Source organism: Polaribacter litoreus (genome assembly GCF_054584775.1).
Genome location: NZ_JBTLRD010000004.1, coordinates 1 through 115343, shown reverse-complemented (window position 1 = coordinate 115343; position 115343 = coordinate 1). Strand labels below are relative to the sequence as shown.

92 protein-coding genes and 1 tRNA gene (1 of these 93 running past the window's edge) are annotated in these 115343 nt (G+C 30.9%); 49 read left to right on the top strand and 44 right to left on the bottom strand.

Going from position 1 to position 115343, the window contains the following annotated elements; all coding sequences use genetic code 11:
• Together ACW9UN_RS04325 and ACW9UN_RS04320 are read right to left on the bottom strand one after the other, a co-directional pair.
• On the bottom strand, positions 1-1194 hold the 5' portion of the coding sequence (locus tag ACW9UN_RS04325) for a sulfatase family protein (RefSeq protein WP_459484214.1). 426 nt of this gene lie to the left of the window's left edge; the window shows 1194 of its 1620 coding nt (coding positions 1-1194); its start codon is at positions 1192-1194; its stop codon lies off the left edge, out of view.
• Positions 1195-1703: 509 nt separating this feature from the next.
• Positions 1704-1776: transfer RNA gene (locus tag ACW9UN_RS04320), tRNA-Met, on the bottom strand.
• Positions 1777-1886: 110 nt separating this feature from the next.
• On the opposite strand from ACW9UN_RS04320, the gene era reads away from it, so the two are divergent.
• On the top strand, positions 1887-2765 hold the full coding sequence (era, locus tag ACW9UN_RS04315; protein ID WP_459484212.1) for a GTPase Era: 879 nt from the start codon (positions 1887-1889) through the stop codon (positions 2763-2765).
• Here the strand turns inward: era and ACW9UN_RS04310 are convergent.
• Positions 2762-3292, bottom strand: a complete 531-nt coding sequence (locus ACW9UN_RS04310) for a GTP-binding protein (RefSeq protein WP_459484211.1) — start codon at positions 3290-3292, stop codon at positions 2762-2764. The genes era and ACW9UN_RS04310 overlap by 4 nt on opposite strands.
• An 80-nt stretch (positions 3293-3372) precedes the next feature.
• Between ACW9UN_RS04310 and der the strand changes: the two genes are divergently transcribed.
• The 6 genes from der to ACW9UN_RS04280 all read left to right on the top strand — a co-directional run bounded on the left by der (position 3373) and on the right by ACW9UN_RS04280 (position 13817).
• Positions 3373-4683 carry a ribosome biogenesis GTPase Der gene (gene der / locus ACW9UN_RS04305; RefSeq protein WP_459484209.1) on the top strand — a complete coding sequence of 437 codons (1311 nt, stop codon included), beginning with the start codon at positions 3373-3375 and terminating at the stop codon, positions 4681-4683.
• A gap of 101 nt (positions 4684-4784) precedes the next feature.
• A complete protein-coding gene (locus ACW9UN_RS04300) occupies positions 4785-6725 on the top strand; it encodes a leucine-rich repeat protein (protein WP_459484207.1) in 1941 nt (646 codons plus the stop codon).
• A gap of 155 nt (positions 6726-6880) precedes the next feature.
• Positions 6881-8389, top strand: a complete 1509-nt coding sequence (locus tag ACW9UN_RS04295) for a tetratricopeptide repeat protein (RefSeq protein ID WP_459484205.1) — start codon at positions 6881-6883, stop codon at positions 8387-8389.
• Entirely contained in the window at positions 8389-9996 is a 1608-nt protein-coding gene (locus ACW9UN_RS04290) for a glycosyltransferase family 2 protein (RefSeq protein WP_459484203.1), read from the top strand. The genes ACW9UN_RS04295 and ACW9UN_RS04290 overlap by 1 nt, the downstream gene beginning before the upstream one ends.
• A 78-nt stretch (positions 9997-10074) precedes the next feature.
• Positions 10075-11259, top strand: a complete 1185-nt coding sequence (locus tag ACW9UN_RS04285) for a glycoside hydrolase family 26 protein (RefSeq protein WP_459484201.1) — start codon at positions 10075-10077, stop codon at positions 11257-11259.
• 170 nt (positions 11260-11429) lie between these two features.
• Positions 11430-13817 (top strand): GAF domain-containing protein, encoded by a 2388-nt coding sequence (locus ACW9UN_RS04280; protein WP_459484199.1) that lies wholly within the window; start codon positions 11430-11432, stop codon positions 13815-13817.
• Positions 13818-13824: 7 nt separating this feature from the next.
• Here the strand turns inward: ACW9UN_RS04280 and ACW9UN_RS04275 are convergent, their stop codons facing one another.
• The 5 genes from ACW9UN_RS04275 to ACW9UN_RS04255 form a co-directional block, all read right to left on the bottom strand.
• On the bottom strand, positions 13825-14535 hold the full coding sequence (locus tag ACW9UN_RS04275; RefSeq protein WP_459484197.1) for a DUF2490 domain-containing protein: 711 nt from the start codon (positions 14533-14535) through the stop codon (positions 13825-13827).
• On the bottom strand, positions 14525-15127 hold the full coding sequence (locus ACW9UN_RS04270) for a DUF4956 domain-containing protein (RefSeq protein ID WP_459484473.1): 603 nt from the start codon (positions 15125-15127) through the stop codon (positions 14525-14527). The genes ACW9UN_RS04275 and ACW9UN_RS04270 overlap by 11 nt, the downstream gene beginning before the upstream one ends.
• 10 nt (positions 15128-15137) lie before the next feature.
• Positions 15138-15887, bottom strand: a complete 750-nt coding sequence (locus tag ACW9UN_RS04265) for a polyphosphate polymerase domain-containing protein (protein WP_459484194.1) — start codon at positions 15885-15887, stop codon at positions 15138-15140.
• 274 nt (positions 15888-16161) lie between these two features.
• A complete protein-coding gene (locus ACW9UN_RS04260) occupies positions 16162-19941 on the bottom strand; it encodes a lamin tail domain-containing protein (protein ID WP_459484192.1) in 3780 nt (1259 codons plus the stop codon).
• A gap of 116 nt (positions 19942-20057) precedes the next feature.
• Positions 20058-21257 carry a Pycsar system effector family protein gene (locus ACW9UN_RS04255; RefSeq protein ID WP_459484190.1) on the bottom strand — a complete coding sequence of 400 codons (1200 nt, stop codon included), beginning with the start codon at positions 21255-21257 and terminating at the stop codon, positions 20058-20060.
• Between the two features lie 167 nt (positions 21258-21424).
• On the opposite strand from ACW9UN_RS04255, the gene msrB reads away from it, so the two are divergent.
• On the top strand, positions 21425-21871 hold the full coding sequence (msrB, locus tag ACW9UN_RS04250) for a peptide-methionine (R)-S-oxide reductase MsrB (RefSeq protein ID WP_459484188.1): 447 nt from the start codon (positions 21425-21427) through the stop codon (positions 21869-21871).
• Between the two features lie 372 nt (positions 21872-22243).
• Here the strand turns inward: msrB and ACW9UN_RS04245 are convergent, their stop codons facing one another.
• Positions 22244-24874, bottom strand: a complete 2631-nt coding sequence (locus ACW9UN_RS04245) for a DUF5916 domain-containing protein (RefSeq protein WP_459484186.1) — start codon at positions 24872-24874, stop codon at positions 22244-22246.
• A 391-nt stretch (positions 24875-25265) separates the two neighbouring features.
• Between ACW9UN_RS04245 and rplM the strand changes: the two genes are divergently transcribed.
• The 4 genes from rplM (at position 25266) to tsf (ending at position 28039) form a co-directional block, all read left to right on the top strand.
• Positions 25266-25721, top strand: a complete 456-nt coding sequence (gene rplM, locus ACW9UN_RS04240) for a 50S ribosomal protein L13 (protein WP_459484184.1) — start codon at positions 25266-25268, stop codon at positions 25719-25721.
• Entirely contained in the window at positions 25721-26107 is a 387-nt protein-coding gene (rpsI, locus tag ACW9UN_RS04235; protein WP_459484183.1) for a 30S ribosomal protein S9, read from the top strand. Before rplM ends, rpsI begins: the two co-directional genes overlap by 1 nt.
• A gap of 126 nt (positions 26108-26233) precedes the next feature.
• Entirely contained in the window at positions 26234-27025 is a 792-nt protein-coding gene (rpsB, locus tag ACW9UN_RS04230) for a 30S ribosomal protein S2 (protein WP_459484182.1), read from the top strand.
• A 48-nt stretch (positions 27026-27073) separates the two neighbouring features.
• A complete protein-coding gene (tsf, locus tag ACW9UN_RS04225) occupies positions 27074-28039 on the top strand; it encodes a translation elongation factor Ts (protein WP_459484180.1) in 966 nt (321 codons plus the stop codon).
• Positions 28040-28559: 520 nt separating this feature from the next.
• On the opposite strand, the gene ACW9UN_RS04220 is transcribed toward tsf, so the two are convergent.
• The 14 genes from ACW9UN_RS04220 to ACW9UN_RS04155 all read right to left on the bottom strand — a co-directional run bounded on the left by ACW9UN_RS04220 (position 28560) and on the right by ACW9UN_RS04155 (position 48347).
• Positions 28560-31850: a tetratricopeptide repeat protein gene (locus ACW9UN_RS04220; protein ID WP_459484178.1), complete on the bottom strand. Its 3291-nt coding sequence runs from the start codon at positions 31848-31850 to the stop codon at positions 28560-28562.
• A 78-nt stretch (positions 31851-31928) separates the two neighbouring features.
• Positions 31929-32195 (bottom strand): heavy-metal-associated domain-containing protein, encoded by a 267-nt coding sequence (locus ACW9UN_RS04215; protein ID WP_459484177.1) that lies wholly within the window; start codon positions 32193-32195, stop codon positions 31929-31931.
• A gap of 5 nt (positions 32196-32200) precedes the next feature.
• Positions 32201-32566 carry a rhodanese-like domain-containing protein gene (locus ACW9UN_RS04210; protein ID WP_459484175.1) on the bottom strand — a complete coding sequence of 122 codons (366 nt, stop codon included), beginning with the start codon at positions 32564-32566 and terminating at the stop codon, positions 32201-32203.
• Positions 32567-32571: 5 nt separating this feature from the next.
• Positions 32572-33978, bottom strand: a complete 1407-nt coding sequence (locus ACW9UN_RS04205) for an MBL fold metallo-hydrolase (protein WP_459484174.1) — start codon at positions 33976-33978, stop codon at positions 32572-32574.
• Between the two features lie 74 nt (positions 33979-34052).
• Positions 34053-35780 (bottom strand): SulP family inorganic anion transporter, encoded by a 1728-nt coding sequence (locus tag ACW9UN_RS04200; RefSeq protein ID WP_459484173.1) that lies wholly within the window; start codon positions 35778-35780, stop codon positions 34053-34055.
• Between the two features lie 126 nt (positions 35781-35906).
• The gene (ruvB, locus tag ACW9UN_RS04195; RefSeq protein WP_459484170.1) at positions 35907-36929 is read right to left on the bottom strand and encodes a Holliday junction branch migration DNA helicase RuvB; all 1023 of its coding nucleotides are present in this window, start codon (positions 36927-36929) and stop codon (positions 35907-35909) included.
• Between the two features lie 105 nt (positions 36930-37034).
• Positions 37035-38816, bottom strand: a complete 1782-nt coding sequence (locus ACW9UN_RS04190) for a cytochrome c oxidase subunit I (RefSeq protein ID WP_459484167.1) — start codon at positions 38814-38816, stop codon at positions 37035-37037.
• Between the two features lie 21 nt (positions 38817-38837).
• Positions 38838-39845, bottom strand: coding sequence for a cytochrome c oxidase subunit II (locus tag ACW9UN_RS04185; protein WP_459484166.1), 1008 nt, complete (start codon positions 39843-39845; stop codon positions 38838-38840).
• Between the two features lie 36 nt (positions 39846-39881).
• Positions 39882-41315: a quinol:cytochrome C oxidoreductase gene (locus tag ACW9UN_RS04180; RefSeq protein ID WP_459484164.1), complete on the bottom strand. Its 1434-nt coding sequence runs from the start codon at positions 41313-41315 to the stop codon at positions 39882-39884.
• A gap of 30 nt (positions 41316-41345) precedes the next feature.
• On the bottom strand, positions 41346-41891 hold the full coding sequence (locus ACW9UN_RS04175; RefSeq protein WP_459484162.1) for a c-type cytochrome: 546 nt from the start codon (positions 41889-41891) through the stop codon (positions 41346-41348).
• 10 nt (positions 41892-41901) lie between these two features.
• Entirely contained in the window at positions 41902-42429 is a 528-nt protein-coding gene (locus tag ACW9UN_RS04170; RefSeq protein WP_459484160.1) for a DUF3341 domain-containing protein, read from the bottom strand.
• 2 nt (positions 42430-42431) lie between these two features.
• The gene (gene nrfD / locus ACW9UN_RS04165) at positions 42432-43886 is read right to left on the bottom strand and encodes an NrfD/PsrC family molybdoenzyme membrane anchor subunit (protein ID WP_159949173.1); all 1455 of its coding nucleotides are present in this window, start codon (positions 43884-43886) and stop codon (positions 42432-42434) included.
• A gap of 21 nt (positions 43887-43907) precedes the next feature.
• Positions 43908-46967 (bottom strand): TAT-variant-translocated molybdopterin oxidoreductase, encoded by a 3060-nt coding sequence (locus tag ACW9UN_RS04160; RefSeq protein WP_459484156.1) that lies wholly within the window; start codon positions 46965-46967, stop codon positions 43908-43910.
• A gap of 72 nt (positions 46968-47039) precedes the next feature.
• Positions 47040-48347, bottom strand: a complete 1308-nt coding sequence (locus ACW9UN_RS04155; RefSeq protein WP_459484154.1) for a c-type cytochrome — start codon at positions 48345-48347, stop codon at positions 47040-47042.
• A gap of 196 nt (positions 48348-48543) precedes the next feature.
• Here ACW9UN_RS04155 and ACW9UN_RS04150 point away from each other — a divergent pair, with 196 nt between their 5' ends.
• A complete protein-coding gene (locus tag ACW9UN_RS04150) occupies positions 48544-48912 on the top strand; it encodes an SPOR domain-containing protein (RefSeq protein ID WP_459484153.1) in 369 nt (122 codons plus the stop codon).
• Here ACW9UN_RS04150 and recJ read toward each other — a convergent pair whose 3' ends face one another.
• Together recJ and ACW9UN_RS04140 are read right to left on the bottom strand one after the other, a co-directional pair.
• Positions 48913-50598 (bottom strand): single-stranded-DNA-specific exonuclease RecJ, encoded by a 1686-nt coding sequence (recJ, locus tag ACW9UN_RS04145; protein ID WP_459484151.1) that lies wholly within the window; start codon positions 50596-50598, stop codon positions 48913-48915.
• A gap of 34 nt (positions 50599-50632) precedes the next feature.
• The gene (locus ACW9UN_RS04140) at positions 50633-51064 is read right to left on the bottom strand and encodes an OsmC family protein (RefSeq protein ID WP_459484149.1); all 432 of its coding nucleotides are present in this window, start codon (positions 51062-51064) and stop codon (positions 50633-50635) included.
• Positions 51065-51146: 82 nt separating this feature from the next.
• On the opposite strand from ACW9UN_RS04140, the gene ACW9UN_RS04135 reads away from it, so the two are divergent.
• The 12 genes from ACW9UN_RS04135 to ACW9UN_RS04080 all read left to right on the top strand — a co-directional run bounded on the left by ACW9UN_RS04135 (position 51147) and on the right by ACW9UN_RS04080 (position 66415).
• Positions 51147-53336, top strand: a complete 2190-nt coding sequence (locus ACW9UN_RS04135) for an Ig-like domain-containing protein (protein ID WP_459484146.1) — start codon at positions 51147-51149, stop codon at positions 53334-53336.
• A 5-nt stretch (positions 53337-53341) separates the two neighbouring features.
• Complete coding sequence (locus ACW9UN_RS04130; RefSeq protein WP_459484143.1) at positions 53342-53944, top strand: carboxymuconolactone decarboxylase family protein; 603 nt, start codon at positions 53342-53344, stop codon at positions 53942-53944.
• A gap of 103 nt (positions 53945-54047) precedes the next feature.
• A complete protein-coding gene (gene msrA, locus ACW9UN_RS04125) occupies positions 54048-54584 on the top strand; it encodes a peptide-methionine (S)-S-oxide reductase MsrA (protein WP_459484142.1) in 537 nt (178 codons plus the stop codon).
• On the top strand, positions 54581-56137 hold the full coding sequence (locus ACW9UN_RS04120; protein ID WP_459484140.1) for a protein adenylyltransferase SelO: 1557 nt from the start codon (positions 54581-54583) through the stop codon (positions 56135-56137). Before msrA ends, ACW9UN_RS04120 begins: the two co-directional genes overlap by 4 nt.
• Before the next feature lie 62 nt (positions 56138-56199).
• Positions 56200-57168 (top strand): aldo/keto reductase, encoded by a 969-nt coding sequence (locus tag ACW9UN_RS04115; protein ID WP_459484138.1) that lies wholly within the window; start codon positions 56200-56202, stop codon positions 57166-57168.
• Between the two features lie 267 nt (positions 57169-57435).
• On the top strand, positions 57436-58044 hold the full coding sequence (locus tag ACW9UN_RS04110; RefSeq protein WP_459484136.1) for a hypothetical protein: 609 nt from the start codon (positions 57436-57438) through the stop codon (positions 58042-58044).
• A gap of 17 nt (positions 58045-58061) precedes the next feature.
• Entirely contained in the window at positions 58062-58535 is a 474-nt protein-coding gene (locus ACW9UN_RS04105) for a (2Fe-2S)-binding protein (RefSeq protein ID WP_459484135.1), read from the top strand.
• Between the two features lies 1 nt (position 58536).
• Complete coding sequence (locus tag ACW9UN_RS04100) at positions 58537-60687, top strand: xanthine dehydrogenase family protein molybdopterin-binding subunit (RefSeq protein WP_459484133.1); 2151 nt, start codon at positions 58537-58539, stop codon at positions 60685-60687.
• Positions 60688-60690: 3 nt separating this feature from the next.
• Positions 60691-61707 carry an XdhC family protein gene (locus ACW9UN_RS04095; protein WP_459484131.1) on the top strand — a complete coding sequence of 339 codons (1017 nt, stop codon included), beginning with the start codon at positions 60691-60693 and terminating at the stop codon, positions 61705-61707.
• Positions 61708-62298 (top strand): nucleotidyltransferase family protein, encoded by a 591-nt coding sequence (locus tag ACW9UN_RS04090; protein ID WP_459484129.1) that lies wholly within the window; start codon positions 61708-61710, stop codon positions 62296-62298.
• Positions 62299-62308: 10 nt separating this feature from the next.
• A complete protein-coding gene (locus ACW9UN_RS04085; RefSeq protein WP_459484126.1) occupies positions 62309-66025 on the top strand; it encodes a metallophosphoesterase in 3717 nt (1238 codons plus the stop codon).
• A 9-nt stretch (positions 66026-66034) separates the two neighbouring features.
• Positions 66035-66415 carry a DUF423 domain-containing protein gene (locus ACW9UN_RS04080; protein ID WP_459484125.1) on the top strand — a complete coding sequence of 127 codons (381 nt, stop codon included), beginning with the start codon at positions 66035-66037 and terminating at the stop codon, positions 66413-66415.
• Here the strand turns inward: ACW9UN_RS04080 and ACW9UN_RS04075 are convergent.
• The 8 genes from ACW9UN_RS04075 to ACW9UN_RS04040 form a co-directional block, all read right to left on the bottom strand.
• On the bottom strand, positions 66401-67255 hold the full coding sequence (locus ACW9UN_RS04075; RefSeq protein ID WP_459484123.1) for a YjiK family protein: 855 nt from the start codon (positions 67253-67255) through the stop codon (positions 66401-66403). The genes ACW9UN_RS04080 and ACW9UN_RS04075 overlap by 15 nt on opposite strands.
• A 13-nt stretch (positions 67256-67268) precedes the next feature.
• The gene (locus ACW9UN_RS04070) at positions 67269-68069 is read right to left on the bottom strand and encodes a TPM domain-containing protein (RefSeq protein WP_459484122.1); all 801 of its coding nucleotides are present in this window, start codon (positions 68067-68069) and stop codon (positions 67269-67271) included.
• Positions 68070-68072: 3 nt separating this feature from the next.
• Complete coding sequence (locus ACW9UN_RS04065) at positions 68073-68507, bottom strand: TPM domain-containing protein (RefSeq protein WP_459484120.1); 435 nt, start codon at positions 68505-68507, stop codon at positions 68073-68075.
• Between the two features lie 2 nt (positions 68508-68509).
• Entirely contained in the window at positions 68510-69109 is a 600-nt protein-coding gene (locus ACW9UN_RS04060; RefSeq protein WP_459484118.1) for a LemA family protein, read from the bottom strand.
• A gap of 64 nt (positions 69110-69173) precedes the next feature.
• On the bottom strand, positions 69174-69926 hold the full coding sequence (locus ACW9UN_RS04055; RefSeq protein WP_459484116.1) for an SDR family NAD(P)-dependent oxidoreductase: 753 nt from the start codon (positions 69924-69926) through the stop codon (positions 69174-69176).
• The gene (locus tag ACW9UN_RS04050; protein WP_459484115.1) at positions 69923-70183 is read right to left on the bottom strand and encodes a hypothetical protein; all 261 of its coding nucleotides are present in this window, start codon (positions 70181-70183) and stop codon (positions 69923-69925) included. The genes ACW9UN_RS04055 and ACW9UN_RS04050 overlap by 4 nt, the downstream gene beginning before the upstream one ends.
• Before the next feature lie 351 nt (positions 70184-70534).
• A complete protein-coding gene (locus ACW9UN_RS04045) occupies positions 70535-70864 on the bottom strand; it encodes a MerR family transcriptional regulator (RefSeq protein WP_459484113.1) in 330 nt (109 codons plus the stop codon).
• A gap of 163 nt (positions 70865-71027) precedes the next feature.
• Positions 71028-71990 carry a M23 family metallopeptidase gene (locus ACW9UN_RS04040; RefSeq protein WP_459484111.1) on the bottom strand — a complete coding sequence of 321 codons (963 nt, stop codon included), beginning with the start codon at positions 71988-71990 and terminating at the stop codon, positions 71028-71030.
• 161 nt (positions 71991-72151) lie between these two features.
• Here ACW9UN_RS04040 and alaS point away from each other — a divergent pair, with 161 nt between their 5' ends.
• The 4 genes from alaS to ACW9UN_RS04020 all read left to right on the top strand — a co-directional run bounded on the left by alaS (position 72152) and on the right by ACW9UN_RS04020 (position 79297).
• A complete protein-coding gene (alaS, locus tag ACW9UN_RS04035) occupies positions 72152-74770 on the top strand; it encodes an alanine--tRNA ligase (protein ID WP_459484109.1) in 2619 nt (872 codons plus the stop codon).
• A 245-nt stretch (positions 74771-75015) separates the two neighbouring features.
• Entirely contained in the window at positions 75016-76638 is a 1623-nt protein-coding gene (locus ACW9UN_RS04030) for a DUF1800 domain-containing protein (RefSeq protein WP_459484107.1), read from the top strand.
• 2 nt (positions 76639-76640) lie between these two features.
• A complete protein-coding gene (locus ACW9UN_RS04025) occupies positions 76641-78218 on the top strand; it encodes a T9SS type A sorting domain-containing protein (protein WP_459484105.1) in 1578 nt (525 codons plus the stop codon).
• Positions 78219-78346: 128 nt separating this feature from the next.
• A complete protein-coding gene (locus ACW9UN_RS04020; protein WP_459484104.1) occupies positions 78347-79297 on the top strand; it encodes a GSCFA domain-containing protein in 951 nt (316 codons plus the stop codon).
• A gap of 9 nt (positions 79298-79306) precedes the next feature.
• Here ACW9UN_RS04020 and ACW9UN_RS04015 read toward each other — a convergent pair whose 3' ends face one another.
• Both ACW9UN_RS04015 and ACW9UN_RS04010 read right to left on the bottom strand, forming a co-directional pair.
• On the bottom strand, positions 79307-79585 hold the full coding sequence (locus ACW9UN_RS04015) for a rhodanese-like domain-containing protein (protein WP_459484101.1): 279 nt from the start codon (positions 79583-79585) through the stop codon (positions 79307-79309).
• Positions 79586-79619: 34 nt separating this feature from the next.
• Positions 79620-81374, bottom strand: coding sequence for an aromatic amino acid hydroxylase (locus tag ACW9UN_RS04010; protein ID WP_459484099.1), 1755 nt, complete (start codon positions 81372-81374; stop codon positions 79620-79622).
• A 422-nt stretch (positions 81375-81796) separates the two neighbouring features.
• Between ACW9UN_RS04010 and gpmI the strand changes: the two genes are divergently transcribed.
• The 5 genes from gpmI (at position 81797) to ACW9UN_RS03985 (ending at position 86127) form a co-directional block, all read left to right on the top strand.
• Complete coding sequence (gpmI, locus tag ACW9UN_RS04005; protein WP_459484098.1) at positions 81797-83314, top strand: 2,3-bisphosphoglycerate-independent phosphoglycerate mutase; 1518 nt, start codon at positions 81797-81799, stop codon at positions 83312-83314.
• A complete protein-coding gene (locus tag ACW9UN_RS04000; protein WP_459484096.1) occupies positions 83314-83925 on the top strand; it encodes a thioredoxin family protein in 612 nt (203 codons plus the stop codon). Before gpmI ends, ACW9UN_RS04000 begins: the two co-directional genes overlap by 1 nt.
• A gap of 166 nt (positions 83926-84091) precedes the next feature.
• Positions 84092-84901, top strand: coding sequence for a type I methionyl aminopeptidase (map, locus tag ACW9UN_RS03995; RefSeq protein WP_459484094.1), 810 nt, complete (start codon positions 84092-84094; stop codon positions 84899-84901).
• Positions 84902-84945: 44 nt separating this feature from the next.
• On the top strand, positions 84946-85320 hold the full coding sequence (locus ACW9UN_RS03990; protein WP_459484092.1) for a GxxExxY protein: 375 nt from the start codon (positions 84946-84948) through the stop codon (positions 85318-85320).
• A gap of 30 nt (positions 85321-85350) precedes the next feature.
• Positions 85351-86127 (top strand): class I SAM-dependent methyltransferase, encoded by a 777-nt coding sequence (locus ACW9UN_RS03985; RefSeq protein ID WP_459484090.1) that lies wholly within the window; start codon positions 85351-85353, stop codon positions 86125-86127.
• 16 nt (positions 86128-86143) lie between these two features.
• Here ACW9UN_RS03985 and ACW9UN_RS03980 read toward each other — a convergent pair whose 3' ends face one another.
• Positions 86144-86569 (bottom strand): hypothetical protein, encoded by a 426-nt coding sequence (locus tag ACW9UN_RS03980; protein ID WP_459484089.1) that lies wholly within the window; start codon positions 86567-86569, stop codon positions 86144-86146.
• Positions 86570-86594: 25 nt separating this feature from the next.
• Positions 86595-87620, bottom strand: coding sequence for an FAD:protein FMN transferase (locus ACW9UN_RS03975; protein ID WP_459484087.1), 1026 nt, complete (start codon positions 87618-87620; stop codon positions 86595-86597).
• Positions 87621-87691: 71 nt separating this feature from the next.
• On the opposite strand from ACW9UN_RS03975, the gene ACW9UN_RS03970 reads away from it, so the two are divergent.
• Both ACW9UN_RS03970 and ACW9UN_RS03965 read left to right on the top strand, forming a co-directional pair.
• Complete coding sequence (locus tag ACW9UN_RS03970; RefSeq protein ID WP_459484086.1) at positions 87692-88540, top strand: OmpA/MotB family protein; 849 nt, start codon at positions 87692-87694, stop codon at positions 88538-88540.
• A 174-nt stretch (positions 88541-88714) separates the two neighbouring features.
• Positions 88715-89302: a PepSY domain-containing protein gene (locus ACW9UN_RS03965; RefSeq protein ID WP_459484084.1), complete on the top strand. Its 588-nt coding sequence runs from the start codon at positions 88715-88717 to the stop codon at positions 89300-89302.
• Positions 89303-89320: 18 nt separating this feature from the next.
• On the opposite strand, the gene ACW9UN_RS03960 is transcribed toward ACW9UN_RS03965, so the two are convergent.
• The 4 genes from ACW9UN_RS03960 to ACW9UN_RS03945 all read right to left on the bottom strand — a co-directional run bounded on the left by ACW9UN_RS03960 (position 89321) and on the right by ACW9UN_RS03945 (position 93480).
• Positions 89321-89686, bottom strand: a complete 366-nt coding sequence (locus tag ACW9UN_RS03960; protein WP_459484082.1) for a DUF8840 domain-containing protein — start codon at positions 89684-89686, stop codon at positions 89321-89323.
• Between the two features lie 124 nt (positions 89687-89810).
• Positions 89811-91163: a DEAD/DEAH box helicase gene (locus ACW9UN_RS03955; RefSeq protein ID WP_459484081.1), complete on the bottom strand. Its 1353-nt coding sequence runs from the start codon at positions 91161-91163 to the stop codon at positions 89811-89813.
• Positions 91164-91225: 62 nt separating this feature from the next.
• Positions 91226-92734: a sensor histidine kinase gene (locus ACW9UN_RS03950; RefSeq protein ID WP_459484078.1), complete on the bottom strand. Its 1509-nt coding sequence runs from the start codon at positions 92732-92734 to the stop codon at positions 91226-91228.
• A gap of 5 nt (positions 92735-92739) precedes the next feature.
• A complete protein-coding gene (locus tag ACW9UN_RS03945; RefSeq protein WP_459484076.1) occupies positions 92740-93480 on the bottom strand; it encodes a LytR/AlgR family response regulator transcription factor in 741 nt (246 codons plus the stop codon).
• Positions 93481-93710: 230 nt separating this feature from the next.
• Between ACW9UN_RS03945 and ACW9UN_RS03940 the strand changes: the two genes are divergently transcribed.
• The 11 genes from ACW9UN_RS03940 (at position 93711) to ACW9UN_RS03890 (ending at position 109466) form a co-directional block, all read left to right on the top strand.
• The gene (locus ACW9UN_RS03940; protein WP_459484074.1) at positions 93711-93863 is read left to right on the top strand and encodes a hypothetical protein; all 153 of its coding nucleotides are present in this window, start codon (positions 93711-93713) and stop codon (positions 93861-93863) included.
• Positions 93864-93881: 18 nt separating this feature from the next.
• A complete protein-coding gene (locus ACW9UN_RS03935; RefSeq protein WP_459484072.1) occupies positions 93882-96818 on the top strand; it encodes a DUF8693 domain-containing protein in 2937 nt (978 codons plus the stop codon).
• Between the two features lie 65 nt (positions 96819-96883).
• Positions 96884-97648, top strand: coding sequence for a TatD family hydrolase (locus ACW9UN_RS03930; protein ID WP_459484071.1), 765 nt, complete (start codon positions 96884-96886; stop codon positions 97646-97648).
• On the top strand, positions 97648-98142 hold the full coding sequence (locus ACW9UN_RS03925; RefSeq protein WP_459484069.1) for a methylated-DNA--[protein]-cysteine S-methyltransferase: 495 nt from the start codon (positions 97648-97650) through the stop codon (positions 98140-98142). The genes ACW9UN_RS03930 and ACW9UN_RS03925 overlap by 1 nt, the downstream gene beginning before the upstream one ends.
• A gap of 55 nt (positions 98143-98197) precedes the next feature.
• Positions 98198-101575, top strand: a complete 3378-nt coding sequence (locus ACW9UN_RS03920; protein WP_459484067.1) for a DUF8818 domain-containing protein — start codon at positions 98198-98200, stop codon at positions 101573-101575.
• A gap of 71 nt (positions 101576-101646) precedes the next feature.
• Positions 101647-102033, top strand: coding sequence for a hypothetical protein (locus tag ACW9UN_RS03915; protein WP_459484065.1), 387 nt, complete (start codon positions 101647-101649; stop codon positions 102031-102033).
• A 68-nt stretch (positions 102034-102101) separates the two neighbouring features.
• Entirely contained in the window at positions 102102-106421 is a 4320-nt protein-coding gene (locus ACW9UN_RS03910; RefSeq protein ID WP_459484062.1) for a CusA/CzcA family heavy metal efflux RND transporter, read from the top strand.
• Between the two features lie 2 nt (positions 106422-106423).
• Positions 106424-107548, top strand: coding sequence for an efflux RND transporter periplasmic adaptor subunit (locus ACW9UN_RS03905; protein ID WP_459484060.1), 1125 nt, complete (start codon positions 106424-106426; stop codon positions 107546-107548).
• 112 nt (positions 107549-107660) lie between these two features.
• Positions 107661-108203 (top strand): DUF3575 domain-containing protein, encoded by a 543-nt coding sequence (locus ACW9UN_RS03900; protein ID WP_459484058.1) that lies wholly within the window; start codon positions 107661-107663, stop codon positions 108201-108203.
• A gap of 59 nt (positions 108204-108262) precedes the next feature.
• On the top strand, positions 108263-108760 hold the full coding sequence (locus tag ACW9UN_RS03895; RefSeq protein WP_459484056.1) for a DUF3575 domain-containing protein: 498 nt from the start codon (positions 108263-108265) through the stop codon (positions 108758-108760).
• A 163-nt stretch (positions 108761-108923) separates the two neighbouring features.
• Positions 108924-109466, top strand: coding sequence for a GDSL-type esterase/lipase family protein (locus tag ACW9UN_RS03890; protein WP_459484055.1), 543 nt, complete (start codon positions 108924-108926; stop codon positions 109464-109466).
• A gap of 1 nt (position 109467) precedes the next feature.
• Here ACW9UN_RS03890 and ACW9UN_RS03885 read toward each other — a convergent pair whose 3' ends face one another.
• Together ACW9UN_RS03885 and ACW9UN_RS03880 are read right to left on the bottom strand one after the other, a co-directional pair.
• Positions 109468-111009 (bottom strand): glycine--tRNA ligase, encoded by a 1542-nt coding sequence (locus ACW9UN_RS03885; RefSeq protein ID WP_459484053.1) that lies wholly within the window; start codon positions 111007-111009, stop codon positions 109468-109470.
• A 46-nt stretch (positions 111010-111055) separates the two neighbouring features.
• Positions 111056-111619 (bottom strand): class I SAM-dependent methyltransferase, encoded by a 564-nt coding sequence (locus ACW9UN_RS03880; protein WP_459484050.1) that lies wholly within the window; start codon positions 111617-111619, stop codon positions 111056-111058.
• A 46-nt stretch (positions 111620-111665) separates the two neighbouring features.
• On the opposite strand from ACW9UN_RS03880, the gene ACW9UN_RS03875 reads away from it, so the two are divergent.
• Positions 111666-112352, top strand: coding sequence for a ComF family protein (locus ACW9UN_RS03875; RefSeq protein WP_459484048.1), 687 nt, complete (start codon positions 111666-111668; stop codon positions 112350-112352).
• A gap of 58 nt (positions 112353-112410) precedes the next feature.
• On the top strand, positions 112411-114027 hold the full coding sequence (locus ACW9UN_RS03870; RefSeq protein WP_459484045.1) for an Ig-like domain-containing domain: 1617 nt from the start codon (positions 112411-112413) through the stop codon (positions 114025-114027).
• A gap of 61 nt (positions 114028-114088) precedes the next feature.
• Here the strand turns inward: ACW9UN_RS03870 and ACW9UN_RS03865 are convergent, their stop codons facing one another.
• Positions 114089-115237: a cystathionine gamma-synthase gene (locus ACW9UN_RS03865; protein WP_459484043.1), complete on the bottom strand. Its 1149-nt coding sequence runs from the start codon at positions 115235-115237 to the stop codon at positions 114089-114091.
• Positions 115238-115343 lie beyond the last annotated feature (106 nt).

Sequence of the window (115343 nt, the reverse complement as noted above, 5' to 3'; positions counted from 1 at the left end):
AGGATTACTTGCTGGCCAGCGACTTGGTTCATAATTTCGTAATAATAAAAAATCATCTTTATAAATTCCTCTAATTGGGTAACCTACATCATTAGGCCTTCCATGATCATGACGTTCTTTACCTACTAAAACAAAATTTCTGGTTTTATCAATAATTCCAGATTGAGAACTCTTTAATAGAGGTAAGATACTTTTACCAGGGCTTGGATGCATTCCTGATGTTTTCCATTCTAAACCAGCAACTTCTAAAAGTGTAGGAGCTATATCTATAAAGCTGATATAGTCATCAATTTTTCTACCTGTAGATTTAATTTTATTTTTCCACATTACAGCCAAAGGAACATGATTTGAATTTTCATACTGATTGCCCTTTACCCTTGGAAAAGGCATTCCGTGATCTGACGTGTATATAATTAACGTATTTTCTAACTGTCCTTTTTCTTCTAATTCTTTAAGTATTTTTTGCACATGATTATCTGCATATTCAATTTCTAAAGCGTAATCTAGCAAATCGTGTCTTACAGCTGTAGAATCTGGCCAATATTTGGGTACTTCTTTAATTAATTCTAGTTTTTTACCTCCTTTTTTTACTCCAGATTGATATTCGTATCCTCTATGAGGCTCATTAAAACCCACCCAAAAACTCCAAGGTTTTCCTTTTTGAACTTTCCCTAAAAAATCTTTGAAATTGCCACTATAATCATTTACAGATATTTCAGACGTTAATGCTTTTAATTTTTTTGTATCGTACTTTTTACCTGTTAAAAAACGATTTTCTCCTGTTGCTGTCTTGGCTATTCCTGGAGACCATCCTTTACCAGTATAACCTGTTGTATAGCCATGATCTTTTAAAGATTCTTGAAAGGTTTTAAATTTTGAAGGAAAGTAAATGTAGTGATTTGCAACAGCATCTAATTGCCAAGAGTTTCTGCCTGTTAACAAAGACGCTCTAGAAGGTGCGCATTTTGCATTAGGTGTGTAAGCTTTGTTAAATAAAATGCCTTCTTTCGCTATTTTATCAAAAGCAGGAGTGTTTACAAATGTACTTCCATAAGCACTCATGTCTAAACCTGCATCATCTAAAATAATGAATAAAATGTTTGGTTTTTGAGTATCTATTTTATCTGTTTGTCCATAAATACCTAAAAAAAATAATACTGTAAAAAGTGATAAAATCTCCTTAGTTTTTTTCATTTACTTAATTTCATTAACTCTAAAACGATTTAATTATTTAGAGACCTAAAATTCAAGTATTCATCAACAACTAAATTGCTCAGACGTGTAAATAGAGTGTCATTTTGTTCTATTTGTGAAGAAAACAAGAATTTAAAAACTTTGTACTACAATTTTAGCTTCAAATTATTTTATTGATAAGTTTTCATGACACTTCTCAAAGGTTTATCATTATACCATTTGTAATTATTCTAATAATATTATCCAGGTAAGTTTTTTTTAAACTTGAAAAGACGTTACTCAACCCTTATGTAGAGTTGCTCTTTTTTAAAACAAAGAATCATTTTAAAATCTTAAAATTATAAGTTTTTTAGCTATTTGAATGAACTGTACTAATATGAAAGGTAATGGTTGTTTGGCAAATGAAAACGTGTACGTTTTTGTGTACGTTTCGTAAAAGTAAGGAATTTAAAAGCATAAAAAAACGAATTGTGAGACACAATTCGTTGATTTAAAAAATGTTAAGCTAGTAGCGGGAACTGGACTCGAACCAGTGACCTTCGGGTTATGAGCCCGACGAGCTACCTACTGCTCTATCCCGCGATTTGGACTGCAAATATACAACACAAAGTAAGTATTATCCAAACTTTATTTTAAATATTTTTTAATCATCTAAATTCTAACAAACTATAAAAAGCCATTATCTTTGCATTATGGTACATAAAGCTGGTTTTGTAAATATTATTGGAAATCCGAATGTGGGTAAATCTACATTGATGAACGCTTTGGTAGGTGAAAAATTATCTATCATCACTCCTAAAGCACAAACTACAAGGCATCGAATCTTAGGAATTGTAAATGATGACGAATATCAAATTGTATTTTCGGATACGCCTGGTATTATTAAACCTGCCTATGAACTTCAATCTTCTATGATGGATTTTGTAAAATCTGCCTTTGAAGATGCTGATATCTTAATTTATATGGTAGAAGTTGGCGAGAAAGAATTGAAAAATGAAGATTTCTTTAGAAGAATCATCCATAGCAAAATCCCAATTATTTTATTATTAAATAAGATTGACAAATCTTCTCAAGATATTGTTGAAGAAAAGATAAACTACTGGAAAAATAAAGTACCCAATGCAGATGTATTTGTAATTTCTGCTTTAGAAGGATTTAACGTTTCTGCAGTTTTAAGTAAAATAAAAAAATTATTACCAGAAGGGCCACCTTTTTACCCCAAAGACCAGCTAACAGACAAACCAGAACGTTTTTTTGTAAATGAAAAGATTCGTGAGAAAATTTTAATGCATTACAAAAAAGAAATTCCTTATGCTGTAGAAGTTGAAACTGAAGAATTTACTGAAGAAGATAATATTGTTCGCATTCGTTCTGTAATTATGGTAGAAAGAGATACACAAAAAGGAATTTTAATTGGCCATAAAGGAACTGCTATAAAAAGAGTTGGTGCCGAAGCAAGAAAAGATTTAGAACGTTTTTTTCAAAAAAAAGTATTTATAGAGTTGTATGTAAAAGTGAATAAAAACTGGAGAAGCGATAAAAACCAATTGAAGCGCTTTGGATACAATTAAAATTGATACTGAATTACTTTTAACATAAAATCGTGTAAATCGTTCATTTGACGAGCTCCTGTACTCTTACCTATTTTTCCTAAAAAATACAACAAGATCCATATGAATGGTAAAATTATCATCATCAAAATTGGAAAAAAGAGCGATTCACCTAAAGACCATCTGGAGTATAACATCACCCCAAAAGCAACAAATGCAAACCCAATAACAAAATGCACAAACATAAAGAGCGTCCATACTTGAGGTTTTGGCCCAAATAATCCTTTTAAAAGAGCGGTTTCTGAGGTTTTTTCAACAATCTCTAAGTGCAATTGAGGAGACCAAAAATGATCTTCTTTTTTACTTACAGATATAAAAATATGACCATCAACTATATTTCCAGAAATCTTAGAATTTTCTAATTTAAACTCATTATAAAAAAGTTGTAACACAGCATCCTTACTTTCATTTAAATCAATAGTAAATCTTGGTCGTAAAAAAACTTCACTATTTCTTTTCTCAACTAAAATTTTTGTTTTTTCACTCATAAAAACCTATTCTATAACCCTTTAAATTTACAACTAATATCGTATAGTATATTGTATCTTTGCAAAAAATTTAAATTCAAATGAATAGCATAGTTGCCATTGTTGGAAGACCAAATGTAGGAAAATCTACTCTTTTTAATAGATTAGTTCAAAAAAGAGAAGCTATTGTAGACGCTGTAAGTGGTGTAACTAGAGATAGACATTATGGAAAATCTGACTGGAATGGAAAAGAATTTTCTGTAATAGATACTGGTGGTTATGCCATTGGTTCTGATGATATTTTTGAAGAAGAAATTAGAAAACAAGTATCGTTAGCTATAGATGAAGCAGATATTATTGTTTTTGTGGTTGATGTAAGAGATGGTATAACCCCTATGGATGCCGAAGTTGCCAAATTATTACGAAAGGTAAAAAAACCAATTTTTACAGCTGTTAATAAAGTAGACAATGCAATGCTAGATGCAGATGCTGTAGAATTCTATAATTTAGGGCTGGGAGATTACCATACCATATCGTCTATAAACGGATCTGGAACTGGTGATTTATTAGATGCTTTGGCAGAAAAAATGCCTGAACCAGAAATTGTTGATTTAGAAAAAGAAGAACTGCCAAGATTTGCAGTTGTTGGTAGACCTAATGCCGGAAAATCATCTTTTATAAACGCTTTAATTGGTGAAGACAGAAATATTGTAACCAATATTGCAGGTACAACAAGAGATTCTATTGATACAAAATACAACAGATTTGGATTTGATTTTAATTTGGTAGATACTGCAGGGATCCGAAAAAAATCGAAAGTTAAAGAAGATTTAGAATTTTATTCTGTAATGCGTGCTGTGCGTTCTATTGAATATTCAGACGTTATTATTTTAGTGATTGATGCTACTCGTGGTTTTGAAGGTCAAGATCAAAATATATTTTGGTTAGCAGAAAAAAACAGAAAAGGAATTGTTATTTTAATCAATAAATGGGATTTGGTTGAAAAAGAAACCAACACCATGCGCGATTATGAAGCTAAAGTAAAAGAACAAATTGCACCTTTTACAGATGTACCCATCGTTTTTATATCAGCATTAACAAAACAACGCTTATTTAAAGCCATAGAAACAGCTGTTGAAGTTTTTGAAAATAGAAAAAACAAAATATCTACCAGCAAGTTTAATGATGTAATGTTAGATATTGTAAAAAACTACCCACCACCAGCCATAAAAGGAAAGTTCGTAAAAATTAAATACTGTATGCAATTGCCAACGCAAACCCCACAATTTGCATTTTTCTGTAATTTGCCTCAATATGTTAGAGATCCTTACAAACGTTTTATAGAAAATAAACTAAGAGAAATTTACAACTTTTCTGGGGTACCTATTACCATATATTTCAGACAAAAATAAAGCCCTATTGTTTGTATCATTCTAAAAAAACAAAATAATTTTGATATAACGAATATTTAAATACCTTTGTTTGCATTGTTTTAATGCCTATAAACTAAAAAATGAAAAAAATATTTCACGCTTTCGTACTGTTTTCTTTGCTAATTACATCTTGTAGCAAACCCACTACTATAGAAGACAACAACGATATTCCTAATGCTGTTGATGACAACGCATCTACAGAGCAAAACACACCAATTAATATTAATGTACTTAGTAATGATAGTTTTGGGGATGATGGACCAAACTCTGGTGCTATTTCTGTAACTTCTGCAACCTCTGCTAGCAATGGTAGCATTACTGTAAATACAGCAGGAACTCCTGATGATCCTACAGATGATACCATAGATTATACACCACAAACAGATTTTGAAGAAACAGATACCTTTGATTATACAATTACCGATAGTAATGGCGATTCTTCTACGGCTACTGTTAGTGTTGTTGTATTTCCGCCAACAGGGCCTGAAGTAGGAACTCCTTTTACTATTGGCGATTTAAAATATGTGATTACAAGTTCTGATACAAAAGAAGTATCTGTTCAAAAAAACACAAATGACGGACCTGAAGGAACATTGGATCTACCTGAAACTGTGAATCAATTTGATTTAACATACACAGTAACTAGTATTGCTAATGAAGGTTTTGCTTATTGTTATGATTTAACAAGCGTTACAATACCCGAAAGCATCACCAGTATTGGAGAGCTTGCTTTTTACGATTCATCAAGAATTACAAGTATTGATGTACCAGATACTGTTTCGAAAATAGAACATACCGCTTTTGGTCAATGTAAAAGTTTAACATCTATAAATATTCCAGCAGCCACTGATACGTTAGCAGACAATATCTTTTTTGGATGCGAAAGTTTGGCTACAATCAATATACCATCTACAATAACAAGTATTGGAAACTCTGCTTTTTATTACTGCAGTAGTTTAAATAATGTTACCATACCAGATAGTGTAGCTAATGAAAATATGGGAACTTCAGTTTTTGGTTATTGCAACTCATTAACTACAGTAACTTTTCCTACAAGTTACACAACAATTCCTGAAGCTACCTTTTTTGCTTGTAACAATATAGAAACTTATACCATTCCTAGCCATATAACTACAATAGGTGCTTCTGCATTTTATTCTTGCTCTATTTTAAAAGAAATTACCATTCCAGATACAGTAACCAATATTGGAGATTCTGCTTTTGGCTTGTGTGTTGGTTTAACAAAAGCTGTAATTCCAGATAATTTTACAAGTTTACCAGATAATTTGTTTTACAACTGCTCTAAACTTACAGATATCAATATTCCGAATAATATATCAAGTATTGGAAATGCTGTTTTTTATGAATGCGCTAGTTTAGAAAACATAAGTTTACCAAACAGTGTTACCAGTATTGGTAGTGCTGCATTTGGAAATTGTTTCAGCTTAAAGAATTTTGATTTACCAAGCGGTTTAACAACCATTGAAGCTACTCTTTTTTGGAATTGTAATAGTTTAACAGAAATCAATATTCCTAGCAGTGTAACCACTATAAAAGATGGCGCTTTTGGAGGCAGTAGTATAAGTGAAATTACCATTCCAGAAGGTATTACTACCATTCCAGAAAACACTTTTTACGCATGTAATAGTTTAACTAAAGTTAATTTTCCTAGCACCTTAACCAGTATTGGAAAAACCGCCTTTGGCCTTTGCTCTAGTTTGGTAAGTTTTGATATTCCAGATACCATAACAAGTATCTCAGAACAAACTTTTTACCAATGTTCAAGCTTAACAGATGTAATTATTCCTAATAGCATCACAAGTATTGGTAATAGCGCTTTTTACAATTGTGGTAGTTTACAAAATGTATCTGTTGATGTAACAACACCCTTAACTATAGATGCAAGTGTATTTGAATTTGTAGAACTTGCTGAGGCTACGCTGAAAGTACCATCATCTTCAATTGACACCTATAAAAGCGCAAATGTTTGGAAAGACTTTGGTACAGTAAATGCTTTATAAACCGAGAATTATATCTTAAAGTAAAAAAAACTCTTCTAAGAAAATGAATATATATATTAATATAAATATATATATTTGTTTCCTTATACAAAACACTTTAGCGCTATAATATTGTTTACATATAAACCTAAAATTCTTTTAAATTTAAAAAAATTATGATTTTAACAAGAGCAGGTAAAGTTTTAAGAACTGCTGCTTTTTTCCTTTTTATTTTTTTTAATACAACCGCTTTTACCCAAACCAAGGAAGTATCCTCCTCTTTAAAAAAAGATTCCATTAGCGTTAAAAATGCAAACGATGTACTAAGAATTTCAAAAGATTTCATTTCTAGGAATGAATACAAAAAAGCTGTATTATTTTTATCAAAACACTATGATAGCTTTTCTGAAAATCTCTATATCAACTGGTTGTATGCATACACTTTATCTATGAATAATGAGCATAAAGAAGCTAAAAAGAAATTTGAAAAAGCGATTTCCATCAATGCTACTGATAAAAATCTTCAATTAGATTATGCTCGCTTTTTGTATAAAACTGGAGATATCAATAAAGTAGAAACTATTTTAGAGCAATATTTAGATGAAAATTCTAAAGATCTAGAATTTTTATTAATGCAAGCCAACATTAATTACTGGAAAGGAGACCTAAAAGGATCTAGAAAAATAATTGCAAAAATTAATGATATTTATCCAAATACAGATTATACAAAAAATTTAGAATCAGAAATTGAATCTGTAACAGCAACATATATAAAAACTAATTTTGAGTACCAAACAGACTCCCAACCTTTAGATTATTTTGCAACTCACATAACTGCTGGAGAATATATCTCTAGATATTTAAACCCTCAATTAGAAATATCAAGATTTAATTTTTCGCCTCAAGAAGAGGGAGCTTTTATTCTTAAATTAAAAAATCAGTTTTATTTTAATAACATAAAGCTTAAAGCTAATATATTTGGTGGTTTGTATGAAAATCATTCCGATAAATCTGATTGGATTGGGGGAGTTAGCCTTACAAAAAATCTATTTAAAAAAGCTTCTTTAAAAATTGGTGCTGCAAAACATAGTTTATTAGGTACAATTGCCAGTACTTCAATTAATTTAACATATCAAAACCTTTTTAGTGAGTTAGATTATAACAATAAATGGGTTGTTTTTCATGCTTGGTATGATCATCAGTTCTTTAAAGACGAAAACGAAATACAATCTATGGGAGCTTGGGTTTTATCGCAATCTCTAAAAATTCAAAGATTTAGCTTTCAAGTAGGATATAGTTTTAATTATACAGATTCTAAAGATATTTTATTTTTCTTTAACAATCAGGGAGTTGGTGTTTACGATCCTTATTTTACTCCTAAAGAGCAAGAAATTCATTCAGGCTTATTTATCCTAAATTATAAACCTACACAAAAATTAACAGTTGAAGCCAAAATAAATTATGGTTTTATTGGTGCTATTAAAAACCCATATCCTGTTAGAACAATATCTAATACATTCGAAATTGGAGGCGTATATGATGATACTTTTACACCTATTGAATACACAGGAAATATTAGCTATAATTTCTCTAAAGGTTTTAGTGCAATACTTACATATATAGACCAAGAAACGTTTTTCTATAACAGACAAAATATTAACTTCGGATTAAATTTCACATTTTAATGAATTCAAAATTAAGAGATGATTTATGGGTCTTTAAACAAGCTAAAAAAGTAACAAGCTTAGATAAAGCAATTTTTTTAGGTTTAACCCTAGCAGGTTTATTAAGTATGTTTAACTTAATGGAATGGTGGTTTAGAAAAGAGCACGTAGAAAATTTTCCACTATTCATCATTTTAAGTTTACTTTTTGGTTATGGTATTATTAGAATAGCTTTAATTTGGATTAATTACTTACGGATAAAAAAACCCACTGAAGTTCCTGTACCTAAAAAAGACTTAAGTGTGGCTGTTTTTACTACCTCATCTCCTGGAGAACCTTTATCGATGTTCGAAAACACTTTAAAGGCTTTAGAAAACTTAAACTACCCACACACAACTTATTTATTAGACGATACTGAAGATATTGCTTTTAAAGAGTTAGCAGAGAAACATGGAGCTGTTTGGCTAAACTTAGTAAATATACCTGGTGCAAAAGCAGGTAAAATTAACGAGGCTTTAAAAATAACTAAAGAAGAGTTTATTTTAGTTTTAGATCCAGATCATATTGTTTTTCCGAACTTTTTAGACCAAACCTTAGGTTTTTTTCAAGATGAAAAAGTAGGTTTTGTTCAGGTAAGTCAAGGATATTATAACATGTTTCGCTCTTTTACAGCACAAGCAGCAGCAGAACAAACCTATACTTTTTATGGGCCTACACAAATGGCTTTATATGGTTATGGAGGTGCTGTAGCTATTGGAGCCAATTGTACGTTTAGAAGAAAAGCCTTAGAAAGTATTGGAGGTCATGCCACAGGTTTATCCGAAGATTTAAACACCTCAATTAGAATACATTCTAAAGGATGGAAATCTGTATACAACCCTGTAATTGTAAGTAGAGGTTTAGTGCCAGAAGATTTTACATCTTTTTGTAAACAACAGTTAAAATGGGCAAGAGGTGTTTTTGAAATGCTTTTTGATGAAATGCCTAGAGCTTACAAAACACTTAGTTTTTGGCAAAAATTATCTTATTTTACTATAGGAACCTACTATTTAGTAGGACCAATGACTGCCTTTTTTGTTTTTGTACCGATTTTATTTTTTACAACAAAAATAAGTCCTGCTAGTATGGACTTTACAGAGTTTCTTGTACTTGGAGCTCCTATTGTATTAATTGCCATATTAGTTTACGCACAAGCACAACGTTTTCTATGTGATACTAAAACAGAAAGAGGAATCCATTGGAGAGGTATGGTATTAAAATACTCTTGCTGGCCAGTGTTTACTTACGCATTTATTTTGGCTTTAATCAATAAAAAAGTTCCATATATACCAACAGCAAAAGTGGCGGTTAAAGGCTTTATGAGTCCGTTTGTAAAACCATTGATTATATATTGTGTCTTTTTTGTGCTGATGGTTGTTGGCGTGTATATAGAAAGAAGGTATTACATACCACAAAGCGAATTAATATTAACAGCAGAAAAAACATGGGGAATGCTAGGTTTTGCACTGATTGCATTTCTACAATTTTTTGGTGGTCTAGTTGCTGCCTATAAATCTTTATATTTAAAAGCTGAAAATGCGTGGAGTAGAATAGTAATCACAAAAGATAAAAAAATAAAAGTAAAGTAATTATCCAACAAAAGATAAAATATTAGTTTTACCAAATAAATGGTTTTGAATAAAAGTCATTGTAAATCAAATTAAATTATGTCATCATTCAAAAAAAAATTTAAAAGAATATCTAATGTTCTGCTTGCTTTAGTATTAGGATATTTTATAGTTTACGGTTTATCTAGCGTAAGTAAAAGTTCTAAAGGGCCTTTAGGTGGGTTTTTAGAAAGTATAGGTAATATGGTAAAAGATATTGAACAAGACAATATCTTAGGAAAAAGAGAAAAAAATAGAGAAAAAAAATTAGATTGGTTTAAAGACCAAAGAAAAAATAAATACGCACTTTTAAAAAGTAAAAATATTTTATTTGGTGCTGCAGATGATAGTAATGGAGAGTCTTACGAAAATATTATTGATTTAGAAGATTCGTTAGCACTTACATTTCCAATCATTCAAATTTACAAAGCTTGGGGAGAAGGTCAAATATATGACTTCCCTAAAAATAAAATTGATGCCATTGTAAGAATAGGGTCTGTACCAATGATTACTTGGGAACCATGGTTAGAAAAATTCTCAAAAGAAAATTACCCAAAAATTAAAGATTTAGAGCAAAGAAACGATCATGGTTTAGCTTCTATTGCAAATGGAGATTATGATGCTTATATTAAAGAATGGGCTACTGAAGCTGCTAAAGTAGATACGCCAATTTATTTAAGAATGGGCCACGAAATGAATGACCCTTATCGTTATCCTTGGGGACCTCAAAATAATGACCCAGAAGAATATGTAGCTGCATTTAAACACGTTAGAGATGTTTTTGAGTCTGTTGGCGCTACAAATGTAATTTGGGTTTGGAGCCCGCATTTATCTTATGGTAAATTTAAAGAATACTATCCTGGTACAGATTATGTAGATATTATTGCTACAGGAGCTCTAAATTATGGTACAAGCACTAGTTGGAGTGATTGGTGGACTTTTAAAGAAATTTTTGGTAATTTTTACAACCAACTGGCTGCATTTTACAAACCTATAATGATAGCAGAGTTTGGTTGCTTAAAACCTGGGGGTAGCCGAGCTAAATGGTTTGGAGAAACCCTAGAAAACTTTAATAAAAAATACCCGTATGTTAATGCAATTGTTTTCTTTCATTATGCTAGTGATGGTACAATTACGTATAAAAATGTAGACTGGTATTTTAAAAACGACACAGAGGTTACTACAGAAATAAAAAAACAACTGCAAAAATGGGATCCTAGAATTAGGCAACCAGACATTAAATAGTATCTCAAAAATAATTAAAAAAAGCATTTAACTATTCGTTAAATGCTTTTGAACTTTTAAAACTGCTTTATTTATAAAAATAAAATTATTTGAGCTTAAAATATTTTCAATTAGTTCTTTTTTTTGTAAATTAAAACAATGTTAAGCGACAAAAAGAATAAATTAAGGTTATGAATATTATAGAATCTAATAAAATAGAAAATGTAGAATTACCACTTCAGTTAAAAATTTCTTTTAAAAAGGTATTTGTAACTTTTGAAAAATATGCACAAAAAGAATTTAAAACACATCCTTTTCATACAGCTGCTGTTGAAATGGTAGACCAATTTAAAGAACATCCTGAACTTATTGATGGTTTTTCTGACCTAAATTTATTAAAAGCCTACAAAGAGCAAATAAATTTATTATTAGATCCTTTATTTCCAGAACCATTGCTTTTAAATGAAATAAAAGCTGCCTGTATTCCTTTTTCTTTTGCTTCTTTTAAATTTACTGATCGATTTGAAAACATTCTAAACAACGCTGGCGAAAATTATGAATTTACTGTTCGTAATTATCAAGATAATAGCTTGTATGTAATGGCTTGTACGTTTATTTTAGGTGCTGTTTATGGTTATAATATTGATATAAAAAGACCTTTTTATTTTGATATACCCAACAAATTAACGGGCACTATGAAATACTATAGAGCTACATTTAATGCCGATTTTTCTGAAATAACTCCTACTGAAAATGCACCAAATTTAACTCAAGATGATTTTAGAGAGCTTTTAAATAATTACGAAAACATAGCTATGTGGAAAGAAAAATTTCCACCTAATAGCTACATTTTTAAAGGCTTTGGCTTAATAAACTTATTTGACGTAACCTCAGAAGAAATGCTATCTGCTATTAAGGCAAATTTATTGGCTGGTGGAGACGATTTAATTTATAAATTACAAAACAATCTAAGAGATTTTTATAGTATTAAAGATCTTAAATTAGGGTATTCTATTTATGATAACATCAATACTAAAGTTTGTGAAACTGTAGTAAAACAATCTAACAGTATTATCTTAAATAAAAACGCTGAAATAAAATGCGATAATGGGTACTTTTGTAATAGTGTTATAGAAAAGGTATTCAAAAACCATGAAACCTTTATTATTTCTGATGTAGAAAACTATGGTTCCTCTACAGATAAAAACCCTTTTTATCAAAATTTGTACGACTCTGGTATACAAAGTATTATTTTAATTCCTATTGTTGCTACAGAAAATGGAGATTTAGCTCTATTAGAAATTGCATCGCCAAGACCTTACGATTTAAACTCTGTAAACATCAATAAACTTAAAGACATACTGCCTGTTTTTGAAGCTGCTGTAAAACGAACATCTGAAGAGCGACAAAATGTGTTAGAAGCTACCATACAAGAAAATTACACGTCTATACACCCTGCTGTAAAATGGCGTTTTTATGAGGCTGCAGAAAAATTTCATTTAGAAAACCAATCTAATGAAAATGCAAAATTAGATGAAATTGTTTTTGATGATGTGTATCCATTATATGGTCAAAGCGATATAAAAGGCTCTTCTGAAGCAAGAAATAAAGCTATTAAAGAAGATTTAACTACACAACTTAATCTTGCTATTACTGTTTTAAAAGATGCTTGTAAAAGCGAAAAATTACCTATCTATAACGAATTGATGTTTAGAGTTACATCTTATTTAAATGATGTAAAACAAGGTTTAGATGCAGGTGATGAAGTAAATATACTTGATTTTTTGAGTAGTGAAATCTACCCTGTTTTTAATCATATTAAAGATATTAACAAAAAACTTTCTGAAAAAGTAAATATCTATATGAATCGTTTAGATAAAAACTTAAATGTTGTTTATGAACGAAGAAAAGAATATGAAGATAGTGTTACACTTTTAAATGATAAACTTTCTAAATTCTTAGACACCAGACAAAAACAAGCCCAAGAAATGTTTCCTCACTATTATGAGCGTTACAAAACAGATGGTGTTGAGTACAATATGTACATAGGACAATCTATCACAAAACATAAAAAATTTGATAATCTTTACCTTTATAACCTAAGATTATGGCAATTACAAGTTACTTGCCAGATGGAAAACTTGGCAAATTGTGAGCGTAAAAACATGAAAAACGATTTGCGTGTTGCTTCTTTAATTTTAATACATAGTAATGCTATGGCTATAAAATTTAGAATGGATGAAAAACAGTTTGATGTTGATGGTGCTTATAATATTCGATATGAAATTCTTAAAAAACGAATTGATAAAGCCTATATAAAAGGCACAAAAGATCGTTTAACAATACCTGGTAAAATTGCAATTGTATACTCTCAAGAAAGAGACGCTCAAGAGTATCTTAAGTATATAACCTATTTACAATCAAAAAATCAACTTGGTAAGCTAGAGTATTTTGAATTAGAAAACCTACAGGGAGTTTCTGGATTAAAAGCATTAAGAGTAGAAGTAATTTACCAACAAAATTTTAATGAAAAAAACATTATTACTTTTAATGATCTTATTAAAGAAATTGAAGCGTAAAATACACCTAGTTAATAGAATATGAATATTTTAAACCTACTATTTTTGTTTGAAAATCGTTATCTACCCTAGTATTTTCTTGATATCTAAAATATATCCCAAATCTACCAAACTTTTTTAAATTATAACTTGTACCCCACGTAAGCCTGTATCTGCTTAGTTTTGCGTCGCCTATAAGAGAAGTATCTTCTTCTACTTTTCTATTAAAAATCTCTACAGCAAATTCAGGATCTAAAGGCCAATTTTTAATTTTATATTCAAAAGCTGTTTTAAAACGAAGCGTTTCTGTACGAATATCTTCTACATCTTCTGGTAGTTCTAACTCTCTTTTATTTTGATAACGCAGCCTAAACTGTATATCTAATTTTTTTATAAGATCTAACTCGTAACTTAAATCAATATTATATCTAAAATGCTTTTCGAAACCCTGTATTTTACCAACATTATCATTTTCTCTGATAAAACGAACAGCTCCTCCAATTTCTAAATTTTTTATGATTTTAAAATCAGCCTGAACTTCTGTAAAATACTCATCTGTTGTTGATGCATCTTCTTTTAATCTTAAGTGTTGCTCTACCCCTAACTTTAATCTTTTAATTGGAGAGTATTTTACTCCTATAGAATTCCATAAAGCAAAATCTTTATTATCGTCTTCTTGTGCATAAATTAAAGTCGAAAAAAGCAATACTGCAATAACTATAAAAGGGCTATTTTTCATTTTCTGATTTGTTGTAGTGTATAATTATTGTTGCGCTATCTTTTACAAAATCAACATCGCCAATGGTTAAGTGATTGATTTTTAAACCTGTTCTTGTTTCGAGATCTTCTTTTAAAATATCGTAGTTTTCTGGTTTTATATTTTCGATAACTTCATAGGTAATCTTTTTTGTAATCTCGTATTTTAAGTGCCAAAGCTTTTCGATAACACCAATAGCAATGGCAATAGCAAAGTTAGAAAAGAAAATTTCTACATAACTTAATTTTTTATTAGCAAGGGCATTCATAATAGAAATACCAATTACAATAAACAAATACCCCATTTCTCTAATAGGAATGGACTCGGTTCTGTATCTGATAATACCAAAAATGGCGAAAAGTCCTAGTGCCAAACCTACATCTATATTGTACTTTTTTAAGGTAAATGTTAAAAAAAAGACAATGATGCTTACTAAATAAAAAGTAAATAAATAATCTTTTTTTTGTGTACTACTATAATAGAACCATCTTACAATTATTGTTAGAAAAACTAGATTTAAAGAAAAAAGAAAAAGTAACTTGTAAAAATCCTTGTCAAACAAAGGTATATTCATAAAATCCATACTAGGCAGATATTTTATTTATTTTTAATAATTTTGATTTGAACATGTTTTGTTTCAAATGCTGATAAAGATTAGCAACTCCAATACAATATTTGCTAATACTGTAAGGGTTATGACCTATACTTTTTAAAGCTTTTACTACTGCAGATTTTCTATCGAATCTACTCTGTTTTAATTCTACAACAACAATATTACTATATTTTTTTTCTTTATCGCCTACAGTATAGGTTAGATTTAAATCGATAGTAACACGCTCATTATCTTTTAAATTTACGAGCGTAATTCTATTAAAGCTATTCCAAAGACTTGTGGTTAAATTATAATTTTGTTCTGTTATTTCAGAGATAAACTCTTTTGATGTTGCAGATAATTCTGTTTCAAAATCATCTATTTGAATTCTAAATTTATTGGTTTCACCTTTTCCATTTTTCTTTTTTATTTCTAAAAAAGTTAAATCAGAATCTACATATTTGCGTTGTCTTATTTTGGTTCTATTTACTCTACCATTATGATGATCTAAATAGAACTTAAAACTATCGGTATCTAAATAAAGAGAAGAATAATTCATAATTCTTCTTTCCTTTATTTCTAAAACTTTATGCGTATTTAATAACTCATTTAATACTGTAGGTAACTTAGAAATGTTAATCACATATTTAGTATCTGTTCTTTTCATTAAGGCAACACTGTTCATTTCATCTAGTGAAATTGGCTTAAATTGATTAACAGTATGCACAAGAGTTTTATCCAAAATAGGTTTAGGTTCTAAAATTATTTTTTTCTTACAGTATTAACAATAACTTTAATTGGTTATAAACACCTTAAAAAAAGGCTAATATGAGCCTCTATTTCAAAACCCAAAAAAACTTAATAGTTTGTTTACTACCTTAAATAAAGAAGAAATATTTGTTACATACTTTACATCTACACATTGTCATTTAAATTTGGTCGATTTTATCTATTAAAATTAATTTATGATATACACCAGTGGTAAATGCAAAGTATGTTTTGTGATATTTTTATAATTATTCTTTTACTATTTTTTTAGTCATTGAGTTCCCACCAGTAAAAACTTTAACCAAATAAACACCTTTGGCAAAATTACTAACATCTATTGTAGCATTGCTTTTATTTTCAGATGATTTATGTACCATTTGTCCAAAGATATTATATACTAAAACTTTATTTATAGTAGTATTTGAAGACACGTAAATTCTACTATTTACAGGATTTGGATAAATATCAATACTATTATCTACAGTTACAAAGTTTTGCGCGGATAATACATTTTTATCAATAGCACTCACTGCAATGTTATTTATAATTACCTTTTTACCATTGTCTGCAGTCATATTTGTACCTCCAAAACTTAATCTAACTTTAAAGCTATCATTTTCATCGGCCATAGCTACATTAGAAAAATCAAATTCTTTTCTTTCATAATCTGATGTAATAGCTTGTGTACTGTTAGGTATGTTTGATGTTACCCAAGCAGTACCATTCCAATATTCAGCTGTAATACTATTTGCAGCTCCATCTGAAGTAATAGCCACAGAAACTTTTACATCTTCGTAATCTATTGTAGAGAAGTTTAATTCTAATGAGTTTTCTAAACCAGCAGATTGAAAAGGTTGCTTTATTTGCAAACCTTTCATTATCTGAGGTGCATAAGGTATATCATTATTTGCTAAATCTTGATAGTTTATTGCTGTAGGTTCATCTACTCTTTCTAAGGATGCTTTTCTCCAATTTGCATCAGTTGCATCAAAAGGATAACCATCAAGTGATGAATTATAGTTTAATATTGCTGTTTTATTATTTCTTGAATACGTAGAGTTTAAAGTTTCTAATGGTGTATCATTCTCAATTTTATCATCTAAAAGCCAGAAATACAACAAGTGATCGTAATCTTCGTCTGGAGTAAATACAGCTCTTATTTGTAAATCATCAGTAGGTGTAATGGTTATTTTACTATTGGTACTAGTAGAAGCCCCTGTCCAATAAGAGAAGGTATAACCAGGTCTTGGTTTTGCCTCTAATGTAATTGGAATATTGCTAAAATACACTCCTGTCCATGGGTAGGGTTTATCTTTAACCCCAGGTGTTGTACCATTAATATCTACAGTATTTAAGGTGATATAACCTGCATTATTATTAGATACACTTAATCTTACGTCAATAGTTTTATCTATATTAAACAATTCATTTATTTGGCCTCTAAAAATAGCTGGTCTTTCTTGAATCCAGTTTAAAAGTTTAACCTTATCGCCATCTTCATAAAATCTTAATCTTGGAGAACGATTTCTATCTTCTTCTAAAAGTGGTGCTACCTCATCAAAAGTTGCATTTACAATAGCATCAAATCTCTCTTTCGTAAATGCTGTGTTTAATAAATCTGCAGTACGATTGATAAATTTTACTTTAAAACCTTCATTATCAATAAGGTTTGAAAATATGTTGCGTTGCCAACTACTAGAATTTTCAGAAAAATCTTCTAACCAGTTCAAACGACTAATCATTGCTGCTTCAAAATCTTGAGTGTAAACACGAAACTTACCATCACCATATCCATCATTTACTGGATTTGTAGCCCTCCAAAATTTAATTTCATAACTATCCCCTTCAGAAAAGGTCTCTAGTACAACATGGTCTATGTATGAATCTATATCTAACGTATCTGCCACTTTTTGGTATTCAACATCCGACTTTAAATCACCATCTTTCATAGGTCCGAATAATTTTCTCAAGACCCTTTCAGGATTGCTTTCACGATCACTGGGGCCATCTTGTAAAACACAAGACCCTACACAGCTTACAATGGATACATTATCGCTGTCTAAACCAAAATTATTAGCAATGTGGTGTACATCAAAACGATCTCTAATAGCTGTAATTCCAAAATACTCACCATTTATAAAATTAACTGCTGTTTTTATTCTCATTACTCCATTAAAAAAAGGTTGCATAAGCCTACTAAAAACCATATCATTGGCTATTTGACCTCCACTACCATTTCCACGAAGCATTAATCTTTTAAACGTATTGTTATAAGGTTCTGGAGAATTTGGAATTTGTTGATCGAAAATATTTAATTTAAACTCATTATCTTCATCATACTCACTTCTAGCATATATTCTTAAGTTTTTAATAATATCTGCTCTTGAAGTGTTACCATGAATTCTTACACCTGCATCTTGATTTAAGATAGATTCTAAATTTTCGTTGAATACTTGAACATGCACTTCGCGTTCCCATTCTCTGCCATCTTGCCCATAATTACTAAATTGTGCATTACCTGGCTGATTACCATTTGGCTCTGCTGTTCTCCAATCATCAAAAGTTTTACCTGACGTATAGATACCTTTTTCATAACCAAATAAATTCTCTTCGAATGTAGTTAAAGATATTACAGGAACGTCATAAGGGTTTCCTTCTGGCCAAATAAAATAATTTCTTGTTCTAGTTCTAGACCCTTTTCCGTTTAAAAAAACCTTAGCTCGTAAAACTGTAGCTTTTCTCACCTTTACTGGTGGAATATAAATATCAGCAGAAACTGTATTTTTTCTTGCTAAAACATCTTCATCATTAGATCTATCTCTCATCGTAATTGGCCCTGTGTAAGAAAAGGATTGGTAACTTTGATTTAACATTGCACCAAAACTTTCACCAATATTGTAAGGATAATCATTTTTATATTGAAAACTAGAACCGTTTAAATTATTAATATCTGGTTCAGAACCATCTAAAGTATATACTATTGTTGCGCCTTGAACGTCTGTAGATAACGATAAGTCAAAACTATTTGAATATAAACCTGAAGCATGCGAAAAAGTAGGTGGCTCTAATGAAGTTGTAGACCCAGTTTCTACGTTAGATGCTCCTGGTGTTGGAGTATCAAAAAAGTACCAAGAACCTGTACCATCTGGTTGTCTACCATATGAGGTGTCTTCGGCTAAATTTACAGAAGGCCCACCACTTATTAACAAGCCATTATTGTTAGTTAAAATCAAGGTTTCTCCACCTGCACCAATTTTAAAATTAGTATGTAGTTCACTGCCTGCATTATTGCGGTCCTTACCAGAGGCAAAAACAATTAGATATTGATTTGGATTGATTGTAATTGATGGAAAAACCCATTTGTAAGGCACTGCTCTATCATCAGATAAACCAAAACCTGATAAATTTACAGCTTCTGTACCATAATTATAAATCTCTATCCAATCTTCATTATTTTGATCTTCATCTTCAATGCCAGTTGCATTTGAAGATACCAATTCGTTGATAGCTACTTTTTCTGGTTCTGCACTTGATGCGCCAGAATTATTACCTTTAGGGGTTGGTGTTTCTAAAAAAGTCCAGTTTCCAGTACCATTAGGAATTCTACCATAAGATTTATCTGTTGCCAAAGCTACAGCTGGAGACTCACTAATTTTTACTCCTGATGCGTTTGATAGAATTATGGCCTCACCTCCAGATTTTATTTTAAAGTTTGCATGCAATTCATTTTTATCTACAGCTCTATTTTTATCTGAAGCCCAAACAATTATATATTCTTTAGCAGCTAATTCTATATTTGGAAAAACCCATTTTGAAGGATTGTCAACTTGGTCAGACAACCCAAATCCGTCTAAATTTACAGATGTTGTTCCATAATTATAAATTTCTATCCAATCTTCGAAATCTCCATCTTCATCAGCAATAGTGGTATCATTAGAAGACATAATTTCATTAATAGAAATACTTTGCGCATACGATTGATAAGAAAATAAAACGATTAAGAATACTAATACATATGAAAACTTCATATTGTTTGAATATTTGAGTTGTTTTTTTTCCAATAACATCATTTAAGTTTTTAGCGCAAATATAGCTAAATAATTTTATTGGGTTAAAAAAGTGTTATTAAAAGTTTAAGTAACTATTAATTAACTTCTTGCATTTTAAAAGATAACGCAAAGGCAATTACACTAGTAACAATTCCAATAACAAAAACAGTATAAGTAATCCTTAAAATTTTATATTTTTTATTCAAAACCAAGCCTAAAAAATACAAATCTTTAGTTAATGAGCCATATAAATAATCTCTGTCTTGCATCATTTCAGAAATGCCCCATTCAAAGTCTTTCAATTTCATTTGATGAAAGTTTCCAAAAAACAATAAGTTTACTTTTTTGTTAGCAACATCTTCTTTGGTAAACTTACCTTCTGTAACATTTGGCCTTGTTGCGAGTATTGATAAAATCATAGAAACCACTGTAAAAATTACAAAAATAATTGTAGGTACAAATAAGTGTGTGTTTGAAGGATTATCTAGTTTGGGCAATAAATTTGATAATGCTAAAGAAACAATAATTGCGTTTACAGAAAGTAAAATATTAGCTTTAGTATCTGCAATATTACTTAAGGTCATGTGGTTTTTTAAAGCCACCCTAAACATTGTTTCTATGCCACGTTCGGGCATTTCTACTTTGTTTTTCTTTATTTTTAACGCCTCTTGTTTTTGATTGAATTTTCTAAGATCTCCTTGTAAACTCTTTAAGTTTTTCATTAACTTAGAAAGGTTTTTCTCTTTTCTTTTTGTCCAATTTTTTAGTGCATATTCTGTATTAAAACGATGTTGAACCGAAAAAAAGCGTATATTTTCTTTAACCCATTCTTCATCAGATAGTTTTTTAACACCTGTAAGCTCCCATTCTTTTCTTAACAATGCATTATAATCAAAAAAACTCTTAGACGCTAAATGCCCACAATCTGCATCAATAATAATTTTCTCTAAATCATTTTTGGGTTTATGATTCATTTTAGTTGCTAAAATAAGTTGAGAAATAGCCTCTATTCTTTGTTCTTTAACAGTATTTTTCTTTAAAAAATTAGCAGCAATATGCACACTTTCTTCCTCATGGCTTTCTGCATTTTTAGTATAACCCGTATCATGAAACCATGCTGCAATTTCTATATTTTCAGCATTTTGTTCCTCAATTTCTATGTTAGCTATAAGTTCTTTTGTTTTTTCAACAACCCTTTGAGTATGTGCTAAATTATGATATACGTATTTTGTATCTAGTTGATTGCTTAGTAAGTCAAAAACGAATTTTTGTGCATCAGCAATTAATGTACTCATATTAAATATTTTTATAAATGAAACAAAAAACTACAATGTAATTTAAAGCTTAAATAGTAGTTTGTTAATTTTTGTCGTAATTTTATGTTTTACTTTTCAAAGAGACTACAAATTAAGAATTATTTGCAAAGTAACAAGGTATTTAATATTTTAAATAAAAATAAACTATGCTAACTTGGAAAGATGTAATGCACTTTACAACAAAAGGAAATCCTACGCCTGACAAAAGGGTTGAAAAAACGAATGCTGAATGGAAAGCACAATTGACGCCAGAACAATATAGAATTACCAGACAAAAAGGAACTGAAAGACCACATAGTGGCGCTTTATGCAGCATTTATGACGAAGGCCAATACAATTGTATTTGTTGCAATACTCCTTTATTTGATTCTACAATAAAATTTAGTTCTGGCACAGGATGGCCAAGTTTTACACAACCCATTCAAAAAAATGCAATTAAATATCATAAAGACACTTCATTTGGAATGATTCGAGTAGAAGTAATGTGCAATACTTGTGATGCACATTTAGGTCATATTTTTCCTGATGGTCCAGAACCAAGTGGATTGCGTTATTGCATCAATTCAGAAGCTATGATTTTAAAGGAAAATTAAATGCGACAAACCTTTATGCGCGTAACAATATCTATAGATTACAGTTTAAAAAAAATAAATCCTTGTAGCTACTGTTTTTTACGGTCTGTATAACTCTAATTTAAAATGACAAGGCTGCAATATAGTAATACGTGTAACAAACATATTTATGACTAGTTTTTAAGTTGATGATATTGATGACACCTAGAACAAAACTTATTTTTATAATGTGATTAGAAAATAAAAAAATATACAAAAGGTGATAAATTTAAAACTTAAATTATGCCTTTATACCCAAAAAAATAGAATAAAATAAGTGTAACGTATGTTCGTGTCATAGATAAAAAACTTTTATGTAAATACACCACCTAATCACTATATATTTTTAATAAACTACCTTCTAAAACGATAGGTAAATTTCACTAAAAAAGTGTCGTTTGCTGGCGCATTAAATACTTGATCTGAAACAGCATCTACCAAATCTTCAGAAATTACAGCACTGCCCACAGAACCTCTAGACCAAACTAAAAACAATTCTGAACCAGGAATATATTCCCATCTTGCTACTAAGTTGGTTTGTAATTGTACAAACGAAAAATCAGGATTATCAAAAGAATAATCAGTGGTTCCATCTCTATTTTCATCAATTAAATAGGTATCATTCTGAGAACTAATTTGATCATCATCAAACACAGAAATTCTGTCATTAATGCTAGTACCTACTGGATTTACCACTCGATTTAAATCTGTAAACTTTCCTTTAGAAATAAACGGTTGCCCGTAAAATTGTAGCGAAATATCTGGTGTAAAACTATAATTTAAACGTAATGTTGTGGTTAAAGTTTGATTTTGAATTCTACCTAAAACGTATCTTGCTTCATTATTAAATCTACCTCTAGCCACATATTGTGTTCTATCATACAAATTAGCGTATTCTATATTTAAAGACATACTTAATGCATCTGTGGGTTGATAATTGGTTCGAATTACAAAACGATCTCTACCTACCACATTTTCTGAAGTGTGCCTGTTTGAATATCCTAAAGTAAAACTAAACAATTTGCTTCTATCAGAACCAAAGAAAAAATACGTAAAAGAAGTGTTGGGTCTTCTAAATCTTGGCCCTCCTCTTAGATAAAAATTATCAAAATAATTGGCATCAATTCCATAACCAGCTTCTGTCCACCAATTGTTTATCCAACTAATTTCACCATTCAATTCAAATCGAACTCTGTTTAAATTTCCAGCAAAATCATAATAAGTGGCTTGCTCAAATCTTGCTCTTATATTTCTGTAAGTTTCTGTGGGTACTTGCCATAAATGACTTAAGTTACCAAACTGAATAATCTCGTCAGTTCTTCGTAAAAACCCAACATCATTGAGTTCTAATTCTGGAGATCGCCAAATTACACCTCCATTATATCGCCAATTTCCACCACCATTTTTCCCCATTTCAATTCGTCCACCAGTACCAGACAAAGAGGTTTTATTAAAATCTACAGCAACATGACTTGCATCTGTTCTTTGAAAATTATGACGCAATGTTTGTTGGGTTGCTGTAATTGCTTCTTTACTCCCCAAAACATGACTAAAAATTACATTTCCGTCTAAAAAATATTCTCTGTTTTTCCAATTGTGCTGAAAATCGATTCCACCAGAATAAGCAGCTTTATGTAGTTCATTAAAATTATTATCTAAATGTCTGTTTGTAGCTGTAAAAATTCCGCCAATAAAAGAATTTCTATCATTAAAATCTTTTTGCACACGCGTTACAAAATAGTTGGTTAAAGGCTCAACAATCTCTTCTCTAGTAGCACCATCTGCCTGTCTTATTTCTGCAAACTCATTTCCTGTAACACTCTCTAAAACACCAATAGACCAACCATCTCTGGTTTTTCCAGAGAATTTTGCAGCTCCTAAAATTCTAGAATTTTGAGGCTCGTTAGCATATTCTCCATTTAAAAGATTTGCAGATCTATGAGGGTTTCTACCAATTCTTCTGCTGTAAAACAAATTATCACTTCCGTTTGCAAATTCGTAATCGAAAATATTACTATTCTCTACAAAAAACGGACGCTGTTCTCTAAAAAAAATTTGAAAACCATCTAAAGCAATCGCACCAGGATCAGCTTCTACCTGCCCAAAATCTGGATTAACAGTTAAATCTAAAGTCAAATCGTTGGTAATTCCGATTTTTGCATCTAGACCTGCATTTAACTTAAAATCTTTACCAGTTCTAAATGGATTTCCAGCTTCTGCTGGATATTTATCATATTGTAAAACTGTAAATGGCTGAATTTCTAATTGTTTTTGAGAAACCAAATTTTTTAAACCATGCAACTCACCAGCTTCACTAATAAATCCTGCCTGATTATTAGGTATTCTTTGCCAAAGTGATCTTTCTTGCAATCTAAAAATGGTTCTATTAATATTAAAACCCCAAATTTGCTCTTCTGCTTTACCAAATCGTAATTGACTAAAAGGAATTTTCATTTCGGCTGTCCAACCTTTATCATCAATTTTAGCATTTGTGTACCAAATAGGATTCCAACTATCATCCCAATTATCTCCATTTTGTGAGGCAAACTCCTCTCCTTTTACACCAGCAGCAGTTGTTGTAAAAACAAACGCTGTTCTTTTATCATGATAACTATCAATAATTACATTTACTCTATCACCCTGAAAACCATCTCTTCTACTTAATCTTCTTTGGATTAAATCTGGCTCAGCATCTAAAGCTCGAATTGCAACATAGAGATATTTTTTATCATACATCACCTTAAATAGAGTTTGATGTGTTGGAGGTTTCCCTTCATCTGGTTCTTTTTGCGTAAAATCTGAAGACCACTCCACAACATCCCAAGCATCATCAGAAACATCGCCATCTATTACAGGTACTTTTTTTAAAGGCTTGGTGGTATAAATTCTTTTAGGGATTTTGTTTTCAGAAGTTTCTTGACCTACTGTTTTTACAGATAAAAAAACAAAAAAAGCTAAAAATTTTAAGATGACGTTTGGTTGCATTCAGTTAATTAGGCTTTAAAAATATCGGCAAATATATGCTTACTTTAATTTCAGCACAAAAATAGCTTTCTATTTTCTTAACTTTTTGTTAATAATTCTGAATGTATTTTATGAATTCTCAAATATTTACAAATAAAAACAGCAACTATTTACAAATAACATATTATCAACCCTAATTCACCCTATTGCTATTATTTCTATTTTTTTAATTGATTTACAGCTATCTCTTTAATTTTTTATAGATTTACTTTAACTATTCTCAATTTACTGAAAATCAGTATAAATTATTCTAACTCACTATTTGTCAAACCAATAAAAAGAACTACATTTGCACTCCTTTTTTAAGGAAAATATATATTATTAACATAGCACAAAGACTAAAAGTGTAATTATGAACACATTAAGTTACAAAACAGTATCAGCGAACTCAGCTACCGTAAACAAGGAGTGGGTTTTAGTTGATGCAGACGGGCAAACGTTGGGTCGTCTAGCTTCTAAAGTAGCCAAGCTAATTAGAGGTAAATACAAGCCAAATTTTACTCCTCACGTAGATTGTGGAGATAACGTGGTAATTATCAACGCAGAAAAAATTAATTTGACTGGAAACAAGTGGAGAGACAAATCTTACATTCGTCACACAGGTTATCCAGGAGGACAAAGATCGTTAACTGCAACAGAAATGTTTGAGAAAGATCCTACAAGATTAATCGAAAAAGCAGTAAAAGGAATGTTACCAAAGAACACTTTGGGTAGCGCTTTATACAGAAACTTGTATGTATATGCAGGTGGAGAGCACAAACACGCAGGGCAAGAACCTAAAGCTATTAACCTTAACGATTACAAATAATGGATACAGTTCACAAAATCGGTAGAAGAAAAACTGCAGTTGCACGTATTTATCTTTCAGAAGGTACAGGTAATATTACAGTAAATAAAAAAGATTTTAAAAGTTACTTTACAACAGGAACTTTACAATATAAAGTACAACAACCTTTAATGTTAACAGAAAACTTAGAGTCTTACGACATTAAAGTTAATGTTTATGGAGGTGGAGTTACAGGACAAGCAGAAGCAATTCGTTTGGCTATTACTAGAGCTTTAGTTTCTATAAACGAAGAGCATAGATTAGTATTAAAACCAGAAGGTTTATTAACTCGTGATCCAAGAATGGTTGAACGTAAGAAATTCGGTCAGAAGAAAGCACGTAAGAAATTCCAGTTCTCTAAACGTTAATCCTTTGGGATTACTTTTAAGAGACTGTTATTATTTATTAATTAACAGTTTAGTATCTAAATGGTTAAGACTCGAAAGACTACTTAATCATTGATTTAAAAAACAGAAAGTAAACACATTTTAAAAATGGCAAACATTAATATTCAAGAATTATTAGACAATGGTGTACATTTTGGTCACTTAACAAGAAAGTGGAACCCAAATATGGCACCTTATATTTATACAGAGCGTAATGGTGTACACATCATTGATTTGTATAAAACTGCAGCTAAAATAGAAGAAACTTCAGAAGCGTTGAAAAAAATTGCAAACTCTGGACGTAAAATTTTATTTGTTGCAACAAAAAAACAAGCAAAAGATATTGTTGCTGACAAAGCAAAATCTGTAAATATGCCTTACATCACAGAAAGATGGCCAGGTGGTATGTTAACCAACTTTGTAACTATTAGAAAAGCTGTTAAAAAAATGGCTCAGATTGATAGAATGAAGACAGATGGTTCTTTTGATGCATTATCTAAAAGAGAAAAATTACAAATTAACCGTCAAAGAGAAAAATTAGAAAAGAACTTAGGTTCTATTTCTGATATGACTCGTTTACCAGGTGCATTATTTGTAATCGACATTAAAAAAGAACACATTGCTGTTGCTGAAGCACAAAAATTAAACATCCCAATTTTTGCAATGGTTGATACAAACTCTGACCCAAGACAGGTAGATTTTGTAATACCAGCAAATGACGATGCTTCTAAGTCTATTGACAAGGTTTTAGGTTTTGTAACGGATGCAATTGCAGAAGGTTTATCAGATAGAAAAGCAGATAAAGAAAAGGTAAAAGAAGCGAAAACTGCTCCTAAAAAAGAGGAAGCTAAAGTTGAGGCCGAAGTAACTGAAGCTCCTGCAACAGAAGAAAAAAAATAATTTTAATACATAATTAGAAACAAACGTTTCTTTAAAACTATTAAGAAAATGGCAAAAATTAGTGCTGCTGACGTAAAAAAATTAAGAGATGCTACTGGAGCTGGAATGATGGACTGTAAAAAGGCATTAGTAGAAGCAGAAGGTAACTTTGATAAAGCAATTGAAAATTTACGTAAAAAAGGACAGAAAATTGCTGCAAAAAGAGCTGATAGAGAATCTACAGAAGGTGTTGCAGTAACCAGAATTAACGAGGCAAAAACAGAAGGTGTTGCTATTGTTTTGGCTTGTGAAACTGACTTTGTGGGTAAAAATGAAAAGTTTGTTGCTTTAGGAGGTGAATTTGCTGATATCGCTTTAAACTGTGCTACTAAAGAAGAATTTTTAGCTGCCGATTTTGGTGGTATGACTGTTGCTGATAAATTGGTTGAACAAACTGGTGTTATTGGTGAAAAGTTAGACATTACTGCTTTTGAAAAAATTGAAGCTGCTTATGTTGGTGCTTACACGCATATTGGTAAAATTGCTGCTTTAGTTGGTTTATCTGCTGTTGTAGACAATGTTGAAACCTTAGCTAAAGATATCGCTATGCAAGTTGCCTCTATGGGAGCAACTACGTTATCTTACAAAGATTTTGATCCTGCTTATGTAGCTGCTGAAACAGAAGCTAGAATTGCAGTAATTGAAAAAGATAATATCGAGTTAGGTAGATTGGGTAAAACATTGAAAAATGTACCACAATACATTTCTATGTCTCAATTGACGCCAGAAGTTTTAGCTAAAGCTGAAGAAGAAGCAAAAGCACAATTAGCTGCTGAAGGAAAACCAGAAAAAATATGGGATAGAATCTTACCTGGTAAAATGGATCGTTTTATTGCAGATAATACTACTTTAGATATGGAGCAATGTCTTTTAGACCAAGCTTTTATTAAAGATGAAAAGAAAAACGTTGCTGAGTATGTTAGTACTTATGGTGATGTTGAAGTATCTGGATTTAAAAGAGTTACTTTAGGATAATTTTTTGATATCAATCCTATTAAAAAAGGAACTTATAAAGTAAAAAGCCTCGCAAATTGCGAGGCTTTTTTTATATCATTAAAAAAGAAAAACTTATGATTGGTTTTGGTGGTGGTCTTAACTAAAAATTACATCTTATCTTTTTACACCTAACATCAGCAAGCAGCACAACAATTGCCATTAGATTTGAAGGTCTCTATATATTTTCTAACTCATCTTTGTAAAAATTATGTTGTTCTTAAATTCTTTAATATCTTGTTTTAGTTTACCTTAGGTTGAAAAGTCACTTAACATAAGGTGCTAATAGTGTAGTTGAAAACCCTCAAATTCAAAGTAAGATTTCTTCATTTCAATCGAAATTACATTCGTTTTAAAGAATAGGAAATATAACATATTGATAATCAATCCTTTTGAAATCGAACTCAGGTTAATTAATGAGAGGTGTTTTTTTTAAAACTAGTTTTACTTTCTACTTATTTACAAAAACTAAACTCTTTTTCGAGTTCCTTATGTAAAAGCTTTAGATGTTTTCTGAGCTAACTATGGTTCCGTTAACATAAACATTTTTTGTAATCGGCTTTCCACTTTTATCATATAACAAACTCTTGCCATATAACACTCCATTGATGTAGTTAGACTCCTTTTTAATCTTTCCATTTTCATAATAAAGAACGCTCTTTCCATTACGTTCGCCAAATTTGTAAGATTGTTGTTGCTTAATTTTACCATTTAAAAAATACTCTTTTCTAGTACCTACAATTTCATCATCTTTATAAGTAAATTCATCTTGTACAAATCCGTTATAATAATAAGATTTGTACGAATTTACTAAATCACCATATTTATACTCCATAGCTTTAGAGGGTTTTCCATTACTGTAAAAAGCTTTGATTTTTCCGGTTTCGTTTTTTAAGGGAATCATAGGCAATTCAACATCATTTTTATCATTGTAGGTGTATCCTATTAATTGTCCGTAATTATAAAAACGCACTAATTGCAATTTTCCAGTGGGGTCATAAAACGCTTTTCTACCATGCAATTTATCATCAAAATATTCGGTTGATGACTGTACAACACCATCTTGAAAATAGCTTATACTTTTATCTATTTTATTACCATTTCTATACCTACTTACAGACGCTAATCGTCCATTTTCATAAAAATTTTCCTCTTTCCCGTTTAAATTTCCGTTTAAGTACGATGCCTTACTTTCTATTTCACCAGACTCGTAAAACCAAGTCCAATCTCCATGTTGATCACCATTATTATACGTTCCTTCTACTTTTTTATTCCCATTAAAATAATACGCTTTATATGCGCCATGTTTTATTTCATTTGTGTAGGTTATGGTTGCTTTTGGTTTGCCATTGGTATGATATAAAGTTATGGTATTTACTTTGGAATCTGAAGCATATTTTATAGTACGAATCGATTTTTCATCTTCATCAAAATTTTCTTCTGAAATTAAATTACCGTACTTTAAATTGGTGATATAATTCAATTTTCCTTTAGCATCAAAATATTGTTGCTTACCATGCAATTGCCCTCGATTGAAAAAATTAATAGACTTTATAGTACCATTTTTATAATAATATCTCCATTCGCCAAATTGGTATCCATCTTTGTACCATCCTTGTGTACTAAGTTGTTTATTTTTATAGTAAGCAGTATAATAGCCATTTAAAACGTTTAATTTATAAGGAGTTATAGATTCTATATTTCCATTTTTATGAAACCTAACATAATCACCATCCTTATTGTTTTCAATAAAATAACACTCACCTTTTAAAACACCGTTATTAGAATAAAATTTCCAAAAACCTGCTTTTTGTCCTAAATTATTATTGATACCTATAGATGTTAAATTCCCTTGAGGAGAGTAACTTTTAAACTTTAGAAGTGTATCTTTTTTGCTGCTTTTATCTAATACAGAACCGTCTTTATTGTAATAAGTATATGCCGTAATTTGCCCATTTTCATAAAAATAATCATAATGAGGTTTGCCATCGGTATCATTAGCAATATAAATATTATGTAATTTACCCTTTTTGTAATCAAACTCACTTTGTAGTATACCATTGGCATAAAACATTTGCCACGAACCGTCGTAAAAGGCTTTTACACTTTTACCATTTTCATATAACTGACCATTTGGGTGATATGATTTGTAAATTCCATTTCTAGCACTATTAAAATATTCAGTTACAGATGAAACTTTATTATTGGGGTAATAGATGGTTTTCTTACCACTTAAAACGCCATTGATATAATCTGATTTTGAGTACACACTTCCGTTGGCATAATACTCTATAGCTTCGCCTTCTATTCTATCCTTTTCATAAGGAATTTTAAATTCTAGTAAATCTTCACCTACTTTAAAATACGATTTAAACATACCGTCTAAAAGGCCATCTTTGTAATATTTACGTTGAGATAATGCTCCATTACTAGTGTAAACTTCGTACTTACCTTCTATGTTATTATCTTTAAATGAAAGACTTATGTTAATCTTACCATTATCGAAATACATAATATTTTTGCCGTTTAAAGCACCATTTTTATAATTGGCTATCTCTTTAATATCACCTAAATGATTATACCAAATCCACTTGCCTGTTTTCTTTTGATTTTTATCAAAACCACCTCTTGTGGCTAGCTTTCCATAATCATCATAAAAATCCCAAACACCAATTGGCTTATTATTTTCTTTTTTACCAATAGCACTTAAAACGCCTCCTATATATTCGTAATATACCTCTTGTTTTTGGCCGTTAAAATCGGCAATATTTTTAGACAAAATGGCTTGCCATTTGCTTTTATACAATTCCGAAAAAGTAATAATTTTATCGGTATTGTTCTCTATTACTTTTTTATGTTGTTGATTTTGGGTGGAAAACAACATTGAATATATAAAATGATTAAAGTAATTATTTTCTACAATCCATTTGTAAAAAGTTACATATTTCTGACTCCAAAAACCGCCATCATTAGAAAAATCTTTAAGATTTTGCATCATAATATGATTTTGATTCACTAAAGCCAACTCAATTTCATTATTCGTTTTATAACTTAGTTTGATAGAAGATTTACTACTTAATATAGCATCTATTTTTTTAAACTTATTATCTGTATCAACCAGTTGTAATTTATCGTTTGCATTAAATGGACTAAGTAAAGCGGCTTTATTGTTTATTTCTTTAATTGCAGAAAACGCCTCTTCACCATCAGGATCTAAAAGCAAATACATATTAAATGCCATTAAAGATTGGGTAAACTTTTTTTGATTGTAAAAAATATTACCAATTTTAAAATGCGGTTTGTTAAATAACGGATTGAGTAAAATAGCTTCTTTATAAGACTCTAGAGCTTCTTTTATTTTGTTTTGTTGTTCTAAAACCTCGCCTTTATGATACCATATCAGATAGTTTTTAGGATATATTTGAATTGCCTTATTATAGGTTTCTATAGCAGCATCATATTGTTTTAAGGTGGTTAAAGCACTGGCTTTATTAATGTAGAAAAAAACTTTTGGGTTACTATGATTTGCTTCGATACCTTGGTCTGCAACTTTAACTACTTCCTCAAATTTTTTGAGCTGCAGTAAATAATATGATTTTAAACTTAGTACCGAAAAATACACAGAATCGTTTTTATTGATTTTATTAGCCAAAGACAATGCTTTGGCATAATCTTTTTGTGCTACTGCCTGCTCTATTTGCGGCTGAATTTGGTGATAATCAATAAAAGGAATTTTCTGTTGTGCATTAGATATGCTACATATAAAAACAACTATTACAAAGATTTTTTTCATGTGTCAAAATTACAAAAAAAGAGGATGAAAACCCGCAGATGCAAGTTTTTATCCTCTTTAACAATTTAGCGTTTACGATTAAGCGTCTAGCCTACCTACAGCACAACTTACAAAAGATTTTGCTTTATGAACTACAGTATTCTTATCGCCTACTTCTGGATAACCTAATTTGGACAATTTAGATTTAATTTCTTCTAAATTTTCATTTTCTGTAACAATTGAAACGATAGATTTTTCTACATCAATTTCAACCTCACTTACATTTTCTATAGCTAATATCCCTTTTTTAATTGTTGCAGCACAACCACCACATTTTAAATTTTCTATTTGTATATCTGTCTTCATAATATTTAGTTTTCTTTTTTCCATTGGTTATATCCGCCTAAAACATTGTAGACGTTGTATCCTTTTTCCTGCAATATTTTTGCTGATTTACCACTTCTATTTCCACTTCTACAATATAAATAAACCGCTTTATTTTTATCTAATTGTTTTGAGGCTTGTTTAAAAAAATCGTAATCGAAATAATTGGCAAACTTTGCTGTTTTTATAAAACCCTTTTCAATTTCTTTTGGGGTTCTTACATCTAAGAGTTGAATTTGTTCTTTTTCTAATAGTGCTTTCAATTCAATTGTAGTTATAGATTTTGAATCATTTTGAGCACTACAACCAGTAAAAGTCAAAAAAAATAACAATACAAAAAAACTAGACCTCATTTTCTTTATTTTAAAGTTGATGGACAAACAGTCTCTGTTCTTTCGATATTAGTATCTCTAATAGCTGCATAGCCACCTGCAACATCAATAACATTATGAAATCCTCTTGATTTTAAAATAGATGCTGCAATTACAGATCTGTAACCTCCTGCACAATGTACATAAAAGTTCTCTTTTTCGGGGAATTCTGCTATATGATCATTTAAAAAGTCTAAAGGTGTATTTTCAGCTATTTTTATATGTTCGCTAGTATACTCACCAGGTTTTCGAACGTCAAAAACTTGTGCATTTTCTTTAATCTTAGTTGCTAAAATATCTGCAGAAACAGAATTTAAGGCATCGATTTCTTTCCCAGCATTTTGCCAAGAAGAAAAACTACCTTCTAAATAACCTAACACATTGTCAAAACCTACTCTAGATAATCTTGTAATTACCTCTTCTTCTTTCCCTTTTGGTGATACCAATAAAATAGGCTGTTGAATATCTTTTATTAAAGCACCAACCCAAGGCGCAAAACCACCATCAAGTCCTATAAAAATAGATTGTGGAATAAAGCCTTTTACAAATTCTGTTTGATGACGAACATCTAAAACAATAGCATCTGTTGTATTTGCAACCAATTCGAACTCTTTTACAGATAACGGTTTTGCAGATGTTTTGATCACATCATCTATATCTTTATATCCTTCTTTGTTTAATTTAACATTTAGAGGGAAATATGCAGGTGGTGGCAACAACCCATCTGTAACTTCATTGATAAACTCCTCTTTTGTCATATCTGCTCTTAGAGCGTAATTGGTTTCTTTTTGATTACCAATTGTACCAACAGTTTCTTTACTTAAATTTTTACCACAAGCAGAACCTGCACCGTGAGCAGGGTATACAATTACATCATCTGGAAGGGTCATTACTTTTGTTCGTAAACTATCAAATAAAAAGCCCGCTAAATCTCTTTCTGTAATATTTCCTTTTTGCGCCAAATCTGGTCGTCCAACATCACCTAAAAACAATGTATCACCACTAAATAAGGCATGGTCTTTTCCGTTTTCATCTTTCAATAAAAAGCAACTACTTTCCATAGTATGTCCAGGTGTATGTAGTACTGTTATTGTAATGTCGCCTAATGTAAAAGTCTGCTTGTCTTTTGCTATAACTGCATCAAAATTTGTTTTTGCTGATGGACCATACACAATTTTTGCTCCAGTTTTTTCAGCCAATGTTACATGACCACTTACAAAATCTGCGTGAAAATGAGTTTCAAAAATATATTTGATAGTTGCACCATTCTTTTCTGCTCTGTTGATATAATCTTGTACTTCTCTTAATGGATCAATAATAGCTACTTCTCCTTTACTTTCTATGTAATAAGCTCCTTGCGCTAAGCAGCCAGTATATATTTGTTGTATAATCATAATAAAAATTTAAATAACTTTAAAAATATGTTTTAACCTACGCTATTAAAATGACTTCTGTCAGTTTATATTCTTTACCTATATGCTTGATGTATATATTTTGCATACTTTTCTTGGTGTTTTCTATCACCAGTTTTATAATATTTTACGGCTTGATTTGCCCTCATAAAAAAGTGATGGATATCTATGATTTGTAAAATTCCACTTCTAAACAAATCATCTCTAACAGGTCCTTTTACACCTGCAAAATAAAATGTAACTCCTCTTTTTTTGTAAAACTTAATTCGTTCTTTAAGCATTTCTAAACCAGTGCTATCTACTCTGTTGATACTTTCTGCATCTAATACAATCAATTTTAATGCCTTGCCTTTTTTTGATGCCATTTCGTCTAAATTATCTCTAAAATAACTTGCATTGGCATAAAATAATTGCGCATCGAATCGAAATACTAAAATATCATCTTCAATAATTACTTCTTCAAATCGGTTTTTATTCCTGTAAAAATTTGAATCGGGAACTTTACCTAATTCTGTGATGTATGGCCTTGACGTTCTATAGATTAAAACAATAAGTGATAAGCCCACGCCTACCACAATTCCGAACTCTATACCTAGTAATAATGTGGCTAGAAAAGTAGAAATCATCAACCAAAAATCTAATTTGTTTGCGTTCCACAAAAATTTACCTTCCTTTATATTTATCAAATTAAAAACCGCAACAATAATAATTGCTGCTAAAACTGTTTTTGGTAAATGATAAAATAAAGGTGTTAAAAAAAGTAAGGTTAAAACTACCATTACTACAGAAATTAGAGCAGCCATACCAGTTTTTCCACCACTTTCTTGATTGATTGCTGATCTAGAAAAACTTGATGTTGATGGGTATGCCTTAAAAAAAGATCCTGCCATATTACTTAATCCTAATGCTATAAGTTCTTGGTTTGGTCTAATTCTGTATTCATCTTGTTTGGCCTCTAATGATTTACCGATAGAAATGGTTTCTAAATAGCCAACCATTACTAAAGTTAACGCTATTGGAAAAAGTTCTTTAATTTGATCTAGATCAAATTCTGGAATACTAAAAACGGGTAAACCTGATGGAATATCTTTTACAATAGATACATCTTCGAAAGATGTTCCAAAGTATTTCATTATCAAAATTCCTATAATTACCACTATTAGTGCATTCGGAATTTTTTTATTTATTCTCCTAAAGAGGATAATTACTATAACTGATATTATACCTATAATTGTTGTATGAAGATTAAAATTGGCAATTTGCATCCAAATATCTTCAATAACATACTGAATTTGATCACTTTGTATAAAATCTACACCTAATAAATTTCGAAATTGGTTTAAACCGATTATTAATGCAACAGCCGATGTAAACCCTGTGATTACAGGTTTTGAAAGGAAATTTACAATAAAACCTAAACTAAATATACCTAAAATAAACTGTATGGCACCAACCATAAGTGCTAACAAAATGGCGATGCTAATATAACTTTCTGAACCTGCTAATGCTAAAGTTGAAACCCCTGTTGCCACAATTAAAGAATCCATTGCTACAGGCCCAATAGCGACTTGTCTTGACGATCCAAATATGGCATACATTACTTGTGGGACTAACGCACAGTACAAACCATAAATTGGTGGTAAACCTGCAATAAGTGCATAAGCAATACCTTGTGGTATTAAAATAATACCTACAGTTATACCCGCAACTAAATCGCCTTTAAAAAGAGCTGCATTGTAGTTGGGTAACCATTCTAAAATCGGTATTACTTTTTTTATATTCATTCCTATCCTAGCCTTCCCAAAGGGAAGGAACTCTTAATCTTGTATTATTTTTATTCTCTATTTTTTGTCTCTAGTCTCTAGTCTCTAGTCTCTTGTCTCTTGTCTCTTGTCTCTTGTCTCTACAACTCAAAACAATTCCCCTTGATTTCTTCCTTTAGTTCTACCTAAGTGTTTATACGCTAATTCCGTTACTTCTCTTCCTCTTGGAGTTCTCATAATAAACCCTTGTTGTATTAAAAATGGTTCATAAACTTCTTCAATAGTTTCGGTGTTTTCTGAAACTGCTGTTGCAATTGTACTTATTCCTACAGGGCCTCCTTTAAATTTATCAATAATAGTTTCTAATATTTTATTATCCATTTCATCCAAGCCATGAGCATCAACATTTAAAGCTTTTAGCGCATATTTTGCAATATGAATAGTTATGGTTCCATCTCCTTTTATTTGAGCAAAATCTCGAACTCTACGCAATAAAGCATTTGCAATTCTTGGTGTTCCTCTACTTCTTCCTGCAATTTCAATTGCTGCTTCCATAGAGATAGGTACTTTTAAGATTTGTGAGCTTCTTTGAATAATTGTTGTTAACAATTCTGTAGAATAATAATGTAACCTACTGCTGATTCCAAAACGAGCTCTCATTGGAGCAGTCAACAATCCTGATCGAGTTGTAGCACCTATTAACGTAAATGGTTCTAAATTAATCTGAACTGTTCTTGCATTTGGACCAGATTCAATCATAATATCTATCTTATAATCTTCCATAGCAGAATAGAGGTACTCTTCGACTATAGGACTTAATCTATGAATTTCGTCTATAAATAGTACATCTCGTTCGTCTAAATTGGTTAACAAACCCGCCAAATCTCCAGGCTTATCGAGTACAGGGCCAGATGTTACCTTTATACCTACTTCGAGTTCGTTTGCTAAAATATGAGCTAAAGTTGTTTTACCTAAACCTGGAGGCCCATGAAACAACGTATGGTCTAATGCCTCACCTCTTTGATTAGCAGCTTCTACAAATATTTTTAAATTTTCTAATGCTTGATCTTGACCTGTAAAATCTTCGAAAGTAAGTGGACGTAATTTTTTCTCAACATCCAAATCTTCGTTTGATAAATTTGTATTTTCAGGATTCAGGTTTTCGTTCATATACACAAAGATAATATTATTTAAAATAGCTTTTTGTAAGTTATGTTACAAACAAAAAAAGCCTTTCCAAAATAGGAAAGGCTTTTTTTTATAAATTTAATATAGCTATGATGGCTCTTCTCCATCTAAAAGTGGCGTTGTTTGCAAAACAAAATCTTGACCATGTAAATAATCGCTATCGTCATCATTAGGGTCTATACGTTTACTATAATCGTAGGCCCATCTATGGACTTCTGGTATTTTACCTGGCCAATTACCATGAACATGCTCTACAGGAGTTGTCCACTCCATTGTATTCGATTTCCATGGGTTTTGAGAAGCTTTTTCTCCTCTGTAGATAGAAATGAAGAAATTTGCTAAGAATATTATTTGTGCTAAACCACCTACTAATGCAAATATTGTAATTACAACATTAATATCTGCTAAATCATCAAACATTGGAAATGCTGTGTTTGAATAGTACCTTCTAGGCAAACCAGCCAAACCAATAAAATGCATAGGCCAAAATACTCCATAAGCACATACTATAGTAGTCCAAAAATGCCAATAGCCTAATTTCTTATTCATCATTCTACCATACATCTTAGGGAACCAATGATAAATACCAGCATACATTCCAAAAATAGCAGAAACCCCCATTACCAAGTGAAAGTGTGCAACTACGAAATAAGTATCATGTATTGCAATATCCAAAGCTGAATCACCTAAAACTAAGCCTGTTAAACCACCTGTTACAAATGTTGATACTAAACCAATAGAAAATAACATGGCAGGGTTTAATTGTAAGTTACCTTTCCAAAGTGTAGTAACATAATTAAATGCCTTTACAGCAGAAGGAATTGCAATTAATAAAGTTGTAAATGTAAATACAGATCCTAAGAAAGGATTCATACCAGATACAAACATGTGGTGCCCCCAAACTATTGTTGATAGAAAAGCAATAGCCATTATAGACATTACCATAGCTCTATATCCAAAAATAGGTTTTCTTGAGTTTGTTGATATAATTTCTGATGTAATACCCAATGCAGGTAATAAAACGATATAAACTTCTGGGTGTCCTAAAAACCAAAATAGATGTTCATATAAAACAGGGGAACCTCCCTGGTAGTGTAATACCTCTCCAGAAATAAATATATCTGACAAATAAAATGATGTACCAAAACTTCTATCAAAAACCAATAATAGCGCAGCCGATAATAAAACTGGAAAAGAAACAACACCTATAATTGCAGTGATAAAAAATGCCCAAATTGTTAAAGGCAATCTCGTCATTTTCATTCCCTTTGTTCTTAGATTTAAAACCGTAACAATATAATTTAATGCCCCTATTAGAGAGGATGCAATAAATATAGCCATCGCCACTAACCAAAGTGTCATACCTGAACCTGAACCTGGTATGGCTTGTGGTAAAGCACTTAATGGTGGGTATACAGTCCAACCTGCTGAAGCTGGGCCTGCTTCAACAAATAATGAAATCACCATTATTACACTTGATAGGAAAAACAACCAATATGAAACCATGTTTAAAAAACCTGATGCCATGTCTCTTGCACCGATTTGTAATGGTATTAATAAATTTGAAAAAGTACCACTTAAACCTGCTGTTAATACAAAGAATACCATAATGGTACCATGTATAGTTACTAGAGCCAAATAAATGTCTGGACTCATAATACCATCAGATTGATGAGGTCCTAAGAATGCTTCTATAATAGAAAAAGATTTTTCTGGCCATGCTAATTGCAATCTAAATAGCATAGACATTAAGACCGCAATTACCCCCATAAACATTCCTGTTACCAGAAACTGTTTAGAAATCATTTTATGATCTTGACTAAAAATATATTTTGTTACAAACGTTTCTTTATGATGATGATTTGACATAATCTTATTTATTTGTAGTTTTTATTGTTTTATAACTGAAGCTAAAGTTGGCTGTTCTGCAATCCATTTGTCATATTCTTCTTGCTCAACAACTGTAATCTTCATTTGCATACTGTAATGAGAGGCTCCACAAATTTTATTACAAAGTAAAAGGTAATCAAATTCGTAAAGGTCTTCTCCTTTAGCTGCTCTAATTTTATTTATTCCTTTTGTTTTTTCAATAACTTCGGGCTGTTGCCTCATTTCTTCTGTGGTATACTTTGGGGTAAAACCGAATTCTGTAACCATTCCTGGTACGCAATTCATTTGTGCTCTAAAGTGAGGCATATATGCTGAATGTAAAACGTCTTGTGATCGAAATTTGAAGTGTACTTTTTTTCCTTTTGGAAGATACAATTCTGTTACTTGAATATCATCTTGGGCATTTTCATCTTTCATATCCACACCCATGGTGTTTATACCTTTAATGTAGTTTACATTCCCTAAACCTAAAGTATTATCTTCACCAGCATATCTAGCGTCCCATCTAAACTGTTGCGAATACACTTCGATAACGATAGCATCTTCATCGGATATATCCATAACATTATTCCATTGCCACAAACCATAACCAATTAGCCCTACCAACACAACTGCTGGAGTAACAGTCCAAATTAATTCTAACTGATGACTATCTGCATAAAACTTTGCTTTTCTATTTTTATTACCTCTATACTTAAATGTGAAGTAAAATATTAAAAACTGCATGATAAATTGAACGATACCAATCAACCAAAATGTAATATTGAATAGTCTGTCATCATGTTCTCCTTCAATTGATGCAGATTCAGGTAGCATAATTACATTTAATGCAATTAAGCAGTAAATCATAATTGCGTACAGAAAAACCATAAAATAAATTGAATATTTACCCTGATTTGCATTGTCTTTATCATTAGCAATGACTTCTCTAAAATTTAAAATCCTAGTGATTTGCCAAAAACTTACACCTATTGCAACACCTATAAAAATATAAAATAGAGCTAGCATATATATCTTTTCTTAATTGTTTAATTCTTGATTTTATTAATGATGGTCAGTTGATTCCTCTCCTCTATGTTCAATATTATAATAGTGGAAGTGTTCACTTTCTTTTAAAAATGGATTGCCTTTAGGTATAGGATTTGCCTTGGCAAATGCACTAAAAACAGTATAAATAAAAATACCAAGGAAAAATAATAAAGCACTAATTTCTGGTATTCCAAAAGCCCACTGAGCTCCAACTGTACCAGGCATAACCATAATAAAAATATCTACATAATGACCTACTAAAATAACAATACCCCCTATCACAACAAACCATGGAATACTTTTAAAGTCACTATTTAACAATAATAACACTGGGAATATGAAATTCATAGCTACCATTGCTAAAAAAGGTAATTTATATTCATTAAAACGTGCCGCAAAGTAAGTTGTTTCCTCTGGAATATTTGCATACCATATCAGCATAAATTGAGCAAACCATAAATATGTCCAAAATACTGAGAAGCCGAACATAAATTTAGCTAAGTCATGAATATGACTGTCGTTCACGGAAGGTAATGCTCCCTTTGATCTTAAATAAATTGTTACAAATGCTATAACTGTTAATGCGCTGACCAACAAACTTGCTAAAACATACCAACCAAACAAAGTCGAAAACCAATGAGGATCTAATCCCATAATCCAGTCCCATGACATCATTGATTCTGTAATCATGAATATGAAGATAAAAACTACAGAAGAATTGTAATTAAATTTAAATAATTTACCTCCATCGTTTGCAGTATCTTCTTTAATAGAATTTTTTCTAATTAACCATCTATAAGCATTCCATAATGCTAGATAAACAATACCTCTGATAGTCCAACCTGGCACATTCATCCACCATGATTTACCATCAACAATAGCATCATAATTATCACTTGCTGGATCAAAAGTACCTTCTGCCATCCACGGAAAAATGTGATTGATATGCATTGCCGACAAAATAATGATTACCAACATAAAAATAGAGGTTGGTACTAAATTAGCTGAAATTGCCTCCATCACCCTAAAAAGGACTATTGACCAACCAGATTGTGCCACCCTTTGCGCAGCATAAAAGGCTAATACCAATAATGATATCCCTAAGAAAAAGAATAAGGCTACATAAAACGCTGACCAAGATCTGTTTTGTAATTGATGTAAAACATGTTCTAAATGTTCATCGTGATCAGCTTCATGAGCCTCAGGTTCATTATGATTATCTGTATGATGCGCATCTGAACTAGAGTGATGATCATCACTAATAACACCTGTTACATTTTCCTGTCCATGAGAATCTTCATGATTACTATCATGTGCCGCGTGCTGTGCTACTGCTTCTTTAGCGTCCTCAATAGTTGGAGTGTTAAAGAAACTAAATGTTATTCCTAAAACACCAATTAAAATTAATGCTAATGAGAATATTTTTAATTTACCTGAGAATTGATACATATCTTTAGTATTCTATCTTTTTGTAATTATTTATAATTCTGAACGTAATTTTTCTACGTAATGAATTATTTGCCAACGTTCGTTATATGTTAATTGAGATGAATGAGATCCCATCAGATTTTTACCATGCATAATTACATGATAAATAGTACCTGCATTTATATCTCTATCCTTATAACTTGGTATACCTTCAAACTTCTCTGCTTGAGATAAATATCCATTTCCGTCTCCTTTTTTTCCATGACAAGAAATACAATAAATCTCGTACATCGCTTTACCATTAGCCAAATTCTCCTCAGATTTATCTAATGGATTTTTTAATTCTGTTCTTGCCTTTTCATAACCTTCTGGTGTATCTGGTATATCGTAAGCTGGGTGACCTCCTCTTGGAATAGATCCTGCTACTGGTGGTATATTTACTGGATTCCCATTTAAACCATCTGCATCATCTGCATCATAAGGAATAGATACATACATATCAGGCATATATTCTACTCTAGGAGTTCTTCTCTTATCACTACAAGAAATAACGCTTGTAATAACGATCAAAGCAATAAGTAATTTTAAACTTTTCATTATCTATTGATTAGTGCTTATCTACAATATTAATTTCTACAGCACCTGTTTTAGTTAACAGGGCAGTTAACTCATCTGCATTGTTATCTACAGGTATTTCCATTAAAAAATGATCATCTGTAGTTCTTGGATCTGGATTTTCTGCTTTTTTAAACGGCCAAATTCTACTTCTCATATAGAAAGTAATAACCATTAAATGGGCTGCAAAAAATACAGTTAATTCAAACATAATTGGCACGAATGCTGGCATATTTTCAGCCCAGGAAAAACTTGGCTTACCACCAATATCTTGTGGCCAATCTTGAATCATCATATAATTTGTCATCCAAATAGCAACAGACAAACCAGTAATACCATAAAAGAAAGCAGTAATAGCTAATTTTGTAGGTGCTAACCCCATAGCTTTGTCTAAACCATGTACTGGAAATGGACAAAATACTTCTTCTATGTGATGACCATCAGCTTTAACTGCCTTAACTGCATCTAATACAATCTCGTCATCATTATAAAATGCGTGAATAACTTTTGATGATTCCATAATTATTCTTTATCTTTTTTATCAGATGTACCTTCTGTTGCCACTACGTTAATAGCTGGTTTAGTTGGTATACCTTGTTCTCTTCTCTTCTTGTAAAACTCACCAGAAGATTTTAATATTGTTTTTACTTCCGCTTGCGCGATAACAGGGAATGTTCTTGCATATAATAAGAATAATACAAAGAAAAATCCTATTGTTCCTATAAAGATACCAACATCTACAAAAGTTGGCTCAAAACGCCACCAAGTTGATGGTAAATGACCTTTACTTAATACAATTGCAATAATATCGAAACGCTCGAACCACATACCAATATTGATAAATATTGAGATGATGAAAGACCATATAAAACTTCTTCTAATTTTCTTAAACCATAATAACTGAGGCGTTAATATGTTAAAGAATAATAATGAGTAAAATGCCCATGCATAAGGTCCTGTTGCAGCACCTACAGATAAATATGTGTAGTTTTCATAAGGAGAACCTGTATACCAAGCTATAAAAAACTCAGTTGCATAGGCCACAGCTACAATACCACCTGTTAAGATGATTACAATATTCATATATTCTACGTGTAAACGTGTAATATACTCTTCCATATTCGTTACCTTTCTCATGATACCTAATAAGGTTTGTACCATTGCAAATCCTGAAAAAATTGCTCCTGCTACGAAATAAGGTGGAAAAATAGTTGAGTGCCATCCTGGGTTAATAGATGTAGCAAAGTCCATAGATACAATTGTGTGTACAGAAAGTACTAATGGAGTTGCTAAACCTGCAAGTACCAAAGATACTTCTTCGAAACGTTGCCAATCTTTAGCTCTACCAGACCAACCAAAACTTAATAATGCATATATTTTCTTTTGGAAAGGTTTTACTGCTCTATCACGAATCATTGCAAAATCTGGTAATAAACCTGTCCACCAGAAAACTAACGATACAGATAAATAAGTAGAGATTGCAAATACATCCCATAATAAAGGCGAGTTAAAGTTTACCCACAAAGATCCAAACTGGTTAGGAATTGGTAATACCCAATATCCATTCCAAGGACGTCCCATGTGAATAATTGGGAACAACCCTGCTTGAAAAACGGCAAAAATTGTCATTGCTTCTGCAGAACGGTTTATGGCCATTCTCCATTTTTGACGGAATAATAAAAGTACTGCAGAGATTAATGTTCCTGCATGACCAATACCTACCCACCATACAAAATTTGTGATATCCCAAGCCCATCCAATGTTCTTGCTTAATCCCCAAACTCCAATACCTGTTCCAACTGTGTAAAAGATACATCCAAATCCCCAAAGCATTGCTGCTAAAGAAATATAAAATGCCATATACCAATTTTTATTTGCTTTACCTTCTATTGGTTTAGCAATGTCTTCGGTGATATCGTGGTAACTTTTATCACCTAATACTAAAGGTTCCCTTATGGGTGCTTCGTAATGAGACATATTTTATATCTTAATTTTAAATTACGCTTCGTTTGTATTCTTAATTTTTACTTGATAGATTACATTTGGTTTTGTTTGTAAATAATCTAGTACGTTATAAGCCCTTTTATCTTCTGCTAAAGTAGCAACTTGATCTTCTTTATTGTTTACATCTCCAAAAACTAAAGCTCCTGTAGTACATGCTGATGAACAAGCTGTTTCAAACTCATCAGTATTAACTGCTCTACCTTCTCTTTTTGCTTTTAAAATTGTTGCTTGTGTCATTTGTATACACATAGAACATTTTTCCATAACTCCTCTAGAACGAACTACAACATCTGGATTTAAAACCATTTTTCCATATTCATTATTCATATTAAAATCGAACTCGCTATTATTTGCATAATTGAACCAGTTAAATCTACGAACTCTATATGGACAGTTGTTTGCACAATATCTTGTACCTACACATCTATTGTATGCCATTTGGTTTTGTCCTTGACGACCATGTGATGTTGCTGCTACTGGACAAACAGTCTCACAAGGAGCATGATTACAGTGCTGACACATCATAGGTTGAAAAGTTACCTCAGGATTTTCTGCTTCAGTTTCCAATGCTTCATACATTTTACCTCTGCTTAATCCTAATTCTTTTGCTTCTTCTCTAGTTTCTACTTCGGAAGAATAATATCTATCAATACGCAGCCAGTGCATATCTCTACCAACTCTAACTTCATTTTTACCAACAACTGGTACATTATTTTCTGCATGACATGCAACAACACAAGCACCACAACCTGTACAAGAAGTTAAATCTATTGATAAATTAAAGTGATGACCAATTTCTCTGTTATGCTCATCCCAAATATTAATACTATTTGCTTCTACTTCATTATGATCGTAAGAAACATAGGCTGGTTTATTCCATCCATGATGATGATCTTTAGGATCTACAGTTTTGTAATCCTTTAAAGAAGCAACTTTTAAAATATCATGACGACCAGCAATTGTTTTTTGCACTTGAGTACAAGCAAATTGATGAGTGCCTGATACTTTTTCTATTGCAACATTGTATTGAATGTTATTACCATCTTTATATAAAGGATAAGCATTAACACCAACTTGCATTTCTTCTTTTAAACCAAAAGTTTTACCATAACCTAAAGCTAAACCTACAGAACCTTTGGCTTGCCCTGGTTGAATCATAACTGGAACAGTAACCTCTTTACCATTGACGCTTACTTTAGCATAATCTCCATCAATGGCTCCATTGTCTTTTACAGGATTCTCGAAACCTAATTCTTTAGCATCTGCTATAGAAAGAGTTAAATAGTTATCCCAAGAAGCTCTTGTAATTGGATCAGGGAATTCTTGTAACCAAGGATTGTTCGCTTGTTTACCATCACCTAAACCAGTTTTAGTGTATAAATTTAATTCAAAACCTGAGGCTTTTTTTGCCGAACTTGCTAATTGACTGGCAGTATCTGCAACTGAGACTGAGCTTTCGAAAACGTCCTCTTCAACTAATTCAGTTGTAAAAAATCCATTATGCAAAGCTGTATTCCAAGAAGAGCCTCCTAAAACATTTTCAGCAGCGTAAGTTTTTAAATAATCGTAATATTTTACAGAACTACCAGACCATTTTAATAACGTATCTTGAATTTGACGTGTATTAAATAAAGGCTGAATAGTTGGTTGCATTAAACCATAAGTAACAGCATTGAACTGTGTATCTCCCCAAGATTCTAAGAAATGTGGAGCAGGTAATGCATAATTAGAAGCATCTGCAGTAGCGTTGTTTTCTGTTGATAATGCAACTGATAATTCTAACTTCTTTAATCCTTCAGAAAAGTCTGATGAATTTGGCAATGTATATACTGGATCTACGTTATAAGAAATTAATCCTGAAACTTTACCAGCTTTCATATCTGCAACTAATTGAGCAACTTCTGCATCATTGCCCTGACGTATATTGATTGTATTTGAAGTATCAAATATTTCACTCTCTAAAGCTTCATTAATTGCAAAAGCAACCAATTGCGCATTTTTATCATTTAATCCTGTTAAAACAACTGCTTTAGAACCCGATTTTTTTAATTCTGACGCCATCTTTTTTACTTCAGCATCAACTGGCGTTGATTTAGAAGAAACTGTATTACCAGTAATAGCACTATATAAATTTAACAAGGCAAAAACTTGATCGGAAGGTTTTACAACCACTCTTTTATCAGAATTTGCACCAGTTAAAGACATATTGCTTTCAAACTGAACATGGTAAGACATATGACCCGTTTCCGGCTTTCTACCTGCGATGTATGCCTTTTCAAATCCACCGTGAAAATCACCTAAAAAGTCTGCACCGAAAGAAACAATGGTTTTTGCTTTGTCTAAATGATAATTAGGCAAAGTTCGTTTACCATACATTGCTAACATTGCATCTGCAGCACCAGATTCTGAAACCGCATCATATACTACATGCCTTGTATTTGGGTAAGTTGCTATAAAATCTTCGATAATTTTATCAACTGATGGGCTTGCCATTGTTCCAGTCAATAAGACTACTGGTTTATTTGCTTCTTTTAATGCTTTTAATTTAGATCCTATTTGAGCATCAGCATCATCCCAAGAAATTTCTTCACTGCCTTTTTTTGGTTTTTTTAACCTTAATTTTTCATCATACAAAGAAAGTATAGCCGCTTGAACTCTTGCAGTTGTAGTACCGTTTGCATCTTTATTTGGCATTATTTGTATTGGACGACCCTCTCTAGTTTTTACTAAAACATTTGCAAAATCGTAACCATCTGCCATTGAAGTAGCGTACCAATCTGCTACGCCTGCAATGATATCGTTTGGTTTTACAACGTAAGGAATCGACTTTCTAACAGGACCCTCACAGGCCGCTAAAGAAGCTGCAGCAGTGGTAAAGCCAACATATTTTAAGAAATCTCTACGCGATGTAGATGTTTTTTCTAATGTTTCTTTATCACCTAAAAAATCGTCTGTTGGAATCTCTTCTACAAATTCATTTTTACTTAGCGTTTCAACAATAGAACTATCTTTAAGTTCCTCAACACTTTTCCAGTATTTTTTGTTTGAAGCCATTTACTTTTTTGTTATTAGTTGTTAGTTATTTGCTTTAAATTACTTTAAAACCAAACTATCTTTCTTCTTAAATTAATAGTGGCACTTACCACACTCTAATCCACCTAATTGAGCGATAGTAACTTTTTCCACATTGTACTTTTTCGCCAACTCGTCGTGAATTTTCTTATAATACTCGTTACCTTTTAAATCTACATTGGTTTCTCTATGACAGTTGATACACCAACCCATTGTTAGCGGAGAAAACTGTCTCATTTCATCATACTCTTCTACAGGTCCATGACATTTTTGACATTTGATACCACCCACTACCCTGTGTTGAGAGTGATTAAAGTAAACGAAATCTGGCAAATTATGTATTCTTATCCATTTAATTGGCTTCTCTTCACCCGTATATTCTAACGCATCAGGATCCCAACCAGCTGCCTCATATACTTTAGCTATTTCTTTATCCAATTCTGCTTTACCATAAGTAACACCATTCCACTCAACCTGTGTACCTTCAGCAACTTCTGCTATATTTTTATGACAATTCATACAAACATTTACAGATGGAATTCCTGAATGCTTACTATGCTTCGCAGAGGAGTGGCAATATTGACATTCGATTTTATTTTCACCAGAATGAATTTTATGAGAAAATGCAATTGGCTGTAAAGGCATATAACCCTCATTAACACCAACCTTAAATAAAATTCCAAATGCTACATAAGCACCCATCAATAAGATAAAAATTGTTGTTAACACTTGTAAGAAAGTATTTTTCTTTAAACCAACCCAAAGTTCAGATAAATCCTGTCTTAAGTTAGCCCCAGCACCTGGCTGACTATTACCTTTTAATTCATTTACTTGTTTCAGCAAACTAGCTATCATTAAAAAAGCAACAACTATTGCAGCTGCTAACAAATAAATAATCCACTCAGGCGCATTACCAGAATTACCCCCACCAACATCAGCACTTGCAGCATCAGCTGCCACCTGCTTTACTGGATCACCAACAGTTGTGTAATATAAAATATCATCAATCTGCTGATCATCTAGCTGAGGAAAAGCTGACATCACAGAACCATTGTACTCTTCAAAAATAGCGATAGCATCCGCATCACCTGAAGCACGTAATTCTGCATTATTTTTAATCCAAGCTTTTAGCCAATCGTTTTCTCTACGCTCTTCTACACCACCTAAAGCTGGCCCAACCAATTTTCTATCTAATTTGTGACAAGAAGCACATTGAGATTTGAAAAGTTTTCTACCTGCTTTTTGACGCGCCTCATCTACATCTTGTGCGTAAGACGATAAATTAAATGCAAAAAACAGAATAATGGTAAAGCTCTTAAGAAGCGCTTTGATTAGTTTACTGTGCAATGCTACACTTTTCATATTAACAAACTATTTTTAGTATTGTGTATAAAATAGCTCAAAAAAACGTTTTTTGAACGGTTGAACAAAAGTAGTACATATTGCTAAATTTTGAAAAAGGAAAAGAATCTTAAATATTAATTTATATCAATTCTAAATAGTGTAATTGACTCAATATAATTTAACTAAAGTCGTTATTTTTGTGAAAATTTTTTTTATGAAAAATATCATTTTTTTTAGTTTTTTATTTGTTATACTGTTTATGAATTCCATAATGACTAATGCTCAGAATAATACGAAAACTAGTCCTCAAATTAAGTCGCTAATCGCGAAAAAAAGAGCTTTTAATGAATCTTACGGATATGGCTACAGAGTGCAGATCTATTATGGAAGCGAAACAGAAGCAAAAACGATATTAAAAAAGTTTCAACTTGATTTTCCTGAGGTTTATACCAAACTTGATTATGATAAACCAGATTGGAAAGTTCATGTAGGTAATTATAAAACAAAGTTAGAAGCAGATAAAGCGTTACTTACATTTTCTGAAGAATTTTCTGGACTCATTGTTGTGCCTTTAGGAAAGTAACTATTGTAAATCTTTAAGAACCAATTGAATAGATTTAAAACCATTCCATTCGTTTTCATCTAAATTATAAACAATATCAAAATCGTTTTGAACAACGTTGATTTTATCCCCTAAATTAAAACCTATTGCTCCGAATGTTTTTTGGGTATTTCCTTGAAAAAGATTTAATTTTAAGTGGGTTTGTTCTTTGCCTACTTTTTTACCAAAACCATTATCTCTAACGCCAGTTGACTTAAAAACTGGCTTCATGTTTTGTGGTCCGAAAGGAGCCATCTGCTGAATAATTCTAAAAAACTTAGGAGTAATTTCTGACAACTCGAGTTCAGTATCAATTGAAATTTCTGGAACTAGCAGCTCTTTATCAATTGTTTTAGATACTACTTCCTCAAATTTGTTTTTAAATTTCGTGTAATTTTCTGGTAATATAGTTAAACCTGCTGCATATTTATGACCACCAAACTGTTCTATAAACTCTGCACACTCTTGCAAAGCGTTATAAACATCAAAACCTTTTACAGAACGTGCAGATGCTGCTAATGTATTGCCACTTTTAGTAAATACTAAGGTTGGCCTGTAATAGGTTTCTGTTAGTCTTGATGCTACAATTCCTATAACTCCTTTATGCCACTTTTCATCCAAAACAACTGTTGTAAAGCCACTTTCCTCTTGATTATCAGTAATTTGAATTAATGCTTCGTTTGTTATTTTTTTATCTAAATCTTTACGATCTGCATTAAATATTTCAATGGCAGCTGCAAAATCTATAGCGGCTTCAAGATCCATTTCTGTTAATAATTCTACAGCATAGTTGCCATGTTTCATTCTACCTGCTGCATTGATTCTTGGAGCAATAATAAAAACAACATCCGTAATATTAAGCTCTTTTTTATTGATTTGATGAATTATAGCTTTAATTCCGTTTCTTGGTTTTTGGTTGATTACTTGCAAACCAAAATAAGTTAAAACTCTATTCTCATCAACCATAGGCACAATATCAGCAGCAATTGCAGTTGCTACTAAATCTAAATAAGGTATAAGATCATGAATGGTTTGATTGCGTTTTTTACCCAAAGCTTGAATCAACTTGAAACCAACTCCACAACCACAAAGCTCATCAAAAGGATATGTACAATCGTTTCGCTTTGGATTTAAAACAGCAACAGCATCCGGAATTTTATCGCCTGGTTTATGATGGTCACAGATAATAAAATCGATATCTTTTTTTTGAGCATAGGCAACTTTATCGATAGCTTTAATTCCACAATCTAAAGCAATGATTAGTGTAAAATCATTATCATCTGCAAAATCAATTCCTGCATAAGAAATCCCATATCCTTCTTTATATCTATCAGGAATATACGTTGCAATATGAGGTTTAATGTTTTTTAAATACGAGTACACTAAAGAAACTGCTGTAGTGCCATCTACATCATAATCACCATAAATTAAAATGTTTTCTTTATTGTTTAGTGCTTTCTCAATTCTATTAACAGCAACATCCATATCCTTCATTAAAAAGGGATTGTAGACATTTTTTAAACTTGGTCGAAAAAAGCTTTTGGCTTGCTCAAACGTTTCTACATTACGTTGGCACAATATTGTAGCAATGTTTGTATCTACCTGTAAATCATTCGCTAACTTTTCTACTTTTCTTTTATCTGGTTTGGGTTTTAAGGTCCATCTCATAGCTATTTAATGGTGCTTATAGTTTTTTTTTGATTTATTGCTCTAAAGTATGCAAGTGGATTTCTATATCAACATCTGCAAATTGACGAAACATTTCCATAACTCCACAATATTTGGTTACTGATAAATTTACTGCTTTTTGTATCTTTTTGGGCTGTAATTCAGCATCAGTAAAATGATAATCTACTTTTACTTTTTTGTAAAATTTTGGATGTTCCTCTGTTAATTCTGCAGTAACTTCAATTTTAAAATTGGCAACTTCTGCTTGCATTTTTTTTAACAGACTTACCACATCTAAACCAGAACAACCTGCTAAAGAAGACAGCATAAGAGCTTTAGGCCTAAATCCTTCTCCCTTACCTCCATTTTCTTCTCCTGCATCCATAAATAAATTCAAACCACTTGGGTTGTCAGATTCAAACTGCATATTTTCTTTCCAAACTGTAGAAACGACATTTTTAACCATATTTTATATTTTTTTTAATAATGATATCTTAACTTGTGCTTTGTTACAAATGTAAGAAATCATAAAGAAGATACGGATTAAAATGAATAAATCTATTGCACTTAAAATTATATTATTCGGTTTTCTTTTTTTAATAATTACCTCAAAATCATATACTCAGGCAGATGAACCTCCAGCTATAACTGCTGTAGGTAGACAAGCTTTTTGCATAGGTAGCCCCATTAATATTGTTACCGATTTTACGATTACGGATCCTGATGACAACAGTATTGCCGCTTTTTATATACAGATTTCTACTGGATACCAAGCTAACTTTGATTATTTAGAATTAACAGGAAATTATCCTTTTATAAAATCTTCTTGGAATGCTTCTGAAGGAAAATTGACATTAACTTCTGTTTTTAATGGAGGAGAAATTCCACTTGATGATTTAGAAAATGCAGTAAAAGATGTTGTTTTTACAACTTCTGCAAATAATATAACAATTGACAAAACATTTTCTTTAAGTATTGGTGATGCGAATTATTTACCGTCTACAGACCATTTTTACGAATTTATTGATATACAAAACATCACTTGGAGTGATGCAAAAGTTGCAGCGGAAAATAGAACTTATTTTGGCAGAAAAGGATATTTAGCAACATTAACCAGCCAAGAAGAAGCAGATTTTGCTGGAAAACAAGCTGCAGGTGCTGGTTGGATAGGAGGTAGTGATGCAGAAACTGAAGGTGAATGGAAATGGGTAACAGGACCTGAGGCTGGCACTGTATTTTGGAATGGAGAGGTAAATGGAACCACACCAAATGGTGGTTTTGCCTTTTGGAATGATAATGAACCTAACGATTTTATAGAAAATGATCCTGCTGGTGAAGATTATGCACACATCACAGATCCTTCAATTGGAATTCGTGGAGCTTGGAATGATCTACCAAATCAGGGAGGAACAGAATTATACATTCCAAAAGGATACATTGTAGAATATGGAATTCCAAGTGACCCTCCACTAAATATTGTTGCTAGTACAAGTATTTATATTCCTCAAATTACCTCAACAAAAAATGCAGTTATTTGTGAAACTGAATCTGCGACTATTACAGCCATACCTAGTGAAGGAGAAATTTTATGGCACGATAATCCTAATCCAGGAACCCAACCAGAACTAGCTAGAGGAAATAGTTTTACAGTAAATAATGTTACAGAAACTACTGTTTATTATGCAACAATAACTGTAAATGGTTGCATTACTTTACCAAGAACACCAGTAACAATTACCGTGATTAAAAAACCCAAAATACTAACTACCACAAGCGATTTAATTTGCTCTGGAAGTGCTTCTTTAAGTGCACAAGCCTCTAATGGTCAAGTATATTGGTACGAATCACAAACAAGCAATACACCTGTTTTTATTGGAAATAATTTTATAACACCAACTTTATCTGAGACTACGAGTTATTTTGTTGAAGCGAATAATTCTAGCTGTAATGCTTCAGTAAGAACAGAAGTTATTGCCGAGGTTAATAATACAACACCAACATTTAACCTATTAAAAAATACAATTGTTTTATGTACAAATATTGGAAATGTTGCTATAGAAACTACCAATGCTGAAGGAAATTATAATTATATATGGAAAAAAGAAGGTGAACTTTTACCCGACAATTCAGCAAGTATAAATGTAAACTCAACTGGCAATTATACTGTTAGCGCTATATCAGAAGCTGGTTGTGAATCTACAGAAAGAAGCATCGTAGTTATAAACTCAGAAAAGGCAACCATAAATACAGCTGATGTAATTATTACTGACGATTCTGACAATAATTCCATTAAAATAAAAACAGTAAATTTAGGAAGTGGTAATTACGAATTTGCTATTGATGATGAGTTTGGCGACTATCAAAAAGATCCCTTCTTTGATAATTTATCAACAGGAATTCATACATTATTTATTAAAGATATTGGTGGATGTGGTGTTGAAAGCTTTGCATTTTCTATGTTAGGCTATCCAAAGTTTTTTACCCCTGATCATAATGGAGCACATAGTGTCTGGAATATTAAGGGGTTCAATCCATTATTTTTTACTTCATCAGATATTTCAATATATAACAGATTTGGAAAATTAATTTATAAAATTGACAAAACCAGTCAAGGTTGGGATGGCAGTTACCAAGGTAAAAAACTACCTTCTAATACCTATTGGTTTAGCGCTACATTAATAGATATTAATGGATTATCTATCAAAAAAACAGGAAATTTTAGTTTAATAAGAAAATAAAAAATATGGCATTAGTAGAACCTCTAGAAGCAGAACACGATTTGGAAACCAAAAAATTGGCAGAGTTTTTTAATGAAACTCTTGGTTTTTGTCCTAATTCTGTTTTAACCATGCAAAGAAGACCAGCTATTTCTAAGGCATTTATCAATTTAAATAAAGCAGTTATGGCTAATGAAGGTAGAGTTACTTCTGCATTAAAAAGAATGATTGCCTGGGTTTCCAGTAACGCAACTGGATGTAGATATTGCCAAGCACACGCTATTAGAGCTGCAGAACGTTATGGAGCAGAACAAGAGCAATTAAATAATATCTGGGAATATAAAACACACCCTGCTTTTTCTGATGCAGAACGAGCTGCTCTAGATTTTTCTTTGGCAGCTTCTATGATACCTAATGCTGTAAATGCAGAAATAAAAAAAGAACTTTACAAATACTGGAATGAGGGGGAAATTGTAGAAATGCTGGGGGTAATTTCTCTATTTGGTTATTTAAATAGATGGAATGATTCTATGGGAACTAACTTAGAAGAAGATGCTATTGATAGCGGAAATCTATATTTAGCAAAACACGGTTTTGAAGTTGGTAAACATAATGGATCGCAATATTAAAAAGTATAAATAATAGTTAATAGCAATATGTATTTGCTATACATTAAATGTAATCTAACAAAGATTATCACGACTTTAGATATTAAAATATATCTACTATAAAATGAGTAAAAATTTACAAACAACCACAATAGGAGGAGGCTGTTTTTGGTGCACAGAAGCTGTTTTTCAAGAAGTTAAAGGTATTAAAAAAGTAGTTTCTGGCTATGCAGGAGGTAATGTTCCAGGAAAACCAACCTATAGAGAAATCACATCTGGTTTAACAGGCCATGCAGAAGTAATTCAAATTACTTTTGATGCCAGCATCATTTCGTTTGAAGAAATTTTAGTGATTTTTATGACAACTCACGATCCTACAACATTAAACAGACAAGGTGCAGATAGAGGAACACAATATCGTTCCGTAATTTTTTATCATAATGAACATCAAAAACAAATTTCTGAAGAATTTTTAAAGCAAATTCAACCTTATTTTGATGATAAAATTGTTACCGAAATTAGTCCATTGCCAATTTTCTATGTGGCTGAACAAGAACATCAAAATTATTATAGAGAAAATACACAACAAGGTTATTGTAGCTATGTAATTGAGCCTAAACTAGCTAAATTAAGAAAATTACACGCTGATAAATTAGTATGATACTAAACATCAAAAATACATTTACAACAGAATTACCTGCAGATTCAAATCTTGAAAACTCAAGAAGACAAGTTACAGGTGCTGTTTTCTCGTATGTAAATCCAAAAACAACCAAAGCTCCAAAAGTTATTCATACATCACCAGAAATGGCCACTGAATTAGGCATTTTAGCAGAAGATTTACAATCAGAATTCTTCAGAGATATTGTTACAGGTAACAACGTATATCCTAATACAAAACCTTATGCCATGTGTTATGGAGGTCATCAGTTTGGCAATTGGGCAGGACAATTAGGTGATGGAAGAGCCATCAACTTATTTGAAATTGAACACAATTCTAAAAACTGGAAAGTACAATTAAAAGGCGCAGGCGAAACTCCATATTCTAGAACTGCAGATGGGTTGGCTGTTCTACGCTCATCTATTAGAGAATATCTATGTGCTGAAGCCATGTTTCATTTGGGTGTGCCAACCACAAGATCTTTATCCTTAAGTTTATCTGGTGATGATGTTTTGCGTGATATTTTGTATAATGGAAATCCTGCTTACGAAAAAGGTGCCATTGTTTCTCGTGTTTCTCCTTCTTTTTTACGATTTGGTAATTTCGAAATTTTTGCGGCACGAAAAGATATCAAAAATTTAAAAAACTTAACAGATTATTGTATCAAGCATCATTTCAGTTATTTAGGAAAACCATCAAAAGAAACTTACATCCAATTTTTTAAAGCAGTTTCAGAACGCACTTTAGACATGATTATACATTGGCAAAGAGTGGGTTTTGTGCACGGAGTTATGAACACAGACAACATGTCTATTTTAGGCTTAACTATAGATTATGGACCTTATGGATGGCTAGAAGGTTTCGATTTTGGCTGGACACCAAATACAACAGACAAACAAAACAAACGCTACAGATATGGAAATCAACCTAATATTGGGCTTTGGAATTTATATCAGCTCGCAAATGCGTTGTATCCTTTAATTGGCGAAGCAAAACCTTTAGAAAACGTTTTAAATCAATACAAAGTAGATTTTGAGACAAAATCTTTAGCAATGATGAAAAATAAATTGGGTTTATTTGCTGAAGATAAAGACGATTTAAACTTAATTCAAACCTTAGAAGACAATTTACAACTAGTAGAAACAGACATGACTATTTTCTTTCGATTATTGAGTGATTTTTCTGATGTAAAAACTAGTTTTCTTTTGATAGAACATGCTTTTTACAATTTAAAAAACCTTTCTGATGAAGTAAAAATAAGATGGATTAATTGGTTTGAATTTTATGAAAATAGATTAAAAAAAGAATTAATCTCTTCCGAAGAAAGAAAGCAAAAAATGGATGCTGTAAACCCAAAGTACGTGCTTAGAAATTATATGGCACAATTGGCTATTGATGCAGCAGATGAAGGTGATTATTCTTTAATTGATGAACTTTATCAACTTTTAAAAAAACCATATGCAGAGCAGCCTGAACATAAAAAATGGTTTGCAAAACGTCCTGAATGGGCAAGACATAAAGTGGGTTGCTCTATGTTATCTTGTAGTTCTTAAAAAATAAATCAGTTTGTCATTTCGACCTTGTGGAGAAATCTTCAATAGTTAAAAGCTTAAAAATGACATTTAAAAAAAATAAAAATATGAAAATAGGCTTAGGAACAGCAGCTTTAGGAAGACCGCAATACATCAATATTCGTGTAAAAAATTCTGATAATTCTGATTTGGAAACCTTTAAAAAAGAAAGTTTTCAAGTTTTAGAAGATGCATACAATTCTGGAGTTCGTTATTTTGATACTGCTCCTGGATATGGTTTGGCAGAAGAATTGGTGTTGGAATGGCTGCAAACAAAAAATAACTCTTCTATTAAAGTTGCCACAAAATGGGGATATACTTACACCGCAAACTTTGATCCGAATGCAAAAATTCACGAAGTTAAAGAACATAGTTTAGCGAAACTAAAGGAACAATGGCAATTCTCTAAACAACTTTTGCCTTATTTAAAAGTATACCAAATTCATTCTGCCACTTTAGAAACCGGAGTTTTAGAAAACAAAGCTGTTTTGGAGCAGTTAGCTGTTTTAAAAAAAGAGCACAATTTAAAAATTGGCATTACAACTTCGGGTGTAAATCAGGTAGAAGTAATCAAAAAAGCATTAGAGGTTATCGTTGACAATTCTCCTTTATTCGATGTTTTTCAAATTACTTATAACTTTTTAGAGCAAAGTTTGCTTACCATTACTGATGAATTAATACATAAAAACAAAACCATAGTTATTAAAGAGTCATTAGCAAATGGCCGAATTTTTAGAAACTCAGGCTACCCTCATTACAATAAAATGTATTCATTTTTAGAACAATTAGCAACAACATACAATGTTGGCGTAGATGCAATTGCTCTAAAATATTGTTTACAAACTATTCCTGAAAGCACAGTGTTAAGCGGAGCAAGTAGCAGCAAGCAATTAGAAGAAAATTTAAAAGCAACATCTTTTTTATTGACAAAAGATGAAATTGAACAACTAAAATCGTACAGGGTTACTTCAGATTTTTATTGGAAAGAAAGAAAACAATTACAATGGAATTGATAAAAACAGTTTTAGTGGTTGTTAATAAACATTATCTTAAAACCGTTTTTAAAGCATTCGTTAATGTTGATAAAGTTGAGTAAACCTACTTGCATCCACAGTAAAAAAAGTACATTTTCTAAAGTTATAATGAAGTATTTTAATGAAATTAAAATTGATTTTTTCTGTCTCTAAATTATCTTAAATCATTATTTTCATAAGCTAAAAATAATATTCGTATCCTTTTTTTACAAGAAATTATAGTAACTTTAGCTAAATTAAAGTGATATGAGAAAATTAAACTATGTTATTCCTTTTCTGCTGTTAGGCGGAATTCTATTAGCTTCTAACTATTCAAAATCATCTTCAACATATGTTTCTTTGGATAAAAAAGCGATAAATGCAACAAAAAATAAAGCTAATTTTAATAAAATAATGGATGTTTTAATGCACCCAAGATGTATGAATTGTCATCCAAGTGACAATATTCCTAAACAAGGAATTGACAGTCATCCTCATTATTTTGGGATGGAAGGTGGCACAAAGGACCAAGGTTTTGAAGCTACAAAATGTACAACTTGTCATCAAACAGAAAACAATAATTATTCAGGAGTTCCTGGAGCTCCACATTGGGGTTTGGCTCCACAAACTATGGCTTGGAAAGGTTTAACTAGAAAAGAAATTGCAGCAGTAATTTTAGACAAAACAAAAAACGGAGGAAAGGATTTAAAAGGTGTTGAAAAACATTTAACAGAAGATGAACTCGTTTTATGGGCATGGAATCCTGGAGTTGATGCATCAGGAAATAAAAGAGAAAAACCGCCAATTTCTGAAGAAGAATTTAAAAAAGTTGTCAAAGAATGGATTGCTGATGGAGCAATAATACCTGAAGATTAATCCTTTAAAAAACAAACATGAAAATATCATTTAAAATAAATAGTAAAGAAGTTTCTGTTGATATAGAGGATGAAAACACTCCTCTTTTATGGGTGGTTAGAGATGTATTGGATTTAAAAGGCACAAAATTTGGTTGTGGTAAAGCTGCTTGTGGAGCCTGTACTTTACATATAGATGATGTTGCTGTTCGTTCTTGCTCTTATGCTGTGAAATTTGCAGAAGGAAAAAACATAACAACAATTGAAGGCTTGGGCGATGAAAAAAATCCACATCCTGTACAACAAGCTTGGATTGAAGAAGTTGTACCTCAATGCGGCTATTGTCAACCAGGTTTTATAATGGCAACTGCTGCCTTATTAAAAGAAAATAATAAACCAACAGATGAAGATATAGATAAAAATATTATAAATATTTGCAGATGCGCAACCTATTACAGAATGCGAAAAGCAATTCACAGAGCTGCAGAATTAACTAGAAAAACTGAAATGTAAGATGAGCAAAAATATATCACGCAGAAAATTTTTAGTTAGAGGGGGTCTAGGAACTTTAGGAGTTTTAGCTGTAGGAACTTATGTTTTTAGAAACCCAATTCGCAGACAAATAATTGATTTTGCAGACTCTTTTGTTTCGCCATATTCAGGAACTGGTACAGCACCTAATTTATGGTTTGAAATCACAGAAGATAATACTGTAATTCTGCATTCACCAAAAGTAGAAATGGGTCAAGGAACGTTTACTGGTTTGGCTCAAATTGCTGCTGATGAATTAGATATTAACATTAATCAAATACAAGTTATTGCAGCATCAACAGCAAGTGGAATTGTAGATCGTTTAGGAACTGGAGGAAGCCTTTCTGTAGCTTCTCTTTGGATGCCTTTGCGTGAAATGGCTGCTACAATGCGTCAAATGATTAAAATGGAAGCATCCAAAAAACTAAATATTCCTATTGAAAATTTAGTTACAAAAGACGGAATTGTTTCTACCAATAATCAGCAAATAACCTATGCTGATGCTGTAAAAGATGTTTCTGAATGGGAAATTCCTAATACTCCAGAATTAAAGCCAATTAAAGACTATAAATTAGTTGGTAAACCTGTTGCAAGAATCGATTTAAAAACAAAAGTTTTTGGAGATTCTATTTTTGGAATGGATGCAGAAATGGAAAACATGTTACATGCAGTTGTAATTCGTCCACAACATATTGGCGCAACTTTTAAAAGTGCACATTTGGGTAAAGCCGAACAAATGCCAGGTGTTGTAAAAGTGGTACAAATGGATGATTGGGTTGGCATCATTGCTAAAACATATCCACAAGCTTTAGCCGCAAAAACAGAAATTAATGTTGAATGGAACATCCCTAAAAAATGGACAGAAAAGGATATAAGAACGCTAATTTCTGTGGGAAGTGGTGATGAGATGCTGGTTCAAAAAGAAGGAAACCATTTAGAAAATGATGATAAAGATGTAATTGAATTAGAATTTAAAAGTCCTTTAGGTGCTCATGCACAAATGGAACCAAATGGAGCTGTTGCTTCTTATAAAAATGGTAAAGTTACCGTAATTTTATCCACTCAAGTCATTGGTATTACTCAAAATCAAATTGCAAAAGCGTTAGATATTGATAAGAAAAACATCAACATTATCCCTACATATTTGGGTGGTGGTTTTGGTAGAAGGTTAAATACAAGTCACGCAATACAAGCAGTTCAAATGTCGAAAGCAGTTGGGCAACCTGTAAAATACTTTTTCACTAGAAAAGAAGAATTTCAAAACGATATGTTTCGTCCACCAACACATCATATCATGAAAGGAAAATTAAATAAAGAAGGTTTAATTGCCAATTTAGAACATCATTTTGCAAGCGGTAATGTTGCTATTGATTCCGTTTTATTACCAGACATTGCCAACAAAGTTTTAGGAGCCGATTTTGGTGCAATACGTGGTGGAAGTATTCATTATTCTGGAATTGAAAATATTCGTGCTATTCAATGGCATAAAACGTTACCTTTTGCTACAAGTTGGTGGCGTAGTTTAGGTTTGTTAGCCAATACTTTTGCGATTGAAAGTTTTGTGGATGAGTTGGCTTTAAAAGCAAATAAAAACCCAATTGAATTGCGTTTAGCACAAATTACAGATAATGAAGAAGGCATTCGTTTAAAAAATGTCATCAAAAAAGCACAAAAAGCATCTAATTATTCTGATGAAGTTACTCATGGAAAAGCTATGGGTTTTGCTTGTTCTACAGATACAGGAACTCCTTGTGCACAAGTAGTTGAAGTTTCAATAATAAACAACGAAATAAAAGTTCACAAAGTAACTTGTGTTATGGATTGTGGAATTGCAGTAAATCCAGATCAAGTAAAAGCACAATGTGAAGGTGCAATGATTATGGCAATGAGTGCTGCTATGCATGAAAAAATGTATATAGATGATGGTCAATTGCAACCCACCATTTTCGGGCCTTACGAAATGGCCATGATAAAACATGCTCCTAAAGAAATTGATGTTTTTTTAGTACAAGGAGTTGATAAACCTTTACCAGTTGGTGAACCTCCTTTAGGGCCAATTGCAGCTGCTATTGGTAATGCTGTAAGACGATTAACAGGAAAACGATTAACAGAAATGCCATTAAAACTCTCATAAATTTTGATTCACGAACTCAAAGAAATTATCAATCATGCTATCATCAATCAACAAAAAGGATTGAAAAATGTATTGGCCTCTGTGGTGCATTTAGTAGGTTCGTCCTACAGAAAACCGGGCGTTAGAATGTTAATTTCAGAAAACCAAACTTTTGTTGGTGCAGTATCTGGGGGTTGTGTTGAAAAAGAAATTGTTAGAAGAAGCGCCTCTGTTTTTACTGATGAAAAACCAAAAATAATCACTTATGATGGCAGATATAGGTTAGGATGCGAAGGTATTTTGTACATTTTAATAGAACCTTTTTGGGTTACAAATAACTTTTTTACTGCTTTTACAAATGCATTAAAAAAAAGAGAACAACTTGTTATAGAAAGCTACTTTGCAAAACAAGATGAAGCTTACGGTAATTTTGGCTCTTTAGTTACTTTTAAAAATAACAATCAGTTTTCATTTTCTGATGATTTTAGACCTGAACCAAAAACAGATATATTTACACAAACGCTACAACCTGCATTTAAATTGATCATTATTGGTGGTGAACACGATGCTGTAAAACTCTGTAAAACTGGGGCAAGTTTGGGTTGGGAAGTAGATGTAATTACATCTGTAAAAGACAGCAAACAAATAACAGATTTCCCTGGCGCAAACGTTGTTGTAGGTGAAAGCCCTGAAACGATTCAATTTTCTGATATTGAGAAAAATACCGCTATTGTAATTATGAATCATAGTTATGTACAAGACTTAAAATATGTAATTAAATTATCTAAACATCAACCAAAATACATTGGTATTTTAGGAGCTCCAAAACGTAGAGAACGTTTATTTAATGAACTTCTAGAACTTGTGCCAGAAATTTCAGATGATTTTTTAGAAGCCATATATACACCTGCTGGTTTGCATATTGGTGCCCAAACTCCAGAGGAAATTGCGGTATCTATTGTAGCTGAAATATTATCTGTTATCAGAAAAAAAGAGCCTTTTTACCTCCGAAAAATTAACGGTAAAATTCACACTTCATAAATGGATACAATTGCTGTTTTAGTTTTGGCTGCTGGTAAATCATCTAGAATGAAAAGCATTAAACAGCTTACTAAAATTAATGATAAAACACTGCTGGAAATTACCCTAGATAAAGCAAAACAAATTGCTCCAAATAATACCTTTTGTATTTTAGGTGCAAATGCCGATAAAATAAAAAGCCAAATAAATTTTAATGGAATACACATCATCATTAATAAAAATTTTGAAAAGGGATTGAGTTCAAGTATCATTAAAGGGGTACAAACCATAACTAAAGAACATTTAAAACTAAAAAACATTCTAATTTTATTGGCAGATCAACCAGCAATTGAACTCTCTTATTTAAAAGAAATGATTGTAATTTTTGAACAGAATCCTACTAAAATTATAGCTTCAAAATACCAAAACACTTATGGTGTTCCTGCATTAATACCATCTATTTATTTTGATAGTTTACTACAAATTAAGGGAGACAAAGGGGCAAAAGTATTTTTAAACAGCAATCAACTCTCAATTTTATCACCAAAAAAAAATACAAATCTTGTTGATATTGACACTAAAGATCAATTGAAACAATTTATAAATAATTAATTTTACAGCTATGAAAGTTTTAAAATCCTTTTTATTAATATGCTTTGCAATCTTAGCATATAGTTGTGCTACTACCCAAATGCAAGTTGTAGAAAATCATACTTACAAAAAGCCAAACTCAGAAGTTCTGCACACGTTTTATTTAATTGGAGATGCTGGAAACTCTAAACGAAAAGAACAAGATCCTGCTTTAGCATATCTTGAAAAAGAAATAGAAAAAGCGAATGAAAATTCAACTTTAATTTTTTTGGGTGATAATGTTTATGAAAAAGGAATTCCTAAAAAAGTGAAAAAGAAAAAAAAGAAAAAAAGAAAAAAATACAATTTAGCCAAACACAGATTGGCAGTGCAGTACGATATTGGTAAAAAATTTGCTGGTAACACTATTTTTATTCCAGGAAATCACGATTGGTACAGTGGTTTAGATGGCTTAAAAAGACAAGAAGAATTAGTTGAAGATGCCTTAGGTAAAAACAGATTTCAACCAGAGAGTGGCTGTCCTTTAGAAAAAATAGAAATCAATGACGAAATTAATGTAATCGTTGTAGATACACATTGGTTTGTAACCAATTGGAACAAGCACCCCACCATAAACGATAAATGCGAAATTAAAACTAGACAAAAATTCTTCGATGAATTTGAAGGAATGATAAAAAAATCGCAAGGTAAAACAACACTTATTGCTTTGCATCATCCTATGTTTACAAACGGCCCTCATGGAGGTTATTATTCTTTTAAAAGTCATATAAAACCAACTCCTTTGTTAGGATCTGCTTTAAATATTTTAAGAAAAACCTCGGGTGCTACCAATACAGATCAACAAAACGAAAAATACAACGAACTTAGAAGACGAATTATAACCATTGCCCAAGCAAATGAAAGAGTGCTTTTTGTTTCTGGCCACGAGCACAGTTTGCAGTATATTATAAAAGATAATATACCACAAATTGTAAGTGGTTCTGGATCTAAAAACTCTGCCGTTAAAAATGTAAATGGAGGAATTTTTGGTTATGGTACACAGGGTTTTGCTAGACTTGATATTTATAAAAACGGTGAAACTACAGTACATTACTATACTGTAAAAGACAAAAAAATAGTTTTTGAAGCCAATGTTTTTCGCCCCGAAAACGAATTTAAATTAACCAAATTCCCAAATACAAAGCTACAAGAAAAAGAAGCTTCTGTTTACAGCAAAGAAGAGGTGGAAAAAAGTAATTTTTACAAGTTTATTTGGGGAGATAGGTATCGAAAATATTTTGGTAAAAAAGTAACTGCGCCAACTGTTGGTTTAGATACCTTATTTGGCGGGTTAACCCCTGTTAGAAGAGGTGGTGGTCATCAATCTAAATCTTTACGATTAGTAGATAAACAAGGTAGAGAATATGTAATGCGCGCTTTAAGAAAAAACGCTGTTCAGTATTTACAAACTGTGGTATTTAAAGATCAATATGTAGAAGGGCAATTTCAAGAATCTTTAACACAAGAACTACTAATGGATGTATTTACAGGCTCGCATCCATATGCACCTTTTACTATTGATAAATTGGCAGAAGCCATAGATATTTATCATACAAAACCTGTATTATATTTTGTACCTAAACAAAAAACTTTAGAAGAATTTAATGAAGATTATGGTGATGAATTGTACATGATTGAAGAACGGACAGACGAAGGTCATGGAGACAAAAAAAACTTTGGATACTCTAATAATTTAATAAGTACAGATGATTTAAGAAAAAATTTAGCTAAGGATGAAAAGTATGTTTTAGACGAACCTCGCTATATTAGAGCTAGACTTTTTGATATGTTAATTGGTGATTGGGATAGACACCAAGACCAATGGAGATGGGCAGAAATTGAACAAGACGACCAAGTAATTTACAGACCTGTACCAAGAGATAGAGACCAAGCTTTTTCTATTTTTGGTGATGGTTTTCTACTAGGCTTTTTAACCAATGCCTTACCTGCCTTAAAGGGTATGAGATCTTACAACAAAGATTTAAAAGCACCAAGATGGTTCAGCTATTCAGCTTATCCTTTAGATATGATGCTTATTACCAAATCTGATAAAAAAGTATGGGACAAGCAAGTTCAAATAATTCAAAATCAAATTACTGATGAAGTTATAGACAATGCTCTCAATAAAATTCCAAAAGAACTTCAAGACCAAACTGTTGATGAAATTAAAAGAAAACTTAAAGGTAGAAGAAAAAATTTACAAAAAATTTCGGATAAATATTACACCTATTTAAATAGTTTTCAAGTGGTAATGGGTACTCATAAAGATGATTATTTTGAAATTAAACGCCTTAATAATGGTAACACTCACATTATCATTTACCGAATAAAGGATGGCGAAAAATCGGATATTGTTTTAGATAGAATTTTTGATGCTAACACTACCAAAGAAATCTGGATTTATGGTTTAGATGACGAAGATAAATTTCATGTAAGTGGTAAAAACAATAAAAAACATATTGAAGTAAAAATTATTGGTGGCTTAGACAAAGATAGTTATAACATAGAAAATAATAGAAACCTAAAGATCTTTGACCAAAAGAAAAAGAAAAATAAATTCAAGAAAAATCAAAACGTAAATAAAAAATTAACTGACGATTACGACACCAACACATACGATTACACAAAACTTAAAAGTAGCTCAAAAACACTATCTCCTGCCATAGGTTATAACCCAGATGATGGCATAAAACTAGGGTTAAAAAGTGCCACCATAGTTAACGGTTTTGAGAGAAATCCTTTTACTGCAAAACACATTTTTGCAGGGTTCTATTATTTTGCCACTGGTGGTTACGAATTAAATTATTCAGGTGAGTTTGCAAACTTTATCAACAAGTGGAACTTTGCTATAGAAGCCAATTATAACAGTCCTAATTTTGCAAGAAATTTTTTTGGCTTTGGCAATAGTAGCACAAATCCGGAGGCGCAAAAAGATGATGAAAATAAAGATTTTAACCGAGTAAGAATTCAAAAATATAATCTAGGAACCTACTTAAAATGGAGAGGACATTTGGGTGCAAAAATAAAAGCTGGTTTTAATTTTGAAAGTTTTGATGTAGAAAGAACAACTGGACGGATTTTAGATACTCCGCAATTTGCCCCAAACAGTGCACTTTTTGCCGAACAACAATTTTTAACTGCTGAAACCGAATACTATTACAAACATTCAGACAATGAAACTTTTCCAACTTTAGCTCTAGAATTTGCTGTTAAATTAGGATATACCTTTAATTTAAACGAAAATAGAAATTTTGGCTTTAGCCTTACCTCATTAGGAATTAGTCATAAATTAATACCTAATGGCAAGTTAGTATTGGCATCTAAAGTAAAAACGCATTTTATTTTTGGTGATGAATTTGAATTTTACCAAGCAGCTAATATAGGGGGTAATGAAGGTTTACGTGGCTTTAGAAATGAGCGTTTTATTGGCAAAAATGCTTTTTATCAAACCACAGATTTAAGATGGAATATAAGAAAAGTAAGAACAGAATTATTACCCCTTAACATTGGCTTGTATACTGGTTTCGATTATGGTAAAGTTTGGGGTACTCCAAAAAACTTAATTCCATCTGGTGAATCTTCTGCTTTTAAAACCTCTTATGGCGCTGGTTTATTTTTTAATGCAGCAAATATGTTTGTAGGTAGTGTTGGTTATTTTAACAGTGTAGATAGAGGCCGATTTGAATTTAGTTTAGGTTTCGATTTTTAATAAAAATATATGAGTCAATTAGCATTAATTTCAGGAACAGTTTTTGGGTTATTATCTGTAATCTTTGGTGCGTTTGGAGCACACATATTAAAGAAAAAATTAACCAACGACCAACTTCAAAGTTTTGAAACTGGTGTTAAATATCAAATGTATCATGCAATTGTATTACTTGTTTTAGGTTTTGAACTTACGACGCCAGTATCTATAAATGCATATGTTATTTATGCTTTTATTATTGGTATTATTCTGTTTTCTTTTTCTATTTATGGTTTAGTATTATCAGCTGCCAATAATAAAAAGTTAAAATTTTTAGGACCAATTACTCCTTTAGGTGGTTTGTTTTTAATTATTGGATGGGGATTGTTGTTGGTTAAATTAATCAATCTTTAATTCATACAAATTACAACCATCTCCACCATCTTTTTCATCAGTAATATAAAGTGTTCTGTTATTTTTAAAGCAAATCCCTTCTTTTTGAGATATATGCTTTAACTTAATTTTCTCTACTTTACCCGAAAAGAAATTATCACCTTTAAAATCAGAAAAAATAATAATATTTTTTTGAGACAATAAAGCTACCTTTTTCTTATTGTTAGAAATATCTGCGGCTGTAAACCAACAATCGTTTTGGTTACAATTATTAAAACTTCCAATTAGTTTTGCTTTATGTTTTCCTTTGGTTGATGCTGGTACTCGATATAGAAATGTTTTACCATATTGATCATCTACCCTACTTTTTGTAAAAATGTAAAAGTTTTTATTGAGGTAAAAAAAAGCTTCTGCATCAAAAAAACGTTGGTCTTTTTTGGGCGGAAACTCTTCTTGGTTTTCGTATTCGAATTTAATTGTTTTAATATCTGCATCCTTCTCATCTAAATCTTTTTTCTTAATCTTTAAAATTCTTAAATTCTTTCTATCATTATCATTGTTTCCAAAATCACCTATATACAAATTCCCTTCATCATCAGAGGTAATATCTTCCCAATCTTTATTTTTAGCATCAATATCTATAACTCGTTTTATTTTTCCTTTCTTTTTAGAAACCTCATAAAGATTAGATTTGTTACCACCATCATTTATCATCCAAATAGAATTGGTACTTTTTAGAAATTCATTACCAGAAACTTCTTTTAAGTTTTTTGATAGATCTGCAACTATTTTAAGCTGACCAAAGTTTTGACAACTGTTTAACAATACAATAAGAATTATAAGTAGTATGTCTTTTTTCATTTTGTTTTAAATTTTACCAACTACCACCTGCTCCACCACCACTAAAGCCTCCACCACCAAAACCGCCACCAAAACCGCCACCAGATGAACCACTTCCAAATCCACCACCAAAACTTCCTCCACCTCTACCAGCGTTACTTAAAATAATGGCTTCTAAAAGTGATGCTCCTGCAGAACGTCTTCTGTAACCTCTTCCTCCACCTCTATTGTTCCTATTTCCTCTAGAAATGATGATAAAAAAGATGATAATCATAATTACAAAAATGATAACACCAGAATCAAAACTTTTTGCTTCTTTTTTTTGAGTACCTTTAAACTCTCCATTTAAAGCTTTAAAAATGTAATCAACTCCTTTATCTAAACCTTTGTAATAATCTCCTTTTTTAAATTCGGGAATAATGATATTTCTTGTAATATCTCCTATAATTCCAGCACTTAGAATCGGTTCAATGCCATAACCAGGAGAAATCCATATTTTTCGATCATTTTCAGCTAATAAAATTAAAATTCCATTATCCTCTTTTTCTTGTCCAATACCCCATTTTTGTGCCCATCTTGGTGTAAGAATTCCGATACTTTCATTTTTGGTAGTTTCAATAACAATAACTACAATTTGTGTTGATGTAGAGTCTGAATAACGCACTAATTTATTTTCTAAACTTAACTTTTGGTTCTTAGAAAGCAACTCTGTATAATCGTAAATACTTGTTTGAAATTTTGGTTTTTCTGGTATGGTAAATTGCCCAAGAACTATTTGAGTGAAGAAAAATGCTGCAAAAAGGATGAACGCTTTTGTTAACTTTATAAAATTCATTAATTATCTAGAAATTTCGTTAGACAGTTCATTTTCATCATCAATTTGCCATGGAAAGTGAGCTTTTAATTCTTCGCCTGCTTTTAAAATCCCATCAACAAGACCCTGTTTAAAATCACCTTTTTTAAAATGATGTTGTATGCTGTCTTTTGTTGTGTTCCAAAAATCTTCGGGTACAACTTCGTTGATTCCCTTATCACCACAAATCACAAATTTATGATCGTGTACTGCCACATAAATGAGTACTCCATTTTTATCTTTTGTATTGTACATTTTTAACAAATGAAACACCTCTAAAGCTCTCTCATAGTGATCTTTATCTGAAGAAGCCTCAATATGTACACGAATTTCGCCAGACGTGTTTTGCTCTGCTATTCGTATTGCCTCAATAATATCTTGCTCCTGTTGTTTTGTAAGAAATTCTTCTACTTTAGACATTGTTATTTTTTACTAAAATCTACTTCAACCGGTTTTTCTGCTCCAGCTTCTGCTTGAAAATAAGGTTTACCTTCAAAATTAAACCAACCTGCCAAAATGGAATTTGGAAAAGTTTTAACGTGATTATTATAAGGTTTTACTTTTTCGTTAAAACGAGTTCTAGCGGTTAAAATTTGGTTTTCTGTACTTGCCAATTCGTCTTGTAATTTTAAAAAGTTCTGATTTGTTTTTAAATCTGGATACCTTTCAACAGTAACTAAGAGACTTTTCAAAGCCCCACTTAAACCTCCTTGAACTTTATTAAAATCTGCCAATTGTTGGGGTGTAACTTTAGAAGGATCTATATTTATTGATGTTGCTTTAGCTCTTGCATTGATAACATCTGTTAAAGTTCCTCTTTCAAAATCTGCAGCTCCTTGTACTGTTTTTACTAAATTTCCAATTAAATCGTTTCTTCGTTGGTAAGCTGTTTCTACATTTGCCCAAGATTCAGATATATCTTCATTTAGCTTAACTGCAGTATTATTAAATCCTTTTGCAAAACTGTAAAAGGCGTATCCCAATACAAAAATAATTATTACAGGAATTAACCATTTTTTCATAATTTCTAATTTTTAATTTTTATGTTGATTTTTGGTTTGTTCAAATTTAAAGAATATTTAGCTATTAAAGTGATGTACCACCATCTAATGTAATAGTTTGACCAGTAATAAATTTTGTATTCTCTGAGGCTAACCAAACAACAGCTTCTGCAATTTCATCTGCTTTGCCATATCGCTGCATAGGTATGCTGCTTTTTAAAATACGATCCATTTCTGGTTTTGAGTTAATTAGTTGATTTAATAATGGAGAGGCTGTATAACCAGGGCAAACTGCATTTACTCTAATGTTTTTTGTAGCATACTCTTTAGCCACAGATTTTGTCATCCCAACAACAGCAAATTTACTTGCACTATAACTAATATTATTGGGCAACGCTTTTAAACCTGCTAAAGATGCAACATTTACAATATTACCATAACCTTGCTGTAAAAATTGATTTAATGCTACTTTCATACCATAAAAAACACCTGTTTGATTTACCGCAATTACTCTATCCCAATCTCGTAGAGTTGCCTCATGTGTTTTTAATAAATGCGGACCAATACCTGCGTTGTTTACCATTACATCTAACTTCCCAAATTTTTCGACAGTTTTTGCAATTAAATTTTCTACGTCTTTATACTGCGCAACGTTTGCTTTTATTGGTAGAACTTTTCCTTTATTTGTTACAATTTTATGAGCAACTTTTTCTACTTTTTCTAAATTAATATCAGAAACAACAACAATAGCTTGATATTTTGCAAAATGAATGGCAGTTGCTTTTCCTATACCTGAACCAGCTCCTGTAATAACAACTACTTTATCTTTAACATTCATAAATTTACTTGCTTATTGTATTTTTTGTGTTGAATATTTTTTTTCTGTAAAATGGCATAAAATTTTCTAGGAGATATTTTTAAGTCTCTAGTTATTTCACTTACTTTTTTCTTTCCCTTTTTGTAGAGTTTTAAATTGTTATTTACTTTTTTATTAAAGTAATGTTTCTCTAACTTTTCTACGATTTGCAACGCTGTTAAATTAGATTCATCAGCATATTTTTCAATTTCCTTTTTAATGTTCAATAAGTTACTCATTTCTCTAGTATTTTATGTTTTTATTTATTCCATATACTTTTCATTGGCAACTTTTTTTGTAATTCAAAGCATTTTAGCATTAGAATTGCTTACACTAAAATTCTTATTTCTGCTTTTTTTTTGTTGATTTTATGCAATATCACTTTAAGTACCTAAAAACCAAACACCTGTTAAACTTACGTAAAAAAATAGACATTTTAAAAGTGCAACTACAACCTCTTAAAGCTGATCAACCTTAATCTATAGATTTTTCAACTGTTGATATGACTATTTTTTTCTGTTTAGAGCATCAACTTTAACAATAAAACGAAGTTTTTCTTAGTCTTAAAAGTGATGTAATGAATTGTAAAACTATAATGAGTTTTTAATTTTAAGCAATTCTGCTTTTACAGCTTCTAACCTAGCTATAATTTCATGATTGTTAAAAACACTGTCTGGGTTTTTCTTCAATTTTAATTTTGCTCCTTCTAAAGTAAACCCTCTTTCTTTTACTAAGTTATAAATGAGTTTGAAGTTTTTTATATCTTCTTGTGTAAATAAGCGATTACCTTTTGCGTTTTTTTTAGGCTTGATAATATCAAACTCTTTTTCCCAAAAACGAATGTGCGATGTGTTTACATCAAAAGCTTTGGCAACTTCGCCAATCTTGTAATATCGTTTTTCTGGTAAATCTATATGCATTATTCAGTAATCAGTAATCAGTAATCAGTAATCAGTAATCAGTAATCAGTAATCAGTAATCAGTAATCAGTAATCAGTAATCAAAACTAAATAAAAATCTTAATAGCACAAGAAAAGTTGATTGAAATAGTTTTAAACAAATGTTTTTAGAAACTATTATAGATTAATCATAAGATTCGCTTTCTTCAGATGTTCTTTGTAGGGTTGCAAATTCATCTAAAGATAAATCTCCGTAATAAAAATTTATCGGGTTTACAGCTCTACCATCTTTATGCACTTCATAATGTAAATGTGGTGCTACTGATAAGCCTGTGTTGCCCACGTAACCAATTAAATCTCCTCTTTTTACTTTATCGCGTCTTTTTACAGCCATTTTACTCATATGAGCATAAACTGTTTTGTATCCATAACCATGTTCTATAAAAACTACTTTACCAAATGTAGTGCTTCTTTGTGCTAAACTTACAGTTCCATCTCCAGACGCATATATTGGTGTCCCTTTTGGCGCTGTAAAATCCATTCCTTTATGGAATTTATTTATTTTTAATATGGGGTGCATTCTCATTTTATAACCAGAGGCCACATAAAAATCTCCTTTTTTAATTGGAATAATTGCCGGAATTGATGCTAACATTTCTTTCTTTTCTTTTGCTAACGCTACAATTTCATCTAAAGATTTAGATTGTACCACCATTTGTTTCGATAAAATATCTACTTCTTTTGTGAGCTTTTTAATTAAATCAGAATTCTCAAAACCATCTAAATTTTTATATCTGTTTACACCTCCAAAACCCGCTTTACGCTGCTCTTCTGGTATTGGATTTGCTTCAAAGTAACTTCGATAAATATTGTTATCTCTTTCTTGCAGTTGCGATAAAATCATAGAACTCTCTTCCATTCTTTTATTCAATAACTCGTAATGAAATTTTAAGTTTTCTAACTCCCTTTGTTGCGCGCGCTCATTAGGAGACATTATAATTTGGCTGAAACCAATAAAACCAAAAAAAGCAATCAAAATCACTCCCAAAAAGCTAAACAGTATTTTGCGATAATAATCCGTCTTTTTTACAGTAATTTTTCTGTAAGAAAGCGTATCCTCATCATAATAATATTTTACTTTTGCCATATTACTAAATATAGTATTTTTGTGTACGTTTTTATAGATTTACTGTTAAACAATCACTATAATTAACTTACAAATCTACAAAATGTTTTATAACTGCTTTTTTTTACGCAGTTTTTTAAAAATAAATTAACAAAATCCAACTTGTTGGAAACTTCTTTTTTATGAAATCTCAAGAAATTCGCGCTACTTTTTTAAACTTTTTTAAAGAAAAATCTCATTTAGTAGTTCCTTCTGCACCAATGGTTACAAAAGATGACCCAACATTAATGTTTACCAATGCTGGTATGGTTCCGTTTAAAGAATATTTTTTAGGAAATGGAACTCCGAAAAAGAATCGAATTACAGATTCGCAAAAATGCTTGCGTGTTTCTGGTAAACATAACGATTTAGAAGAAGTGGGTTACGATACCTATCATCATACTTTATTCGAAATGTTAGGCAACTGGTCTTTTGGCGATTATTTTAAAAAAGAAGCTATTGCTTGGGCTTGGGAATTGTTAACCGAAGTTTATAAAATTGATAAAGACATTTTATACGTTACTGTTTTTGAAGGATCTGATGATGCTGACAATTTAGAAATGGATACAGAAGCCTATGATATTTGGAAACAATTTATTGCTGAAGATCGTATTTTAAAAGGTAACAAGAAAGATAATTTTTGGGAAATGGGCGATCAAGGCCCATGTGGACCTTGTTCTGAAATTCACGTAGATATTCGTTCTGCAGAAGAAAAAGCAAAAGTAGATGGTAAATCTTTGGTAAATGAAGATCATCCTCAGGTTGTAGAAATCTGGAACTTGGTTTTTATGCAATACAACCGAAAAGCAAATGGTTCTTTAGAAGAATTACCAAACAAACATATAGATACAGGTATGGGCTTTGAGCGTTTGTGTATGGTTTTACAAAACGTGCAATCGAATTACGACACTGATGTTTTTACACCAATTATTAGCGAAATTGGCACAATAACAAATACTTCTTATGGTAAAAACGAGCAACAAGATATTGCAATTCGTGTAATTTCTGATCATGTTAGAGCTGTCGCTTTTTCTATTGCTGATGGTCAATTACCAAGCAACACAGGTGCAGGTTATGTAATTCGTAGAATTTTAAGACGTGCTGTTAGATATGGTTTTACATTTTTAGATAAAAAAGAACCATTTATTTATAGATTGGTAGCCGTTTTAAGTGATAAAATGGGTACTGCTTTCCCAGAATTAAAAGCCCAAAAACAACTGATAGAAAACGTAATTAAAGAAGAAGAAACTTCATTTTTACGCACTTTAGATCAAGGTTTGGTTTTGTTAGATGGTATTATTGCATCAGCAAAAACTAAAGAAATTTCTGGTGATAAAGTATTTGAATTGTATGATACTTTCGGATTTCCTATAGATTTAACTGCTTTAATTTTATCAGAAAAAGGATATACTCTAGACGAAAAAGGTTTTGAAGCAGAATTGCAAAAACAAAAAAATAGATCTCGTGCAGCAAGTGAAATGTCTACAGAAGATTGGACAGTTTTAGTAGATGATGCTGTTCAAGAATTTATTGGTTACGATTTTTTAGAAGCCAAAGTAAAAATTACACGATACAGAAAAGTTACTTCTAAAAAAGACGGAACAATGTATCAACTCGTTTTTAATTTAACTCCTTTTTATGCAGAAGGTGGTGGGCAAGTTGGTGATAAAGGTTATTTAGAAAACGTAAATGGTGATGTGATTTATATTGTTGATACCAAAAAAGAAAACAATGTAATTATTCATTTTACTAAAAATTTACCTAAAAATGTAAACGATGTTTTTAAAGCTGTTGTTGATGAAAAACAACGTCATAGAACTGAGTGTAACCACACTGCAACTCATTTATTACACCAAGCTTTAAGAGAGGTTTTAGGCACACATGTAGAGCAAAAAGGTTCTGCTGTACATTCTAAATATTTACGTTTCGATTTTTCTCATTTTTCTAAATTAACTGTTGATGAATTGCGTGACGTAGAAAACTTTGTAAATGCTCGTATTTCTGGCAAACTACCTTTAGAAGAAAGTAGAAATATTACCATGGAAAAAGCAATTGCAGATGGAGCAATGGCATTGTTTGGCGAAAAATATGGAGATACTGTTAGAGCCATTAAATTTGGAAAATCGATAGAACTTTGTGGAGGTACACACGTAAAAAACACTGGTGATATTTGGCATTTTAAAATAAAATCTGAAAGTGCTGTTGCTGCAGGAATCAGAAGAATTGAAGCCATTACAAATGATGCTGTTAAAGATTTTTATTTTGATAATAACAGAACTTTATTCGAAGTAAAAGATGTATTAAACAACGCAAAAGATCCTGTAAAAGCAATTCAAAAATTACAAGATGAAAATGCTGATTTACAAAAACAAGTTGAGCAACTTTTAAAGGAAAAAGCACAAAATTTATCAGGAGAAATTAAAAATCAATTACAAGAAATTAACGGAGTGCAGTTTTTAGCTACTAAAGTAGATTTAGATGCAAATGGAATTAAAAATCTTGCTTTTGGCTTGGGTAAAGAATATCAAAATTTATTTTTATTATTTGCTTCTGCTCCAACAAAAGAAAAAGCACTATTAACCTGTTATATTTCTAAAGAATTAGCAAACGAACGTGGTTATAATGCAGGAACAGTGGTTAGAGAATTGGGTAAATTAATTCACGGAGGTGGAGGAGGACAACCTTTCTTTGCAACTGCTGGTGGTAAAAATCCTGGCGGAATTCCTAAAGCTTTAGAAAAGGCGAAAGAGTATCTGATATAATCATTCACTAGTTTGAAACGAGTAAAAAACAAATTTACATTTACCTTACTTCTGATTACAATATTAGTGGTATTGGTAGTTTTGGGTTATGGAATTTGGCAAATTAGCTCATTTTTATTCTAAAAATAAATCACATATATTTTAAAGTATTAGCATAAGTTACTCTGTATTTGCTTGTTGTATTTTTTTAAGTTAAATTTGGTATCTATCCTATTAGTTTTTATCAAATTAAAAACTAAAAATTTATGCCATATTTAGATACATATGTAGGAAATTGGTCTGCAAAAGAAGCCAGACATTTGCTCAAAAGAACTTCTTTTGGAGTATCTCAAACCTTAACAAAACAATCCGTTTCACTAGGCTTATCAGCAACCATCAATAAACTTTTTGAAGAAAAGCCTTTACCTGAACCACCACTTAAATATGAGTTAGATGGCACGAATAGAAATGAAGTAAACGACCCAGATGTAAATTACGGAGAAACTTGGGTAAATGCACATCCTTATCCAAAAGTAGACACAAATCAAGATAGAAATAGAATTTTAAGATATAGAAACCGTTCACTGTATGCTTGGTCTTTTTTACAGATGCAAGATGCTGGTATTTCTATCAGAGAAAAACTAACCTTATTTTGGCACAACCATTTTGTTGCAGAAAACACCAATCCGCATAGAGAGTTTTACTACATAAACACCATCAGAAAAAATGCCGTTGGTAACTTTAAAGAGCTCACTAAACAAATTACTATAGACCCAAATATGTTGATTTATTTGAGTGGGAATCAAAATACAGATGAAGCGCCTAATGAAAATTATTCTAGAGAGTTATTAGAACTTTTTACTGTGGGTAAGGGTGATGCAATTGGTAATGGAGATTATACCAATTACACAGAAGAAGATGTAAAACAAATGGCAAAAGTGCTTACTGGTTGGAAAGCAAGATGGATTCAACACGAAGACGCTAACAACTCTTATTTTGGGAATTGGCATCATGCAAAAGGTAACAAAACATTATCTCATCGATTTGATAGTGCTGTAATTACAGAAAATGGCGAAAACGAATACAAAGATTTAATTGATAAAATTTTTGAACAAGATGAATGTTCAAAATTTATTATGAGGCAATTATATATTTGGTTCGTAAACCATGAAATTACACAAACTATTGAAACCAACATCATAGCACCTTTAGCTAAAATTATTAGAGATCATAATTACGAAATTGCGCCTGCTTTAAAAGTACTTTTATCTTCAGAGCATTTTTATGATAACACGTTTTGTATGGTAAAAAGCCCTATAGATTTAATGTTTTCCGCAACAAAATCACTCATGGTATCTGCGCCTAAAACATCTCTAAAAGAAGAGTATGATTTTGCAATGGTATTGTATTTAGCTTGTACAGATTTAAATCAATCTATTTTTCATCATCCTGATGTTGCAGGTTGGAAAGCCTACTACCAAGCTCCTTTGTATTACAAAAGTTGGGTCAATAGTTTTCTACTGCCTAAAAGGTTAGATTACTGTAGAATTTTAGTTACTGGTGGAGATTTAATTATTGATGAAAAAAAATATACGGTACCTCCTCTTGTACCTGTGTTGCAAATTGCAGCAGGAATTACAAATGCATCAAACCCAAATATATTAATCTCAGAATTGGCTAATCAATTATTTAATTATACAATTACCGAAGATCAAATTACTAGTTTAAAAGATATTTTAATTCCGGGATTACCCGATTTTGAATGGACCGTTGAATATTCTGACTATTTGGCAAATACATCAAATATTGCCACAGCTTTATCTGTAGACAAAAAGTTAAGAAGCTTAATTGCGGTGATGGTTCAAATGTCTGAATTTCAAATCATGTAATTATGAAGAAGTATCAAAAGTTAAACCGTAGAGATTTTATAAAACTAAGCTCAATAGCTTCAGCTTCTTTACCAATTGCATTAAGTGGATTTCCTGTTTTTGCTCAAAATCAACCCAAATCGTATCAATTTTCTACAGAGAACGATAATGTATTAGTATTGATTCAGTTACAAGGTGGAAATGATGGATTAAATACTATTTTTGATTTAAATCAATATGATAATTTACAAGCTGTACGCTCTAATATTATTATTCCTGAATCAGAATTATTAACAATAAATGGCAGTACTCGATTGCATCCTGAACTTTTAGGAATTCAAAAAATTTGGCATCAAGAAAAATTAGGAATTATACAAAATGTAGGGTATCCAAATCAGAATCGCTCTCATTTTAGATCTACAGATATTTGGAACTCAGCTTCTGATGAAAATGAGTACATTTCTTCGGGTTGGATTGGTCGTTTTTTTGATGTAAATCATTCTACATTTCCAGAAAATTATCCAAATGAAAACAATCCAGATCCGTTTGCCATAACTATTGGAAAAGTAGTTTCTGAAACATGCCAAGGAACCCGTGTAAACTTTTCTATGGCTATAGAAGATCCTGAAAACCCAGGAACTGCACTAGTTTCTAATACAGGAAACATTCCGAACAACTGTTATGGTGATGCCTTAAACTTTGTAAATGACACCATAAAACAAACCAACGCTTATGCAGATGTACTTAAAAAAGCGGCAAATTCTGGAAATAATTTATCAACAAAATATACAAGTTCTAAACTTTCAGAAAAGTTAAAACAAGTTGCCAAATTAATTTCTGGCGGTTTAAAAACAAAGGTTTATGTAGTACAAATTGGTGGTTTTGACAATCATGATAATCAAGTTGTTGCAGGTGAAACAAATACGGGTAAACACGCTAATTTATTAAAAGAATTGTCTGATGCTATGGCTGCTTTTCAAGATGATTTAAATTTATTAAATATTGATGATCGCGTTTTAGGTATGACGTATTCTGAATTTGGAAGAAGAATTCGATCAAATGCTGGTTTAGGTACAGATCACGGAACTGCTGCACCTCTATTTGTGTTTGGTAATTGTGCTAAAAATCAAGTTTTAGGTGATGCTCCAGAAATTGACACACAGGTAGATGACAATGAAGGTGTGCAAATGCAATATGATTTCAGAAACGTATATCGTACCGTTTTAACAGATTGGCTAGGTGCAAGCAAACAAGAAGCTAATTCTATTTTATTTGATGAATTTGATGCGCTTCCACTATTTAAATCGGGTTGTTCTGCTGCGCTTTCTACAGATGATGTATTACTATCAACATCAGAAATAAAAGTATATCCAAACCCAACTACAGATTTTATAAATATTAAATTTTTTGGTACTAATGAGCCATTAAAGATTACATTGTTTAATTCTTTGGGTGCTGTTATTAAAACCATTACTCATCAAAAATACAGTTCTATTCAACATTCTATTCGAGTTGATATTTCATCTTTACCATCAGGGAATTACTTTGTACATTATCAAACTCGAGGAATTTCTAAAACAAAAAAGCTTTTGAAGTATTGATATTTTTTTAATAATACGCAAAGTATTTTAATTATAAATGAATACGTAATTTTTAGAGGTCTAGATTAACCATCAAATTTCAGTATTTTTACCATACAAAATTATATTGATCTGAAATTGGCACTAACATGAAGCTCCAAACCAATATTCCACTACAAAAAGAAACCAGAAATCAAATTGATTATCGTTCAAAACTTTTATTATTAGGTTCTTGTTTTTCTGAAAATATTGGAAAAAAATTCGACTATTTTAAATTTCAGTCTACACAAAATCCATTTGGTATTTTATTCCATCCAAAGGCAATAGAAAGGTTTATTACAAATGTAATTAATGAAAAAGAATACACTAAAGAAGATGTTATTTATCAAAATGAACGTTGGCATTGTTTTGATGCACATTCCAGTTTAAGTTCAACAAACAAAAATGAACTTTTAAAAAACTTAAATTATGAGATTTCTAAAACTTACTCAAGAGTAAAAGAAGCATCACACATCATTATTACATTAGGCACTGCTTGGGTTTATCGATTTATAGAAAAAGATACCATCGTGGCAAATTGCCATAAAATTCCACAAAAAAAATTCTTAAAAGAACTGTTAACTATTGATGAAATCATAGAAAGTCTAGAATCTATAATTGTGCTTTTAAAATCAGTCAATAAAAACATCAACATTCTTTTTACAGTATCTCCTGTAAGGCATCTAAAAGACGGTTTTACAGAAAACACATTAAGTAAAAGCCATTTAATTGCAGGAATTCATGGTGTTGTTAATCAAAGAAAAAACATCCACTACTTTCCATCTTATGAGATTATGATGGATGAATTGCGTGATTATCGTTTTTATGCAGAAGATATGATTCACCCAAATACAACTGCCATCAATTATATTTGGGATAAATTTACAAAAACCTGGTTTTCAGACAAAACCATACCAATTCTAAAAGAAATTGACACCATTCAAAAAGGAATTTTACATAAACCTTTTCATGAAAAATCAGAAAAACATCAACTTTTTTTGAGAAATTTATCTTTAAAAAAAGACAAAATCACTACTCAATTTCCTTTTATGAAATTTTAAAAGAGCTGATTATTTAATGTGCTCTGCTACGTTTTGCCATGGGCCACCATTTATAACATCTACACCATTTTGCTTTAAAAACTGAGTAGCTTGGCCACTTCTTCCTCCACTTCTACACACTGCAATTATTGGTTTTTTCCAAGATTTAATTTGGTCAACCTCAACAGGTATTAAATTTAACACAATATGCTTTGCGCCAGCAATATGCCCTTCATTCCATTCTTGTTGCGTTCTTACGTCTAAAACTACGGCTCCTTTTTCTAAATATTCTTTAATTTCTACACTCATATCTTTTCGTTTAAAAATATCAAATAACCCCATATTATTTTGGTTTAACTGTCAGCAAATTTAAACCATTTTCAATAAGATTTGTGTAACTTTTATTACTTTTTAAATCATTTAAAACCTCTAAAATTTCTTTTTGTAAAGAAAAATTATTCTTTAACGCTAGTTCATAAATTTCTAATAGTAATAACCAATCTTTAGCAAAGGTTGTTTTTAATTGATAAAATATTGCGGCTACTTTTTTTTCTGTGGATGAATTTTCTTCTCGCATTTTACGAACTTCAGCATACAAAGCATACAACATTTTCTCTTTTTCGGAATATGTTATTTTATGTGTTTTTACCTCTGACACTTTGTTAGTATCTGAAAAAGAATTTACATCTGCAGCACCTGCGTAAGCAGATATTACCTCCTTACCCACAGCCATATCATACAATCCCCATTCTGGTTTAAAAAGAATTTTATCTTTATAAGTAACTGTACATTCATCAAAAGTGATGATTAATATTTTACCTCGTAAATCTCGTGTTCCAGTAATTGCTTTTCCTTTTAAAACAACACCACTTTCAAATTCTAAGGTCATAAATTCACCTTCGTAAATTCCGTAAGCTTTTAAATCTCTAGGGCTCATGTCTTCTATTGGCAAATTAATTCCTTTTAATTTACCAATTGGGCTTCCAAATCCGTTTGTATGTTTTTGGGTTCCATGGCCAATCAATTCTTTATCTCTATTCGCTAAAGCTGTTTTTCCTTTGGTTTGAAAATAAGCAACTTTGTTATTTTTAAATTGAATAACACTATCAAAATTTCCTGAAATCTGAACACCTGTTGTTAACTCTATAGTACCAATATTTTTAGAATCTATTAATTTTTTAATTCCATGTAAACCTCCATTTCTTAATGCCATTGTATTAGCAAATTCATCTAAAACCAGACTTAAGTACGCAAAATCTGGGGTTACAAATAACTGAGGTTGTGGCTTTGTAATATCAAAATTAATTGTGGCAGCCTCAATAGAATAAGGTAGTTTTTTAACCTTTTCTTGCAAACACCAAGCACTTTCGCCAATTGAAGAGAGTAATCCTGCACCGTAAATTTTAGGATTTTCTAAAGTTCCAATCAAACCATACTCAACTGTCCACCAATGTAAATTTCTAATCATTGCCATTTCCGACAATTCGCCCATATTTTCTTGCAACCATTCTACTTTTTCTTGAGCTTCCTGAATTTGTTCTGGGGTAGAATTCGGATTTTCTTTTAAAATAGATAACAAGCGGATGGCTTCATACATTTCATAGTCTTTGGCAGATGAAATGGCTTTACTACCAATTTCTCCAAAACGCCTTAAATATTCTGCATATTCTGGATTTGCAATAATAGGTGCATGACCTGCAGCCTCGTGAATAATATCTGGTGCTGGTGTATATTCAATATGATTTATGGTTCTCATTTCAGACGCAATCACCAAAACGTTATAAGCTTGGAATTCCATAAAGGCATTTGGCGGAATAAAACCATCTACAGAAACAGCTGCCCAACCAATTTCTTTTAAGATTCGATTCATACCTTCCATTCTTGGAATATTCTCTGTAGAAATTCCTGTTTTTTTTAATCCTGGAATATAAGATTTATGCGCAACTTTACTTAAATAATCAATATTCATTCGCATAACGTACCTCCAAACAGCTTGATTTTGAGCAGTATATTCATCATAAGGTTGCTTTACTACAAACTTGTGTAAATGTTTGGGTAGTTTTCTTGTTACCTCGTTCATTTCGAAATGAGAATCCATTGATTATTTAATAAAATTTGGAACGTAAAATTACGAATTTTGTAATTAATCGATGCTTTTTTTAATGTTAAAACTCATATTATTACTGTAATTAGATTTTAACTATTAAATATACAATTGTAATCTTTTCTTTAATACTGCTTTTGATAGTTAAAAAATGGAATATTAGATTTAGTAAAAGTATTTCAGCAAAGAATAAAAATTCAAAAAATAACATGTATAAGAATAGCATCTAATTTTATTTTTACAATGAAGCTACTTTTATAAATCAAGGAAAAATTTTGTTAGTGCACAAAAAATCATTTATATAAATTTTTATCCTTTTTGTATTGCAACATCAAAAACAATTTACGTTATCGGTTTCGTAAAATTTTAAAAATATCTCCAAAATCTTTCTTATTTTTACCTAATAAAACTACAAAATGGACAAGAAAGTAATCTTAATGATTTTAGATGGTTGGGGAATTACACAAGACCCAAAAGTATCTGCCATATACAATGCAAAAACACCATATATCAATTCTTTATATGATAAATATCCGAATGCAGAATTAAGAACTGATGGAGAACATGTTGGTTTACCTGAAGGACAAATGGGTAATTCTGAAGTAGGACATATGAATTTAGGTGCTGGTAGAATTGTTTATCAAAATTTAGCTAGAATTAATAAAGCTGTAAAAGAAAAAACGCTAGGTAAAGAAAAAGTGTTGTTAGATACTTTTAAATATGCCAAAGAAAACAACAAAAATGTGCATTTATTAGGCTTGGTTTCTAATGGAGGAATTCATGCACACATAGATCATTTAAAAGGAATTATAGATGTTGCTAAAGAAAATGAAGTAAGCAATGTTTTTTTACATGCCTTTACAGATGGTAGAGATTGTGATCCAAAATCTGGAACGTATTTTATTAATGATGTGCAAGAGTATATGACAAAAAGTGTTGGTGAATTAGCATCAATTACTGGTCGTTATTACGCAATGGATAGAGACAATAGATGGGAACGTATAAAAGAAACCTATGATGGTTTAGTAAATGGAATTGGTACAAAAACTACAGATGCTATTGCAACTTTAAATGCCAATTACGAAGCGGGTTTAACAGATGAATTTCATAAACCAATCATTATTACCAACGAAGACGGATCTCCAAAAGCACAAATTAAAGAAGGTGATGCCGTAATTTTCTTTAATTATAGAACTGATAGAGGTAGAGAACTAACCAACGTTTTATGTCAGAATGATTTTCCTGATTTTGGTATGAAAAAACTAGACTTGTATTATACTACAATTACGATGTACGATTCTTCTTTTAAAGGAATTAATGTAATTTACAATAACGATAATATAAAAAACACTTTAGGAGAAGTTTTATCTGCTGCTGGTAAAAAACAAATCAGAATTGCTGAAACTGAGAAATATCCTCACGTTACTTTCTTCTTTTCTGGAGGACAAGAAGAACCTTTTGAAGGTGAATCTCGAATTTTAAGAAACTCGCCAAAAGTTGCTACTTACGATTTAAAACCAGAAATGTCTGCCTACGAATTAAAAGATGCACTTTGCGAAGATTTAGAAAAAGGCGAAGCTGATTTTGTTTGTTTAAACTTTGCAAACGGAGATATGGTTGGCCATACAGGAATTATGGAAGCTGCCATAAAAGCTTGCGAAACTGTAGACGAATGTGCAAAAGCAGTTATAGAAACTGGATTAGCAAATGGTTATTCAACTTTACTAATTGCAGATCATGGAAATTGTGAAACCATGATGAATCCTGATGGATCACCTCATACAGCACATACCACAAACCCAGTTCCTTTTATTTTAATTGATGATGAAATAAAATCGATTAAAAGTGGAATTTTAGGTGATATTGCACCAACAATTTTAGATTTAATGGGTGTAGATCAACCAGAAGAAATGACGCAAAATTCGCTTTTATAATGTTAAAAAAAATCACACTTTTATTAGCTATTGTTGCCTTTATTTCTTGTAATACAAGTAAAACTACTGTAACCAACAAAGAAAAAGAAGTAACAAAAGAAGCTGTAAAAGTAAAAGAATACATTAAAGTAAAAGCCAAAGAAGCAAGTGCCACTAAGAATGATAGAGGTTATTTAATAGGTTTTGCAGATAAAAATTCGTTTGCAGATGATGCTTATAAATCTTGGTTTAACAGCAGATATAGTGAGTACGACACAAACAAAGAAGTTATCGAAAAACTAAAACCTATTATTAATAATTTTACCATTAAAGGTTTTATGGGTACTTGGTGTGGAGATAGCAAAAGAGAAACTCCGCGTTTTTATAAAATACTAGAAGAAACTGGTTTCGATTTAAATTATTTTGAATTAGTTACTGTTGGTAGAAATAAAAAAACACCAGATAATTTACAAGAAGGTTATCATATAATAAGAGTGCCAACTTTTATTTTTTATAAAGAAGGTAAAGAAGTAGGACGTTATGTAGAATATCCTAGAGAGAATTTAGAAAAAGATATTTTAAAAATACTTACAGGAGCACCTTATAAACATTCTTACGATAAAAGCGAATAAAATCTTTTTTTAGTAAAGATACTTACAGACACGAATTTTAAAGATTAAACAATAAATCTCTAAAATTCGTGTCTTTTTTTCATATACATACTTGTGGATTAGCTTTGCAGAAATCAGCAAATAATTACTAATAAATATAGTAACTTTGCATTTCAATTTTTAGAGAATGATTCATATTAAAACCAGAGAAGAAATAGAAATTATGCGCGAAAGTGCATTAATCGTTTCTAAAACTTTAGGTATGTTAGCTAAAGAAGTTAAACCTGGAGTAACTACTTTATATTTAGACAAATTAGCAGAAGAATTTATAAGAGAACAAGGAGCAATTCCTGGTTTTTTAGGGCTTTACGATTTTCCGAATACACTTTGTATGAGTCCGAACTCGCAAGTTGTTCATGGATTCCCAACTAACGAACCTTTAAAAGAAGGCGATATTATTTCTATAGATTGTGGTGCTTTAAAAAATGGTTTCTATGGAGATCATGCATATACTTTTGCTGTTGGTGAAATTGATGCTGAAACCAAAAAATTATTAGAAGTTACCAAAGAGAGTTTATACGTTGGAATTAGAGAATTTAAAGTTGGCAAAAGAGTTGGCGATGTTGGTTATGCTATTCAGAATTTTACCGAAAAACATGGTTATGGAGTGGTTAGAGAATTAGTAGGCCATGGTTTGGGTAGAAAAATGCACGAAGACCCAGAAATGCCAAATTATGGTAGAAGAGGTAGAGGAAAAAAGTTTGTAGAAGGTATGGTTGTAGCCATAGAGCCAATGACAAATATGGGCACTCATAAAATAAAACAACATGCAGATGGCTGGACAATTACTACTTTAGACAACAAACCATCTGCACATTTTGAGCATGATGTTGCCATTGTTAACGGAAAACCAGAACTACTTTCTACTTTTAAATATATAAATGAAGCTTTAGGTATTGTTACTGATGAGGAAGACGAATTCCGACAAAATATTTAGACACGAATTTCACCGATTTTCACGGATAAATTAATTTTAAGAAAATGAACAATTTACTTTACAAAGAAGAAACTTATAAAATTATAGGTATTTGTATGGAAGTTCATAATCAATTAGGAAAAGGATTTAATGAGATCGTTTATAGTGATGCCCTAGAAATCGAGTTGATTGATAACAATATTAAATATTCAAAAGAGAAAAAATTCAACATCAGTTATAAAGGAAATATACTGCCTCATGCATATAGAGCAGATTTTATTATTAATGATAAAATAATTTTAGAGATAAAAGCTGTGCAATGTTTAACCTCTTCTCATATTAAACAAACATTAAACTACCTAGCCGTTTCTAGTCTTAAATTGGGTTTACTAATTAATTTTGGTGAAGATAGTTTAAGATATAAAAGAGTAATTTTATAACACTATTATCAGTGTAAATCTGTGAAATCCGTGTCAAACAAAATCTTTAAATCCATATTAAATTCAATTCCAAGACCTTGGCTCATAAAAGCGAGTTATGTGGTGCGTCCAATTATTGCATTAACTTTAAAAGGAAATCAATTTACAGATCCTATTGATGGCAAATCGTTTCGTAAATTTTTGCCTTATGGTTATGGTAAACAGCGCGAAAATGCACTTTCTCCATCAACTTTATCATTAGAAAGGCATCGTTTAATGTGGTTGTTTTTAAAGGATGAAACCAACTTTTTTACATCAACCAAAAAATTAAAAACATTACATATTGCTCCTGAGCAATGTTTTTTAGACATCTTTAGAAAACAAAAAAACTTAGAATACATTACTTCAGATTTAGAAAGTCCGATTGCAGATGTTAAGGCAGATATTTGCGATTTACCTTTTAAAGACAATGAGTTTGATGTTGTTTTTTGCAATCATGTTTTAGAACATATTACAGACGATAAAAAAGCAATGCAAGAATTGTATAGAGTCTTAAAAAAAGGCGGATTTGGTATTTTTCAAATTCCACAAGACTTATCAAGAGAAACAACTTTTGAAGATGATTCTATTACAGATAAAAAAGAACGTGCTAAAATTTTTGGTCAATATGATCACGTAAGAGTTTACGGAAAAGATTACTTTAACAGACTACGTTCTGTAGGTTTTAAGGTTGATGAAATAGATTATACCCAAAAAATATCATCAGAAAAAGTAAAACAATACTGTTTAATGAAAGGCGAAATTTTACCTGTTTGTTATAAAAAATAAAATATTTAAAATATTTTTAGAATTTAGCCATACCTCTTCTTCTTAATTTATACTGCAATTTTTTAAGTGTTTTTCTAGATAAATTGTATAGTTCTACATTCTGTCTATAATCACTTGTATATTTATTAGTTGCCAATAGAAAATATTGCTTTGAATAAATATGTGACTTTTCTAAAAAACTGATCTGCTGTCTTATTGTTTTTTGTTTATGATGTATTTCAAAATAGGCTCTAGCTCCTAAACTGGCAATATTTTTATCTTTAATCACACCCAATAATTTTACAGCTTTATTAAAGTTGATCAATGCTTCTGAGTAATCGATACTTTTTTCGATTGCCCTATTTGCTTTTCGAATGTAGCTATAGGCCAATTTTCTATTAGATTGCGCATTTACCTGCAACATCCCAAAAACTAATACTACTATTGTTATAATTTTTTTCATAATCAATATTCTAATCTTTTTAAAATTAATATGTAGAAAACTCTTGTAAAGAGCCATCAGCATCTGCATAAATTAAAATTACTTTTAAATCTTCTTTTGTTTTTAAAAATAATTTTGTTTTTTCTAAACCCATGGCCATAAAAGCAGTTGCATAAGCATCAACGTCGGCACAGTCTATATTACCAATTACAGAGGCGCTCAATAAATTACTTTCGGTAGCTAAGCCGGTTTTAGGGTTTATGGTATGCACATATTTTTCTCCATTGTCTGTAATTCTAAATTTTCTATAATTGCCTGAGGTAGCCATAGATTTGTTAGACAAATTTATTACTTTAAAACCATTATTATCGTTTGCTTTTACAGGGTTTACTAATTTAATCAACCAAGGTTTATGATTGGCTTTTGTTCCTTTTGCTCGTATTTCTCCACCAATTTCTATTAAATAATTATCAACGCTTTTAGCGTCTAAAAAACGAGCAACAATATCAATTCCTAAACCCTTAGCAATAGAATTAAAATCTAAATACACTTTTGGATGCTCTTTAATAATTTTATCGTCTTTAAGCATAACTTTATTTAATCCTACAAATTGCATGTAGTTTTCAATTTCTTCTTGGGTAAGGTCTTTTTTCTCGTTTTTTGGTCCAAATCCGTAGGCATTCACTAAATTTCCTACTGTTGGATCAAAATAACCATTTGTTTCTCTATAAATTCGCTGAGATTTTTGCATTACTTCTTTAAAAATAGTGTCGATAGCAATTCCTTTTTCGCCTCTATTAATTTTTGAAATTGCTGAATTTGGAATGTAAGTAGAAACTGAATTATTGATCTTTAAAAATAAACTGTCTAATGATTTTTGGTAATTTTTTGTTGCATTTAAATAGGTAATCTTATACGATGTTCCAAAAACACCTCCTTGTAACACAAAATCTTGTTTAGCTATTTCTTGTTTGCAGCTGGTAACTACAAGAAATATTACGATAAAATTTAAGATATGCTTGGTTTTCATTTGATGAAATATTTTTACAAAAATAGTATATAAAATTTTCACAAAATCTTGTTTAATGTATTTATTATCTCTCGATTTTGTTAAATTTGTAACCTAAATTTAATATTTAAATTATGAAAAAAATAACAGCGTTAGTAGTATTGTCTGTAATGTTAATAAGTTCTTGTGTATCTAAAAAACAATATACAGAATTAGAGTTGAGTAATGCCAAAACCAAAGAGGAGTTGATGAAAGTTGAGACAAATTTGCAAAAACTCTTGATAGAAAAAGAGAAACAAGCTACTCAGGTTTCTTCACTAAGTAACCAAGTAGAGTCTTTAAAAGCAGATAAAAAAAATGCTTTAAAACAAGTTGAAAACTTAACAGTTTTATCGAAATCATCGTCTGAAGGAATTAACAATGTAATTTCTCAATTAAGCGAGAAAGACAAATATATTAATGGAATTAGAAGAGCAATGACTCAAAAAGATTCTTTGAATTTGGCTATCAAATACCACTTAACTAAGAACTTAACAGAGGGTATACAAGATGAAGATATTACTGTAAATGTTGAAAAAACAGTGGTGTTTATTTCTATTTCTGATAAACTTTTGTTTAAAAGTGGTAGCTATAACGTAACTGATAAAGCTTATACTGTGTTAGAAAAAATTGCCAAAGTAATTAAAGGACAACCAGAAATGGAAGTTATGATTGAAGGGCACACAGATTCTACACCAATCAAGAGAAATCTTATACAAGATAACTGGGATTTATCTGCACTACGTGCAACTTCTATTACTCGTATTTTACAATATAAATACGGAGTACAACCACAACGTTTAATTGCTGCTGGTAGAAGTCAATATATTCCTTTAGTACCAAACGACACTAAAGAAAATAAGGCGAAAAATAGAAGAACAAAAATTATTATTATGCCTAAATTAAATCAGTTTTTTGAATTATTAGAACAAGATGCCGAGTAATTTTAGTCATTAAAAATGCTATTAAAAAACCAACTTAAAAAAGTTGGTTTTTTTTGTTTTTAAAAGTTAAATGTTAAAAAACCTAAACTCTTTTAACTTTTAATTTGCATAAAAGAATATCTATAAATTATATTATTGCTGAATAACTACTGATGTAGTATCGTAAGAAAAACAATGAGCATTAAAAATAAAAGGCAACAGCAAGCAAAATTATTACGGATTTTTAGAAAAGTTCACAGAAAAACAGGTGCCTTATTATTCGTTTTTTTCTTTTTTATTTCTGTATCCGGACTTTTATTAGGTTGGAAAAAGCATAGTAATGGCATTATTTTATCAAAATCGTACCAAGGCACATCAACCAATCTTAAAGACTGGTTATCAATAGATCGTTTACACAAAAATGCTTGTAAAATTCTACACGATTCAATATCTCCTAAACTCTCATCAAAAATAGATCGAATTGATATCAGAAAAAATAAAGGTATGGTAAAATTCGTTTTTGAAGACCATTATTGGAGCATTCAACTTGATGGTGCAACAGGCCAATTATTACATATTGGGCAAAGACGTTCTGATTTTATCGAAAACATTCATGATGGCTCTATACTAGACAGGTATTTTGAAACAACAAATGGACAAATAAAACTAGTATATACCTCTGTGATGGGGCTTGCACTTATAAGTTTTACCATTACTGGTTTTTGGCTTTGGTACGGACCTAAACGAATGCGAAAAAAAAGAACCGTTAAAAGTACTGATTAACTACAATTAAACTAAAACCTACTCTAAAACTTTTAAAAAATCTTCAAAAGCTACATAATAAGGTTGATCTTTAAAAACAGGGCTTTCAATACTTTCTGCATTCGCAATTCCTACGCCTGCAAACCAAACTTTAGCATTTTGTTTTTTTGCATGATTGATAAAAGTTTCCATCCAAATGCTATCATAATCGTTCGGATTTTGAAGATTGTTGGTCGCTTTTACCAATACAAAAATGGTAGGTTCTCCTTTTTTAAACAATACAAACTGAGGATGTCTTTTTAATTGACTGTTAATGGCTTGGAACTCATAACCCATTTTGGTGAGCTTCTCTCCTACTATATTCATTGCCAAATTATGCAATTCTTGTTTCGTTAAAATCTGCATTGTTTTTTAATTTCTTTAAATTTCAATTAATCTGTCATTTCGACCTTGTGGAGAAATCTAAATAATTGAGATTTTTCGACTTCATTACATTTCGCTCAAAATGACATTTTAAATACAATTTTACCTATTTCTTCTTATTTCGTCTATTATAATTTTTATCACCTCTAGTTTTGGGCTTCTTATATTTCTTAGCAATTTCTCTTCTATAAGAGCCTCCTAAATTCACTTTGCTATTCTTTTCACTCTTTTCATGAAAAGCTGGGCCAGGCACATATTCTTGTCCTGTTCTATTTTTAGATTGTTCTCTATCTTCACTTGGGCGTTCATCTTCCGTTAACAATTTCGAAATTTCTACTTCTTCTGGCAATTCTAAAACCGGGATTTTATAATCCATTAAAGCTTCTATTTCTTCTTTTGCTTTTTGCTCTTTTTCTGTGGATAAAAGAATCGTTTTACCCGCTTTTTCTGCTCTACCAGTTCTACCTATTCTATGCATATAGTTTTCAGGAAAATCTGGCGTATCAAAATTAATAACATGACTCACATTATCAAAATCTAAACCACGAGCCATAACATCTGTAGCTACTAAAATTCGGTTATTACCTTCATCAAACTGACGAATAGATCGTATTCTGTAATTCTGGGTTTTATTAGAATGTATAACACAAGTTTCGCTACCAAAAACTTCTTCTAAATGTTTAAATAAATAATCTGCTGTTCTTTTAAAACCTACAAATATTAATACCTTATTGTACGTTTTTTTATCGCTTAAAAGATGATTTAACAAGTTTACTTTGGTAAAAAAATTGGGAATATTATAAGAAACCTGCTCTATATTATCTAATGGAGTTCCGCTAACTGCAATAGATATTTTCTTCGGATTTTTAAAATAATCGTAAATTAAAGCATCTACATCTTCAGTCATTGTGGCTGAAAACAGCACGTTTTGTCTTCTTTCTGGTAGAATATCAAAAATATTCATCAACTGAAAACGAAAGCCTAAATCTAACATTACATCTACCTCATCAATTACCAATTTCTGAATCGATTTTAGTTTTAAAGCATTACTTAAACCTAAGTCGTACAAACGTCCAGGAGTTGCCACAATAATATCTTGACCTTGTAAAATGGCTTGTTTTTGTGTGTTGATATTTGCACCTCCATAAACACCCAACACTCTTGTATTAATGTATTTTGATAATTTTTCAATTTCATCTACAACTTGCAAAACCAATTCACGCGTTGGCACTAACACCAAAACTCTTGGATGCAATTGTTTCGAAAATTTTAAATCGCGTAAAATTGGCATCATATACGCAAAGGTTTTTCCTGTACCTGTTTGCGCAATTCCTACAACATCTTTACCAGATCTAACCACAGAAAATGCTTGCTCTTGAATTGGAGTTGGGTTTTTAAAACCTAAATCGTCAATAGCATATTGTAACTGATTTGATAAGTCTAAATCTTTGAAAGTCATCCTTTACATTTTTTGCAAAGATACAGTTTCTGTAAAGTAAGTGTTTGTATTTTATAAGAGTTTTAATTGGGTATTAAGCTAATCAATACTTTAGTGCCTGTTTCTAAATGCCCATCTTCTAAATCTGTAAAGGTAATTTGATGTTTAATGTTGTTTTTATTCCCAAATATAGTGAGCCTCTCATCAGTTAATTTTAAGCCCAAAGATTTTTTTTGAATCATTTTTTGCTTTTGTAGCTCTAATGCTTTTTTTCTTCCTATTCCATTATCTTCAATTAATATTTGCAAAAAACTACCTTCTTCTTTATGTACAGATAAACGTAATATTTTTTTGCCTTCTTTTGGTGATAGCCCATGCCAAATAGCGTTTTCTATAAAAGGCTGTAGAATTAATGGTGGTATTTTTATGGTTTCTAAATTGATATTTTTATCAATTTTTTTAGAAAAATGAATACTGTTTTTAAATCTCAAATTTTCAATGCTCACGTAAAGTTCTAACGTATCAATTTCATCTTGTAAAGACACTTCTTTTTCTCTAGAAATGGTTAAAATTTTACGAATAAGTTTTGAGAATTTGTTTAAATAATAAACCGCATTTTCTTTATTGTTTTTAATGATGTTAAGTTTTATAGAATTTAATGAATTGAAGATAAAATGTGGATTCATTTGACTCTGTAAAGAAGATACCTTTAACTCTGCAATTTCTTTTTCAAATGCCAATTCCAATTGTTTAATTTTCTCTTTCTCTGCTTTTTTTAGCAAAGAAGTATTTTCTTTTGTTTTTACAGAAACTTCTTTCTCTAAACGCTCGTTTATTGAACTTTTTAGCCTTTCATTTTCTTTATATTGTACAATTAATTTTTCTTGAGATTCGTTGCGTTCTTTTAAAATTAAACCTTGCTTTACTACCAACCCTAATGAGAAAAAAATATTTTCTATAAATACACCAATATAAAAAAGCCACCAAGATTCAAATTTTTCTTTTCCAAAAAAAATAGAACTGGTTAAGCCTAAGATGGAAAAAATTGAAAAAGCCAAACTGCCAATAATAATATAATATTTAACAGGGGTTTTCATTTTAAACAAGTAAAAATAGATAATAATACTAAGAACAATTAAAGCGGGCACTAATAAAAATAAAAAACCTCTACGTACTAAATACCCTTGAAAGAACAATTCTAGTACAAACAATACAACTAAAATATATGCTAGATATCTAACAATTTGTTTCATAATTCTAGCCTTTCTTTCTTCAAATAAGAATAAACCTCCAAATTCTATAACAAATATCAAATAAGCGCTATTATATAACCATTCTAATGCTGGATGAATGGGTATATAATAATCTGGACTTTTACCCAAAACATCATAACTAAAAATAGATATGTTAATAATTGTTTGATCTAATAATATTAAAAACACATATATAGCATACCACATATATGCCTTATCCTTGTAACTTGAATAAAAAAAAATATTTTGTAAGAGAATAACAATCAGAAATCCGATGATAAAAATTGAAAAAATGCCTAACGGATTTATTTCAAAATATTTACTAATTGCTTCAAGCATTTTTTCTATAAATTTTGCATTGCTTCTAAAATAAACATTCTGTTAGGTTTAGAAACTGGAATGGTTTTGGCATTTTCTAAAATTAAATAGTAGCCTTCATTTTTTACATACTCTTTTACATAATTCATATTCACTAAATAAGATTGGTGTACCCTAACTATAGCCTCTGTATTTAATAATTCATAAACGTCTTTAATTTTTTTAGAATACAAATATGATGTACCATCTGAAAGAAAAAGAGTGGTATAATTGCCATCAGATTTACAATACATCACTTCTTCAATATTTAAAAAAACGACCTTTCCACTTAAAGGTATGGCTATTTTTTTGTTTTTTTTTTCTATGGTAGGTAATAAATCTTTAACAGAAAACCCCAATTGTTTGTTAAGTTTATTTTTCTTTATTTTATCTACCACCTTTACCAAATCGTCGTTATCAATGGGTTTTAATAAGTAATCTATAGCGTTTTCTTTAAAGGCTTTTAAAGCATAATTATCGTATGCTGTTGTAATTACCAAATCGAAATCACGAAATTTTAAATGAGATAATAGTTGAAAACCATCAATTTTTGGCATTTCTATATCTAAAAAAACACAGTCGGGTTTCAAGTAATTTACGGCAGATATGGCTTCTTCTGGGTTGGTAAATGAATCTACAATCTTAATGTCTTTACAAAACATATTAATTTCCCAAGTTAAACTCTCGATGGCATCTTGTTCATCATCAATTATAATGGCGGTTATCATGCTATTTTTTTATAAAAAGGTATACAAAATAAGTTACAAATTTAATGTAAGAATTGATAATAGAAGTGTCTATTTCATATTCAACAACAGCGAGTGTATATCTGGAAAATAAAAAATCGATTTTCTAAATATACAATCAACATCAATAAAAATACAAAAGATTCACCTAAAAATATATTGGCAACTTTTAAAAAAGTAAAACACGATTAAGTTTACACAAAACTTAACACATGGAAGATAAAAAAATCACTAGAAAAGAAGCTCTTAAAAAAATTGAAAAACACGGTAAATACATGGCTTTAACAGCACTGAGCACTTACCTAATCTTACAACCTAAACAAGCGCAAGCTGCCAGTCCTGCTGCGCCAGGAACTGGATTTTAATATTAAAAATTAATGATTATGAAAAAAATACTACTTATTTACGCGCTATTATTTTCTGCTGGCATTTTTGCGCAGAATTGGGGAGAGCAGATTTTAACACAACCTAATGTAGGTAATAATAGTTTTGGTTATGCTATCGCAATGGATAATGAATACGCGGTTATTGGGGCACCATCAGAAAACCAATTTACTGGTTCTGTACACGTGTATAAGAGAGATGCTAATGGTTCCTGGAATCATATTCAAAGAATAGAAGCTTATGTTGGTCAGGCTATTGATGAAAATTTTGGGATGAGTGTAGCTATCCAAGGAGATTATATTTTTATTGGAACACCAAGTGATCGATTAAATGAAGAATTATTTCAATCACCTGCAGGGTCAGTAATGATCTATAAGAATAATGGTGCAGATAATTTTGTTGGACATCAACGACTTAGAGCTCCTGATGCTTCACATGGTGATAATTTTGGTACATCTTTAGACATAGATGGTGATTTTTTAGTGGTAGGTAATCCATTTGAAGATCAAGACGAAAATGGGCTAAACACTATTTCTGCTGCAGGCTCTGCATATATATTTAAAAAAGATATAGATGATACATGGGGGTTCATACAAAAAATAGTTCCTAGTCATAGAGCAAGAAGTAATTTTTTCGGAGAGCTGGTAGCTATAGATGGAAATTTTATTATTGCAAGTAGTCGGAGTAATACAGATGCAGCTAATGCAAACCCTGTTGGCGGCGAAGGCTCTGTTTTTGTTTTTGAAAAAGATAATGGTCTAAACACGTGGTCTGAGGTTCAAAAACTAAAACCTTTAAACAGACTAGGATCTTCTCGTTTTGGAACTCGTGATATGGATATTGTAGATGATTACATTGCGATAGGGGCTGATAATGTTGATGCTTCAGATAATGGAACTTGGTACGAAGGTTATGTATATGTCTTTAAAAGAGATGGCCTTTTAAATACTTGGAGTGAAAATCAAATTGTAAAATATCCTGGAGGCTCAAACTTCGGACAGGGAATTTCAATGGATAATGACTATTTGCTAATCTCAGACCCATATAGATCTATTAACAGTGTTTATGCTGCTGGAAAATCTTATCTATATAAAAGAACAGGAAATAATAATGATTTATATGAATTAAAAGAAAATATTGTTACCTCAGAAATTCAAGCAAGTAATTTTGTAGGTGGTGGTTCTGTAGATGGTTTTGATGCCAGACAAGCATCAGTAATAAACAATAATCATTTCGCACTCGGAGCTGCATCTTTTGATATTAATGATGGTGGTGTAAACTATTTAACTGCTGGTGCCGCTTTCTTTTCGGGCAACATCAACAATATTTTACCAGAAGACATCACCTGGACAGGTGATGAAAGTAATGATTGGAACGATCCTTTAAACTGGTTTCCAAATACGGTTCCTCAATCTACAAATGATGTAATTTTAGAAAATGTGGCAAACGCTCCAAATATTACGAATGGCCAAAACCACATCATCAATAATTTAACAACATTCGAAAATTTAAATATAGAAACAAATGCTAGCTTAACAGTTCAGGGAAATGTTGATCAAAGAGCACAAATTACTGTAAATTCAGCAGTTGATTCTAATGGAAGTCTAATTGTAAATGGTAATCAAACCAATCCAAACCCTTCTAATACCACATATAATAGATATGTTTCTGGCAATGGAAACAGCTGGCATCTTATTAGCAGCCCAGTATCTAATGCGGATATCGATAATTTTGCTGCAAACGAACCCTTAACCAATGGTCAAGGAAATAACAGAGGCTTAAGTTGGTACAACAATGTAAATCAAAATTGGGAATATTATCAAGCTGGGGCTGTAGGTTCTGGAAACTTCCCTAATGGAAAAGGATATGCCATAAATACCTCAGCCAATACAACGCTTGAATTTACTGGATTATTAAATGCCAGCATTCTAGAAAACTACCCTATCACTGTAAATGGAAATGGTTGGAATTTAGTTGGAAATCCATACACTTCATTTTTACATGCCAACACTAATGCAAATGCTACCAACTTTTTAACAACCAATGTTGGTCAATTAGATCCTGTTGCTGCCAATATTTATGTTTGGAATCCTGCTTTATCTGCATATGAAACCATAGGTAATGGAGATGAAGCCAAATATTTAGCTCCTGGACAAGCATTTTTTATCAAATCAAAAGCAGGTGGAGGTAACATAAATGTTACCAAAAGTATGCAAACGCATAGAGGAGAAAATCTATTTTTAAAAAGCGCTCCGATTCAAAAAATTGTGTTAGAAACTAGTGGTAATGAAGAAGTTTCAAGAACATCAATTGCCTTTAAAGAAGGCATGACCAATGGCTTAGATGTAAGTTACGATGCAGCCGTTTTTTCTGGAGTGAAAACTGATTTTTCTACGTACACTCAATTGTTACAAAACTACGAAAACACCAAATTTGCAGTTCAATATTTACCAAAATTAAATGATGATACCGTAGTTATACCAGTGGGAATATTGTTAGACAAAGAAAAAGAGCTCAACATAAAACTTAAAGAATCTAACATAGAAAGTGATTATAAAATCTATTTAGAAGACCGATTATTAAATGAATTCACAGAGCTTTCGTTAGAAAATTCTTACACATTTAATCACGATTTACAAGTCAATGGTTTGGGTAGGTTTTATATTCATTTACAACAAAAAAATGCTTTAAGTATAGATACATTCAATAATAATACTATTCAAGCTTATAAAGTAAATCTTTCAACTTTAAGAGTAAATGGTGTACAAAATGGTAAATTAAGTCTTTATGACATTACTGGTAAACAAATTGTAAATAATCTTACCATTAAACAAATCAATCAAAATTTTAGTTTCCCCAACTTAACACGTGGAGTTTATATCCTTCATATTACCGATAATAAGGGTGGTAAATTCATCAAAAAAGTTATATTTTAATTTTTTATCTGTATTTGTATTGAACTTAAAATCATTAGTTTTGTCGAAAAATTTCGATAAAACTAATGATTACAGATACACATACTCATTTATATTCAGAACAATTTAATGACGATAGAAAAGCAATGATTCAGCGTGCAAAAGATGCTGGTGTTACTCGCTTTTTTATTCCTGCAATTGATTCTACTTACACAGAAAAAATGTTTTCTTTAGAAAAAGAAAATCCTAATAATGTGTTTTTAATGATGGGTTTGCATCCAACTTCTGTTAAGGAAAATTACAAAGAAGAGTTGGCACACGTAAAAAAATGGATCGATAAAAAACAATTTTATGCTATTGGTGAAATTGGTATGGATTTGTATTGGGACAAAACTTTTTTACCCCAACAGCAAGAAGCTTTTAAAACACAAATTCAGTGGGCAAAAGAAAATAAAATGCCCATAAACATACATTGTAGAAATGCTTTTGATGAAGTTTTTGAAGTGCTAGAATCAGAAAAAAGTGATGATTTAAGAGGAATTTTTCATTGTTTTACAGGTACATTAGAACAAGCTAAACAAGCCCTTTCTTACAACATGAAATTAGGAATTGGTGGTGTTGCCACTTTTAAAAATGGTAAAATTGATACCTTTTTAAACCAAATTGACATCAAACACATTGTACTAGAAACAGACGCTCCTTATTTAGCACCAACTCCTTATAGAGGAAAAAGAAATGAAAGTGCATACCTAACAAATGTTGTTGATAAATTGGTAGATATTTATGGCCTTTCTTACAATGAAATTGCAGAAATTACAACGCAAAATTCTAAAGACGTTTTTGGAGTTTGATGCAAGAAAAACAAACCACATATTACAAAACACCAATTGGTATTGCTGAAATTATTGGCGATAAAAACGCAATTCAATCTATTACAATTTTAGATGATGATTCAATTTCTGAAGAACTTCTAAAGACAACAACTCCTGAAGTTTTACAAGAATGTGTTACACAATTAGAAGAATATTTTAAAGGAGAAAGAGCCAGTTTTAATTTAACTGTAAATCCTAAAGGAACTCCATTTCAGAAAAAAGTTTGGAAAGCCTTGTTAGATATTCCTTATGGAAAAACAAGAACCTATTTACAACAAAGTAAGTTTTTAGGCGATGTAAAAGCCATTAGAGCAGTAGCTTCAGCAAATGGGAAAAACCCACTTTGGATTGTAATTCCTTGCCATAGAGTAATTGATTCTGATGGTTCTTTAACAGGTTATGCAGGCGGAATTTGGCGTAAAAAATGGTTGTTAGCGCACGAAAATCCTGTAAAACAACAATCTCTTTTTTAATTGTATTTTCTTAAAACATAAAAACATATTTTTACGTTAGCTTCTTATAGTTTCTATGTTTAAAAAAATATTCTTTTATGTTATCCTTTTCTTAGGATTATCAATTCAGAGTCAAACTAAATCTACAGATTATAGAAAGAAAATTATTGAGGTAAAAAAAGACACCATTCAATTAGATTCTGTGGCTTTAAATCCGCAAGAATTTAAAATTTTTGATGATAAGCAACACATAATTCCTTCAAAGAATTACAACATCAACTTTAGCAAAGCCATCTTAATTATCAACTCAAAAAAATACAACAAAATTACAGTTGAATATTTTAGATTGCCCGATTTTATCACCAAAATCTATACTCCTTTTGATGAAAAACTAATTTTACAAAGCAATACAAACCAAGGCCAATTATACAGTTTAACCACCAACAAAAAAAAGACAGACATCAAACTATTTGATGGTTTACAAACCAGAGGTTTTATAACACGAGGCATCACTTCTGGTAATAATCAAAATGCAGTTACCAATTCTGCATTAGATTTAGAAATATCTGGTAAACTTTCTAAAGAAGTAACTTTAAGAGCCAATATTTTTGATACAAATATTCCTGTTCAGAATAATGGAGTATCTCAAAACTTAACCGATTTTGATCGTATTTTTATAGAAATGTATACTGATAATTGGCGAGTTAGAGCTGGAGATTTATCACTTAAAAACACAGAAACGTTCTTCTTTCCGTTTGCAAAACAAGTTTCTGGTTTAGAAGTAGAAGCAAATGTAAACAACAATTTAAAAGTGGCTGCATCTGGTGCTGTGGTTAGAGGTAAATTCAACACTTTTAATTTTACAGGTGTAGAAGGCAACCAAGGACCTTATAAAATTTACGGTGCAAATAATGAGTCTGTAATTTTAATGATAGAAGGTTCAGAACAGGTGTATGTCAATGGTTCTTTAATAAAAAGAGGCGAAAACGAAGATTATACCATCAATTATAATTTGGGTGAAATTACCTTTAACACCACCTATCCTATTACAAATGATATGCGTATTTGGATAGATTTTCAGTACGCAGAAAGAAATTACACACGTTTTATTACCTATGATAAAGCCGAATATAAAGGAGAAAAATTTAGTATTGCTGGTTATTTTTATTCTGAAAATGATGCTAAAAATCAACCTTTACAACAGAGTTTATCTACAGAACAAAAAGAAATTTTAGCCAATGCTGGTAATAACGAAGATGCCATGTTTTCTGAAAGTGCTTTTATTGATGTGTTTGATGAAAATAAAATTCTCTATAAAAAAGTAACTGACGGAACACAAGAATATTTTGAATATTCTACCAATGAAAATGACGAATTATACACGGTAACTTTTACAAATGTTGGCACTAATAATGGAGATTATGTTTTAGATGATACTATTGCAACAGGAAGTATTTTTAGTTTTGTAGGCACAAATTTGGGTGATTATAGCCCAATTACAAGACTTGTTGCCCCAACAAAATCGCAATTATTTATTGTAAAATCTGAATTAGATACTAATAAAAAAACAAGTTTAGGAACCGAAATTGCCATTAGTAACAGAGATGCCAATTTGTATTCTGCAATAGATGATGAAAACAATATTGCAGTGGCTGCAAAAATTAATTGGGAGCAGATTTTAATCGATAAAAGTTGGAAATTAAGCAGTAAAATTAGCCACGAATATGCACAAGAAAACTTTTATTCTGAACAAGGTTATGAACCTGTTGAATTTAATAGAGATTGGAATATTTTAAGCAATAATGCTACTAAAAACTATTTTCAATCGGCATTAAATTTAACCAATAAAAAAGAAGATTATCTTAGTTATCAGTTTTACAATTTAACTTATAACAATGGTTTTAAAGGAACTAAACATCAACTAAAATCGAAAATTAAAGCCAATACAACTAGTTTTTTTGTTGATGGAAGCTTTTTATCTAACACTTCTAATGTTGAAGACAATTCATTTTTTAGAGCACAAGCAAAAGCAGAACATTCTCTTAAAAAAACTTGGTTGGGTGCGTTTATCAATTTCGAAACCAATTCTAGAAAAGACGTAACAACCCATCAATTTATAAATACAAGTCATCGTTTTAAGGAATACGAAGGTTATTTTGGTGTTGGAGATTCCACAAAAATATTTGCAAAAATTGGTTATAATTTTAGAAATAACGACAGTATAAAATCGAATCAATTTGCAGAAATTAATAACAGAAAAACAATTTATATAGATAGTAAACTCATCAAAAATAAAAATACCAATTTAAGTGTGTATGCCAATTATAGAATTACAGAAAACAACTTTTCTGATGATGAAAAAGCCCTAAACTCTAGAGTTGTTTTTAGTCAAAAATTGTTCAAAAATTTTATCAATTTAAGTACAGTTTATGAAACTTCTTCTGGTAATGTAGCTCAACAAGATTATGTTTATGTGCAAACAGAACCAGGTTTGGGTTTTTATACTTGGATTGATTATAATAACGACGGAATTAAAGATTTTAATGAGTTCGAAATTGCACAATTTCAAGACCAAGCCAATTACTTGCGTTTGCCAAAACCAAATTTAAGTTTTATTGCAACTCAACGTGCCAAATTAAATCAATCTATAAACATAAATCCAAGAAATTGGGCTACTAAAACTGGTTTTAAAAAGTTGATTTCTCACTTTTACAACCAAACATATTTAACTGTAGAAAACGAACAAGAAAGAACTGAAAATTCGTTTCAATTAAATCCTTTCGATTTTAATGAAAACTCACTAATTGGTTTGAATTTAAACATCAGAAATAGTTTGTTTTATAATAAAGATTCACAAAAAAACAGCCTAACTTTTACTTATGGAAACTCGAAATTAAAACAACAATACATTATTGGTAATCAAGAAAATAACATTAATTTACATCAATTAGATTATGCACATAAATTTGCAGATTTCTGGTTGATAGACTTAATGACAAAAACATCAAAAAATAGTTTAGAAACAGAAAATTTTACAGACAGAAACTACGAAATTAATGCCAATGAAGTTCAGCCAAAAATTAGTTTCTTATACAACCAAAACAATCGATTTTCTGCATTTTATCACTTTAAAAATAAACAAAACAAATTAGAAGATTTCGAAAAATTGAATCAACAAAAATTTGGGATAGAATATTTTTACATCAGCAAAAAGAAAAATCAAATTTCTGCCAATGTAAATGTATTTTTAAATGATTTTACTGGAGATACCAACACACCTGTTGCCTACCAAATGTTAGAGGGTTTACAAGCAGGTAAAAATTATACTTGGAGCTTGTTGTTTAATCGAAAACTAAACGCTTTTTTAAACCTAAATTTAAGTTATTTGGGTAGAAAAAGTGAAAATTCGAAAACAATTCACACAGGTAGTGTGCAATTAAGAGCTAATTTTTAATTTGTTAAATTTTATTCTTGGTAACATTTATAACACTTATTTGTTAAAAAAAATCTTTACTTTGCATAATAATGACAAAATTAATATCCATATTTTTGGCTCATTTGATTCTATTACAGAGTCTAAATGTTAATTGGGATTCTTTTTCAAAGCTAGCAGTGTTGTTAGAACACGCCAAATTTCATCAAGAAAAATATGGGGATACTTTTTTTGAGTTTCTATCTGAACATTATGGCTCTAATGAATTTAAGGCAACCAATCACAGAGAACATAAAGATTTACCTTTTAAACAAGACGCTCAAAATTACAATCATTTACCAACTATTTTTGCATTAAACACCCCATTGTTTCAATTGAAACCGAATATCGTAATTCAAATTCAACAAAATTATTACTATAAAGAATCGCATTCTTTATTTGAAAAATCTTCTATTTTTCAACCTCCCAAATTGGCATAATTTCATTCTCAATTTTAATCCTATTTGCTGTAAATAGGTGTTTATTAATTTTTGTTTTATTATGAATTATGTTAAAAAACATTATAAAATTCAGCTTAAAAAATAAGCTCATTATCTTTTTGTGTACTGCTGCTGTGGTTGGTTTTGGTATCTTTTCCTTAACTCAAATTTCTATTGGTGCAGTGCCAGATATTACCAATAACCAAGTACAAGTAATTACTACATCTCGCAATTTATCTACACAAGATGTAGAACAATTTATAACCTATCCTGTAGAATTAGAAATGGCAAATTTGCCAGGTGTAGAAGAAATTAGATCCGTTTCAAAATTTGGGTTATCTGTAGTAACCATTGTTTTTGATGATGAAATGGGCACTTTTTTACCAAGACAATTAATTGCCGAAAAGATAAAATCTGCTTCTGAGAAAATACCTAAAGGTTTTGGAACGCCAGAAATGGGGCCAATTACCACAGGTTTGGGCGAAATTTATCAGTACATTTTAGATGTAAAACCTGGGTATGAAAATCGATACTCAGCAACTGAATTAAGAACCATTCAAGATTGGATTGTAAAACGACAATTATCTGGAATTCCAGGAGTGGTTGAAGTAAACACTTGGGGTGGGTTTTTGAAGCAATATGAAGTTGCCATCAATCCTAATAAGTTAAATGCGATGCATATTTCTGTATCAGAAATTTATGATGCATTAGAAAAAAACAATAGTGTTGCTGGTGGTGGATATATTGAAAAAACAAATCAAGCATTTTTTATTCGTGGAGAAGGTTTAGTAAAATCTTTAGACGATGTTGGCAATATTGTGGTTAAAAATGAAGGCACACCAATATACATAAAAGACATAGCAAAAGTTGGTTATGGAAACGCAACTCGTTTTGGTGCCATTACAGGAAATGGACAAGGAGAAAAAGTTCTGGGACAAATAATGATGCTAAAAGACGGAAACTCTAAAGCAATTATTGATGCTGTAAAAGAACGCGTAGCATCTATAGAAAGTAGTTTACCAGAAGGAGTTTATATTAACGGATTTTTAGAACGTAGTGAATTAATTAACAAAACAACATTTACTGTAACTGAAAACCTAGTTTTAGGGTCTCTAATTGTAATATTCGTTGTGGTATTATTGTTAGGTAATCTGCGTTCTGGTTTCGTAGTTGCATCCGTAATTCCTTTGTCTTTACTTTTTGCAATTTCTTTAATGAATATTTTTGGAGTGGATGCAAATTTAATGAGTCTTGGTGCTATCGATTTTGGTATTATAATAGACGGTGCAGTAATTATTGTAGAGTTTATTGCTTTTAGAATTATTAAAGAAAGTGACAAGCTCTCATCACTTTCATCAGCAGTAAAACAAGAAGAAATTGATGCAATTACCTTAAAAAGTGCTTCAAAAATGATGAATTCTGCCATTTTTGGGCAAATTATCATCTTAATTGTTTTTATCCCAATATTATCTTTATATGGTGTAGAAGGTAAAATGTTTACACCTATGGCATTGACTTTTAGTTTTGCTTTAATTGGTGCTATGCTATTGTGTTTAACCTATGTACCTGTGGTTTCATCTTTGTTTCTAAAACCTAAAAAACAATCTTCTAAAAACATTTCTGTTCGTTTAATGAAACTGTTAAATGTTTTTTATAAACCTGTAATTCATTGGGCGTTATTTCATAAAAAATTAGTCATCAGTTTTGCTGGATTTCTTTTAGCTGCCAGTATTTGGTTATTCAGTACAATGGGTGGCGAATTTGTACCCACTTTAGATGAAGGCGATTTTGTAATTCAACCTGTCTTAAAAACAGGAACTTCTTTAGGAAAAACCATAGAAATCACCACTCAAATTGAACAAATCCTACTAGAAAAATTCCCAGAAGTAGATCAAGTTGTCAGTAGAATTGGTGCTGCAGAAGTGCCCACAGACCCCATGTCTATGGAAGAAAGTGACGTAATTATCAAACTAAAACCAAAGAACGAATGGGTATCCGCAAAAAGCAAAGACGAATTGGCTGACCAATTTAAAGAAGCATTGGCTGTTATTCCTGGTATGGAAGTAGAGTTTACGCAACCTATAGAAATGCGATTTAATGAATTAATTACAGGCGTAAGAGCAGATGTTGCCATTAAAATTTTTGGAAATGATTTATCTGTTTTAGCTCATAAAGCAGACGAAGTAAAAGCACTCATTAAAAATGTTGCAGGTGCCTCAGACATTATTGTTGAAAAAGTAGAAGGCTTACCACAAATGAGTGTTGCTTACAACAGAAGTAAAATTGCACGTTATGGTTTAAATATTGCTGATATCAATCAATTAATTTCAATGGGATTTGCAGGCGGAACTGTAGGCAACGTTTTTGAAGGTGAAAAACGCTTTGATTTGGTGATTCGTTTGGATGAAAAAAATCGTAAAAACTTATCAAGTCTACAAAATTTATATGTTGATGTACCTATTGGAAACAAAATTCCGTTAAGTGAATTGGCCGAAATTAAATACACTACTGGCCCTGCTAAAATTTCTAGAGATGATACCAAACGTAGAATTGTTGTGGGAATCAACGTAAGAAACAGAGATTTGCAATCGGTTGTAGACGATGTTAAAACAATTATTGATAATAAACTTAAATTACCTGTAGGCTATACAATTACGTATGGAGGTCAGTTTGAAAACTTACAAAGTGCCAAAGCACGTTTAACAATTGCAGTTCCTATTGCATTAGTATTAATCTTCATCTTATTATATTTTGCCTTTGGTACTATAAAAGATGCAGTAATGGTATATTCTGCAATACCCTTATCTGCTGTTGGTGGCATCTTGTTTTTATGGTTAAGAGATTTGCCTTTTAGTATTTCTGCAGGTGTTGGTTTTATTGCGCTTTTCGGAATTGCAGTACTAAACGGAATTGTACTCATAGAACATTTTAAAGAACTAAAAGAAGAAGGATTTACAGATATTAATGAACGCATAAAACGTGGTACTACAGAACGTTTAAGACCCGTTTTATTAACAGCCACTGCAGCAGCTTTAGGCTTTTTACCCATGGCAATTTCTACAAATGCAGGTGCAGAAGTTCAACGTCCGTTAGCAACTGTAGTTATTGGCGGTTTAATTACAGCAACTTTTTTAACGCTACTTGTTTTACCAGTTTTATATGCTTGGGTTGAAGAAAAAAAAGAAATTAAAATGAACAAAACCTTAATTGTAACCCTTATTGGATTCTTTTCTATACTGCATACTAATGCGCAATCTAAATTAACTATTGATGAAACTTTGGCTTTAGCGTTTAAAAATAATGCAAGTTTAAAAGCTGCAAATTTAAAAGTAGAGGAAGTGAATGCGTTAATTGGAAATGCTTTCAGTTTTGATAAAACTTCTGTTTATTATAATTATGATGAAAATAATTTAGCGATTAACAACCAACCTTTAAAGGTTTTTGGTATTGCGCAAGATTTTAAATTCCCAACAATTTATTTTGCTGATAAAAAAGTAAACAAAGCAAAAGCCAACATAGAAAAAATGCATTATAACGTGCAGTTACAGCAAATTAAAAAAACGGTTTATGCTAATTATTATCAATTAAGTTATGTAAAGAATAAAGCCAAAACATATCAATTTTTAGATAGTTTGTATAAAGATTTTGCAAGAAAAGCAAAACGTAAATTTGAATTGGGTGAAACTAATTATTTAGAAATGATTACCGCAAAATCTAAACAAAAACAGTTAGAAACCCTTTATAAACAAACCTTGCAAGAAGTTCAGTTTTCTAAAGAACAATTAAAAGGTGTTGTGCAAGTAGATGACTTAGATATAATAGATTTACCACTTCAAAAATTACAATTACAACAAATTGAAACAAAAGATAATTTAGGATTTCAATATTTTGAAAATGCCAAAGAATATCAAAACGCAGTGTATAAAAAAGAAAAACAAAGTCTATTACCAGGTATTAGTTTAGAATATTTTCAAGGCACAAATAGTCTATTAAACACAAATGTAAACGGATATCAATTCGGACTTAAAATTCCTTTATTATTTTCGGGAAATGCTACAAAAATAAAAGCTTCAAAAATTGCTAGAGAAATTATTTCTGAAGAACAACAAGATTATAAAGTAAAATTAGATGCAGAATACAAGTCGCTTTTAGCAACTTTAGAACAGTATAAAGAAGCTATCAATTACTATGAATCACAGGGTAAAAAGCTTAAAAACGAAATTATAAAAACTGCCAATAGAACTTTTAAAGAAGGCGAAATTGACTTTTTTCAATACATACAAAGTTTAGAAACTGCTACAGATATTGAATTGTCTTATTTAGATAATTTAAATACTTATAATCAAACCATTATCAATATTAATCATCTTATTTTAAATATTTTTTAAAAATGAAAAATTTATATATCATATTATTTTCATACGCTTTTTTAGCCTGTGGAAACCAAGATAAATCCACAGAAACAGATACAAAAACTAGTTTAAATTCTGATGAAATTAGAATTAGTAAAGAACAGTTTGATAGTGAAAAAATGCAATTAGGTACTTTAACAGAACAAATTTTTAATACAACCATAAAAGTTAATGGCACTATAGATGTACCACCAGAAAACAAAGCAAGTGTTAGTACTTTTGTTGGTGGTTCTATTACTAAAATTCCTTTGTTAATTGGTGATAAAGTAAAAAAAGGGCAATTAGTAGCCACTTTAAAAAACACTGAATTTATAGAAATTCAACAACAATACTTAGAAGTTACTGCCCAACTAAATTTTCTTAAAAATGAATATAACAGACAAAAAACTTTGTTTGATGAAAAGATTACTTCGCAAAAAAACTATCTAAAAGCAGAGAGTGTTTATAAAAGCAATTTGGCTATTTATAATGGATTACGTAAAAAACTACAAATGATGAACATCAATCCTAGTAAAGTTGAAAAAGGACAAATTACATCAACAATAAATTTATATGCGCCAATAAATGGTTATGTAACCAAAGTAAATGTAAGTAATGGTACGTTTGTATCTTCAGCAAATGAAATAATGGAAATTATAAATACAGACCATATTCATTTAGAATTAACTGTTTTTGAAAAAGATATTTTAAAAATTAAAAAAGGCCAAAAAATAACATTTCAAATTCCAGAATCTTCAGATAATGTCTATTATGCAGAAGTACATTTAGTAGGCACTTCTATAAATAACAACAGAACCATTAAAGTTCATGGGCATATAGATGAAGAAGAAAATACCAATTTTATTTCTGGAATGTTTGTTGAAGCCGAAATTATTTCTGATTCAAAAAAAGGAATATCATTACCAAAAAGTGCCATTATAAAAAAAGAAAATGATTATTTTACTTTAGTTTTAGAGAATTTAAAAGAGAATAACTATCAATTTAAAAAAATAAAACTAGATCTTGGCTTACAAGATGATGAATATTTTGAAATAAAAAATTATGAGCTATTAGAAAATAAAAAAATACTTGTCAATAATATTTTTATGATAAGTAATATGTAATTATTGGAGGTTTTGATAAAAAAACAGATACTAAATTTAAAGTATTTTTTTTAATAACAATGGTATGCTTTTTGATATCTTAGCTAACTTAAACTTTAAAAAAAATCAACCAATGAAAAAAATTACTATTTTAATTTTATTTTTTACAACTTCTGTTTTTGTTGCTCAGGAAAAAGAATCAGGTTATCCACAAGACATCAATAAAAAAACAGAAATTAAAATAAATGCATTAACGTTAATTGCAGCAAAATGGATAGATGTTTCTTATGAGCGTTTAATTGATGAAGAGTCTTCTTACGGAATTGCAGCTACAATAAATACAGATAGAGATGATAGTGATTTAAATTATTCGCTTACACCTTTTTACAGACGTTATTTTTCGGGCAATTTTGCACGAGGTTTTTTTGTAGAAGGTTTTGGTATGTTGTACTCTGCAAGAGACTATTATTATGATTATTATGATCACTACGACTATTATAGTAATTCTGATAACTTTGAAACTGGCTTTGGTTTAGGTATTTCTATTGGAGGAAAATTTGTTTCTAAAAAAGGTTTTACCACAGAATTAGTTTTAGGTGTGGGGCGTAATTTTTCTGAAAATAGTTATGATGATGCTATTGGTAGAGTTGGAATTTCTGTTGGATACCGTTTTTAAAAGCATTCGTCTATAAAATAAGTTTAGTAATTACATCGTTAAAAGCTAAAAGACAATTTATGAAAAAATCAATTTTACTATTTACACTTTTCATTAGCTCAATTACTTTTTCTCAAAGAGAATTTAAATTAGATATTGCTGATGCTCTAATCATAAAAACTCTAGATTTTTCTTATGAAAACTATATTAATGAAGAATCTTCTTTTGGTATTTCTGTACAATTTAATTTAGAAAAACAAGAAGTAGATTTTAGATACAATGAAAATATGATGATAACTCCATATTATCGTCATTATTTTACAACTGAATATAATTGGAACTTTTTTGGTGAAGGTTTCTTCGGAATTAATTCTGGTAAAAAAGAGTCTGTAGAAGATTCTGATATTTATGACATAGAATATACAGATGGTGCTTTAGGTGTTGCAGTAGGTACAAAATACATCTCTAATGGAGGTCTAGTAATTGATTTATATGGTGGTTTAGGACGTAATTTATTTGGATCAGAATCTCCTGTAATAGTTCCAAGAATTGGATTTAATGTTGGTTGGAGGTTTTAAAAAAATGAAAAAATTGTTGCCTTACTCACTACTTTTAAATGTTATTTTTTTACTTTCATTTGGATATTTTATTTTTATCAAAAGAGATGGATTCAACTATTTAAAAAACAAAATTTTTACCCCATTACAAGAGCCTTTAAACTCTCATCTTTACCAAACTAAAATGAGCATTTTTAACAGCATGCCATATGTTGAAGGAAGTATTATTTTTCTTGGTGATAGTATCACTGAATTTTGCAATTGGAATGAGCTTTTTGGTCAAAATAACATCATAAACCGCGGAATTAGTGGTGACACTCTTGATGGCCTTTTGTACAGAATTGATGAGGTTATTAAGAAAAAGCCTAAAAAATTATTTATAATGATTGGCATTAATGATCTAGGAAAAGGCAAAAGTGTAAATCAAATACTCGAAAAGTATACAATTTTAATGGACAAAACACATAGTAATTTACCTGAAACCAAAATTTATATTCAAAGTGTTTTACCTACAAAACGAAAAAATTTAAGTAATACTGATATTAAAAAGATCAATATTGGCTTAATTAAAATTGCGAATAAATACAACAAAAACTATATAGACCTTTACTCATCATTTTTATCTAAAAACAATGAGTTAAATGATGCATATTCGTTAGATGGACTGCATTTAAATGGTAAAGGATACCAGTTATGGAAACAAATCATTAAAAAAGATATAGAATAACCTACATCTTTTGCAACCAAGTTTTCACATCAACTTCTGCTTTTATAATAGCTCTTAATTCAGAGATTTTAACTCTTTTTTGCTCCATAGAATCTCTATGTCTAATAGTAACAGAATCGTCTTCTAAAGAATCGTGATCTACAGTAATACAAAAGGGTGTACCAGCTGCATCTTGTCTTCTGTAACGTTTACCAACTGCATCTTTTTCATCATAAAAAACATTAAAATCCCATTTTAAATCTTCCATAATTTTTTTAGCAACTTCTGGCAAACCGTCTTTTTTAACTAAAGGTAAAATGGCTGCTTTGTATGGTGCTAAAACTGCTGGCAACTTTAAAACTGTTCTTGTTGTACCGTTTTCTAGTTCTTCATCCACTAAAGATTTAGAGAAAACCGCTAAAAACATTCTGTCTAAACCAATAGAAGTTTCTACCACATAAGGCACATAACTTTTGTTTTCTGTATGATCGAAATATTGTAATTTTTTACCAGAATACTCTTCGTGAGCTTTTAAATCGAAATCAGTTCTAGAGTGTATTCCTTCTAATTCTTTAAATCCGAAAGGAAAATTAAACTCAATATCTGCTGCAGCATCTGCATAATGTGCTAATTTATCATGGTCGTGAAAACGATAGTTTTCTGCTCCCATACCTAAACTTAAATGCCATTTTAAACGGGTTTCTTTCCAGTTTTCGTACCATTCTTTTTGAGTACCTGGTTTTACAAAAAATTGCATTTCCATTTGTTCAAACTCACGCATTCTAAAAATAAATTGCCTTGCAACAATTTCATTTCTAAAAGCTTTACCAGTTTGCGCAATTCCGAAAGGAATTTTCATTCGCCCAGTTTTTTGCACGTTTAAGAAGTTTACAAAAATACCTTGTGCAGTTTCTGGACGTAAATATACTTTTGTAGAATTTTCTGCTGAAGCCCCTATTTTAGTTCCAAACATTAAGTTAAATTGCTTAACTTCTGTCCAGTTTTTTGAGCCAGAAACAGGACAAACAATGCCTAAATCTAAAATTAGATTTCTAAATCCTTCTAAATCGCTTTCTTCTTGAACGCGCGTTAATTCTGCAGAAATTTCATCAATTTGTTTTTGACGACGAATTACATTTTGGTTTGTAGCTCTAAACTCATCCTCATTAAAAGCATCTCCAAAACGTTTTTGAGCTTTAGCAATATCTTTTTGAATTTTTAGATTTATTTTTTCTCTAAATTCTTCTACTAAAACATCTGCTCTATAACGTTTCTTAGAATCTTTATTATCGATTAAAGGATCGTTAAAAGCATCTACGTGCCCAGAAGCTTTCCAAGTTGTTGGATGCATTAATATTGCAGCATCTATACCCACAATGTTTTCGTGCATTTGCACCATTGCTTTCCACCAATAATCTCTAATATTTTTCTTTAGCTCAACTCCATTTTGAGCATAATCGTAAACCGCACTTAATCCATCATAAATTTCAGAAGACTGAAATACATAACCATACTCTTTTGCGTGCGATAAAACTTTTTTAAATTGATCTTCTTGTTTTGCCATAATGAGGGCAAAGATACATGTTTACAGAAATTTTTCAACAAAAAAATTACTCGACTTTTTTACATCGATAAATAAATGCAGGGGGAATATTTAGAACCTGAAACTCTAACGAAATAGACTCTTGAAAAACTTTTTTTAACTTTTTATAATAGGTTAAACTATATTGATATTGAACAAAAGTACCCTGATGTTCGAGAACTTGATAAGTTTTTTTTAGAATTTCATCTGATACCTCATCAGGTATTATTGTTAATGGCAAGCTAGAAATGATATAGTTCACTTTGCTTATATTCAATTTTCTTAACTCTTCTTTAATTATTTCTGCAGATGCCTTTACAACAACCAATTGTGGATGTTGTATTGCCTCTAATTGCTCATAGAAATTATCATTAATTTCAAAACAAATTAAAATTGCATTTGGCGATAATCTTTCTAAAATGTATTTTGTAATTGCCCCATTTCCTGGGCCAAGTTCTACAACGACATCTGCTTTAGCAAAATTTATTTTGCGTATCATTTTTTTTGATAAAAAACGAGAACTTGGGGTAAGAGTACCTAACGTTTTAATGTTTTTTATTGCTTCTTTAAAAAATTTTATTCTGCTAACCAATCGGTTTCTCTTATTTTTTATATATTTCTAAAAATGTTGTGTAAAGATGAGACTTTTAAAAGATTTATTCTACCTTTTTTACCCAAAATTATGTGTGGTTTGTGAGGAACACTTGGTTGAAAACGAAACTGTAATCTGTACAATTTGCAGGCACGATTTACCACTCACTAATTTTCAAAATTATAGAAATAATAAAGTTACACAAACTTTTTTTGGAAGAATACTGATAGAAAAAGGGTATGCCTTGTTATTTTATCGAAAAAAAGGTGCTACCCAGCAAATGATTCATGATTTAAAATACAAAGGTAATCAAGAAATTGGGCTTTTTTTTGGGAGTTGGTTAGGGCAACTTTTACAAGAAAACAAAGAATTAGATAGTGTAAATGTTATAATTCCTGTTCCATTACACCCAAAAAAATTAAAAAAACGAGGGTATAATCAAGTTACAAAATTTGGTGAACAATTGAGTTTCTTTTTAAAAACTCCCTTTATAGAAAACGAACTGATTCGTATATCATCTACCAAAACACAAACATTTAAAGCTCGTTTTGAACGTTTTAACAATATCGATACCAAGTTTTTATTAAAAAATCCTAGTAAATTTAAAAACCAACATATTCTACTTATTGATGATGTTATAACAACTGGCGCAACTTTAGAAGCTTGTGCAAAAGAGTTTTTAAAGTCTGAAAACTGTAAAATAAGTATTTTAACCATGGCTTATACAGAATAAATTTTATGATTTTATATTCAAAAATTAATCGTTAATTTGTGACAAAATATTTAGTTTAGTGAAACTTCTTTATAGATTCTTTTTTTTTAGTTTAGTTGTAATTTTTGTTGCTGGCTGTGCAAGAACAGGAAGACCAGATGGTGGCCCAAAAGATGAAGACGCTCCTCTTTTTGTTACTGCAAAACCGCCTTATGAAAGCATTAATTTTAAAAAGAAAGAAATAAAATTAGAATTTGATGAGTTTGTAAAATTAAAAGATATCAACAAACAGTTTGTGGTTTCTCCACCAATGAAAAGTCCTCCTATAATTACGCCTCAAGGAACAGCAAGTAAAGAAATTAAAATAAAACTTTTAGACACTTTACAAAAAAACACTACTTATATTTTAAACTTTGGTAATGCTGTTGAGGATAATAATGAGGGTAATAAATTAGAAAATTTTAAATATGTTTTTTCTACAGGAACCTACATAGATTCGTTAACCACTTCTGGTGATCTTAAAGATTCTAAATTGGTAGAAACACCAAGAAATGTAAATGTTTTATTATATAAAATTGATACCGCTTTTACAGATTCTATCATCTACAAAAAAAAACCCAATTACATTACAAGTACGCTAGATACTACCCACTTTCAATTTACCAATTTAAGAAAAGGAAAGTACTTAATGATAGCTTTAAAAGAAACTGTAAACGATTATATTTTTAATCCAGAAACAGATAAAATAGGGTTTATTGCAGACACTATTCAACTTCCAAAAGATAGTATTATTACCAAACCCATTGTTTTGTTTAAAGAAAATTTACCCTACGAATTTAAAAGAGGTAAAGAAATTACAAAAGGTAAAATTGAGTTTGGTTTTACTGGTAATGCTAAAGATTTAAAAGTAAATTTATTATCTAAGGTTCCAGATACTTTTCAGAGCGTTTCTAAATTTATGAGAGATAAAGACACGTTAAATTACTGGTTTACCCCAATTGATGTAGATTCTTTAAATTTTACAATCTCCAATAATGAATTTTTAGACACAGTAACTGTAAAATTGCGAAAGAAAAAAATAGATTCTTTACAAATAAGTTCATCAATAGGGGGTACTTTGCATTTTAGAGACACCTTTTTTATAACGAGTAATAACCCTATTGTAAAGGTTGATACTACTAAAATTAGTATTTTTGATAAAGATACAACTGCGGTAAAATATAATATTCTAGCTTCTACAAAAGAAAATAAAATAGGTTTTATTTTTACTAAAAACTCCAAAGATAAATATCGTTTTAAAGCCTTACCTGACGCTTTTAATGATGTTTTTGGAATAAAAAACGATACACTTTCTTATAATTTCAGCACTAAAGAAATTGATGATTATGGTAGAATTTCAATTAATGTTAATAACGTTAATAACAAAAATATTATTATTGAAATATTATCAGGAAGCCAACAAGACGAACTTATTGGACGCCAAATTATTAGCAACTCTACAAAAGTAATTTTTGATCTTTTAGAACCTAAAAAATATACCATTAGAGCCATAATAGATGAAAACAATAATAACAAATGGGATACTGGTAGTTACCTAAAAAAACGTTTGGCTGAAAGAATTATTTACCACCCAGAAATTAATAATATTGCATTGCGAGCTAATTATTTTTTAGAGGAAAGTTTTGTTATAGATTAACCATATGTACGCAGTAAAATAACAGCAATTTTTGCTTTACTTTTAATTTAATAGCAATCAACTACGCATGTAAAGCCTGTTCTAAATCTGCTAAAAGATCATCAAGATCTTCTACACCTACACTTAAACGAATTAATGCATCTGTGATTCCTATTTTAAGGCGTTCTTTTTCTGGAATAGATGCGTGAGACATAGTTACTGGATGGTTTACCAAACTCTCTACACCTCCTAAAGATTCTGCCAATGTAAATAGTTTTGTGTTTTCTAAGAATCGGAAAGTTGCTTTTTTGGTACTTTCTTTTAATGTAAAAGAAACCATTCCTCCAAAACCTCTCATTTGCTTTTTGGCTATTTTGTAATTAGGATGATTTTCTAAACCCGGATAAAATACCTCACCTACTTTGCTGTGGTTTTCTAAAAATTTGGCTACTTCCATTCCGTTTTCACAGTGTCTCTGCATTCTTAAATGCAAGGTTTTTATACCTCTTAACGCTAAAAAAGAATCCATAGGTCCTGCAATTGCACCTGCTGCAAACTGAATAAAATGAATTTCTTTGGCCAACTTTTGGTCTTTTACCATTAAAGCACCCATAACTAAATCGCTATGACCTCCTAAATATTTTGTAGCTGAATGCATTACAATATCTGCACCTAAATTTAAGGGTTGTTGTAAATAGGGTGTTGCAAATGTATTATCAACCGCAATTAAAATAGCTGAATTGTTTTCTTTTACTGCTGATGAAATAACTGCTATATCTGCAATTTTCATGAGCGGATTTGTTGGTGTTTCTAACCAAACTAGTTTTGTTTTTTCTGTGATTGCCGCAGTTACATTTTCTACAATATCCATATTTACATAAGAGAATTCCAAACCATATTGTTGAAATAATTGTGTAAACATTCTGTAGGTTCCTCCGTACAAATCGTCTCCAGCAATTACTTCATCACCAGGTTTTAACAATCTTAACACACAATCTATTGCAGCCATTCCAGATGAAAATGCAAATCCGTTTGTGCCATTTTCTATGGCTGCAAAACTGTTTTCTAAAGCAGTTCTTGTAGGGTTTGTGCCTCTTGCATAAGCATATCCTTTATGCACTCCTGGACTAGATTGTGCAAAAGTTGATGTTAAAAAAACGGGAGGCATTACTGAACCCGTTGTTTCTTCTGGTTGCTGACCTCCGTGAATCGTTTTGGTGTTGAATTTCATTTGTTTGGTATTCTAAAAGTTGGCAAACTAGTTTAGGTACTATCTTTAATTCCTAATTTATTCTGTTAATTTTTCATTATTTTTGTTTTAACAGAGAGGAAACACA

What these genes read in the sequence shown, in the direction of transcription:
- era (WP_459484212.1), top strand. Translation starts at nt 1,887, where the DNA reads ATGGTACATAAAGCTGGTTTTGTAAATATTATTGGAAATCCGAATGTG.
- ACW9UN_RS04310 (WP_459484211.1), bottom strand. Translation starts at nt 3,292, where the DNA reads ATGAGTGAAAAAACAAAAATTTTAGTTGAGAAAAGAAATAGTGAAGTT.
- der (WP_459484209.1), top strand. Translation starts at nt 3,373, where the DNA reads ATGAATAGCATAGTTGCCATTGTTGGAAGACCAAATGTAGGAAAATCT.
- ACW9UN_RS04300 (WP_459484207.1), top strand. Translation starts at nt 4,785, where the DNA reads ATGAAAAAAATATTTCACGCTTTCGTACTGTTTTCTTTGCTAATTACA.
- ACW9UN_RS04295 (WP_459484205.1), top strand. Translation starts at nt 6,881, where the DNA reads ATGATTTTAACAAGAGCAGGTAAAGTTTTAAGAACTGCTGCTTTTTTC.
- ACW9UN_RS04290 (WP_459484203.1), top strand. Translation starts at nt 8,389, where the DNA reads ATGAATTCAAAATTAAGAGATGATTTATGGGTCTTTAAACAAGCTAAA.
- ACW9UN_RS04285 (WP_459484201.1), top strand. Translation starts at nt 10,075, where the DNA reads ATGTCATCATTCAAAAAAAAATTTAAAAGAATATCTAATGTTCTGCTT.
- ACW9UN_RS04280 (WP_459484199.1), top strand. Translation starts at nt 11,430, where the DNA reads ATGAATATTATAGAATCTAATAAAATAGAAAATGTAGAATTACCACTT.
- ACW9UN_RS04275 (WP_459484197.1), bottom strand. Translation starts at nt 14,535, where the DNA reads ATGAAAAATAGCCCTTTTATAGTTATTGCAGTATTGCTTTTTTCGACT.
- ACW9UN_RS04270 (WP_459484473.1), bottom strand. Translation starts at nt 15,127, where the DNA reads ATGAATATACCTTTGTTTGACAAGGATTTTTACAAGTTACTTTTTCTT.
- ACW9UN_RS04260 (WP_459484192.1), bottom strand. Translation starts at nt 19,941, where the DNA reads ATGAAGTTTTCATATGTATTAGTATTCTTAATCGTTTTATTTTCTTAT.
- ACW9UN_RS04255 (WP_459484190.1), bottom strand. Translation starts at nt 21,257, where the DNA reads ATGAGTACATTAATTGCTGATGCACAAAAATTCGTTTTTGACTTACTA.
- msrB (WP_459484188.1), top strand. Translation starts at nt 21,425, where the DNA reads ATGCTAACTTGGAAAGATGTAATGCACTTTACAACAAAAGGAAATCCT.
- ACW9UN_RS04245 (WP_459484186.1), bottom strand. Translation starts at nt 24,874, where the DNA reads ATGCAACCAAACGTCATCTTAAAATTTTTAGCTTTTTTTGTTTTTTTA.
- rplM (WP_459484184.1), top strand. Translation starts at nt 25,266, where the DNA reads ATGAACACATTAAGTTACAAAACAGTATCAGCGAACTCAGCTACCGTA.
- rpsI (WP_459484183.1), top strand. Translation starts at nt 25,721, where the DNA reads ATGGATACAGTTCACAAAATCGGTAGAAGAAAAACTGCAGTTGCACGT.
- rpsB (WP_459484182.1), top strand. Translation starts at nt 26,234, where the DNA reads ATGGCAAACATTAATATTCAAGAATTATTAGACAATGGTGTACATTTT.
- tsf (WP_459484180.1), top strand. Translation starts at nt 27,074, where the DNA reads ATGGCAAAAATTAGTGCTGCTGACGTAAAAAAATTAAGAGATGCTACT.
- ACW9UN_RS04220 (WP_459484178.1), bottom strand. Translation starts at nt 31,850, where the DNA reads ATGAAAAAAATCTTTGTAATAGTTGTTTTTATATGTAGCATATCTAAT.
- ACW9UN_RS04215 (WP_459484177.1), bottom strand. Translation starts at nt 32,195, where the DNA reads ATGAAGACAGATATACAAATAGAAAATTTAAAATGTGGTGGTTGTGCT.
- ACW9UN_RS04210 (WP_459484175.1), bottom strand. Translation starts at nt 32,566, where the DNA reads ATGAGGTCTAGTTTTTTTGTATTGTTATTTTTTTTGACTTTTACTGGT.
- ACW9UN_RS04205 (WP_459484174.1), bottom strand. Translation starts at nt 33,978, where the DNA reads ATGATTATACAACAAATATATACTGGCTGCTTAGCGCAAGGAGCTTAT.
- ACW9UN_RS04200 (WP_459484173.1), bottom strand. Translation starts at nt 35,780, where the DNA reads ATGAATATAAAAAAAGTAATACCGATTTTAGAATGGTTACCCAACTAC.
- ruvB (WP_459484170.1), bottom strand. Translation starts at nt 36,929, where the DNA reads ATGAACGAAAACCTGAATCCTGAAAATACAAATTTATCAAACGAAGAT.
- ACW9UN_RS04190 (WP_459484167.1), bottom strand. Translation starts at nt 38,816, where the DNA reads ATGTCAAATCATCATCATAAAGAAACGTTTGTAACAAAATATATTTTT.
- ACW9UN_RS04185 (WP_459484166.1), bottom strand. Translation starts at nt 39,845, where the DNA reads ATGCTAGCTCTATTTTATATTTTTATAGGTGTTGCAATAGGTGTAAGT.
- ACW9UN_RS04180 (WP_459484164.1), bottom strand. Translation starts at nt 41,315, where the DNA reads ATGTATCAATTCTCAGGTAAATTAAAAATATTCTCATTAGCATTAATT.
- ACW9UN_RS04175 (WP_459484162.1), bottom strand. Translation starts at nt 41,891, where the DNA reads ATGAAAAGTTTAAAATTACTTATTGCTTTGATCGTTATTACAAGCGTT.
- ACW9UN_RS04170 (WP_459484160.1), bottom strand. Translation starts at nt 42,429, where the DNA reads ATGGAATCATCAAAAGTTATTCACGCATTTTATAATGATGACGAGATT.
- nrfD (WP_159949173.1), bottom strand. Translation starts at nt 43,886, where the DNA reads ATGTCTCATTACGAAGCACCCATAAGGGAACCTTTAGTATTAGGTGAT.
- ACW9UN_RS04160 (WP_459484156.1), bottom strand. Translation starts at nt 46,967, where the DNA reads ATGGCTTCAAACAAAAAATACTGGAAAAGTGTTGAGGAACTTAAAGAT.
- ACW9UN_RS04155 (WP_459484154.1), bottom strand. Translation starts at nt 48,347, where the DNA reads ATGAAAAGTGTAGCATTGCACAGTAAACTAATCAAAGCGCTTCTTAAG.
- ACW9UN_RS04150 (WP_459484153.1), top strand. Translation starts at nt 48,544, where the DNA reads ATGAAAAATATCATTTTTTTTAGTTTTTTATTTGTTATACTGTTTATG.
- recJ (WP_459484151.1), bottom strand. Translation starts at nt 50,598, where the DNA reads ATGAGATGGACCTTAAAACCCAAACCAGATAAAAGAAAAGTAGAAAAG.
- ACW9UN_RS04140 (WP_459484149.1), bottom strand. Translation starts at nt 51,064, where the DNA reads ATGGTTAAAAATGTCGTTTCTACAGTTTGGAAAGAAAATATGCAGTTT.
- ACW9UN_RS04135 (WP_459484146.1), top strand. Translation starts at nt 51,147, where the DNA reads ATGAATAAATCTATTGCACTTAAAATTATATTATTCGGTTTTCTTTTT.
- ACW9UN_RS04130 (WP_459484143.1), top strand. Translation starts at nt 53,342, where the DNA reads ATGGCATTAGTAGAACCTCTAGAAGCAGAACACGATTTGGAAACCAAA.
- msrA (WP_459484142.1), top strand. Translation starts at nt 54,048, where the DNA reads ATGAGTAAAAATTTACAAACAACCACAATAGGAGGAGGCTGTTTTTGG.
- ACW9UN_RS04120 (WP_459484140.1), top strand. Translation starts at nt 54,581, where the DNA reads ATGATACTAAACATCAAAAATACATTTACAACAGAATTACCTGCAGAT.
- ACW9UN_RS04115 (WP_459484138.1), top strand. Translation starts at nt 56,200, where the DNA reads ATGACATTTAAAAAAAATAAAAATATGAAAATAGGCTTAGGAACAGCA.
- ACW9UN_RS04110 (WP_459484136.1), top strand. Translation starts at nt 57,436, where the DNA reads ATGAGAAAATTAAACTATGTTATTCCTTTTCTGCTGTTAGGCGGAATT.
- ACW9UN_RS04105 (WP_459484135.1), top strand. Translation starts at nt 58,062, where the DNA reads ATGAAAATATCATTTAAAATAAATAGTAAAGAAGTTTCTGTTGATATA.
- ACW9UN_RS04100 (WP_459484133.1), top strand. Translation starts at nt 58,537, where the DNA reads ATGAGCAAAAATATATCACGCAGAAAATTTTTAGTTAGAGGGGGTCTA.
- ACW9UN_RS04090 (WP_459484129.1), top strand. Translation starts at nt 61,708, where the DNA reads ATGGATACAATTGCTGTTTTAGTTTTGGCTGCTGGTAAATCATCTAGA.
- ACW9UN_RS04085 (WP_459484126.1), top strand. Translation starts at nt 62,309, where the DNA reads ATGAAAGTTTTAAAATCCTTTTTATTAATATGCTTTGCAATCTTAGCA.
- ACW9UN_RS04080 (WP_459484125.1), top strand. Translation starts at nt 66,035, where the DNA reads ATGAGTCAATTAGCATTAATTTCAGGAACAGTTTTTGGGTTATTATCT.
- ACW9UN_RS04075 (WP_459484123.1), bottom strand. Translation starts at nt 67,255, where the DNA reads ATGAAAAAAGACATACTACTTATAATTCTTATTGTATTGTTAAACAGT.
- ACW9UN_RS04070 (WP_459484122.1), bottom strand. Translation starts at nt 68,069, where the DNA reads ATGAATTTTATAAAGTTAACAAAAGCGTTCATCCTTTTTGCAGCATTT.
- ACW9UN_RS04065 (WP_459484120.1), bottom strand. Translation starts at nt 68,507, where the DNA reads ATGTCTAAAGTAGAAGAATTTCTTACAAAACAACAGGAGCAAGATATT.
- ACW9UN_RS04060 (WP_459484118.1), bottom strand. Translation starts at nt 69,109, where the DNA reads ATGAAAAAATGGTTAATTCCTGTAATAATTATTTTTGTATTGGGATAC.
- ACW9UN_RS04055 (WP_459484116.1), bottom strand. Translation starts at nt 69,926, where the DNA reads ATGAATGTTAAAGATAAAGTAGTTGTTATTACAGGAGCTGGTTCAGGT.
- ACW9UN_RS04050 (WP_459484115.1), bottom strand. Translation starts at nt 70,183, where the DNA reads ATGAGTAACTTATTGAACATTAAAAAGGAAATTGAAAAATATGCTGAT.
- ACW9UN_RS04045 (WP_459484113.1), bottom strand. Translation starts at nt 70,864, where the DNA reads ATGCATATAGATTTACCAGAAAAACGATATTACAAGATTGGCGAAGTT.
- ACW9UN_RS04040 (WP_459484111.1), bottom strand. Translation starts at nt 71,990, where the DNA reads ATGGCAAAAGTAAAATATTATTATGATGAGGATACGCTTTCTTACAGA.
- alaS (WP_459484109.1), top strand. Translation starts at nt 72,152, where the DNA reads ATGAAATCTCAAGAAATTCGCGCTACTTTTTTAAACTTTTTTAAAGAA.
- ACW9UN_RS04030 (WP_459484107.1), top strand. Translation starts at nt 75,016, where the DNA reads ATGCCATATTTAGATACATATGTAGGAAATTGGTCTGCAAAAGAAGCC.
- ACW9UN_RS04025 (WP_459484105.1), top strand. Translation starts at nt 76,641, where the DNA reads ATGAAGAAGTATCAAAAGTTAAACCGTAGAGATTTTATAAAACTAAGC.
- ACW9UN_RS04020 (WP_459484104.1), top strand. Translation starts at nt 78,347, where the DNA reads ATGAAGCTCCAAACCAATATTCCACTACAAAAAGAAACCAGAAATCAA.
- ACW9UN_RS04015 (WP_459484101.1), bottom strand. Translation starts at nt 79,585, where the DNA reads ATGAGTGTAGAAATTAAAGAATATTTAGAAAAAGGAGCCGTAGTTTTA.
- ACW9UN_RS04010 (WP_459484099.1), bottom strand. Translation starts at nt 81,374, where the DNA reads ATGGATTCTCATTTCGAAATGAACGAGGTAACAAGAAAACTACCCAAA.
- gpmI (WP_459484098.1), top strand. Translation starts at nt 81,797, where the DNA reads ATGGACAAGAAAGTAATCTTAATGATTTTAGATGGTTGGGGAATTACA.
- ACW9UN_RS04000 (WP_459484096.1), top strand. Translation starts at nt 83,314, where the DNA reads ATGTTAAAAAAAATCACACTTTTATTAGCTATTGTTGCCTTTATTTCT.
- map (WP_459484094.1), top strand. Translation starts at nt 84,092, where the DNA reads ATGATTCATATTAAAACCAGAGAAGAAATAGAAATTATGCGCGAAAGT.
- ACW9UN_RS03990 (WP_459484092.1), top strand. Translation starts at nt 84,946, where the DNA reads ATGAACAATTTACTTTACAAAGAAGAAACTTATAAAATTATAGGTATT.
- ACW9UN_RS03980 (WP_459484089.1), bottom strand. Translation starts at nt 86,569, where the DNA reads ATGAAAAAAATTATAACAATAGTAGTATTAGTTTTTGGGATGTTGCAG.
- ACW9UN_RS03970 (WP_459484086.1), top strand. Translation starts at nt 87,692, where the DNA reads ATGAAAAAAATAACAGCGTTAGTAGTATTGTCTGTAATGTTAATAAGT.
- ACW9UN_RS03965 (WP_459484084.1), top strand. Translation starts at nt 88,715, where the DNA reads ATGAGCATTAAAAATAAAAGGCAACAGCAAGCAAAATTATTACGGATT.
- ACW9UN_RS03960 (WP_459484082.1), bottom strand. Translation starts at nt 89,686, where the DNA reads ATGCAGATTTTAACGAAACAAGAATTGCATAATTTGGCAATGAATATA.
- ACW9UN_RS03955 (WP_459484081.1), bottom strand. Translation starts at nt 91,163, where the DNA reads ATGACTTTCAAAGATTTAGACTTATCAAATCAGTTACAATATGCTATT.
- ACW9UN_RS03950 (WP_459484078.1), bottom strand. Translation starts at nt 92,734, where the DNA reads ATGCTTGAAGCAATTAGTAAATATTTTGAAATAAATCCGTTAGGCATT.
- ACW9UN_RS03945 (WP_459484076.1), bottom strand. Translation starts at nt 93,480, where the DNA reads ATGATAACCGCCATTATAATTGATGATGAACAAGATGCCATCGAGAGT.
- ACW9UN_RS03940 (WP_459484074.1), top strand. Translation starts at nt 93,711, where the DNA reads ATGGAAGATAAAAAAATCACTAGAAAAGAAGCTCTTAAAAAAATTGAA.
- ACW9UN_RS03935 (WP_459484072.1), top strand. Translation starts at nt 93,882, where the DNA reads ATGAAAAAAATACTACTTATTTACGCGCTATTATTTTCTGCTGGCATT.
- ACW9UN_RS03930 (WP_459484071.1), top strand. Translation starts at nt 96,884, where the DNA reads ATGATTACAGATACACATACTCATTTATATTCAGAACAATTTAATGAC.
- ACW9UN_RS03925 (WP_459484069.1), top strand. Translation starts at nt 97,648, where the DNA reads ATGCAAGAAAAACAAACCACATATTACAAAACACCAATTGGTATTGCT.
- ACW9UN_RS03920 (WP_459484067.1), top strand. Translation starts at nt 98,198, where the DNA reads ATGTTTAAAAAAATATTCTTTTATGTTATCCTTTTCTTAGGATTATCA.
- ACW9UN_RS03915 (WP_459484065.1), top strand. Translation starts at nt 101,647, where the DNA reads ATGACAAAATTAATATCCATATTTTTGGCTCATTTGATTCTATTACAG.
- ACW9UN_RS03910 (WP_459484062.1), top strand. Translation starts at nt 102,102, where the DNA reads ATGTTAAAAAACATTATAAAATTCAGCTTAAAAAATAAGCTCATTATC.
- ACW9UN_RS03905 (WP_459484060.1), top strand. Translation starts at nt 106,424, where the DNA reads ATGAAAAATTTATATATCATATTATTTTCATACGCTTTTTTAGCCTGT.
- ACW9UN_RS03900 (WP_459484058.1), top strand. Translation starts at nt 107,661, where the DNA reads ATGAAAAAAATTACTATTTTAATTTTATTTTTTACAACTTCTGTTTTT.
- ACW9UN_RS03895 (WP_459484056.1), top strand. Translation starts at nt 108,263, where the DNA reads ATGAAAAAATCAATTTTACTATTTACACTTTTCATTAGCTCAATTACT.
- ACW9UN_RS03890 (WP_459484055.1), top strand. Translation starts at nt 108,924, where the DNA reads ATGAGCATTTTTAACAGCATGCCATATGTTGAAGGAAGTATTATTTTT.
- ACW9UN_RS03885 (WP_459484053.1), bottom strand. Translation starts at nt 111,009, where the DNA reads ATGGCAAAACAAGAAGATCAATTTAAAAAAGTTTTATCGCACGCAAAA.
- ACW9UN_RS03875 (WP_459484048.1), top strand. Translation starts at nt 111,666, where the DNA reads ATGAGACTTTTAAAAGATTTATTCTACCTTTTTTACCCAAAATTATGT.
- ACW9UN_RS03865 (WP_459484043.1), bottom strand. Translation starts at nt 115,237, where the DNA reads ATGAAATTCAACACCAAAACGATTCACGGAGGTCAGCAACCAGAAGAA.